The organism is Bacillus sp. NEAU-242-2 (assembly GCF_027853835.1).
In the GTDB taxonomy this organism is placed as follows: domain Bacteria; phylum Bacillota; class Bacilli; order Bacillales; family Bacillaceae; genus Bacillus; species Bacillus velezensis.
Genome location: NZ_JAPNNY010000005.1, coordinates 1 through 115,343, shown reverse-complemented (window position 1 = coordinate 115,343; position 115,343 = coordinate 1). Strand labels below are relative to the sequence as shown.

Here is a 115,343-nt window from a genome sequence, read left to right as displayed (position 1 = left end):
CGTCCTTTCTTCGAACTACGTAACACAAGTCGCAGCGGCAAACCGCTCCCTCATTGCGACGGGATTCCCCATTCAAGGATCAGATTAAGGTGATGAAAAGAAATCACCTTTTTTATTTAGGTTGTCAAAACACAGCCCGTATTAATATGCTGTCTTAATAAGTAAGACGGTCAACAACGGGAAGGAGAGGGAAAAAGATTGAATGAATAATCCGATTATAAACGGAAGCTTTGAAACCGGCACATTAGCGGGGTGGAGTTCGGCAAATACCCAGATTAACAGTTTGTTTGCACATTCAGGGAGATATTCTGCGCAATTTATTGGAGCTCAGCCATATGCTTACCTCAGTCAAATCGTTCCCATTTCAGCCAAGTCAGTGACTCTATTCGTATCACTCGCAACGCTCGGAAATGAGCCAAGTCCCCAAGTCACTCTCCAGATCATCTATGTCAGCGCAGCAGGTGAACAAATCAGTTCCATTCAAGAAAATATCACACCCGGAAATTTGCCGAACGTGCTCTTTCACACATGGTCTGAAATCTATAAAACAAGCAGTGTGCCTTCTGGCGCAGCCTCTGCCGTCATTGTATTAAGTAAAGTTTCTTCCGGCACGGTTTTAATAGATGACGTTTCATTGGCGCAAACCGGGGGTGAACCTGGCGTAACAGGAATTACAGGTCCCACAGGAGTGACGGGTCCCACAGGAGTAACCGGAGCAAGAGGAGCGACCGGAGTAACTGGTGCAACGGGAGTAAGAGGAGCGACGGGTGTAACCGGCCCAAACGGAGTAACTGGTCCGACAGGAGTAACTGGAGCTACCGGCTCGACTGGTGTAACAGGAGCAACCGGAATCACGGGCTCAACCGGAGTAACAGGCTCAACCGGTGCAACCGGAGTAACCGGAATAACGGGAACAACCGGAGTGACTGGTGCAACAGGAGCGACCGGAGCAATTGGTTCAACCGGACCGACAGGCTCAACGGGAGCAACCGGCCCAACCGGAGCAACCGGCTCAACAGGTCCAACTGGAGTAACAGGTGCAACAGGATCGACAGGCCCAACCGGCGCAACAGGGCCAACAGGTTTAACAGGAGCAACCGGCCCAACCGGAGAAACTGGTGTGACTGGCCCGATTGGGGTCACGGGATCGACAGGAGCAACCGGGGCGACGGGGATAACCGGCTCAACCGGAGTAACAGGTCCAACGGGAGAGATCGGCCCCACCGGAGTAACGGGTCCAACTGGAGTGACTGGCTCAACTGGTGTAACCGGCCGAACCGGAATAACAGGCTCAACAGGAACGACCGGCCCAACCGGAATAACAGGTCCAACCGGGCCAACAGGGTCGACAGGTTCAACTGGAGTGACTGGTGCAGCAGGATCAACTGGACCCACGGGAGAGATCGGTCCAACTGGATCGTCAGGCTCAACTGGGATTACCGGCGCAACGGGATCGACAGGAGAAACAGGCGCGACTGGCTCAACAGGAGTAACTGGAGCAACGGGTGTAACCGGTTCAACCGGCGCAACCGGAGCGACAGGTACAACAGGCCGAACTGGTTCAACGGGAGAAACCGGAGCAACTGGAGTGACTGGTGCAACGGGGATAACAGGAGCGACTGGAGCAACCGGAATAACAGGGGCAACGGGTCCAACAGGATCAACTGGTTCAACGGGAGAAACCGGTGCAACTGGAGTTACTGGCTCAACCGGAGTAACTGGTCCAACTGGTGTAACGGGATCAACAGGTGTAACAGGAGCAACCGGTCCAACGGGAGAGACCGGTCCAATCGGATCGACAGGACCAACCGGCGCAACAGGGCCAACAGGTTTAACAGGATCAACAGGAGCAACCGGAACCACGGGCTCAACTGGAGTAACAGGGGCGACTGGAGCAACCGGCTCAACCGGAGTAACGGGTCTAACTGGTGTAACGGGCTCAACTGGTGTAACAGGAGCAACGGGATCGACAGGCTCAACCGGCACAACCGGCACAACCGGCACAACCGGTGTAACGGGAGTGACTGGGGCAACGGGGATAACAGGAGCGACTGGAGCAACCGGTCCAACTGGAGTTACTGGGGCAACTGGAGAAACTGGCTCGACTGGAGAAACAGGACCGACAGGACCAACCGGAGAAACTGGCTCGACCGGGGATACCGGAGCTACTGGAGTAACCGGCCCAGCAGGAGCAACGGGATCAACCGGCGCAACAGGCTCAACCGGCGCAACAGGGGCAACGGGGGTAACTGGAGAAATCGGCCCAACGGGAGAGGCCGGTCCAACCGGATCGACAGGCCCAACCGGAACCACGGGTTCAACCGGAATGACTGGAGTAGCAGGAACAACCGGTTCGACTGGTGTAACCGGTGCAACGGGAGAAACTGGCCCAACCGGCGTAACTGGTGCAACAGGAGTGACTGGGTCAACAGGAGTGACTGGGTCAACAGGAGAAACCGGAGCGACCGGTGTAACAGGGTCAACAGGAATAACCGGAGCGACCGGTCCAACCGGAGCAACAGGTGTAACAGGAGAAACCGGAACCACGGGATCAACCGGAGTAACTGGGACAATGGGAGAAACCGGTGCAACTGGAGTGACTGGAGCAACGGGGATAACAGGAGCAACAGGCGCAACTGGTGTAACCGGGCTAACTGGAATAACAGGCGCGACGGGCCCAACCGGTGTGACTGGACCAACAGGGGTTACTGGCTCAACAGGAGAAACCGGTTCAACTGGAGTGACTGGCGCAACCGGTACAACCGGAATGACAGGCCCAACAGGAGTAACAGGCCCAACCGGTCCAACGGGTGTGACTGGAGCAACGGGAGTAACTGGGGCGACCGGAGAAACCGGCCCAACCGGAATCACGGGTCCAACCGGAGTAACCGGGGCGATAGGAGAAACCGGAGAAACGGGATCGACAGGCACAACCGGCCCAACCGGTGTAACGGGAGTGACTGGTGCAACAGGGCCAACAGGAGCAACCGGAGAAACCGGAGCGACCGGTGTAACTGGGTCAACAGGAATAACCGGACCGACTGGCTCAACGGGAGAAACCGGTTCAACCGGAGCAACGGGTGCATCCGGGGCGACCGGCGCAACGGGAATAACTGGAGAAACCGGAGCAACAGGAGCGACTGGGGTAACTGGTGTAACCGGATCAACAGGCTCAACCGGAATAACAGGGGCAACGGGTCCAACAGGGGCAACTGGTTTAACGGGAGTGACTGGGTCAACAGGAGAAACCGGCCCAACTGGGGTCACGGGCTCAACTGGTGTAACAGGTCCAACAGGATCGACTGGCGCAACCGGAGCGATCGGTGTAACTGGGTCAACAGGAATAACCGGAGCGACTGGTGCAACAGGAGCAACCGGTCCAACAGGAGTTACTGGAGCGACCGGAGAAACTGGGGCAACGGGAGAAACCGGTCCAACCGGAGTAACAGGAGCAACAGGATCGACTGGACCAACAGGGCTAACAGGTTTAACAGGATCAACAGGAGCAACTGGAACCACGGGTTCAACCGGAATAACTGGAGTAACAGGAACAACCGGTTCGACTGGTGTAACCGGCGCAACTGGGGCAGCAGGAGAAACCGGTGCAACGGGAGTAACGGGAGTAACTGGAGCAACCGGTCCAACTGGAGAAACCGGCCCAACCGGTGCAACGGGGGTAACTGGAGAAATTGGCCCAACGGGAGAGACCGGTCCAACCGGAGTAACAGGAGCAACAGGATCGACTGGCATAACGGGTTCAACCGGCCCAACAGGTGTAACAGGTTCGACCGGAGCAACCGGCCCAACTGGAGTAACAGGTTCAACGGGAGAAACGGGTCCAACCGGAATCATGGGTCCAACAGGAGTAACCGGTGCAACGGGATCGACAGGCTCAACCGGAGCGACTGGTGCAACAGGAGCAACCGGTCCAACTGGAGTTACTGGAGCGACCGGAGAAACTGGGGCAACGGGAGAAACCGGCCCAACAGGAGTAACAGGAGCAACCGGTTCGACTGGTGTAACTGGTGCAACAGGAGAAACTGGGGCAACGGGAGAAACCGGTCCAACCGGAGTAACAGGATCGACAGGACCAACAGGGCTAACAGGTTTAACAGGATCAACAGGAGCAACCGGAACCACGGGTTCAACCGGTTTGACTGGGGTAACAGGCTCAACTGGAGCGACCGGAGTAACTGGAATAACGGGCCCAACAGGATCGACAGGCCCAACCGGAGCAACAGGTTCAATCGGAGAAACCGGAGCAACCGGCCCAACGGGAGAGACCGGTCCAACCGGAGAAACGGGTGCAACAGGATCGACAGGACCAACAGGGCCAACAGGTTTAACAGGATCAACAGGAGCAACCGGAACCACGGGTTCAACCGGAATGACTGGAGTAACAGGAACAACCGGTTCGACTGGTGTAACCGGTGCAACGGGAGAAACTGGCCCAACGGGAGAGACCGGTCCAACCGGAGAAACGGGTGCAACAGGATCGACAGGACCAACAGGACCAACAGGACCAACAGGGCCAACAGGTGTAACAGGATCAACAGGAGCAACCGGAACCACGGGTTCAACCGGAGCGACCGGAGTAACTGGAATAACGGGCCCAACAGGATCGACAGGCCCAACCGGAGCAACAGGTTCAATCGGAGAAACCGGTCCAACCGGGGTAACAGGTTCAACGGGAGTAACTGGAGCAACAGGAGTAACCGGAACCACGGGTTCAACCGGAATAACTGGAGTAACAGGAGAAACCGGCGCGACCGGTGTAACAGGGTCAACAGGAATAACCGGAGCAACGGGATCGACAGGTTCAACCGGCCCAACAGGTGCAACGGGAGTAACTGGAGCGACCGGAGTAACTGGCCCAACAGGAGAAACTGGTGCAACGGGAGAAACCGGCGCAACCGGTGTAACAGGGTCAACAGGAATAACCGGAGCAACGGGATCGACAGGCTCAACCGGCCCAACAGGTGCAACGGGAGTAACTGGAGCGACCGGAGTAACTGGTGCAACGGGAGTAACTGGCCCAACCGGAGTAACGGGTCCAACTGGTGTAACGGGATCAACAGGTGTAACAGGAGAAACCGGAGCAACTGGAGTGACTGGAGCAACGGGGATAACAGGAGCAACTGGTGCAACCGGGCTAACTGGAATAACAGGCGCGACGGGCCCAACCGGTGTGACTGGACCAACAGGGGTTACTGGCTCAACAGGAGAAACCGGAGCAACTGGATCGACAGGCTCAACCGGTACAACCGGCCCGACTGGTGTAACCGGCGCAACCGGAGTAACAGGCCCAACCGGCGCAACAGGGCCAACAGGAGCAACCGGTGCAACGGGGGTAACCGGAGAAATCGGCCCAACGGGAGAGACCGGTCCAACCGGAGTAACAGGAGCAACAGGATCGACTGGCATAACGGGTTCAACCGGCCCAACTGGTGTAACAGGTTCGACCGGAGAAACCGGCCCAACTGGTGTAACAGGCTCAACCGGCGCAACCGGTGTAACGGGAGAAACCGGCCCAACAGGATCAACCGGATCAACAGGCTCAACCGGAATAACAGGAGCAACAGGTGCAACCGGAGCAACAGGTGCAACCGGAGTAACCGGAGTAACCGGAGTAACTGGAGTAACAGGTGCAACCGGCTCAACTGGAGTAACAGGAGCGACAGGTACAACAGGCCTAACGGGTCCAACAGGAGCAACAGGAGCAACAGGCCCAACCGGCTTGACAGGCATAACCGGCCCGACTGGTGTAACCGGGGCAACCGGAGTAACGGGCCCAACAGGCCCAACAGGCCCAACAGGCCCAACCGGCGCCACAGGCAGTACACCAACCTTGCTCTTCACAAGAACCAACGGGCCGCTCACTGTTTATCCGCCGTTAAATACAGAAGTTCCCGTTGCTACGCTGGCAATCCCAGTTAATGCTTTGCAGAATGTAAAGCTGGATTATGCACTCAGTGCCGCGTTAACAACTGCAGCGAATTCAAACTTTGTTTTTGAAGTGAGATTATATAGGGGAGCAGTGCAAATTCATACAAGAACTCTGTCGCGAACTAATACTACCGCAGCTACGGATAGTTTTTCGATTGCTGATACAACAGTGGATACAGCGCCGACCGCAGGAACAAATACGTACCAGTTGAGAGTTGTTTTCACAACTGCAAATAATATAACAGCAGCGTCAGCTCTCAATATCGATTTTAACAGCATTCGTTTCCCGACAACCTAATGACAATAGCAGACTGATATTTTAAAAATGAAAGACCTGACTTATGCACAGTTAGGTCTTTTTTCTCTAAAAGCTGTGCATGGTGCAGCCTTAAGAACATTTGAAAATTCGCCCAATAGAAATGGGATTTTGCCACACCTTTTTCTTTTGCGGAAATATTATGCAAGAAGAGGTGGTGTAATGAGAAAAGGAGATACTTGGTATAACAGATACGACTCTTGGGATTACGACTGCCGGAATTGTAATGAGTGCTGCTGTCATTTTCAACATAAAAGAAGAAATCAAAGGCGCAGTTATCAAAAACGGGCCCATTGCTGTGAAGAATTCTGTTGCAAAACCTCTTGCTGTCATGAAAGATGGTGTCCATGCTGTCATCCAAATCATTTTCATGTAAGAGGATTCACCGGAGCAACGGGGTGCACCGGAGCAACGGGGTGCACCGGAGCAACGGGGCTGACCGGAGCAACAGGGCTGACTGGAGCAACGGGGTTCACTGGAGCAACAGGGCTGACCGGAGCAACGGGGTTCACTGGAGCAACAGGGCTGACCGGAGCAACGGGGTTCACTGGAGCAACAGGGCTGACCGGAGCAACGGGGTTTACCGGAGCAACGGGCTCGACTGGTGTAACCGGTGCCACGGGAGCAACCGGCGTCACTGGAGATCCCGGCACGACTGGAGCAACTGGCGCCACGGGAGCCACGGGAGTAACGGGAGCAACCGGGGTAACCGGAGTTACTGGAGTAACGGGCTTGACCGGAGCAACCGGGATCACCGGAGTAACAGGCGCTACCGGAGTAACAGGCGCTACCGGAGTAACAGGCGCTACCGGAGTAACAGGCGCTACCGGAGTAACAGGAGCGACAGGAATAACGGGAGCCACCGGGGTAACAGGCGCTACCGGAGTAACAGGCGCTACCGGAGTAACAGGAGCGACAGGAATAACGGGAGCCACCGGGGTAACAGGCGCTACCGGAGTAACAGGCGCTACCGGAGTAACAGGCGCCACCGGAGTAACAGGCGCCACCGGAGTAACAGGCGCCACCGGAGTAACAGGCGCCACCGGAGTAACAGGCGCCACCGGAGTAACAGGCGCTACCGGAGTAACAGGAGTAACGGGATCAACTGGAGTAACCGGGGTAACGGGAGTAACAGGAGCAACCGGGGTAACCGGAGCCATCGGAGCTACTGGAGTAACGGGCTTAACCGGAGCAACCGGAGCTACTGGATCTACCGGAATAACGGGAGCCACCGGAGTAACAGGAGCAACAGGAGATACTGGATCTACCGGAATAACAGGAGCCACCGGGGTAACAGGAGCCACCGGAGTAACAGGTGCTACCGGAGTAACAGGCGCCACCGGAGTAACAGGGGCTACCGGAGTAACAGGGGCTATCGGAGTAACAGGTGCTACCGGAGTAACAGGGGCTATCGGAGTAACAGGTGCTACCGGAGTAACAGGCGCCACCGGAGATACTGGATCTACCGGAATAACAGGAGCGACCGGAGTAACAGGAGCAACCGGGGTAACGGGAGTAACCGGAGCAACAGGCGCCACCGGAGTAACAGGTGCTACCGGAGTAACAGGCGCCACCGGGATAACGGGAGCCACTGGGATCACCGGAGCTACTGGAGTAACGGGCTTGACCGGAGCAACCGGGATAACGGGAGTAACAGGAGCTACAGGAGCTACAGGATTAACGGGAGCAACCGGGGTAACAGGTGCTACCGGAGTAACGGGAGCAACCGGGATCACCGGAGCTACTGGAGTAACAGGCGCCACCGGGGTAACGGGAGTAACAGGAGCGACAGGAATAACGGGAGCCACCGGAGAAACAGGCGCCACCGGGATCACCGGAGTAACGGGAGCAACTGGAGTAACCGGGGTAACGGGAGTAACAGGAGCAACCGGGGATACTGGAGCAACCGGAATAACAGGCGCCACCGGAGTAACAGGGGCTACCGGAGTAACCGGGGATACTGGGATAACGGGAGCCACCGGAGTAACGGGAGCAACCGGGATCACCGGAGTAACGGGAGCAACCGGGATCACCGGAGTAACGGGAGCCACCGGGATCACCGGAGTAACGGGAGCAACTGGAGTAACCGGAGTAACAGGCGCCATCGGAGAAACGGGAGCAACCGGAGCTACTGGATCTACCGGAATAACGGGAGCAATCGGAGTAACAGGAGCTACAGGAATAACGGGAGCAACCGGGGTAACCGGAGCCACTGGAGTAACGGGCTTGACCGGAGCAACCGGAGCTACTGGAGCTACTGGATCTACCGGAATAACGGGAGCCACCGGGATAACGGGAGCAACCGGGGTAACCGGAGCCACCGGAGTAACCGGAGTAACCGGGATCACCGGAGTAACGGGAACAACTGGAGTAACCGGAGTAACAGGCGCCACCGGAGTAACAGGGGCTACCGGAGTAACCGGGGATACTGGGATAACGGGAGCCACCGGAGTAACGGGAGCAACTGGAGTAACCGGAGTAACCGGGATCACCGGAGTAACGGGAACAACTGGAGTAACCGGAGTAACAGGCGCCACCGGAGTAACAGGGGCTACCGGAGTAACCGGGGATACTGGGATAACGGGAGCCACTGGGATCACCGGAGCAGGCGCGATCATTCCTTATGCTTCAGGTCTTCCCACTGCCGTGACGACCATTGCCGGCGGATTAATCGGAACGGTGAGCCTTGTCGGGTTCGGCAATTCTGTGACGGGCGTCAATGTCGGAGGGGGAGGCGCAATTGATCTTACCGGGGCTGGAGGAACTCTGCTGAACTTTGCTTTTTCTGCTCCGAGAAGCGGAACCATTACATCAATTGCCGCCTATTTCAGTACAACCGCAGCATTGTCGCTTGTCGGCTCGACTGTTACGATAACCGCACAACTATACAGTTCTACTGTGCCGAACAATACGTTCACGCCGATCCCCGGAGCATCCGTCACTTTAGCTCCTCCCCTCACCGGCGTATTGTCAATCGGCAGCATCAGCAACGGAATCACGACAGGGCTGAACATTGCGGTAACTCCTCAAACCCGGCTGTTAATGGTATTCTCCGCCACTGCGACAGGCCTTTCGCTTATTAATACAGTGGCGGGATATGCAAGCGCGGGAGTTACAATTTCCTGATAGATTGCAGACTGACTTCGGTCAGTCTTTTTTATGTGTTATATCAATTGTGTAAAAGTAAATATATACCTATCATCACCTTTTTGGTAAGCCGCAAGAGAAAAAGATCACGAAAATTCTCAAAAATGAGAAATAAAGATTTGAAAAATGGTATGATTTTAGGAGGAAAGGACGGCTGGTGCTGTGTTGGAAGCGAAGCGGTTTTATGTCTCTCTGCAAATGAAAATCGCCGGATTAATTACGGCTTTATTAATACTTGTTATCGGAACGCTCACGGTTATATTTGCCTTTCAGCAATTAAAGGAAGGGCAGAAGCAGGCTGAACAGCTGGCGGTGCAAACGGCAAAAACCATTTCATACATGCCTCCCGTAAAAGAGGCGTTCCGGCTTGCGGATCAAGAGGCTTTTACAAAGTTAGACGTCATTGAACAAATGAAAGAACAGGCAGGCGCGCACGCCGTCTACATCACTGATCAAAAAGGGCATGTTGCATTTCATTCGGCCCGAAGCAGTATTCCGAAAGAAAATCAAAATCTGCAAAACAAAACCGTCATGTTCGGCGGGTCTCCGGTTTCCGACGGAATGAAGGCCGTCCGGGGAAGCGCCCCGGTTATTTTGGAGGAAAAAAATCATAACGAAGTCGTCGGAACGGTGACAGTCGAGTTTCTACAAGATGAGATAGAAAAAGATATGAAAGCGCATCTGCGGCATTTAGGCTATTTTGCATGTTTGGTGTTTCTTATCGGCATCGGGGGAGCGGCGGCGCTCGCAAAAAGCATCCGTAAAGATACACTCGGCCTTGAACCGCATGAAATTGCAGCGCTGTACAGGGAACGCAATGCGATGCTCCTTGCGATTAAAGAAGGGATTATCGCCGTAAACAAAGAAGGCGCGGTAACCATGATGAATTTATCTGCGGCTGATATGCTGAATCTTCCGGAACCGATGATCGGAAGGCATATAAAAGAAATCATGCCGGGCGCAAAGCTCATGCCGGTGTTGGCAGGGGGAGAAATACCGCCGAACGTGGAGGTGCGTGCCGGAGATAAAGTATTTATCTTAAATGTGAAAGAAATGAAACAGACCGGACAAGTATACGGAGCGGTGATCAGCTTCCGCGAAAAAACGGAGCTCAAGAAACTGATCAACAAGCTGACTGAAATGAAAAAATACTCGGAGGATCTCCGGGCGCAAACGCATGAATTCTCGAATAAGCTTTACGCGATACTCGGTCTGTTAGAGCTGGGAGAATATAATGAAGCCATTGAACTGATAAAAGAAGAGTACGCCATCCAGAATGAACAGCATGAAATCCTCTTTCAAAACATTCATTCACAGCGGGTTCAGGCCATACTATTAGGAAAAATGGGAAAGGCGTCTGAGAAGAAAGTGAAGCTTTCAATAGATGAAAACAGCTTTTTAGAATCGCTGCCGGAGCATGTGGGTTCATCCCAGCTCATTACGATCATCGGAAATCTTATTGATAACGCTTTCGAAGCCGTCGCCGAAAAAGAGAAAAAAGAGGTATCCTTTTTCATGACCGATATCGGCAGGGATATCGTCATCGAAGTGGCGGACTCAGGAGACGGCGTGCCTCAGGAAAAAACAGAAACGATATTTGAAAAGGGCTACTCTTCAAAGGGGACAAGGAGAGGATACGGCTTAGCCAATCTGAAAGAAGCCGTCAGTGAATTGCAGGGATCGATAGAGATTTCGCAGCAAAAGAGCGGCGGTGCTGTATTTACGGTGTTTATACCGAAAGAAAGGCCAAAGGGGGAATCGGTGTGATTAACATCGCGATTGCAGAGGACGACTTTCGAATAGCGCAAATCCATGAAAAATTTATCGAACATCTTGATGGATTCAATGTCATCGGCAAAGCAATCAATGCCAAAGACACTATATCGCTGCTTGAGAAACGGCAGCCTGATCTGCTGCTTTTGGATATTTATATGCCGGATGAGCTGGGGACAGATCTGCTCCCGCTTATCCGCGGCCGTTTTCCTTCCGTTGATATCATCATTATTACGGCTTCTGCCGAAACAAGGCTGCTGCAGGAAGCGCTCAGATCAGGCGTTTCCCACTATGTCATAAAACCGGTGTCGGCACATAAATTTACAGAAGTGCTTTTGCAGTACCGTGAAAAAAGAGAATGGCTGCACTCACAGCCGGAGCTCAGCCAGTCTGTGATCGACATGTTTTTCGGAAGCGGTCAGAAAGAACAAAAACAGCACAATGATCTGCCGACAGGCATTAATTCGATTACGCTTCAAAAAATCAAAAACGCGCTCAGAACGGCCCAAAAAGGGATGACGGCTGAAGAACTGGGAGAAAAAATGGGCGCCTCCAGAACAACGGCGCGGCGCTACGCCGAGTTCCTCGTTTCTCGGGAAGAAGCGCTCGCTGAATTAGAGTACGGCATTATCGGCAGGCCGGAACGGAAATATTATTTAGCACATGAATAAGGGATGGGAGAAATGAAGCGGTTGGGAGTGCTTCTTGTCATGCTGGCGGCGCTGGTTTCTTTTGACGGACGGCAGATGGAGGGCTTCCGCTCAGCTGAAGGGCCGGTTGAAATTGTCGTCCCGGCAGCGCCTCAAGGGGGCTGGGACGTAACGGCAAAAGCTTTGCAATCGGTAATAGAGCGGAAGCAAATATTAGGCCGGCCCGTAAAGATCATCTATAAACCCGGCGGAGGCGGAGACAGCGGCTGGAAATATGTAAACGAACGAAAAACGGATGTCATCAGTATGAATTCAAGCCTGCTGTTAAGCAATGAAATTTTGGGACAAAGCCGGCTGAAGGCAGCTGATTTTACGCCTTTGGCCATTATCGCAAAAGAGTGGCAGACCGTCGCTCTTCCCAAGGATTCAAAGATAAAAAGCGGAAAGCGGCTGCTCGGCGATATTAAAGCAAATCCGGGCGGCATAAAAATCGGATTTGCGCCCGGCCTCGGAAATGATGACCAGCTCTCCTTTGCGAGAGCGGCGGAAATGGCCGGAATTTCTCCGTTTGATATCCGCTTTTTTCAATACGGAAGCAGCAATGAAGTCATTGAAGCTCTTATCAGTCACGAGATAGACGCCGCCTCAATGACCATTTCAGAAGCGAGAGACGCCTATCGGAAAGGGAAAATCACATTGGCGGCCGTTACGTCTGACAAAAGGCTCTCCGGCTTCAGCGATGTGCCGACATGGAAAGAGCAGGGGGTGCCGTTTGTCTTTGCGCACTGGAGAGGCATCATGGGGCCGAAAGACATGACCGAAGGCGAGATCGCCTATTGGGATCAGGCTTTGAAACAGATTACTTCATCCGCGGAGTGGAAGCAAATGTTGAAAAAACGGGATTGGGAGAGCTTTTATAAAAACAGCAGCGGCGCAAAACGCTTTTTAGAAGAGCAGACCGAGTTCTATAAAGAGATGATGAGCAGCGAAAAATAAGCCTTCCGCATATTTGCGGAAGGCTTTTGATTTATAAATGAACAAAATGAACGAAAAGGTTATAAAAAATTAAAAATCTTTAAAATCCAAAATATTTACTTCAATATCCAATTCTCATAAGATAGCAAAAAGGCGGATAAAGGGGATCGGGCCTTTAAAATGTAAGCGTATTCATAATAAGGGGGACATACTGTGTTAGCAATCTTAGGCTTTCTTATGATGCTTGTTTTTATGGTGCTGATTATGACAAAACGGCTTTCAGTGTTAACGGCGCTCGTATTAACGCCGATCGTGTTTGCGCTGATTGCCGGGTTTTCTTTTAACCGGGTCGGCGAGATGATGATCTCCGGCATTGAACAGGTGGCGCCGATCGCAGTGATGATTATGTTTGCGATTCTTTATTTCGGCATTATGATTGATACCGGTTTATTTGATCCGATGGTGTCGCGTATTTTAAAGCTGGTTAAAGGCGACCCGCTCAAAATTGTGGTCGGAACAGCCGTTTTGACCATGCTTGTCGCACTGGACGGAGACGGCTCGACGACGTATATGATTACGACAAGTGCAATGCTGCCTTTGTATATCATGCTCGGAATCCGTCCGATTATTTTAGCGGGAATCGCCGGGGTCGGCATGGGTATCATGAACACGATACCATGGGGCGGCGCGACGCCGCGTGCGGCGAGTGCGCTCGGCGTTGACCCGGCAGAGCTGACGGGGCCGATGCTGCCCGTCATCGCGAGCGGAATGGTGTGTATGATTGTGGTCGCTTATGTACTCGGAAGGATGGAAAGGAAACGGCTCGGGGTGATCGAATTAAAACAGCCGTCCCATACAAATGAAACGGCTGCGGCTGCGGAAGATGAATGGAAGCGGCCGAAACTGTGGTGGTTCAATTTACTGTTAACGCTTTCTTTAGTGGGATTTTTAGTGTCAGGAAAAGTGAATTTAACCGTGCTGTTCATCATTGCGTTTTGTATCGCGCTGATTGTCAACTATCCGAAACTTAACGATCAAAGGGAGCGCATTTCAGCCCATTCGAGCAATGTGCTTGCGATCGGTTCGATGATTTTTGCCGCAGGCGTGTTTACCGGAATTTTAACGGGGACGAAGATGGTTGATGAAATGGCCATTTCCCTCGTATCGCTTATTCCGGAACAGATGGGAGGTTTTATTCCGGCGATTGTTGCCTTAACGAGCGGTATCTTTACGTTTCTGATGCCTAATGACGCCTATTTTTACGGCGTGCTGCCCATTTTATCTGAGACCGCCGTGGCGTACGGTGTAGATAAGGTGGAAATCGCCCGCGCTTCGATTATCGGCCAGCCGATTCATATGTTAAGCCCGCTCGTGCCGTCGACGCATTTATTAGTCGGGCTTGCCGGGGTCACCATTGATGAACACCAGAAATTTGCGATGAAATGGGCGGTTCTTGCCGTTATCGTCATGACGGCCTTTGCGCTCATCATCGGCGCAATCACGATTTTTTAACATAAAACACCCGGTTCGTCGCACACTAAAGGCATCAGAGGAGGTGCCATGATGAGTGATCCGTTTATGCCGCTTTTTTCAGTGAGAAGCGGCGCCGGTTTTAAAGCGGCGGACGGCGTTTACGGACTGACCGTGCAGATTGCGAATGTTTACTTTATCGAAAATCCCTCAGCTCCGCGGGAAATCATTCTGGTTGACGCGGGAATGCCTCAATCGGCGGAGATGATAACAGAAGAAATGAAACGCCGATTCAAAGAGGGGTATGAGCTGAAGGCGGTCATTTTGACACACGGTCATTTTGATCATGTCGGTGCGATTGAAGAACTGCTTGAGCTTTGGGATATGCCGGTTTACATTCATGAAAAGGAGCTCCCGTACGTCACGGGGAAAGCGGATTATCCGCCTGCCAGGCCCGATGCGAAAAAAGGGCTTGTCGCAAAGCTGTCACCGCTGTTTCCGCGCCATACGATCCGCATTCCGTCCGTTCAGGCACTGCCTTCAGACGGTACCGTTCCGTTTCTTGAGGAATGGAGATGGGTGCATACGCCCGGCCACACACCCGGCCATATTTCATTATTCCGGGATAAAGACCGCGTGCTGCTTGCCGGTGATGCCGTGATCACTGTTGAACAGGAATCGCTTGCGGACGTTGTCATACAAAAGCAAGAGCTTCACGGTCCGCCCGCCTATTTTACAGCGGATACGCAGACGGCGGCCGCATCCGTTCAGAAATTGGCGGAACTGGAGCCGGAAGCGCTTTTGACGGGTCACGGAATTCCGATGACGGGAAAAAACTACCGTGAGGATTTGCTTACACTGGCTGAAAAACTGCATTCCGTTTTGTAAAACACCTGCGAAAATCACAGGTGTTTTTTCTTCGCAGTTTCCAGTATGATACAAAAAAACCATTGTGTTCACACCTAAAAACGATACAATGGGAAACAGATGTAAATTGAAGGAGAGAGTTTTTTGAAACATACGGAAATACTTTGGGATGAGGCGAAGGATTTTATTGATGTCTGCTATCACGAACTCGGAATGGAATCGCAAATCAACGCGCGACTGCACGCGATAAAAGATGAGATAGAGCGGACGGGAAGTTACGTCCATACGGCGGAAGAGCTTGAACACGGGGCGAAAATGGCGTGGCGCAACAGCAACCGCTGTATCGGGCGTCTGTTCTGGCAATCGCTGAACGTCATTGACCGGCGCAATGTGAACACGAAAGAAGAGGTGCGTGACGCATTATTTGAACATATTGAAATCGCCACGAACGGCGGAAAAATTAAACCGACGATTACGATTTTCCCTCCTGAGAAGAACGGGGAGAAACAAGTGGAAATCTGGAATCACCAGCTCATCCGCTATGCGGGATATGAGACTGAAAAAGGAAGAGTCGGTGATCCGGCATCATATGAGCTGACGGCTGTCTGCGAAAAACTCGGCTGGCGCGGAAAGCGGACCGATTTTGATATTCTGCCGCTGCTTTTCCGGATGAAAGGGGACGGGCAGCCGGTCTGGTATGACCTGCCTCAGACGCTCGTGAAAGAAGTGCCGATCACTCATCCGGATATTGAAGAGTTTGCCGATTTAAATCTCAGATGGTACGGGGTTCCGATTATCGCCGATATGAGGCTTGAAATCGGCGGACTGTCGTACAACGCGGCGCCTTTTAACGGATGGTATATGGGAACCGAAATCGGCGCAAGGAATCTTGCTGACGAAAAGCGGTATGATATGCTCAAAAAAGCCGCTTCGGTCATGGGGATTTCCGCCAGCCTGAATACTGACCTGTGGAAAGATCAGGTGCTGGTGGAACTGAATAAGGCAGTGCTCTATTCATACAAAAAACACGGTGTCAGCATTGTCGATCACCATACGGCCGCGAATCAATTTAAGCGCTTTGAAGAACAGGAACAAGACGCGGGCAGAAAGCTGACGGGCGACTGGACCTGGCTGATTCCGCCGATCTCGCCGGCTTCCACCCACATTTTTCATAAATCATATGACGATACGATTGTGAAGCCGAATTATTTTTATCAGGACAAGCCTTATCAGTAACTGATGGAAAAGGTGCGGTACCCTTTCAGACGGTGTGATTCTTCGATGGTTACGTTTGTGACATTTGAGAAGGGGCTGCCTTTTCTGACCGCTTCGGCAAATTGTTTTAACGACTCTTCAGGGCCTTCGGCAAGGATTTCCACCCGGCCGTCATCACGGTTTTTTACCCAGCCGGCTACCTTATGTCTGTCGGCTTCCATCTGGACGAAGTAGCGAAAACCTACGCCCTGAACCCGGCCGTCTGCAATCATATGATACTGAAGCATGGAAAAACCACCTTTTTCTTACTATGATAAAGGAAAGATAGGATATTTCGCAAAGGATGTGAACGAGGTGACGCAAGACTATTCTGTCTTATCTATCAATCTCGGAAAGCCCGCAATTCATGAATTTGCCGGCAGACAAATCAATTCCGGCATCATCAAGCGGCCCGCAGATTCTCCCGTCATGCTGTATAAAACCCATTTTGACGGGGACGGGCAGGCTGATCTGAAGCATCACGGAGGTCCCGATAAAGCGGTGTGCGTGTATCCCGCCGAGCATTATTCATATTGGGAAACAACGCTCGCGAGAAAACTTCCCGCCGCCGCGTTCGGAGAGAATGTAACGGTCAAAGGACTGGCCGAACAAGACGTGTGGATCGGAGACGTCTTTCAGCTGGGGGAAGCCGTCGTTCAAGTAAGCCAGCCGCGCCAGCCCTGCGTCAAACTCGCGCTCAAATATGGCATCAAAGATATGGTGCTCCGTGTACAGCAGACGGGATTTACCGGCTTTTATTTCAGGGTGCTTGAAGAAGGATATGTCGATCCGCGTCCCGTCCTCAAGCGTCTGTCGAGAGGCAAAGAAAGCATTTCCGTCTGGTATGCGAACGAAGTGAAATACCGTGATTCAGGCAATCTGTCAGCGATTGAAGAAATACTGCGGGAAGAAGCGCTGTCAGAAAGCTGGAGGGAGTCCTTCCTTAAAAAAAGGGACAGGCTCACTAATGTATAGAAAAAAAGCCGTGCTGCACTGACAGCACGGCTGATTTACGTTATGCTTGTTTCTTTGTTTCCAGCAGATTGGCAAGGAAGTACTTTTTGAAGCTTTGAAGCTTTCTTCCTTCATAGTGGGTAATTCCTTTTTTCTTTAACTCTTCTACATACCAGCCTTTACTGCCATAATGCATGTCAGAAAACTCCTTTCTCCGTTCTCCCGCTGGGGAGAGTTTCTTCAGTTTTTGCCAAACTTTTGGCATTGTAACATCTATAAAAAGACGCTGAAAAGGGATAACGCAAAAACTGAGCCTTTCGATTCAGAGATGTAAAGCTTTCTTACATATATATGTAAAGGGCGGTCTTTTCATGCTTAATGGCCGGTTAATTTTAACAGCACTGTTCCGAGTGTCATGATTCCGAAAACGACGCCGAAATAAATCAGCATCCCCTTCTTTTTCTTCACCCCGTAAACGGTAAGAATGATGCTTTCAATAAAGAAAATAAACCCGAAGATAATAAACCACATGTTGAAAAATGGCTCCTTTCACAGACATATGTCCAGTGTAGCACAACTCTTATAACGGAGCATAAAAAAGCCGGGCACTGTATCAGTGTCCGGCAAGTTTGACGAGAAGCTGGGCCAAATGCTGTTTTTCATTGTCATCCGCAATGTCCCACAGTTCTTGTAAAAGTTTTTCTTCCGCATTGCGGGGCTCCTCGTGTTTGGCGAGATAGTCCCCGAGGATGGCGGCGCTTTTAATGATTTTGCTGTCATCCAGACCCAGTTTTTTTCCGGCGGAAATTTTCTGATGAAGGTACGCCTTAAATTCCTCGAAATCCTCTAAAATCTGCTGTTTCGTTACGCCGTGCATGGCGTGTATTTCGTTTTCGATTTTGATTTTTTCTTTATCTTTTTTCATGCGTCTCCCTCCTTCGGGTTAGTTGTTGTATACCTGTTCGGGAGGGAGATGAAACATTACAATGCAGTTAAAATAATCGGTTTGTCTTTTGTGATCACGATGGTGTGTTCCACTTGGGCGACAAGGCTTTTATCCGGCGTTTTATACGTCCAGCCGTCTCCCGCTTCAACAATCGTTTCCGCTTTCGTGGAAATAAACGGCTCAAGCGCGATCACGGTTCCGTTTTTAAACAGCGCGTTATCAAACGGATCGTAGTAATTCATGATGTGGTTCGGCGCTTCATGGAGGTTTCTGCCGATTCCGTGGCCCGTCAGCGTTTTAATGACGGTAAATCCGTTGGAGCGGGCCTCATGGTAGACGGCTCTGCCGATCTGGTTTTGACGTTTGCCGGCTTTTGCCTGATCCAATCCTTTCTGAAATGCGGATGCTGCGCAGTTACAAAGCTTTTGCAGACGTTCATCGCCTTCTCCGAGCACAAATGAAATGCCCGTATCGGAATAAAAACCGCCGAACTCCGCCGAAATATCGATATTGACAAGATCTCCGGCTTTTAAGATTTTAGAGGCGCTCGGAATGCCGTGAGCGACTTCGTCATTTACGCTGATGCATGTCACGCCCGGGAAATCGTATTCCTTCTCCGGAGCAGAAGCGGCTCCGTGCTCGTCAAGCACCGCCTTTCCGATCAGGTCAAGATCTTTCGTGCTCATGCCGGGCTCGGCTTTTTTCTTCATTTCTTCACGCGCCAGCGCGACGATTCTGCCGATTTTTTTAAGGCCTTCTAATTCTTGATCGTTCGTTACAATCATTGTCATTCCCGCTTTCTATTTTTAATCATCTGATTCAAGCTTACCACAACTGGTTTATAAATAGAAAACCAACAAGCCTTATGTGAATAAATGAAGGAAAATTGGTATAGATCACTAGATAACTTATGTGGTATATTTAAGAAAAAAGAAGGGGGATGGGTAAAATGCTTCAATTTTTGCAAAAACTCGGAAAGTCTTTTATGCTTCCGATTGCCGTTCTGCCCGCCGTTGGTATTATTTTGGCCATCGGCAGAGAGGACTTATTAAATATTCCGTTCATTTACGCGGCGGGGACCTCGGTATTTGATCATCTGCCGCTGATTTTCGCGATCGGAATCGCGATCGGGATTTCGAAAGACAGCAACGGGGCCGCCGCTCTGTCGGGAGCCATTTCTTATATCATGCTGGACGCGGCTGTAAAATCAATCAATTCGACAAATAATATGGCCGTTTTCGGAGGGATTATCGCGGGGTTAATTGCGGGATACACGTATAATCGCTTTAAGGATACGAAGTTGCCCGAATATCTCGGGTTTTTTAGCGGGCGCAGGCTCGTTCCGATTGTAACGGCGCTGATTACCATTATTTTGGCGGGGATCTTCGGATTTGTGTGGCCGCCGATTCAGTCGGTGATTACGTCCTTCGGGGAATGGATGATCGGGCTTGGCGGGATCGGCGCCGGGATTTACGGGATTTTTAACCGGCTTTTGATTCCATTCGGTCTTCATCATGTGCTGAATAATATTTTTTGGTTCCAGTTTGGCGATTTTCACGGAAAAACGGGAGATCTGGCCCGCTTCTTTGCGAAGGATCCGACGGCGGGGACTTATATGACGGGATTCTTCCCGATTATGATGTTCGGGCTTCCGGCCGCATGTCTGGCAATGATTGCCGCGGCTAAGCCAAGTAAGCGCAAAGCGACGGCCGGAATGATGATCGGTCTCGCGCTGACGGCATTTATTACCGGAATTACAGAGCCGATTGAATTTGCATTTATGTTTTTATCACCGCTTTTGTACGGGGTTCATGCTATATTAACCGGGTTCTCTTTATTTATCGTGAATGTTCTCGGAATCAGGTCAGGTTTTTCATTCTCGGCGGGGGCGATCGATTATCTCCTCAGCTACGGCATTGCCGAAAAACCGCTTTTGCTGCTCGTTGTCGGGCTTTGTTATGCGGTGATCTATTTTGTCGTCTTTTATATGCTCATCAAAACGTTAAACTTGAAAACGCCGGGACGGGAAGATGATGAGGAAGAGGAAGAAGTGCTTAGTGAAGATACGGCCGGTTCCGTCGAAGAACATGCCATGCTCAAGGGGCTCGGCGGCAGGCAAAACCTCGAAACGATTGATCACTGTGCGACCCGCCTCAGGCTGACCGTGCAGGATACGTCTCTCATTAATGAGGCGGCGCTTAAAAAAGCGGGAGCAAAAGGGGTTATCAAAACGGGGAATAAAACGGCGCAGGTCATTATCGGGCCGAACGTCGAATTTGTCGCGGAAGAGCTGAGAGAGGCCGTCCGCCTTGACGATCAGAAGCAGACTTGAAAAATCCGGATCACCTATGTGATCCGGATTTTTTTGAACATATATCAAGTTTCACATAATGTACAAAAAACAATGTTTCCTTCTATGTTAAGATTCATGTAGAACAAGTATGGAGATGATGTAAGGTGACATGGATTGCAGTTGTTTCAATTGTTGTCATAAGCCTGATTAAGATTGTGCTGACATGCCTTCCTACCGGAGCGGTGGAATGGATCCTCCGCAAGTTTGAAACCCATTCAAAGCTCAGTGACGAGTCCGCTGCCGTTTCCCTCGGCGGAAAACGTCTGGAAGGCGAAGACAAACGACGGGTGATTGATGATTTTAACGAAGCCGTGTTTATCGAACGGCATTATATATACCCAGGGGATGAAGAGCGTTATCTTCATCCGCAAAACGGAGCCGATCCGCTTGTCATTAAGACGAGAAAAGGAAAAAAAGATGTGACGGTGTTTGTATACAGCTACGAAGATCATGTAGATGTCGTCAAGCAGCAGAAAAAGAAAGTCGTCGCTTATTCAGTTCTTTCCGACAGCCTGCAAAAGCGCACTATGGCCGCCGCCGGGAGCTGAACATAAAAAAGCCAGATCATATCAATGATCTGGCTTTTGTTTATTCTTTTTGATCGTCTGCTGAGGAATCTTCACGCTTCGTATAATCGAATTGTGACGGATCCACTTTCTTGAAGCCTTTCGGCTGATAGAAACGAAGCAGATCGCCGTTGATGATCTTATCAGACATTTCAAGCTCAGTCTTGACGAGAGAGTCTTCTTTTTTGTCGACTTCTGAATCATCTAAAAGTCTTCCGGTTTTCGTATCGTAATACTTGCCGGACACTTTCGTATAGTTCGGCGAGATGAAGTCTCCGTTACGGAACGGAATGACTTCTCTGTGCTCTTTCGATAAGATATCAGAACCTGACATGAGATAATCTTTCGTATCGACGCCGAGCAGATGAAGAACGGTCGGCGCGACATCGACTTCACCGGCAAATTTATGATTGCGGCCGCCTTTCACGCCGGGAGCGTGGATAAAGAGCGGCACCCGCTGAAGCTGGGCATTGTCGTATTCAGTGATCTCATCTTTGCCGAGCACTTTCGCCATCGCTTTATTATGGTTTTCGGAGATGCCGTAGTGGTCTCCGTACATCACGATAATCGACTTATCGTACAGGCCGTCTTTTTTCAGGTCATTAAAGAACTGTTCGATTGATTCATCCAGATAGTTCGCGGACTGGAAGTAATTATTGACGACTGAATCGCCAAAGTCTCCCGCCGGGAAGTCCGTGTCTTCTTTATCCATTCCGAACGGGAAGTGGTTGGACAGCGTAATGAACTTCGTATAGAACGGCTGCGGCAGACTCTTTAAGAGCGGCATGGATTCTTTGAAATACGGTTTGTCTTTCATGCCATAGTTTTTCGTGTTTTCTTCGCTCATGTCATAATAAGCGGAATCGAAAAACTTATCGATGCCTTCCGATTTGTACATTTCGTTACGGTTCCAGAAAGTCTGCGTATTTCCGTGGAAAGCGGCAGACGTGTACTTTTTGCCTTTTAAGATCGCAGGAACGGACTGCAGCGTGTTTTGCGCTTTATTGACGAAAACCGAACCTTGCGAAAGCGGGTACAGAGAGTTCTCCATCATAAATTCCGCATCAGATGTTTTACCTTGTCCCGTTTGGTGGAAAAAGTTATCAAAGTAGAATGTTTGATTATCGTGCGCCAGTTTGTTTAAAAACGGCGTCACTTCCTTGCCGTTAATTTTGTAATCAATGATAAAGGATTGCAGAGACTCTAATGAGACGTAGATGACGTTTTTTCCTTCGGCTTTTCCGAAGTAGACGTTATTCGGCACGTCATAGTTGGCCTTCATATAGTTTTCCACATCCGTTACATCGCTTGAATCGGCAAGCGCGCGCTGGCTGTTTGATTTCACATTCTGCACGGCATCGTAAATCGTAAAGTTGTACGTGCCGAGGTATTTCACCAGATAGTTTCGGTCAAATGAGCGTGTCAAAAGCTCAGGACGGTCTGATTCCGCGACGGCGAGGTTGATCAGGAACACAAGCACGGCGGAAGCCAAAACGATTCTGAATGATTTCTTCGCCGGTTTTTCAGCCGGTTTTTTCATCTTAAGGGCCAAAATAATCAAAATGACGGTATCCAGGAAGTAGAAGGCGTCTGTCCATCTCATTAACGAGAACGCGCTGTCTCCGAGCTGGCCGCCGTTTGTCTTTGCCTGCATCATGACCGGGATGGTAATGAAATCATTAAAGAATCTATAATAGACGATGTTTGCAAAAAGCAAAAAAGACAATATAAAATGAATCACAATAATGGCTGTCTGCTGTAATTTTTTCTTGAAAAGAAGCCCAAATCCAAGAAAGAACAAGCTGGAGCTCAGCGGATTCACAAAAAGCAATATTTTCTGGATCGTGTTGTCTATGCCGAGGTTAAAGTTTAAAATATAAGCGACATATGTTTTCACCCACAATAACACGACCGCTATCAAGAAGAAGGCAAGTCCTCTTTCTTTTATAAATGTTTTCATTGTTACACTCCTTTTTTCCGATCACGGTTTACACGGAACGATAGAAAAAACGAACGTAATCAATATACCATGAAACCAGCAAATAGAAAAGGTGGAAAAGGCTCATCGGAAAAAGGGCGAAAAACGCTGTCGCAACAGCGGTTCATCTGTTGAATGACAGCTTTAAAAAACATAAATGGCACAAACTGGGATGTGAATTTCCGTATGATCACACCCGGTTCTATTGAAAAAAGAGGTGAACAGTGATGGATATTGCCCATATCGTGGCTGAAGATAAAATCAAGCGCGCCATTAAGGATGGAGAGTTCGCCGGCATCAAAGGAATGGGAAAGCCCCTGCCGAAAGACGATGCCGCACATCTTCCGGAGTCGCTCAGAATGGGCTACCGCATATTAAAAAACGCCGGGATCGCCGAGGATGAGGGCGCGCTGAAGAAAGAGCTGATGACGCTCGATTATTTGATCGCCAAGTGCCGCAATGAACAGGAGCGGGATCACCTGCGGAACAAACGGACGGAAAAACAAGTCAGACTCGACAAACTGACGGAGGAGAAAGCCATGTTCTCAAAACCCGCATCTTCTCATTATAAGGAGAAAGTGTACAGACGGCTGGGCCGCCCGTAAGCCGGCTCTTTAGATTTTTTTCTGAAAAGGAATGTGCTCCATAAGGCGCGGGTAGGAAATGTGGAGCAGGCCGTTTACGCACTGCGCCTGTAACAGGTGGGGCTCAGCCGGTTCAGGAAGCTCAATCGTCTCATCGATTTCCCCGTAATACCGGTTTTGGCAGACGCCCATGTTCTTCGGAAAAAGGGGTGTGATGTTTCCTCTTATATGCAGCCGTGTTCTTGACAGCAGCCTCAATGTCAATTCTTCTTCGTAAACGCCGGGCATTTCCACAATGACAAATGTGTGCTGTTCATCCTGATAAATATCATAAGTCAGGGTGTTTTTTTGTAAGGAGAAAAAATCTTCGGGAGATTTCCGTTTCAGGACATTGGTCCAAAAGTCGCTGGGCTTGTGCTCGTTCGTAATCTCAAGCCACTTTCTCATTTTTTCGATATCCACCTCGGCAGAACCTCCCTATATTTGATTTGCGATCGGCATTGAAGGGTTGGCGATCTGATCCTGATCGCTCACGTCAGGGTCAAGATGGCCCGAATTCAAACATCCGGCGGCCGGCGAAAAATCCCCTAAAGAAAAGTTCGCGCCGACAAATTTGCTGTTGGCGGTGTGGCTGTTTTGTACGGTCTGACCGATATCGACGTTTCCGTTTTGCGTTGCTCCGTTTACTTTTATATTGACGACGTTAATTTGGTAAGGCATTCATAAAAACCCCTTTAATCTATAATGGGCGGCACCGGCGTAATATTTGCGGTATCTGCGGTTCCGATGGCTGTCTGGTCGTTGACATCAGGATCATTTAACAAGTTCTCCATCATCGATTCTATAGGTGACGTATCGCCGAATGAAGAGTTCAGTCCTTGTGATTTGTTATTTGTGGTGGGACTGTTGTATGCCGCTTCCCCAATCGTAATAGATCCGTTGCCAGAAATACTGTTAATCTTCAAATAGTACAGGTTGATAACAGTGGATGGCATCTCTTCACACCTCTTTAACTTAGTTGTACAGTACTGTATGCTTTTTGTGCTCCTGTTGTGAATTTCGCCCGGACATGTTCCCGACCAAACAAGAAGTCAAGGCCCGGTTCCGGCGGGGCTTTTTTTGTTTCAGGGTCTTTCGCAGTATATTTGTGATGAAAGCGCTATAAAAATAGATTGACGACATGTATATACATCATTACAATAGAGTCGTAAACATGTATATACAAGTTTTTTTGAGACAAAATGAAAACGGTTACGGAGGGGTTGGCATGGGTGAGTTTAACCGGGCTGCGCGGCAGATCGCTGAAGCTGTCGGCGGAATTGAAAATATTGAGGCGGCGACTCATTGTGTGACGCGTTTGCGGTTTGCATTAATAGATGAAACCAAGGTAAACCAAAAAATGCTTGATGCAATAGACATTGTCAAAGGATCTTTTGCGGTAAACGGGCAGTTTCAAGTCGTGATCGGGCAGGGGACGGTCAACAAAGTATATGCGGAATTAGTGAAGGAAACGGGGATGGGTGAAGCGTCCAAGGATGACGTGAAGAAGGCGGCAGCGCAAAAAATGAATCCTTTGCAGCGTGCTGTGAAAACGCTTGCGGACATCTTTATTCCGATCTTGCCGGCGATCGTTACGGCCGGGCTTTTAATGGGTCTGAACAATATCTTAACGGCGGAAGGCATTTTCTACAGCACGAAATCGATTGTCCAAGTGTATCCGCAATGGGCGGATCTTGCCAATATGATTAATCTGATCGCAGGGACGGCCTTCGCTTTTCTGCCGGCTTTAATCGGCTGGTCGGCAGTGAAGCGGTTCGGAGGAAGCCCGCTTTTGGGCATCGTGCTCGGGCTGATGCTGGTGCATCCTGATCTGTTAAACGCATGGGGCTACGGGGCCGCCGAGCAGAGCGGCGATATTCCGGTGTGGAACCTGTTCGGCCTTGAGGTGCAGAAAGTCGGGTATCAAGGTCAGGTGCTTCCGATTCTGCTGGCGTCTTATTTACTTGCCAGGCTTGAGCTCTTTTTGACGAAACGGACGCCGGAGGGCATTCAGCTGTTGGTCGTCGCGCCGGTGACGCTTTTGGTCATCGGTTTTCTATCCTTTGTTATCATCGGTCCGATCACCTTTGCGATCGGTAACGCGCTGACGGCGGGATTGATTGCCGTTTTCGGCCAATTCTCCGCCATCGGAGGCCTGCTGTACGGAGGGCTGTATTCGGCGCTTGTGATCACGGGGATGCATCATACGTTTCTCGCGGTCGATCTTCAATTAATCGGATCAAAGCTCGGCGGCACATTTTTATGGCCGATGCTCGCATTGTCAAATATCGCTCAAGGATCGGCGGCTCTGGCCATGATGCTGATTACAAAAGATAAAAAACAGCGGGGGCTTTCACTGACGGCCGGCATTTCCGCATATTTGGGCATTACAGAGCCGGCGATTTTCGGCGTGAATCTGCGTTACAAATTTCCGTTTGTGATCGCCATGATCAGTTCGGGGATCGCGGGGATGTTCATCTCCGTCAAAGGCGTTCTCGCAAGCTCGGTCGGAGTCGGCGGCGTGCCGGGGATCTTCTCCATTATGAGCCGGTACTGGGGTCCGTTTGCGATCGGAATGCTGATCGTGCTGATTCTCCCGTTTGCGGGAACATACGGGTATGCGCGGCTGAAACGGCAAAAATAGAAAAACTGCGGGGCGCCTTCTAACAGGCTGTCCCTTTTCCCTTTCAATTCAAAACAATACAGGCGGTGAAGAAAAATGAAAACAGACAGCACACCATGGTGGAAAAAGGCAGCGGTATATCAAATTTATCCGAAGAGCTTTAATGATACGACGGGAAACGGGATCGGTGATCTGAACGGTATTATCGAGAAGCTTGATTATTTGCAGAAGCTTTTGATTGATGTCATTTGGCTTACGCCGATTTACGATTCGCCGCAGAATGACAACGGTTATGACATTCGCGATTACTGCACCATTTATGAAGAATACGGAACGATGGAGGATTTTGAACGCCTTCTTGATGAAGCGCACAAAAGAGGAATCAAGGTCGTCATGGATCTTGTCGTAAACCATACATCAGTCGAGCATCAGTGGTTCAAAGAAGCGGTTTCGTCACCCGACAGTCCGTATCGGGATTTTTACATTTGGAAAGACGGAAAGGAAGACGGCCGGGCGCCGAACAACTGGGAATCAAAATTCGGCGGTTCCGCTTGGGAGCTCGACCCGGCGTCAGGCCAGCACTATCTGCATTTATTCGATGTGTCGCAGGCCGATTTGAACTGGGAAAATGAAGAGATGAGAAAACAGGTTTACGACATGATGCATTTTTGGTTCCGAAAAGGGATCGACGGCTTCCGGCTGGATGTGATCAACCTCATTTCTAAAGACCAATCGTTTCCTGATGCCGAGGATGGCCGTGACGGGCGCCCTTATTATACGGACGGGCCGCGCGTGCACGAATTTCTTCATGAGATGAACCGGGAAGTGTTTTCGAAATATGACAGCATGACGGTCGGTGAAATGTCTTCGACAACGGCTGACCACTGCATCCGGTACACAAACCCTGAAAATAAAGAACTCGATATGACCTTTAACTTTCATCATTTAAAAGTGGATTATCCGAATGGTGAAAAATGGGCACTCGCTCCGTTTGATTTTCTGAAGCTGAAACGGATTTTAGCGTTTTGGCAGACGGAGATGCAAAACGGCGGAGGCTGGAACGCATTATTCTGGTGCAACCATGACCAGCCGCGGGCCGTATCCAGATACGGAGACGATGGCGTATACCGGACGAAATCAGCCAAAATGCTGGCGGCGGCCATTCATATGATGCAGGGCACGCCTTACATTTATCAAGGTGAGGAGATCGGCATGGGCAATCCGAAGTTCGATGACATCGGCTCATACCGCGATGTCGAATCACTGAACATTTACAAAAAGATGAAGGAAGAAGGCGTGTCAGAAAAAGACATTATCGCCATTTTAAAAGAGAAATCAAGAGACAATGCAAGAACCCCCGTTCAATGGAACAGCGGACCGCACGGCGGCTTCACGACGGGAACGCCTTGGATTCCGGCGGCGGATGATTATCGGGACATTAACGCGGAAGCGGCTTTGCGGGACCCGGATTCAATTTTCTACCATTATCAGAAGCTCATCAAGCTCAGAAAGGAATATGACATCGTGACTGAAGGAACGTTTGAGCTGCTTGCTGAAGATGATCCGGCGGTTCTGGCGTACGTCAGACACGGCAAGGATGAAAAACTTCTGTGCATCAACAACTTCTACGGGAAAGAAGCGGACTTTACGGTTCCGCTTAAAGACACGGACGGCTGGCGGTTTACGGTGCTGCTGACGAATGATGAACCGAGGGAAGGGCGGCCGGAACGATTGACGCTCCGTCCGTATGAATCGATCGTTTATCATCTGACAAAAGCGTGATACACTAATCTGGGTGGTCATGAATGAAAGTGAATAAATATATCACAATCTATAAAGATATGGTGCGGCAGATTGAAAGCGGCCAGCGGAAGGCTGAAGACGTTCTTCCGTCTGAAAATGATTTGTGCGATCAATACGGCACATCACGAGAAACCGTCCGTAAAGCGCTCAATATGCTGGCGCAAAACGGCTACATCCAGAAAATCAAAGGCAAAGGCTCCGTCATATTAGACAGAGAAAAAATGCGCTTTCCCGTCTCAGGCCTGATCAGCTTCAAAGAGCTTTCGGAAACGCTCGGAAAAGAGACGAGAACGGAGGTTCACCGTCTCGGGCTGATCCTGCCTCCCTCAGAAGCCGCAAAAGAGCTTGGTACAGAAGCGGATGAAAAGGTGTGGGAAGTCGTCAGATCAAGACGGATTGACGGAGAACATATTATTTTGGACAAGGATTATTTTGTGAAAAAACATGTGCCTCAATTGACGAAGGCGATTTGCGAAGATTCGATCTATGAGTATCTCGAAGGAGAGCTCGGCCTGTCCATCAGCTACGCGCAAAAGGAAATTGTCGTGGAGCCGGCGGGGGAGGAAGACCGGAAGTATTTGGATCTCAGCGGGTTCAGCCATATGGCGGTCGTGAAAAACCGCGTCTTTTTGGAGGATACCAGACTCTTCCAATATACGGAAAGCCGGCACAGGCTCGATAAATTCCGTTTCGTCGACTTTGCGAGAAGAGAAAAATAAAAACGGACTGCCGCGGCAGCCCGTTTTTTTGTCAGTATCAAAATGAATACTATCCAACAAAAATGTGCGTACTGGTACTTTCAAAAATAATGGCTACAATAGTACATAACGAGATGAAAAGGAGAGATCATGAATGTCAGATAAAAAACAGCAGATCATCGAAGCGTATCAATTCAGACACGCCACAAAGGAATTTGATCCTGAGAAAAAAATTTCAGAAAGCGATTTTGAATTCATTTTAGAAACGGGAAGATTATCCCCAAGCTCACTCGGTTTGGAGCCTTGGAAATTTGTCGTCGTTCAAAATCCGGAGCTTCGTGAAAAACTCCGCGAGTTCACATGGGGGGCGCAAAAGCAGCTGCCGACCGCAAGCCATTTCGTACTTCTGCTTGCCCGGACGGCAAAGGATATCCGTTTTGACGCCGATTATGTCAAAAATCACTTGCGGGAAGTCAAAAAAATGCCGGAAGATATGTATGAAGGCTATATCAGCAAAACGGAAGAATTCCAGAAAAATGATTTCAATCTGCTTGAATCAGATCGCGCGCTGTTTGACTGGGCATCCAAACAGACTTACATCGCCCTCGGCAATATGATGACAGCCGCTGCGCAGATCGGCATCGATTCCTGTCCTGTTGAAGGCTTCAACTATAAAGAAATCCACCGGATTCTTGAAGAAGAAGGGCTTCTGGAAAACGGAAGTTTCGACATCTCTGTCATGGCCGCATTCGGCTACCGTGTCAGAGAACCGCGCCCGAAAACAAGATCTGCCTCAAAAGACGTTGTAAAGTGGGTATAAGATAAAAAAAGCTGCCGGGCGTGTCCCGGCAGCTTTTACTGTTTATTTGGTTTTGCTAAAAAACAGGCGGTGATCCAGGACGTAACGGGAATGATGATGCCGATCCCGATTCCGGCGCAAAGAATGGTGACGGCTTCCGCACTGAATACTTTTGAGTTCACTATTTTTTCAGCTGAGTATGATAAGTCTTTAAACCAGATAATTAAAGCCAAATAGCTGCCGAAAAAAGCAAAGAATAACGTATTCGTATTCGTTCCTAAAATATCTCTCCCGATGCTTAATCCGAATGTGTACAGTTCTTTTCTGCTCATGGACGGATTATGACTGTAAATTTCCCGCATGGGTGAAGTAATGGAAATCGCGACATCGGTAATCGCCCCAATCGTGCCCATGATGATCATAGCTGCGGTAACCTTTACAAAATCCACCCCGACAAACAGTGTGAATATGCCGATATCCCCCAATTCTTCTTCACCGAATCCCTGAATCGAAGTATGTTTTGTTACGGCCATAATAAAAAACAGCAGCAATGCAATGGTCAGCATTGCAGAAATAAAGGCGGTTACGGTTTTGACGTTTCCTCCATTAATATAAAAAAGAGTAATGCTGCAAATCACGGCGGAAGAGAGCAATGTTAAAACAATCGGATTGATATGCGGGTCTGTCATGAAAATAATGGTGAGAAAGAGAACACCGAAATTTAAGAATAACGCAATAAAAGACCTCGCTCCTTTTTTTCCGCCGATGATGACCATTAATAGAAATAAAATCGCCGCGAGAATTACGATGACATTCATGAGCTTGCCTTCTTTCGTTTAATAAAAAAGACAGAAGCATACAGACTGGCGGGTATGGTTAATACAATTCCGATCCCCCCGGCCAATGCTCTGGCTATTTCCAAGGAAATGTTCATAGAAAGAGTGAATCCTATCGGGGAATCATTTTTCAAATACAAAAGCATCATCGGAATAGAGCCGCTTATATAAGCAAAAAACAGAATGTTGGTCATCGCCCCCATGATGTCTTTTCCGATCTCCATCCCGGAACGTCTGAGAGCTTGTAATGAGATACCCTTGTTTTCTTCATATAATCCGAAGACAGATGACGTCATGGTAATGGCCACATCCATGACCGCTCCCAGTGATCCGATAAATACCCCGGCCATAAACACCGTGTGATAAGGGCGGGTTAAATACTGCATTTCCTCATATCTGAGACCTTTCTCTCCGGTTGCCAGCATTACCAGATACGTAATCAGCAGGGAAACGAACGTGCCTGCGAGTGTCGCGGCTATGGCGGCGTATGTTTTCGCGTGAAAACCGCTGACAAGCAGCAATGAGATGACAGTAAAGATGAGAATACAGATACCGCAGATGAAAATTAACCCTATATTAGGATGCTTCCTGTACAAATCTAATGCAAACGACAGTAAAACGGCATTAAACATCAGGCTGACGATCGAAAAGAAGCCTTGTTTTTTGCCGACGATAAGCAAGGTGAAGATGAAAACCCAAGCGATCAGCAAAATCTGTTTATCCCGTTTTTTATCTATAATGCTTCCCGATATATCTTTGTTTGATGGTTTCCCTTTATCAATAGAAACGAATACTTCATCGCCAATCGAATATTTCTGATCATTCGCTCCGGATAAAGAATACTGATTGGACAAATGAATGAGCTGTCCTTTCTGACTTCCGTTTTCAAGTCTGGCTGTGATCGTCTGAGTGAAAATCTTATCTTTGTTTTTATGCATGTCCTGTACGTCAGACTGATGTTCCAATGTTGTTTTCGTCACTTTGGCAATCGGCCGCTCATAAAAAGAAGCGTTGTGAGTGACAAAAATGAGCGAGCTGATAAAACAAAGCGCTGTTATCACGTAAAACAGCTTTTTCTTGTAAGACATGCGGTTTCGTTTGTTTCCTGTAATCTTCAAAAAAAGTCCTCCAAACAGGCGGCGCCGTGTGAAAGAGAGGCCCTGCCGTGAAGTGTTAAACGATGCGGATGCAGTCTTTCGCGAATAACGTTCATATTTTATCACTCGGCCATACGGCTGTCGACTCAGAGGGGGGACCGGCAGAAAAAGCTCTCCTGATATCAGATCAGGAGAGCTTTTGGGATGAACCGCCCGATAAAAGCGGTATTTTTATGCTTCGTTCACTTTTTTTGCTTTTCTTCTTTGGTACAGATACAGTGCCGTTCCGAGCGCGCTGATGAGTAACCCGGCAAGAAGGATGGAATACATCGTTGTGGCCGTATCAGGAAGCAGGCCGCCCGGCGATACTCCGTCCTGCGCAGGGCCGGATGACGGTTTTTGTCCGCTTGGCTGCTTTCCGGAGCCATGATCGCCGCTTGTCGGCGGCGCGCTCTTCGTGTTTGCGTTTAATATGGTGTATTCACTGAAATGATTTGTATAGCCCGTGACGAGATCGTGTGAAACCGAACCGTTGTCTGTTTTTGTATAGACGTTCTTTTTCCGGTCTACATGATAAATGCCGGGCTGTTTCGCCTTTTTCATATTCTCAATGCGCAGGGTGAGCTTTACCGGCGCATTGAATGTTTTGATGTCTTTGTTTTTCTGCTTCATTGTAAAGTCGTATACATTTGAAAGCGCCCCGCTAACTTTTCCTTTCGGCGTCACACCGAATCGTGTATCAGCTGAAGCAGCGTTTGCCATCGGCATTTTCATGTTGAACTTGTCATGCAGGATCGTAAGGGAAGAATCCGATGTTCTGTCCTTTAACAGGCCGATTTGTTTTTTGGTCACGCTGAGATCAATCGGCTTTTTGGCGCCGTCATTCTTATCGTAATACACGATCGGCGTGTTGGCGTTTTTGGCATAGACGGCAAATGCGCTGTCATCTTCAAGCGTCCACGAATCGTTTTTTTGTCTCGTCGGCAGGTACACTTCCTGCGCGCGGCCGTCAACTTTCGGTTCCACCGCTTTTCCCGCTTTTTCAAGCTGCTCAACGAAGACCTCATAGTCGGCAAAGCCAAGGTCTTCTTTATGGGACGCTTCGTTAAAGACGGAATATCCGTCTCCGCCTTCACCGACAAAGTTACTGGTGGCGACTCTGTATGTCTTCTTATCAGAAATCGGCTTTACACTGCCGTCATCCTGTACGGTCGCAGCTTGAAGAACGCGGTGTCCCGGCTTTTTATTCAGTGTAAACGTGTATGTTAAACCGGCAACTTGAGGGAAGGCGCCGCCTTGAGCTTCAATTCCGCTTAATCCTTGTTCCAGGGCTTGTTTGATCTGTTTTCCGGTTAAATCCGCGACGTAAAGCGTGTTGCCGAACGGCATTACATTCAGCACGTCGCCGAGTGTGATGTCTCCTTTATCAATGCCCGCGCGGATGCCGCCCCCGTTTGTGATCGCGATTTGGGCGCCGGCCGCTTCCTTCGCTTTTTGCAGCATGCCGTCCGCGATGAAGTTTCCGAGATTGGTTTCTTTGGAGCGGACATGCTCGCGCTGGCCGTCAAGTGCGACCTTCGTTGAACCGACTTTTTCATTTTTAACTGAGACGAGCTCTTTTTTAAACGGATCAAGCTCTTTTTTCAGATCCGGGTCTTCTTTCGTCTGCTCATTCACCGGTAGCGCTTGAAGAGAGGATTGTTCCGGCAGGACGACGCCGTTTTTGTCAAATGCGACATCGACACGGCCTAAATATTCGCCGTATTCTTTTGCCTGGGCGACGATGGTCGGCTCTTCGTTTTTGACAATTTCCATTTTATCTACAAGCGTATGCGTATGTCCGCCGACGATTAAGTCGATGCCTTTTACCTTTTTGGCGAGATCGAGATCACGCTGATGCCCGATATGGGTCAGGGCGATAATTTTATTGACATGTTCCTTGTTCTGTATTTCTTTTACCGTATCTTGTGCGGATTGGAAGGCATCATGAAAGACAATGCTTTTTCCCGGGCTTGATGTGACGGACGTATCTTCTGTCGTCAAGCCGAATACGGCGACTTTTTCTCCGTTTACATCAAGCAGAATATATGGATAGATGCCTGCTTTTTTCTTTTTCCCTGCCGTAAATGTGTCTGCTTTTTTCATGAATGGTCTCAGTTTTGACTCTTTGGCCACATCGACATTTGAACTGACGAGCGGAAAGTCAGGCGCTTGAAAATTGTATTTCCCGGATGGGTCAGACGCGCTCCCGTTACCGCTCAGGAAGCTGGCGAGAGCACCCGGACCTTTATCAAACTCATGATTTCCGAAGGTCATTGCGTCGTAGCCCATGCTGTTCATCAATTTTAAATCAGCCAGCCCCTGCCACTTTGTGAAATAGAGATCGCCTGAGAAAACGTCTCCCGCATCCAGCAAAATGCTGCGGTCGGTTTCGCTTCTGATTTCTTTAATTTTCGTCATCCGCCTCGCCGCGTTATCAAGGTGGGCGTGCGTGTCATTTGTATGCATAACGGTGAGTTTCCATGCGTCATCTTTCGGCGGATCTGTGCCCGGTTCATCATCTTTGAATTGGAGCTTGTACTGTCCGTAGCCCGCGTTTTGTGATTCACCGATATAGGCGACGTCATCTGCGCGGTCGGCAAACGGCTTTGCGGCCAAGGAAGATTCAAATGTCAGGTTTGTCCCTTTGACCGGAAGGATGGACCAGTTATGATCAGCCTGCGGATTAATCGTTTTCTGCTGGATGATGTAATCCATTAAGACCTGCCTGTTCTCATCGGCAGAAGAGTATACGATTTTATCATTGCTTAAGTGAGGGAATCCTCCGCCGCCTGAAGCGCGGTAATTATTTGTGACGATCAGAAATTCCTGCTTGGCGCTGACGGGCTTTCCTTGATAAGAAAGGTTGACGATCCGGCTTGCATCGGGATGAATGACTGTTCCGTTTTCGTTGTATTTCGCCGGTTTTGTGACATCGACCTGATAGGTGACACCGTCAATGACATCAAAATTGTATGAGCGGTAGGCGTCATTTAAAAGCGCTTGGCTGCCGCCTTTTGCCTGATCGATCTGATTAAATTGCCCCGCGGACATTTCGAGCCAGTCTTTCACTTCGCTTCCGTTCAGCTTGACGATCTGAACCGTGTTGTCATACAGGTACAAATCGCCGATGTTTTTGATGGCGAGGTCGCCCGCGGAAATGTTTGTATAGTAGTTTGAGCCGTTCCGCCCGCCGGCTTTAAACGGGGCGCCCGCCGAGAGGATAGGCAGATCTTTGTACTCCGTATCCTTCATCTTATTTTCAGCGTACCATTTTTGCGCATCCGTTACGATTTGAATGGACGGATCATCTTTGACTTGGGCGAAGAAACTGTTGATATCGGCTTTTGTCTGGCCGACGGGTTCTCTGATGTATTTCAAAGTGCCTTCGTGCGCTTTTTTGACGGTATTGACGACGGTTTCGTTTTCCGAATTCACATTGCCGGCAATCGGCTCGATGCTGCCTTTTGCATCTTCCACATGCCACGCGCTGTCTGTTTTTTCAAGCCGGAGGTCGATGACGCCCGCATATTTGCCCCAGCTGCTTGACATAACAACGGGGATGCCGTTAATCGTGCCTTTATCGACGTCGAATTGAGCAGCGCCTTTGTATTCGGCATCAGGGAAAAGCCCGTGCTGATGGCCGGATACGATCGCGTCAATTCCGCTGACTTTCGTTGCCAGGTCAAAAACGGCGTTTTCCGCTCCGGAAGACTGCGCTTTTTTTTCGATGCCGCTGTGGGCGAGGGCGATGACGATATCGGCTCCTTCAGCTTTCATTTTCGGAACGGTTTTCTTTGCGGATTCCACAATGTCCTCGACCTGAACGCGGCCTTCGAGATTTTTCTTATCCCACGTCATGATCTGAGGAGGAACAAAGCCGATGTAGCCGACTTTTAGCTGATGCTTGCCGCCGTTTTCATCCGTGACGGTTTTGTCTTTTATGACATAAGGCGTATAACGGTTTTCGCCGCTTACTGTTTTCACATTAGCATTAACGATCGGATAATCAGCGCCTTTGATTGTCCCGTCCAGGAATTCAAGCCCGTAATTAAATTCATGATTGCCGAGTGTTCCTGCGTCATAATGCAGACTGTTCATCACTTCAATGATCGGATGGGTCTTTGCGCCTGAAATGATATCATTTTTCTCATATTTTACGGCGTATTCTCCGAGGGGATTCCCCTGAATCAGGTCTCCGTTATCGACAAGCACTGTATTCGGGTTTTCGCGCCTGTGCTTCTCAATAAGCTGAGCCGTTCGGGCCAGCCCGAATTCCGTTGTCGGTTTGTCGCTGTAGTAATCGTAGTCCATCATGTTAGCGTGAACGTCAGTTGTGGCTAAAATGCTGAGATTCACACTGGAGGATTTGTTTTCTTCTGCTTTAATGGGTGATGTTGGGAGGATCAGACTAAGTATCATAACTAGGGGCAGCAGAATACGGAGTGTCATATTGACGCTGCATCGTCTTTTCTGTATTCTCACCTGTTCTCCACCTTTCAACAAATTTTGTCATGCAGTACCATTGTAAGAATATTTTGTGAAAGTTTATATAGATTTCATGATGATTCTTGTGAAAAGATAAAAAATGAGGATAATGACCTATGTAAAACAGGCGGGCGGTAAACGCGTTACCTATGTTTGATGTTAGTGTGGCTGGGGTACATGGATTTATGTAGACTTCATCAAGCAGGAGGTAGTAACTATGGGTAAAAAAATTGCAGTTGTATTAACGGATTACTTTGAGGATGTCGAGTATACTGAACCTGCGAAAGCTTTTAAAGATGCGGGTCATGAATTAACCGTAATTGAACAGGAAAAAGGAAAAACAGTCAAAGGAAAACAAGGGGAAGCGGAAGTGAAAGTGGACGCGTCCATCGATGATGTGAATCCGAAAGACTTTGACGCATTGCTGATCCCGGGCGGATTCTCACCTGACATGCTGCGTGCGGATGACCGTTTCGTCCAATTTGCCAAAGCGTTTATGGATGATAAAAAACCGGTGTTCGCCATCTGCCACGGCCCTCAGCTTCTCATCAACGCGAAAGCATTGGACGGGCGCAAAGCGACAGGATTTACTTCAATCCGAATCGATATGGAAAACGCGGGCGCGAATGTGGTGGATGAAGAAGTCGTCGTCTGCCAGAACCAGCTGGTCACAAGCCGCACACCGGATGACATTCCGGCATTCAACCGCGAATCATTAAAACTGCTTGCGTAATATAAAAGCGGAGCGCCGTATCAGGCGTTCCGCTTTTTTTGTGAAGATTCCCGGATGACCAGCTCAGGCGCCAGAATAATGCGCTGTTTTTTGTGCTGGGAATTGGTGATTTTATGATGCAGCAATTGAGCCGCTTCTTTTCCCGACTGCCGCGGAAAGGAAGAAACGGTTGTAAGCGGGGGATAAGAAATTTCAGCTTCCGGCACGTTATCAAAGCCGACAATGTCAATATCTTCGCCCGGAACGAGCCCGGCTTTTCTGATCCCTTGCATGACGCCGAACGCGACCAAATCACTGAAGCAGAAAATCGCGGTCGGGTGCTCAGACCGGCGGAGGAGCTCCGTCACGGCCTCACAGCCTGCTTCGCGGGTCGGCGCGCTGTCAATGACATATTCATTTTTCACTTCCAGACCCGCTTCACGGAGCGCTTTTTTAAACCCTTTCATACGCTTCGTCCATGTTGATGAGTGCTTCACGCCGCCCAGAAACGCAATCTCCTGATGGCCTTTCTCAATGAAATGACGCACTGCCTTATAAGTGCCTTCTTCATAATCGGCTCCGACAAAATCACAGTCTGCATCGGCAATCTCCCTGACGGCGAGCACGACCGGAATGTCAAGCTGCTCAAGGCGGGAAAGGGTTTCCTCAGCCGCACCTGAAACCGGACACAAAATCAATCCGCCGACCCTGTGCTCCAGCATGGTCGAAATCAGCTGCTCCTGCTTGGCGACGGAATCAAATGTCGTGCCTAACAGCACCGTTAATCCGACTTCCTCAAGCGTATTCTGAACGCCGATCAGAAACTCTGAGAAAAATGTATTGGAAATGTCAGTGATAATCAATCCTACCGTTGTGGACGTCTGTGATCGTAAATTCGCGGCGACCCGATCATATACGTACCCCAGCTCCCGCATGGATTGCAGCACTTTCTCACGGGTTGCTTCGGAAATTCGGGGGTTGTTGCGGACAATTAATGAAGCGGTGGATGTTGAGACGCCGGCATGTTCGGCGACCTGCTGCAATGTCACCCGGCGTTTTTTTTGCTGTTTCATACGTCGCATTCCTCACTTGGTTTTTATTCGTTACATCCATTATAAGCGTTTTGGCGCATGAGAAGAAAGAGAGAGGAGGGGGAAAAAGATAAAGCGCCGGAAGACGGATTGTCCTTCGGCGCTTCTGTCACATAGGTTATTCAAACATTTGCTCTTTAATATACTGAACCGGCATTTCACGGCCTGTCCAATATTCAAATGCCATGGCGCCCTGCCAAAGCATCATGCCGAGACCGTTAATGGTTTTGCAGCCGGCCGCTTGAGCTTGTTCAAGCAATTTCGACGTAACGGGGTTGTAAACGACGTCTGTCACAATCAAATCCGGACGGAGCATGGATGTATCTTCAATAACGCTCAAGCCTTCAAGCGGTTTCATGCCGACACCTGTTCCGTTTGTGAAAATATCGCTTGAAGCGATTTCAGCACGCAGCGCATCTTGATCTTCGAGCGGGAAGACTTTCGCTTTACAAGAAGATCCCTTCATTTCTTCATTGATGATGCGGACATTTTCTTCCGCTTTTTCGAAAAACGCGTCATTGCGGGCGAAAATAGAGATTTCTCCGAGGCCTTCCAATGCGGATTGAATCGCTATCGGAGTGGCGGCCCCGCCGGAACCGACCAGCGTCATTTTTTTCCCTGTGATATCGATGCCGTGTTCTTTTAAGTTGCGGACGTATCCCATACCGTCAGTGGAGTGTCCGATCAGTCTGCCGTTTTCATTAACGACTGTATTTACCGCGCCGGTGAATTTCGCTGAATCCGCGAGTTCATCGAGATAAGGGAGAATGTTCATCTTGTTCGGCATCGAGACATTGAAGCCTCTGACGTTTAAGGCACGCATTCCCGTTACCACATCTTCCAGCTGTTCATTGCCGACTTCAAACGCGAGGTAAGCGTAGTTCAATCCTAATTTTTTAAACGCCAGGTTGTGCATCGCCGGAGATAAAGAGTGTCCGATCGGTGTCGCGAATAATCCGATAAGCTGAGTTTTTCCGTTAATCCGTCCTAATTCTTTCTTCATGATGTATTCCTCCGTTAGTCCATTCATTTGTTTTTCAACCCGCTTTGAGGGCAAAAAACGCTGATTACATATGTTTATTTAAAATGCTGAGTACGCTGCGCAATTCCTCAACGGGAATCTGCCCGGGCGCTGATGCTTCTTTGCCCGCGCCGAACGTGCACGCTGAGCCGAAGACTTCGCCGGCCAGGCGGCTGATCAGGCCTGTTCCCGCCATTGACATCGTGATGATCGGCCGGTCCGCGTATTGTGTTTTCATCGTGTGAGTGGCATCCAATAAGACGAAAACATCTTCCGTGCTTTGCGGCATCACCGCGATTTTCGGAATGTGCGCGCCGTACGCCTGCATGTTCCGCAGCCGGGAAATGATTTCTTCTTTTTTCGGTGTCTGATGAAAATCATGATTGGACATGACGACATATACGCCGTTGTCTTCAGCGGTTTTCACAATTGATTTGACTTCCGCTTCTCCCGTAAACAGCTCAACGTCTGCAAGGTCAATATGTTTTGTTTCGATGGCGGTTTTAAGCAATTCAATGTAAAAGCGGTCATCAATAACTTTATTTCCGCCTTCTTTATGGGTTCTGAATGTGAAAAGCAGCGGTGTTGCGCCTGCGGCTTTCCGCAGCTTTTCAAGCATGCCTTTTACGGCGTCCAGGCTGTCAACATGCTCGTATACATCCGCCCGCCACTCAATGATATCCGGGCGAAGCCCGTTGACGGCTTCAATTTCTTCGAGCAGTTCTTTCTCTCCGGCCGCCATCAGCGGCACAATGATCTTCGGAAGCCCTTCGCCGATGACCGTATTTCTGATCGTGATAGATTGCATGATAAATCCTCTCCCTTAAAAAATAGTCAGGCTTTCATCACTTGCTTAAAGCGGATTCCGATAAACAATGCGAGAAGGGCGCTGACGGCCGCAATTCCGATATCAAGCAGAAAAACAGGCGTCAGGCCGGCGGCTTTGGATATCGCTCCCGTTACAAGCGGAATGACAATAAAAGATAAGCTTGATGCTATATTAACAAAAGATGTGATCGTACCTTTATTTTTAGGGAATAAAACAGCCATAACCGTCATCGCCAATTGCAGAATGCCCGCAGTTGAAAGTCCGATGACAAAGGAGCTGATGACCGATACGGCCGGCTGATGAATGAAAATCAGAGCAAGCAGCGCAATTGCCGCGATCACAGGGTACAGCACCATTACCGTAATCGGCTGAATCACTCTGTTTAACAGCACAGCCAGCAATAACACGGACACAAGCGCCCCGATACTGTAATAGCTCAACAATTTGACGGCCTGCACCTCAGGCATGCCCAAAACGGATTGCCCGAACTTAGGAAGCCATACTTGAACGAGCATAAACAGCGCCGTTGATGAAAAGCCTAACAGAATGATTGCGAGGCCTTCGCGCCATATCGACGGCTGTGATGTGAACGCGTCATCAGACGGAGAGGCTTCCGTCCGGCCGCCGTCTTCTTTTTGCTTATGATTCGGAAACGGAACTTTCAACAGGAAAAAGCCGTTCAGGAAGAAAATAATGCCCGGTACGAAAAACGTCCAGCCGTAAAACAAATGCCTGTCCGCAATAAACGCGATAAAAAACGGAAGCACCGTCGCGCCGATTGATACAAATGCTTTGATTAACACGGTTGCAGAGCTTGCGTTTTTCGGAAATCCTTCAATAAGCGCCGGATATGTCCCGGAATCCAAAAAGGAATTGGCGATCCCGGCGAAAATGGCGAAGATAAACGCGGCCGTATAGTTTGTCGAAAGCGGAATCCCGATTAGGAAAATCAGATACAGAAAGGCGCCCGACACGATAAACGGCCGTCTCCCGAATGTATCCGAAAGCTTCCCGGCAAACAGAAGCGAAATCAGCTTCCCGATCCCGATGGCGGAGACCAAATAGCTGACACCGGCTGCGGAAGTATGAAGCTGTTTTGATAATGCCTCCATATTGGATGCGATAATAATATTGATCATGCCCAGCAGGAAATAGTTAATATAAAGACCCGCTGCCATTTTGGTGTATATGTTTTTCATGATGACATCCCCTAATGCGGTTAATAAAGAATTAAATTATTTTTTTAATTGATAAAAGCACAGCACCATTCCCCTTTATTGAACCACTGCCTTTCTTTGAAAACTGTTTGAAACAACGGTTGCATAGACAAACTTGAATAACGCTGATATCACAATGAGTATATCGTTCTACTAAATAAAAAAAGATAAGCGGCCTGCTCATTTAGTATATCGTTCTACCAAGTTCACAGTTACTATACTCCTTCTTTTTATATGTGTCAAACCGATGAACTTTTATTTTTTGCTTTTTTAAATCAAGAAAAGACCTGCCGTTTTTCGGCAGGTCTGACATGGGTTTATTTTCTGAGAGAAGCGAGCTCCTCGGCAATGGCCTGCATTTCACTCGGGCTGAATGATGCTTTTTTCATGACCATTTGATGAAGGTATGTAAGATCTTCTATTTTTTCATCACTGAAATCTTCCGCTCTGATGACGCCGACATTGAGCATGTTGAGCTTTTGCGAAATGTCTTCAATCATTTTGTTTAACGTTTCTGTTTGTTGGCTCGGCAAATTCATGCATCCTTTCATGACCGTTTTCGTACCCTTTATTCTAACAGAATTCATTTAGAATAAAAGCTTATTTCCACAGCCGCAGAAAAGTTGCTAAGATGTTGATAAGGTTTTTGATCCTCAAAATGCGGGGAAAGAATAGGGAGGTTATCGATATGATACATGTGCTGTTTGTCTGTCTGGGAAATATTTGCCGGTCGCCTATGGCAGAGGCGGTATTTTCTGATATGGTGAAGAAAAACGGGCTGAACGGGCAGATTAACATTGATTCAGCGGGAATCGGCGCCTGGCATGCGGGAAATCCGCCGCATGAAGGGACAAAGGAGATCCTGGAGAAGAAAGGGATCAGCGCAAGCGGCATCACGGCGAGGCAGGTCCGTGAGTCTGATCTGACCGATTTTGATTACGTCATTGCGATGGATGCAGAAAATATCGGACATTTGCGCAGCATGGCCGGTTATAAAAAAGCGGCGCCGCGTATTGCAAGGCTGCTTGATTATGTACCGGAGTCGGACCTTGCCGACGTGCCCGATCCGTATTATACCGGAAATTTCAGCGAGGTGTACGCTTTGGTCGAGTCCGGGTGCCGTCATTTGCTGGAGATAATAAAGAAAGACCATCATTTATAAGGGGGATTGACCGATGAAGCAGACACGCATCATGGCAAAAGCGATTCTGATCGGCGCTGCCGCCGGCGGAGCACTGTCCTTATTACATAAGCCGACGAGAGAGGCATGTTTCCGGAATATGGACGCGTGCAGGCGGCGTGCGGCATTTTACCGAAAACATCCTGAAGCCCTGAAACAGCAGGCTTCCGCAAAACTGGATCAAGTGAAAATCATCGCCAATACCGTATCGGACGATCTGAGTTTTTTAAACGGGCAGATCACCAAGCTGAAGCAGACGACACCGCAGGTCATTGACCTGTTAAAAGAAACGAAGGAGCATTTTTCGAAAAACGATCATTGAGGTGGGATGTCATGAGTTTTATAAAGGAGCTGTTTGCAAGGTTTTCTCTGCATGAAGGACAAAGTAAATCGGCGGAGCTGGCGTATTTTTTCCTGCTGTCATTGTTTCCGTTAATGATTTTCATGCTGACGCTCACCGCCTATCTTCCCATATCGGCAGAAGACGTGCTCGGGGCGGTCGATCAATACGCGCCCGACAGCGCCATGTCCATGGTGAAATCCATAACGGAGCAAACGCTGAACAAGCGCAGCGGCGGGCTTTTGTCATTCGGGATTATCGCCGTCATCTGGTCGGCTTCGAATGGTATGAACGCGATTGTCAGAGCATTTAACCATGCCTACGAAGTCGAGGAAAACCGCTCATTTATCATCATTCGCCTGACCTCAATTTTTTTAACCATTGCGATGGTGGTTACGATTTTAATCGCATTGCTTCTGCCGGTGTTCGGCAGAGAAATCGGAATGCTGGCCGCGGATTTTATCGGCGCCTCGGACCTGTTTTTGCAGGTGTGGTCGGTTGTCCGCTGGGGTATCAGTCCGCTTATCCTGTTAATCGTGTTTACCGCGCTTTACATTTTCGCGCCGAATAAAAAGCTTTCCCTCCGTTTTGTGCTGCCGGGAGCCGTATTCGCGGCAGCCGGCTGGATTATCGTCAGTATGCTGTTCTCATTTTACGTCGGCACCTTTGCCAACTACAGCGCCACATACGGGAGCATCGGGGGAATTATCGTCCTTATGATCTGGTTTTACCTTACGGGAACCCTGTTGATTTTAGGAGGAGAAATCAACGCGCTTTTACATAAACGTAAAAAGCTTCCTGATGAAAATCCGTACCGCGGGAGCAAGCTATAGAGGAACGGATGACGTTCAAGCTGAAAAACGGAGGGAATCGGCTATGACCAAGCATACGAAAAAAGGCGGAAGCCATAATAAACAAAACTCAAAAAACGGCCCGAAGAATAAAACAAGCGGAAGCGCCAACGGGCAGAACGGATACCACTAGAAAGAAGCCGCCTGGCTCAGATCAGGCGGCTTTTTTATGTGGCCGGAAAAGAATGGGATTCGGAAGCGGGGCTGTGCTTTGTTTTCCCGAAGACGAGCGCAAGCCAAATACAGACCAGAATCACCGTAATAAAGTAAAACAAGTTGGCGCTTTCAAACCGCTGCATATACCAGCCGCCCGCCACCGGGCCGATCATGCTTCCGAGACTGAAGGAAATGCCGCAGAGCAGGTTGCCCGCCGGCAGCAGATGGGACGGCAGCAGGTCGCTCATATAGCTGATGCCGAGGGAAAACATACTGCCGACCGCCATCCCCGCCGTGAAAAAGCAGCAGCCGATGACAGAAGGCGACGGAAACAGTCCGGCCGTCAAAAAGCAAAGGGCACCCGTTAATAAGATGACGAGCAGGACACGTTTTCTCCCGAATCGATCGCTTAATAAACCGAGAGGGAACTGGAATACAATACCTCCGATGGCAAAAGCGGGCAAGATCAGCGCGACGGCATCAACGGATATACCTAAACGAAGGGCGTACACGGGAAAGCTTCCGTTCAGCGCCGTTTCTAAAAAACCGTACCCGAAAGCCGGGAGAAAAGCGACCCAGCCGAAAAGAAGGGCGCGGTAAAACCGTTTTGCGCTGTTGTCCCCGGATGTTTCATCCGGACCTTGCGCCGGGTACTCGTTACGTAAGGCAAACACAAACAGCCAGGCACAAAGACTGATACAGCCGGATACGATAAACGGAAGGGACGGACTTGTTTTCACAAGAGGGACCATGAAAGGGCCGACAGCGAATCCGAGCCCGAAGGACAGTCCGTACAGCGAAATGTTTCTTCCTCTGTTTCGGGGCGTTGACTTGGAAGTCACCCACGTTTGGGTTGAAAAATGCAGCATATGATCCCCGATTCCGATAAGCAGCCGAAGAAAAAACCATAACCATATGGATTGAAGCCAAATAAAACTGAATAAGCTGATGATAACAAGAAATCCGCCCATGACCATCAGAGGTTTGAATCCGAGCTTGCGCAGCGGGGCCTCCATAAACGGCGACGCCAGAAGCACGCCGATATAAAGGCCGGTTGCGTGAAGTCCGTTTATGGCTGCGGATTCTCCGTTCGTTTCAAAAATGACGGAGATCACCGGCAGCAGCATGCCTTGGGAAAATCCGGAGATGGAAACAAGCAGAACCAAAATAAAGAAGTACAGTCGTGACATCGCGTATTTCTCCTTCTTCAGTATCTTTCTTGATCGTACACGGATTTTCCGCGTCCGGCAACCTGAAAATGCCAATTCGGGCTGCCGAGGAAGTGTAATTGAGGGAGTTTTTGAGAAGGATATAAAAAGACTTATTCGAAAAAAGGAGCCAGGCAGATATGAATCGGATTTTTTTCTTTACGGCTGCGGCGGGAGTTCCGCTTTCAGTCATCGGCGGCCTGATGCACTGGCCGTCAGCGGTTTTGTTTATTATTTATTGCTTGACGATTATTGCGCTTGCAAGTTATATGGGGAGAGCGACTGAATCTCTTGCCATTATCGCGGGACCGCGGATCGGCGGTCTGCTGAATGCCACGTTCGGTAATGCGGTAGAGCTGATTATATCGCTTTTTGCCCTAAAAGAAGGGCTGACGGGCATCGTTCTTGCTTCACTGACCGGTTCGGTGCTCGGCAATCTTTTGCTCGTCGCGGGACTGTCGTTTTTTATCGGCGGTTTGAAATATAAGCGGCAGGAATTCAATATTCATGATGCACGGCATAATTCAGGCCTGCTGATTTTTGCCATTATCGTAGCTTTTGTCATTCCCGAAGTATTTTCCATGGATATGGGGGAAAAAAACAAGCTAAATTTGAGTGTCGGCATCAGCATCATCATGATCCTTTTGTACGTGGCAGCTCTTTATTTCAAGCTCGTCACCCACCGCGGTGTTTATCAGCCGAATCAGCCGGAGGCAAAGGAAGAAGAGGAGCAGCCTGAGTGGTCGGGGAAAAGAGCGACAGCCGTCTTATTTATTTCAACTATTATTGTCGCCTACATATCTGAAAACCTTGTCCATACGTTTCATGCGGTGGCTGAACAGTTCGGCTGGAGCGAGCTGTTTATCGGGGTGATTATCGTCGCAATTGTCGGAAATGCCGCAGAGCATGCGTCGGCGATTATTATGGCGTACAAAGACAAGATGGATGTCGCCGTTGAAATCGCGGTAGGTTCGACTTTGCAGATCGCCATGTTTGTAGCCCCGGTTCTTGTGATCTGTTCTATCTTTTTTCCGGTCAATATGCCGCTTGTATTCACATTGCCCGAGCTTGTGGCGATGATATCATCCGTCCTTTTGATGACGATGATTTCAAATGACGGCGATTCGAACTGGTTTGAAGGGGCTACGCTCCTTGCCGCTTATGTCATCATGGCGATCGGTTTTTTCCTGCTTTAACCTGTAAAAAATGCGGATAACAACGATTGCGGAGGAAAAGACTAAAGGAAAATGCTATAGAAAGAGTGATATGATGAGAAAGCTGTTTCATGCCACATTGATTCTGCTGTTATCCTTTAGTTTTTTCGCAATGCCGTCTGCCGGTGCAAAGAAACCGTTTAAGGTTCCCAACTCTGTCGTAAGCATTTCAAAGGAAAATACGTATCCGAATGCTTCACAGGACCAGCCGATGCTTCAGCCGAGCAAACTGGCAAAGGAATTGTTAGATACCTCCGAGATCAACATCGAAAATCCGCATCTGATAAAGATGCTGAATGAATCCTCGGTTTCCGGTTCACCGCTTGCCATCGGATATCGGGCGACAATATTTCTCGGGAAATGGGCGCTCGGCTATCAATCGAACGAAACGGTCGCCAACTGGGAATATAAAAAAATTAACACAAACAGAGCGGATAACCGGGGCGGACAGCAAACCGCGGTTATCTCATATGCCCAAGAACAGCAATACAAAATCAAAGGCGGGCTCACAGCGAAGGTGCCGAACGCAGAAGACGTAAAAAGTATGATGATGCAAAAAGCGATGAAGAAAACAAAACTGCCGCTCGCTTTTGAAACGGTTATCGGCGCAGGCACAAAACGCGATCAAACCTACAAAATTTCTCCGCAGCGGCTCGGCTACCTGCACGCCTACGCTCCGGCCGTTAATGAAAAAGGAAAAGTAACATACGGTGAAGTGTATTTGGTGCTGAAAGGCAGCAAGCGGAAACTTGTCGTCAAAAATGTGACTTCGCAAGGAATCGGGGCTTGGATTCCGGTACAGGATCACGTCACATTCGGTTTTCAAATGACAGCGCAGCCGAGATAACTAAAAAAGCTGATTCCGGTTCGGGAATCAGCTTTTTTGTGTGTGATACATTTCCTCAAGCAATTGCACATTGTTGTTGTACAGCTCCCGGGCAAGAACGCGTCTCACCGCAAGGCTCGCCGAGAAGTATTCTTTATCTTGAACCATGCCTTTGACGGTAAATTCTATGCCTCTCGTCAATTTGTTCAGGCTCATGATTCCATGCACTTGAAACGGCTCCGTCGCATTGAGAAATTCATCTCGCTTCAGTGAATCGCGAAGCTCATCATTGAGCATGTCGCAGGCTTTTTCTAAGACGGCATATACCCGCTCGGGATCTTCTTTATAACTGATCACGACGGACTCGGTAATCCGCATAAAATCAATGTTATAGTTTTGAAGCTGTCTGACCTCACCGTTTGAAATGGTAAGCAGCTTGCCGGTCCACTCACGGATCTGAAGGGAACGGAGCCCGATTTCTTCGACTGTGCCGTTGAACAGATTGTTAATCGTCACGTAATCGCCTTTATGAAGCTGGCGTTCGTATATCAAAAAGACACCGGCCAATATGTCCTTGATTAACGACTGGGCGCCGAAACCGATGACGATACCGGCAACACCCGCCCCGGCTAAAATTCGGCCGAAATCATGAACGAATAAAGAAATGACGTAAAAGATAAAACCGATCGTCGCCGTATACTGGGTGATGGATCGGACGAGGCTTTCAATCGTTTTCCCTTTCCGTTCCTCCAAGAAATCTATGCGTTTAAATAACACCTGGACAAAGCGGTTGATCAGAAAAACACCGGCGTAAAGCACGAGAGCGACGATGATGATCTCAACCACTTTGCTTTTCAAAATGTCCGTAATTGTCGTTTCCATCTTCTGTTAACCTCTGGCTTTTCGTAATGAAAAATCCGTGTCCTGATAATAACTGTTTTTGACAAGGACGTTCGGTCCGAGGCACCGGACGTTTGTGCAGCGGCAGTTCAGCTCTTTGCTCAGCTTCGTCTGTCTCCACTTGTCATATGCATTGGGAAGGCTGTCTGTTTTAATATTGCCGAGCGGCGGTGTATCGCCGAAATCCGTGACAATGATATTTCCGTCAAAAATGTTCACATTCAGGCGGGAGCGGCCGTCAGGGTCGTTTCGCACCGTAACGTATTTCGCTTCCCGCAGGCGGCGGAGGAGCTTCTGGTCTTCTTCATCAGGGCTGCATGCGTAAAACGGGAGCGTGCCGAACAGCATCCATGTCTCTTCATCGCGAATGTCGAGCAGATGATGAATGGCCTGTCTCATGTCCTTCAGGCTGAGTGATTCAAGCGCGCTGGCGAAATCACTCGGATACATCGGATGGACTTCGTGCCGCTGGCATTTCATTTCTTCCGTAATCTGCCGGTGAATATGTTCAATATGCGGCAGCGTGCGTTTGTTCAGCATCGTTTCCGCTGAAACCATTACGCCTGCTTCGACCAGCGTGCGGCTGTTTTCAATCATTTTGTCAAAATAGCGCGCCCGCTGTTCAAATGTCGGTTTCTTCTCCATCATCGCAAATCCGATGTCGGCAAAGTCCTCGACCGTTCCCCAGTTGTGGGAAATGTGAAGAACGTCCAAATAAGGAATAATCCGTTCGTAGCGCCCGATATCAAGCGTCAGGTTTGAATTGATCTGTGTGCGCACGCCGCGTTCATGCGCATATTTCAAAAGCGGGACGACGTATTCCTTTACCGATTTCAGCGAAAGCATCGGTTCGCCGCCCGTAATGCTGATAGAGCGCAACAGAGGAATTTCATCAAGCCGCTTTAATAAAAGGTCAATCGGCAGCGCATTCGGGTCTTTCGGCTGGAGCGTGTACCCGACGGCGCAGTGCTCGCATCTCATATTGCACAAAGTCGTCGTTGTGAATTCAACGTTCGTCAATTTCATATCTCCATACTGGTCGACATCCATGTACGCTTCCCAAGGATCGTACTCCGGTGTGATCGGACGCAGTGTTGTGTTTTGTGTCATGACTATCTAACTCCTTTATAAATGGGGCATACTAACGTCTGCCAACTGTTAATTTTAGACCTGATCTGCCAAGATCGCAAGTAGCGGAACCATTGAAAAACGCCAAAAAATACGCTACCATTATAAAAAATGAATGGAGTGGAAGTATGGGGAATGCAGTAAACAGCAAAGATCAGCAGCTCGATTACCTGAAGAACAGACTCGATATGTTTATGAATGTCATTGATTCATTAGACCCTGAATCAACGGACGTTGAAGATATAGACCGGCTCATTGGCATGCTTGATGATCTGGAAGCAAAATACGAACGCTTTAAAAAGGATTGGGAATAACCCCCGGCGGATGCCGGGGTTTTTCTTTTTCCATAATGCGGCTGTATAAAAGGGCAGGGCCTACTGCAAAATAAGGAAAAATGCAGAAGGAGTGCTGGTCATGAAATGGTTTTGTTCAATTTGCTGCATGGCCGTTTTACTTGCAGGAGGCATCAACAGCGCAGAAGCCGTGCCGAATGAACGGATAAACTGGGGATTTAAACGCAGCGTCAATCATCAGCCGCCGGATGCCGGCAGACAGCTGGACAATCTGGTCAAAAAATATGATGCCTTTTATTTGGGCAATACGAAAGAAAAGACCATCTATTTAACGTTTGATAACGGATATGAAAATGGGTACACCCCCAAAGTGCTTGATGTGTTAAAAAAACATCACATCACGGGCACTTTTTTTGTCACGGGTCATTTTGTGAAAGAGCAGCCTGATTTGATTAAACGGATGTCAAAGGAAGGCCATATCATCGGCAATCATTCTTTTCATCATCCTGATCTGACGACAAAAACGGGCGATCAGATTCAAGACGAACTCGATTCCGTCACGGAAGCTGTGTACAACATTACCGGAAAGCGGGACAACCTGTATCTCCGTCCGCCGCGCGGCGTATTCAGCGAATATGTCCTCAAAGAAACGAAGCGTCTCGGCTACCAAACCGTTTTCTGGTCCGTCGCATTTGTCGACTGGAAGGTTAACGAGCAAAAAGGGAAAAAATACGCCTATGATCACATGATAAAACAGGCGCATCCCGGCGCGATCTACCTTCTCCACACTGTTTCAAAGGACAATTCAGAAGCTTTGGACGATGCCATTACCGATTTGAAAAAAGAAGGCTACACGTTTAAAAGCATTGATGACCTGATGTTTGAGAAAGAAATGAAGCTGCCGCGCCTGTAAAAAACACCTCTCCTGGTAATGGAGAGGTGTTTTGTTATTTGATACATTTAATCAAAGCGGCCCAATCCAGATCCCCGAAGCCTTGTGCGACCCCGCTTTCAAAATGGCTCTTCGCCAGTTCGGCAAGAGGGAGTTTTGCGGAAACCTGTTCTGCGGCGGCGAGCGCCAGATTGGTATCCTTCAGCCCTAAAGACATTTTGAAGCCGGCCGGCTCAAATTTCTCCTCAGCCATGATCGTGCCGTAATTTTGATAGACGGGAGAGCCAAAGAGCGCACCGGCGATTTCTAAAAATTGTTTTTGTTCTAAACCGAACTTTTCCATCATTAAGAATGATTCAGATAACGCCTCCAGCATAGAAACGAGCAAGAAATTGACGCTGATTTTCGCGGCATTGGCCGTTTTTGTTTCTTCACCCGTATCAAATACTTGCTGACTCAGGATTTTAAGCAGCGGTTCGGCCTTTTTCTTCGCTTCAGCCGGTCCGGCTGTGATGATGCGAAGCTCGGCCTTCTCGGCGGCATCGGGGCGGCCGAGGACGGGAGCGGCAATAAAGGACTGCCCTCTGCCCGAATGTGCGGCGGAAAGCTGTTCTGACAGCGCCGTACTGATCGTGCTCATTGAAATATGAATGCCGTTTTCAGATAACCCGGCAATAATGCCGCAAGCTCCGAACGTCACGCCTGTTACAGCTTCATCGTCTGACAGCATTGAAAGCACAATGTCCGCATGTTCAGCTGCCTGGCGGGGCGTTTCGGCATATTCGGCCCCTTTATCCAGCAGGTCAGCCGCTTTTTCTTTCGTCCGGTTATATACAGTCAGGCTGTATCCGGCTTTCATGATATTTTCGGCGATGGGGCGGCCCATATTGCCGAGTCCGACGATGGCGATCTTCATTTGACAGTCCCTCCAATGAAAAGTTTTCCACCATTATACATGCAAAATGGTTAATCTGCTGTGTACAGGATTTCCACCTTCAGTTCAGGTTCTGAAGACCATCCGGAGTCTGAGGCGGCTTTCCCCTTATAAAATCCGGTAAACCGCGTCTTGATGATTGTTTTCGAACGGGGCTTTACAGTGAACGTTTTTGATTTGAATGTGACGTCCTTTATGTTTTCTGATAAATCCGGCGTGACAGAAATGGTTTGTTCCCCTTTTCCGTAATGATTGATATAAAGCGTGCAGCTCATGCCCGCTCTTTTTCGCTCAATCAGATGACTGCATTCGCTGCGGTGCTTCAAATATTCGACAGACTCTTTTTCGGGCGCGAACTGTTTTAAGGAAAAAGCGGCATATTCGGTGGCAGGACTGATACCGGAAGCGGCCCCCATACTGAGAAAGATCAGAAACAGCCCCGCCGCGGGAAGCGTCCGCCTGAACGCGGCGGCACACCAGATTAACGCCGCAAAGTAAAGGACGACCCCGGGAATGACGGAGATATGGGCTCCGTCTTCCGACCAAGAGGAAAAGCCGAGTAACTCAAAGATGTAATCAGACACCGTACAGCCGTTATACAGCGGGGCAATGGACATGACACTGAATAGCAGGAGGACAGAAGAAATGATTTTGTGAGAAAAGATGGTAACGGCGCACACCTCTTTACGTTTTTTTCCAGACTATCATGTTTTCTCAAAAAAAAGAACAGCCGGCAGCCGTTCTTACTTGAAAATATTAAACCAGCCTTTGCGGGCGAACCAAAACAGCATGGCGGCCACAAGAACGGCCATGACGCCCAAAACGATAAAATACCCGTATTTCCAATGAAGCTCAGGCATGTTATCGAAATTCATGCCGTAAACCCCCGCGATGAACGTCAGCGGGATAAAAATGGTCGAGACGATGGTTAATGTCATCATAATGGCGTTCATCCGGTTTGAATTCAGCGTCACATAGCTGTCCCGTAAATCTGACGTCATATCACGGTTTGACTCGATCAGCTCGGCCAGTTTTAACAGGTGGTCATAAATATCGCTGAAATATGCCTTCGTTTCACGGCTTTCTTTTACATGGTCAAGGCTCAAAATCCGGTACATTAAATCGCGCATCGGAATGATCGTCCGTCTCAGGTTCAAAAGATCCGTCCGCAATTCAAACACTTCATTCATTAATGTGCCGTAAGATTTATGGGTTCTGCTGTCTTCAATTTCATTCAGCCGGTCTTCAATTTTGTACAGCACGGGGAAATATTCATCGACAAGCTGATCCATAATCATATAAGTGATGTGCCCCGGCCCTTTTTTGGCTAATCCCGGGGAAGCGAAAAACCGTTCTCTCACCCTTGAGACGCCGGGCGATTCGTGCAAATGGAAGCTGACGATGAAACGGTCGGACTGAAAAATGTCCACCTCTTCCATTTCCAGTGTGTCCGGGTTCAAGGCGTGGAGCACATAAAAACGGTAGCCGTCATAATGGTCGATTTTCGGCCGCTGCATGTGCTGAAAGCAATCCTCGATCGCAAGCGGATGAAAGTGAAAATAATCCCGCAGCAGCTCGGTTTCATGCATCTCAGCGCCGAAAAAATCAATCCAGTACCATGCGATGTCCGGTTGTTCTGTACGTGATAGGGGGATATTATCTAATATCTCATTATGTGTTGTGATTGCGGTTATATGTATCATAAACAACCCTCCGCCTGCCATTATATCATGCGGCGTTATGAAGAAAAGTATACGAATTGCCGCCCGGCCGCTTCATGATATACTTGGACAAAAAGGGGTGGAGCATATGTGGAAGGAAACCGTTTCGGTCACGCCGCCGTATCATTTTGATAAAGTCCTTGAAAGGCTGTCGCTCGATCCGCTGAATGCGGTCGATCTTCATGCAAGATCAATCAAAGTGCCGCTCAGAACACGGGACGGCAAACTGTCCGTCATCACGGTTCAAGCGGAAGGCACCGCCGCAGACCCGGTCTTCCTCGTCAGCGGAGAAACGGACCGCGAGGAGATGATTGAACGGATCAAACACATTTTTCAGTGGGAACAGCCGCTTCAGCCTGTGCTTGATCATTTCTCAAAAACAAATCTGTCGGCGCTTTTTGAGGAGCATGCGGGAACCCCGCTCGTCTTGGAATATGACGTCTACAACTGTCTCATGAAATGCATCATCCACCAGCAGCTCAACCTGTCTTTCGCATTTACCTTAACGGAACGGTTCGTCCATGCCTTCGGTGAACAAAAAGACGGCGTCTGGTGCTATCCCGAACCGAAAACGATCGCGGCGCTTGATTATCAGGACTTGCGGGAGCTCCAGTTCAGCATGAGAAAAGCGGAATATGCGATTGACATTTCACGCATGATTGCAGACGGAGCGCTCAATCTGGCGGAACTTACCCATTTATCGGATGAAGACATTATGAAAAAGCTGATCACCATCAGAGGCATCGGCCCGTGGACCGTCCAAAACGTCCTCATGTTCGGCCTCGGCCGCCCGAATCTGTTTCCTTTGGCGGATATCGGCCTGCAAAATGCCATCAAACGCCGCTTCGCCCTTGAGGATAAACCGTCAAAAGACGTGATGCTTCAGGTAAGCAGCGAATGGGCGCCGTATTTAAGCTATGCGTCCTTGTATTTGTGGAGAAGTATTGAATGAAAAACCGCTTTGAGGATTTTTGGAAACTTCCAGTGAAAAACATTAAGGAACCGCCGGCTGCATGTTATACTGAAAAGATGTGATATTTCAAATCAGCCGTTTTCCCAGGAGAAAGGCTTTATATAGAAACGGAGAGAAAAAAACGTGAATCAACATCAAAAAAAGGCGCCTGCCGAATTGAAAATCGGGCAGACATTTCCGCTGACCATCAAACGTCTCGGCATTAACGGAGAGGGCGTCGGCTATTTTAAGAAAAAAGTTGTCTTCGTTCCCGGCGCTCTGCCCGGGGAAGAAGTCGTTGCCGAAGCGACAAATGTGCAGCCGAAATTTTCAGAAGCACGCGTCAAAAAAATCCGCAAGCCGTCTGAACACCGCGTCACGCCGCCATGCCCGGTCTACGACCAGTGCGGCGGCTGTCAGCTTCAGCATCTGGCATACACCCAGCAGCTTCGCGAAAAACGCGACATTGTCATTCAGTCTCTGGAACGTCATACGAGATTCAATGTCGAAGAAATGAACATTAAAGATACGATCGGAATGGACAACCCTTGGAATTACCGGAACAAAAGCCAGTTCCAAGTCGGACGCTCGCAAAGCGGCAGCATCATTGCCGGCTTATACGGACTTGATTCTCATAAAATCGTCCCGATTAAGGAATGCATTGTCCAGCATCCGGCGACAAACAAAACAACGGGTATCGTCCGCCGTATTTTGGAAAAACACAACGTATCCGTTTATAACGAACGGACCAAAAAAGGCGATGTCCGCACCATCGTGACGAGAGTCGGTTTTGAAACAGGCGAAGTGCAGGTCGTGCTTGTCACTGCGAAAGAGACACTGCCGAATAAAGATGAGATCGTCAAAGCCATTCAGAACCGACTGCCGGAAGTGAAATCGATTATTCAAAACGTCAATGGCGCGCGCACATCCGTCATTTTCGGTGACAAAACAAAAGCGCTGGCCGGAAGCCATGCCATTCAAGAAGTGCTCGGTGACGTGTCATTTGAACTGAGCGCCCGCGCCTTCTTCCAGCTCAACCCTGAGCAGACGGTCAAGCTGTATGACGAAGTGAAACAAGCGGCTCAGCTGACAGGAAAAGAAAAAGTCGTAGACGCGTATTGCGGCGTCGGTACGATCGGCATGTGGGTTTCAAGCGGCGCAAAAGAGATCCGCGGCATGGACGTCATTAAAGAATCAATTGATGATGCGAAGAAAAACGCCAAAAAACACGGCATCAAAAACGCGGCATATGTCACAGGAACAGCCGAACACTGGCTCCCGAAATGGTCGAAAGAAGGCTTCCGTCCTGACGTGGTCATCGTCGACCCGCCGAGAACGGGCTGTGACAGAACATTTTTAGATACCATCAAAAAAGTAAAACCGAAACGCTTCGTCTACGTATCCTGCAATCCTTCCACACTGGCGAAAGACTTGCAGACGCTGTCGAAGGACTATCGCGTCGAATATATTCAGCCTGTGGATATGTTTCCGCAGACGGCTCATGTGGAAGCCGTGGCGAAGCTTGTGTTGAAATCGTCTAACTAAAATAAACAATTCGTAATCAGACCTGGATTCGGTATAAACATTTCCGATTTCCGGGTTTTTTTATGCGGAGCCTTTGCCCTGGCTGTCTTTTCTAAACTTTATGTTTCTTCTTTTCTCGGAGATCTTTATTTAAACTGACGAAAAGAGTTGAAAAACGTGTGGAAAAGCGAGTGAAAAACAGCCAATTTTGACCTCGTTTGTATAATGATGATGTGGTGTATTATGACATTATTGGGATAATGTAAAATAATTTGATATCATTGGTTTTAGATGAAGTTGTAACATTATTCAACTGTAAAGTATTTATCATGCCAAAGTAAGTAGGTCTTTAATAAAAGATAAACAGGAGGTGAAACCGAATGAGAGATATTGGAATTTCAACAACTGAACGAAGGTTCTGAAGTAGAAGCTGTAAAAGGCAAGGGTGCTTACTTACACTAATCACCAGCGGCAGTTGGCACATCGATAAAAGATCAAACACACTAAAAAAGCATGTTTGGTCGTTATACATAATATGAAAGCCTAAACAGGAAAAAAGGACCCCAATTATTTCCCTTATTCCCAAAAAAGGAATAAATCCGAGGCGGAACCACAAGTGATAACAACTCTTACAGTAATACCTGCGATGGTTATATCCTTAATAAGTAATTATCGCGACAATCGTGCTTCATCATATAATGATGTTAGATTGTCACTTGGCTAAAAAGTATTGCAGAAAAGGAAATGGTAATTGAAATGGGTAAAGTATATAAAAAACGACCGTTATATAAAAAAAGTTGGTTTCACACGTTGTTGGCATTTTTAATATCACAGCTTTATTTTAGTTTTGTAGAATTAACGGGATGGGGTCCGAATTATAGAGAAATGAATGGATTCCCAGCAAACATAGCTGAACTGGATTTCTTTCAAACATATCTTTCATTCTATGATAATCCATGGTTTAATATTGTCACTGTTTTCTTGGGGGTTTTCACTGTTATACAAATCATTACAGGTATAACAAAGAATATTCGAATGAAAGCAATAACTTCTGACGCCTTATTTAATGATGAAAGAAAATGAACACTTTCTTATTAATCTTATGAGTGAGGACTGCGGCACTTAGTCAGCAGTCTATTTTATTGGTTTTGGATCAGAATTACCGAAGCGTAACCTTATACAAATATATATAGGTGATTGTATAAAGATATTAACATATGGGCTTTGAAAGCCGATCGACCCTTAGTACATATACTGTATAGAGCCAAGCCACTTGCTGCGTTGGTTATTTCTAAACCATGAGCAAATCCGAAAAGATCCAGATTGAAGTTCTTGAATTCTGTTAAGTTCAAGTTTATTTTCTCTTCCCATCCTCTTTACTTCATGTGATTCACAATCGGCAAGTTAAGGCTTTTTCTTTTTACATTCTCTTCAGTACTCAGATATACCCCCCCCAGCCCCATTTGCTTAATCAACTTATTTCTTGAAATTTGTTTTATGGTAATAGGGAGAACTCATATGATATTCTATTTAGGTTGGACTCCTTTTTATCCAAAAAGAGCAAAAGTAAGGCCGCTAAGAAAGATGAAGGTCAGCGCTAATCTTAATAAACCACAATATAAATAAAAATTAGGTGTAGATAATCATCACACTTTTTCTCTCTCAGACCCTTTTAAAGGTGAAGGAGTTGACTGAGTTGATCAGAAATGAACGGTATGGGGTTAACTATAGCGGTAGTCTATTACGTTAACTCAATTAATGTGTTCTACTCCAGTTTGCTTTTTCACTTTTTAAAAAGTGAAATGTTCAAAATTTACTATCGTTTGATAAGAAGTGCTGACACATGCTATAAGTGTAAAAGAAGCATGGTCAGTTTTTAATTTTGGGATAAAGGTTTGGCTGTATCCCATCATGAAAGGATTTGGATTTGTTATGACAGATAATTTCTGGCGTGAATTACCGCGGCCATTTTTTGTACTGGCACCAATGGAAGATGTGACGGATGTCGTTTTTCGCCATGTTGTGAGTGAAGCAGGCAGACCTGATGTGTTTTTCACAGAGTTTACAAACTCAGAAAGCTATTGTCACCCGGATGGGAAGGATAGTGTGCGCGGCCGTTTGACTTTCACGGAGGATGAACAGCCGATGGTTGCCCACATATGGGGAGATAAGCCTGAAAACTTTCGCCAAATGAGTATTGGGATGGCGGAATTAGGGTTTAAGGGCCTGGATATCAATATGGGCTGTCCTGTCCCTAATGTGGCGGGGAATGGAAAGGGAAGCGGCCTGATTTGCCGTCCTGAAGTTGCGGCAGAATTAATACAGGTGGCGAAAGCAGGAGGTCTGCCGGTAAGTGTGAAGACGAGACTTGGCTACACGGATGTTGACGAATGGCGCGGCTGGCTGACACACATACTGAAACAAGACATTGCGAATCTTTCCATTCATCTGCGTACAAGAGCGGAAATGAGTAAAGTAGATGCGCATTGGGAGTTGATCCCGGAAATTAAGAAACTTCGTGACGAGATTGCGCCAGATACCCTTTTGACGATCAATGGGGATATTCCTGACCGGGAGACCGGCTTGAAACTCGCTGAACAATACGGTGTTGACGGGATTATGATTGGACGAGGCATTTTTACTAATCCGTTCGCCTTTGAAAAGGAGCCGAGAGAGCATAGCAGTAAGGAATTGCTTGATCTTTTGAGATTGCATCTGGATCTCCATGATGAGTATTCAAAAGAAGAAGCTAGAGCATATAAACCGCTCCCTCGCTTTTTCAAGATATATCTCCGCGGGTTCCGGGGAGCAAGTGAATTAAGAAATCAATGCATGAATACAAAGTCAACAGATGAAGTGCGTGCATTGCTCGATGACTTTGAGAGAAAGTATCTTGATGGGATGGAGCAAGAGTGACATAAACAACTCTTCATCCGGCCCGGAGTTCGGTTTGAATTCCGGGTCTTTTTGTGTGCAGCTTTTACCCAGACAGATCCATGGCCGGTTTCGTCATGCAGAAATAAACGAATAATGGTACATTGATAGGACATACATCATAAAGGGGGAGAGAAAAATGAAACGACTGTGCATCATCCCCTGCGGCAAGAAAAAAATTTGGGATGTCCATTCAGATACAGGGCCGGTAAGGGCGGAAGACGCTTATCTCAGCCCGTTTCATCAGGCATGCGAGCGATATGCGAAAGCATTTTTCGATGAGTGGGTGATTTTGTCGGCGAAGCACGGATTCCTTCGTCCGGATGATACTGTTCCCGGAAATTACGATGTCACTTTTGGAACCGGTCACCCGGAGATCATGGCAGCGGACGAGCTGCGCCGTCAATTTCATGAAAAAGGCTTTTCCGACGTCGAAGAGCTTGTCATGCTTGGCGGGAAAAAATACCGAAGTGTTCTAAATGCCGTCATCGGAGAGCATCAGCATATCACCTGGCCTCTGTCATCGTATAAAGGCATTGGCTACATGCTTCAAGCGCTGAATCAGGCTGTTGAAGAAAAGGATGAACTGCAGCACGTGGATATGAAAAAAAGAGTGTAACCACTCAAACGCCGCGATAGACTGTATGCGGAAGAATGAAGCAATAAAAGATTTCCGAGGAAATAAATACGTCGATCATTGTCAAAGACAGGGTGATGCCCGGTCTTTTTTTATGCCATAAAACGAGACAAAGGGAACAGATCGAGACAAAATGAGACACCTGTCTCAAACTGTCTCCATTGTAAAAATAAAAACATTCATTTTACGGGCTTCAAAGGCTGGCATGCTTCTTGCATTTATAAGTGTGAACCCTAAATAGAAGGAGGCGCCCAAAATGGAATTGTTAAAACGAGAAGGCTTGTCATTAACTGAGGAGAAAGCGCTGTGGATGTACCAAAAGATGCTGGAAATCAGGGGCTTTGAAGACAAAGTGCATGAACTGTTCGCGCAAGGAGTGCTTCCCGGATTCGTCCATTTGTATGCCGGTGAAGAAGCGATAGCTGCGGGGGTGTGCGCTCATTTACATGATGGCGACAGCATTACAAGCACACACAGGGGACATGGCCATTGTATCGCCAAAGGCTGTGATCTGGACGGCATGATGGCGGAAATATTCGGAAAAGCGACCGGACTGTGTAAAGGCAAAGGCGGCTCTATGCACATTGCGGATCTTGATAAAGGCATGTTAGGCGCAAATGGAATCGTCGGGGGCGGATTCACGCTCGCATGCGGATCAGCGCTCACGGCTAAATATAAACAAACTAAAAATGTAAGCGTTTGCTTCTTTGGGGACGGAGCCAATAACCAAGGCACCTTCCATGAAGGGCTGAACTTAGCGGCAGTATGGAACCTTCCTGTCGTGTTCATCGCCGAAAACAACGGCTACGGCGAAGCCACGACATTTGAGTACGCGTCAGCCTGTGATTCAATCGCCGATCGGGCGGCTGCCTACAACATGCCTGGGGTCACGGTGGACGGAAAAGATATTTTAGCAGTTTATCAGGCAGCCGGGGAAGCGATAGAAAGAGCAAGAAACGGCGGAGGCCCGTCTTTGATTGAATGTATGACTTACCGAAACTACGGCCATTTCGAAGGCGATGCCCAAACTTATAAAACAAAGGATGAAAAGACTGAGCATCTTGAAGAAAAGGATGCTATCCAAGGCTTTAAAAACTATCTTCTAAAAGAAACAGATGCAAATAAATTGTCAGACATTGAACAGCGAGTCAGCGAATCGATTGAAAAAGCCGTCTCGTTCAGCGAAAAGAGTCCGTATCCGAAAGAGTCAGAGCTGTTGACAGACGTCTACGTGTCATATGAAAAAGGGGGAATGTGAGATGGCGAGAGTCATAAGCATGTCGGACGCGATCAATGAAGCAATGAAGCTTGCGATGAGAAGAGATGAAAATGTGCTTTTAATCGGTGAGGATGTCGCCGGGGGAGCGGCGGTCGATCATTTGCAAGATGATGAGGCATGGGGCGGTGTACTCGGGGTCACAAAGGGGCTCGTACAGGAATTCGGGCGCAGCCGAGTGCTGGATACACCGATTTCTGAGGCGGGCTATATGGGTGCGGCCATGGCTGCGGCATCCACGGGGCTGAGACCGATTGCCGAGCTGATGTTTAATGATTTTATCGGAACGTGCTTTGACCAAGTGATCAACCAAGGGGCGAAATTCCGCTATATGTTCGGCGGTAAAGCGCAAGTGCCGATCACCGTCCGCACCACATACGGAGCCGGGTTCCGGGCAGCCGCTCAGCATTCGCAGGCGCTGTATGGCCTGTTCACCAGCATCCCGGGTCTGAAGACGGTTGTGCCGTCCAATCCGTATGACGCCAAAGGTTTGCTGCTGGCGGCAATAGAAGACAATGATCCGGTATTCTTTTTTGAAGACAAAACGTCCTACAGCATGAAGGGCGAGGTGCCGGAAGATTATTATACAATTCCGCTCGGAAAAGCGGATATCAAACGCGAAGGCAGCGACATCACGCTGTTTGCGGTCGGCAAGCAGGTTAATACCGCGCTTGAGGCGGCTGCACAGCTTTCTGAGAAAGGCATCGACGCCGAGGTGCTTGACCCCCGGAGTCTGTCTCCTTTAGATGAGGAAGCGATTTTCACATCGCTAGAAAAAACAAACCGGCTGATCATCATTGACGAAGCCAATCCGCGCTGCAGCATCGCCACGGATATTGCTGCGATTGTCGCCGATAAGGGCTTTGATTTGCTTGATGCGCCGATTAAGCGGATTACAGCGCCGCATACACCGGTGCCGTTTTCGCCGGTGCTTGAAGATCAATATTTGCCGACACCAGACCGTATTGTCAGCGTCACACTTGAATTGCTTGGCGAGCCGGCAATGAATTAAAGGAGGGATATAGAATGGCTGTAAAAGTAGTAATGCCGAAGCTGGGAATGGCGATGAAGAAAGGTGAAGTATCCGTCTGGAATAAAAAAGTCGGCGACCCGGTAGAAAAGGGAGAAAGCATCGCCAGCATCAACTCGGAAAAAATAGAAATGGAAATAGAAGCGCCTGAAAGCGGCACGCTTCTTCATATTAAAGTCAAAGAGGGAGAAGGGGTCCCGCCGGGAACACCCATCTGTTATATCGGGGAAAACGGCGAAGAAGTGCGGGAGAAGGAGGCGCCGGCTCCTGAAAAAGCAGGGAAACCGCAAGCTGAATCTGAACATATTCCCGCTCCAAAAGCCGGGCAAAAGCGTAAACACCGCGTGAAAATATCTCCCGTTGCCAGAAAAATGGCGGAGAAAGCCGGATTGAAAGTCGATACGCTGAACGGGACGGGTCCCGGAGGCCGAATCGTAAAAGCTGACGTCATCAAGGCGATGAAGACGGAAGCTGAACCGCAGTCTTCGGTACAGACGGCACAGCCGGAGGAAAAACCGGCTTCAGCGATGAGAAAAGTGATTGCAGACCGAATGCACAAAAGCCTGCAAAACAGCGCCCAGCTGACGCTGACGATGAAAGCGGACATTACGGAGCTTGTAAAATGGCAGCAGCAGCTCGCCGACAGCGCGAAAAAGCGGAGCGGTGTTAAACTGACGGTCACACATTTCGTATCCCGGGCCGCGGTGCTTGCGCTGAAACAGCATCCTGAGCTGAACAGCTCTTATCAAGAGGAGCGGATCATCACCTATCCATATGTCCACCTCGGGATGGCGGTTTCTCTTGAAAACGGTCTCGTCGTGCCGGTGATCCGGGATGCGGAAAAGCTTTCATTCCTTGAGCTTGCGGATCACATCAGCACATCGGCACGCCGGGCGCGGGAAGGCAATGCTTCCGGAGATGATCTGCACGGATCGACATTTTCTATTACAAATCTCGGGGGTTACGGAATTGAGCATTTCACCCCGATTCTTAATCCGCCTGAAGCCGGTATTCTCGGAGTGGGCGCAAGCTATGAAACGCCGGCGTTTAAAGGAGATGAGCTTGTCAAAAGCACCATGCTGCCGCTGAGTCTTACCTTTGATCACAGAGTATGTGACGGCGCCCCGGCTGCGGACTTCCTGAAAACGGTCAAAGCGCTGCTTGAAGAGCCTGCCGGTTTGATTTTATAGAGAGAGGTGAAAAAATGAAACTAGCCATTATCGGCGGCGGGCCGGCCGGATATGCAGCTGCCGTGACTGCCGCGCGGAGAGGAGCAGAAGTCGTTCTGATCGACAAAGGGCCGCTCGGAGGCACTTGTCTCAATGAGGGGTGCATCCCGACAAAGTCGCTTTTGGAAAGTGCGAATGTGCTCGATAAAATCAGGCATGCAAATACATTCGGCATCGAACTGCCGCAAAACATTACACTCAATTGGAACTGCATGCAGGGGCGCAAACGGCAAATCGTCAGCCAGCTCGTGCAGGGAATTCAATACTTAATGAAAGCAAATCAGATTAAAGTCATCAGCGGGACAGCCTCATTTCTCACAGAGCAGACATTGCTTGTTGAAGAAGAAGGAGGCGCAAAAGACATTCTGGAAGCGGACCGGATATTGATTGCATCCGGATCTGAACCGGCGGAGCTGCCGTTTGCCCCATTTGACGGCGATTGGGTGATCGACAGCAAAGATGCGCTTTCTTTACAGCAAATCCCTTCGTCTCTGCTCATTGTCGGGGGAGGTGTGATCGGCAGCGAATTTGCCTCTTTATTCAGCCGGTTTAAAACGAAAGTGACGGTGATTGAATCGGCTGACCGGCTGCTCCCGGCAGAAGACGGGGAAATCGCCGCCGCTTTCGAAGACTCTTTAAGAGACAGCGGGGCTGATATTCAGACAAAAGCCGCCCTTCAGCGGATTGACAAAGAAAGGAAAACCGCCGTGTGGACAAAAGACGGAAAAGAAATTGAGGCTCAGGCTGATCACATTTTGGTTGCAATCGGCAGAAAGCCGCGTTTGCAAGGGCTGAATTTGGATCAAGCCGGCATCCGGTATTCTCCGCGCGGGATTGAAGTCAATGACCATATGCAGACCAATGTGCCTCATATATATGCGTGCGGCGATGCGGCCGGAGGAATGCAGCTCGCGCATGCCGCCATTCATGAAGGAATCACAGCCGCCGCGCATGCCTCGGGAAAGGACAGCAAAGTCAATATGCGGGCGGTGCCCCGCTGTATTTATACATCGCCCGAAATGGCAGCTGTCGGGCTGACGGAAACACAGGCGAGAGAGACATACGGAGATGTGAAAATCGGAGAATGCTCATTTTCTGCTAACGGAAAAGCGTTAATTAAGCATCAGCACGGCGGCAAAATGAAAATCATTGCCGAACCGGAATTCGGAGAAATCGTCGGAGTGTCAATGATCGGGCCGGACGTGACGGAATTGATCGGTCAGGCGGTCATGATGATGAACGGTGAAATGACGGCGGATATGTCGGAGCACTTTATCGCGGCGCATCCGACTCTGTCAGAAACGCTTCAGGAAGCCCTGCTGAATGTCACCGGACTTGCGGTGCATTCCGTATAACCGGAATACCCTTTCTCAGATGAGAAGGGGTATTTTTCGTTGAAAGCGCTTTACTTTTCCCCTACAATATATGAAAAGATGGTCTGAACAGGGGGGAGCGAATACAATGAATGTCATTCGGAATGATTTTAAAACCTGGAAGCGTTTTGTGAAAGAAGGCGTGCTCGATGAATCCCGTATTCAGAAGCGGGTGGCCGCCTCATGGCACCGCTGCAAAAAAGCCGACGTCAATCCTTATCTAGAAAAGGGACCGAATGTAATGCCGGCAGATCATTTAGAAAGGCAGGCCGAAAAGCATGCGTTATTTTTAGCGGCCTCAACGCCGCACGCAGAAAGAATGAAAACGGCGATGCGGGAAATGGAAATGATGGTTCTTCTGATTGATTCTGACGGCGTTGTCCATTCAGTTGACGGCCACCCGCGCACCATTCATGAAGCGAACCGCATCAATTTCTTAAAAGGCGCCCGCTGGACGGAAACGGCCGTCGGCACGAATGCGATCGGGACAGCTCTTTATACAAATGAGCCGGTCATGATACACGGCTCTGAACATTATTCGCTCGCTTCTCATCAATGGAGCTGTTCCGCCGCGCCCATCCGTTATGAAGACGGGCGGCTGGCGGGTGTCATTGATATTTCCTGCCCCGCCGCCCGCGCTCAGCCTTTTATGCTCGGAATTGCCTCCTCCATCGCTTATACGGCGGAACGGGAGCTTGCCCTAAAGATCAAAATGACAGAACTTGACATGATCAGCAAATTCGCCGGGCTTACCCGGTCTCACGATCCGATCGTGCTTTGCAATGAAATGAGCCGGGTTATCGCCGCAAGCCGTCCCGTTCAGCATTTTACCGGACATATGCTGCGCGAGCTTGAGGAACAGGGCTATCATATCAAGCAGACGAAGCGGGAGGAGAACGGCTTCTCATGCATTTACTTATCTAAACGAGAAGAAAAGCCGTCGTTTATATTTCATGGTGCGGCAGGCAAAAGCCCGTCATCCCGACATATGCTCCAGCAGCTGGAGCTTGTCGCCCGAACGGACGCAACCGTTTGTCTTACGGGAGAAACCGGGACGGGAAAGGAGATTGCCGCCCGGGCGATTCACAACAACAGCTCCAGGAAAAACGGCCCGTTTATCGCTGTCAACTGCGGGGCGGTCCCCGAAAAGCTGATTGAAAGCGAACTGTTCGGCTACTCGGAAGGCGCCTTCACCGGAGCCAAACGGAAAGGACATAACGGCGCTTTGCAAAAAGCCGATAAAGGCACGCTTTTCCTCGATGAAATCGGAGAAATATCACACTCCATGCAGGTCGCTCTGTTACGGGTGCTGCAGGAGCGGAAAGTCACCCCGGTCGGCGGGACAAAAGAGATTCCCGTTGACATCAGAATTATCACTGCCACCCACACTGATCTGAGACAGCTTGTCGAATGCAAAAAGCTGAGAGAAGATTTATTTTACCGGCTTCACGTCTGTCCGATCCACCTCCCTCCATTAAGAGAACGCACCGAAGACATTCCCGGCCTCTTCCTTGAATTTCAGCGAAATCGCGGCTGGCGGGGGGAGCTTCCTGATGATTTTTTAGACCTATTAAAGAGCCGGAAATGGCCGGGGAACATCAGGGAATTGTTTAATGTATTTGAACGTCTTTCCGTCATGTTCCCGGACGGACGGCTGTCAGGGCGCCCCATCGCAGCCCTGCTTGAAGCGTCAGGTCTTAAAGAGGCGGCCGAGTCTTATGAACAGGAAGAAGCGTCCCCTGTCTCCATCCGGGAGCACATTCAGAAAAACATCATCGTAAACGCGCTTGAATCAGCGAAGGGGAATGTTACACAGGCCGCCAAAATGGCCGGAATCCCGCGGAGCACGTTTTACAAACGCCTCAAAAAATTCAAACTCACCGCCGGACAATTGTAAGAAACAAGCATACTTCTCTTGGCTGCCGGACACGTTATGTGTGAGGCCTAAAGGAGGTTTGAGACGTGAATACACAGCGTGCGAAAGACATTTCGGAATCCGCCGCCATGGCGTATGTGACGTATGAAGGAGTTCCGATTTATATTCAGCATGTCAACGAAGACAAGGAAACAGCCAGGATTTTTCCGATCGGAAATCCACAATTTGAGCAGGAAGTGCTGCTTTCTGATTTACAAGAGCATTTTTGAGAAGGGGTCTGCTGATGACAGCAGGCCTTTTTTGTACCTGTGGGAACTTTCCCGATTTTTGAGAAAAATAACTAAAAATGATCAAATGATCTAACTCCTCCAAACCCGGTACAGATCGGACCTTCTCATGATATAAATAAAATGTAAACGTTATCAGAGGAGGGCTTCACATGACAGACAAATCATTCTCAATCGTTATTGCAGGCGGCGGCAGCACATTTACCCCCGGAATTGTATTAATGCTTTTGAATCACCTGGAAGAGTTTCCGATCAGAAAGCTGAAACTTTATGACAATGATAAAGAAAGGCAGGAGCGGATTGCGGGTGCGTGTGAGGTATTCATAAAAGAAAAAGCGCCGGACATTGAATTTTTGGCGACTGATGACCCAGAGACGGCTTTTACGGATGTTGACTTCGTCATGGCGCATATCCGCGTCGGAAAATATGCGATGCGCGCACTCGATGAACAAATCCCGCTGAAGTACGGCGTGGTCGGCCAGGAAACATGCGGGCCGGGCGGAATCGCATACGGCATGCGCTCTATCGGCGGTGTTCTGGAGATTCTTGATTATATGGAAACGTACTCGCCTGACGCATGGATGCTGAATTACTCCAATCCGGCGGCGATTGTGGCCGAAGCTACACGGCGCCTCAGACCGAATTCAAAAATATTGAACATCTGCGACATGCCGGTCGGAATTGAGGATCGCATGGCGAACATCCTCGGATTATCTTCACGAAAAGAAATGAACGTCCGTTACTACGGCTTGAACCACTTTGGCTGGTGGACGTCCATCACCGATCGAGAGGGCAATGATTTAATGCCGAAGCTGAAAGAGCATGTCCGTGAATACGGCTACGTTCCGAAGACGGAGGCCGAACAGACTGAAGCAAGCTGGAATGACACATTCAAAAAAGCGCGCGACGTACAGGCGGCTGATCCGGATACGCTTCCGAACACATATCTGCAATATTACTTATTCCCGGATGATATGGTGAAAAAATCAAATCCGAACCATACGAGAGCCAACGAAGTCATGGAAGGGCGGGAAGCTTTCATTTTCAGCCAATGCGATATGATTACGCGCGAACAATCATCGGAGAACAGTGAAATTAAAATTGATGATCATGCTTCCTATATCGTCGACCTTGCCCGGGCCATCGCTTACAACACAGGGGAGAGAATGCTGTTAATCGTTGAAAATAACGGCGCGATCGCAAACTTTGATCCGTCAGCCATGGTTGAGATTCCTTGTCTCGTAGGTTCAAACGGACCGGAACCGCTCTCAGTCGGGAACATACCGCAATTTCAAAAAGGCCTGATGGAACAGCAGGTGTCTGTCGAAAAACTGACGGCTGAAGCGTGGGAAGAGCGGTCGTTTCAAAAGCTGTGGCAGGCGCTGATCCTGTCAAAAACAGTGCCGAATGCCCGTGTGGCAAGACTGATTCTTGAAGATCTGATGGAGGCTAATAAAGACTACTGGCCTGAGCTTGATGTAAGCCCGTCTCCTATTTCCTGATGACAATCTTCCCCGTTTTCTTTATCTGTTATTCTATATAATAGAAAGAAAACGGGGGGATTTTTGGGATGAGTCTTGAAGAACTGGTTAATCAGCATTACGCGAAATTAAATGACAACGATTTTTATATTTTAAAATATATATTGAATCATAAGCATACGTGCTACCATCTCGGTATCAATGACATGGCGAAAGCCTGCAATGTCTCTCGGTCTTCCATCCTGCGGCTCGCCCAAAAACTGGGCTTCAGCGGCTATAGTGAATTCCGTGTTTTTCTGAAATGGGAGGATCAGCCTGAAGAGGGCGAGAATATGACGTTTGAAAAGCTGCTGGATGATATTGAAGCCAATGTAAAATACGTGAAGTCAAAAGATATGACGGAGATGTGCCGGCTGATAGATGAAGCAAAACGGATTTTCGTTTACGGATCGGGGACGGCTCAGAGGGTGTGCGCCCGTGAGCTGCAGCGGATGTTTGTATCCCGGCGGAAGTATCTGATTTTAATTCAGGACATCACAGAGTTTGATATCATGTGTGATGATTTTAAGGTTGATGACGTATTCATCATTATTTCTTTATCAGGCGAAACACCCGAATTAATTCCGCAGGTAAGGACCCTGTCCGCAAAGGGAGTTCCGTTTATTTCAATCACCAATCTGAAAAACAACGTCCTGGCGCAAACGACGCCGTATAATCTTTATGCGACCAGCAAGCCGGTGACGTTAAGCGATAAAACGGAAATTGTCGCATTTGCCCCGTTTTTTCTGGTGGGCGAATCGTTATTCCGTGCATATGTTGATTATAAAGAGCTTGAAAATTTTGATGAATAGCGGGAGGTCACGTGAAATGATGCAAAAAGTCCAGCGCTTCGGCAGCGCGATGTTTGTGCCTGTTTTGTTATTTGCATTTTCCGGAATTATTGTCGGTCTGAGCACGCTGTTTAAAAATAAAACGCTGATGGGGCCGCTGGCTGATCCTGACGGGCTTTGGTATCAATGCTGGTATGTCATTGAACAAGGCGGCTGGACCGTCTTTAATCAAATGCCGCTCCTGTTTGCGATCGGCATCCCTGTCGCCTTAGCGAAAAAAGCGCAGGCGCGGGCTTGTTTGGAAGCGCTTACAGTTTATCTGACATTCAATTACTTTATCAATGCGATTCTGACGGTTTGGGGCGGGGCTTTTCATGTCGATATGACTCAGGAAGCCGGCGGAACGAGCGGGCTGACGATGATCGCCGGGATCAAAACGCTTGATACGAATATTATCGGCGCCATCTTTATTTCATCTATTGTCGTGTATTTGCACAATCGTTTCTTTGATAAAAAACTGCCGGATTTTCTGGGGATTTTTCAAGGATCTTCCTACATCGTTATCATTTCTTTCTTCATTATGATACCGATTTCACTTGCGGTGGCATACGTATGGCCGATGGTTCAGTCCGGAATCGGCTCGCTGCAAAGTTTTCTCGTTTCTTCCGGGGCGATCGGCGTGTGGATTTACACATTCCTGGAGCGGATTTTAATACCGACCGGCCTGCATCATTTTATTTACTCGCCGTTTGTTTACGGTCCGGCTGTGGCTGAAGGCGGTATCGTTACCTATTGGGCTCAGCATCTCGGGGAATACTCTCAAAGCGTCAAACCGCTGAAAGAATTGTTCCCGCAGGGGGGCTTCGCGCTTCACGGCAACTCGAAAATCTTCGGCATACCGGGGATCGCGCTCGCTTTTTACGCCACGGCTTCAAAGGAAAAGAAAAAAATCGTCGCCGGCCTTTTGATCCCGGTCACCTTGACGTCCATTGTAGCGGGAATTACAGAGCCGATTGAATTTACATTCCTTTTTATCTCGCCGTTTTTATTTGCGGTTCATGCTTTGCTTGCCGCTTCCATGGCAACCGTCATGTATATGGCCGGCGTCGTCGGAAATATGGGAGGCGGTTTGATCGAAGCTGCGACCTTGAACTGGATCCCGCTGGCGTCAAGCCACGGCTTGACGTATGTATACCAGATCATCATCGGGTTGTGTTTTACCGCTGTTTACTTTTTCGTCTTCCGTTTCCTCATTCTCAAATTCAACATCGCCACACCGGGCAGAGAAAAAGAGGAAGGGCAGGAAACAAAGCTCTATTCGAAAAAGGAGTACAGAGAACGGAAGCAGGCTTCAAAAGAAACAGCGGCGGCAGACGAAACACAGCGGGATACGGCCGCTTTGTATATTGAAGCGCTGGGCGGAAAGGACAATATTACGGAGGTCACCAATTGCGCCACCCGTCTCCGCGTCACTGTCGCTGATGAATCAAAGGTCAAAAGTGACGCCGATTTCAGAGAGCTGGGAGCCCACGGCGTCGTCAGAAAAGGCAGGGCGCTTCAGGTCATTGTCGGATTAGGCGTTCCGCAAATGCGGGAGCGTGTCGAGAAAATATTGAACGGTTAAAATACTGCAGCAGCAGACTATGTGCAGAGCGCTTGTTAATCCGGCGCTCTTTTTATGTTTTGAAAAAAATGTATGAATTTGTCATACCTTTGCCACCTGTACATGCAGGAGTGAAAACGAGGGGGTGCAAAAAACGAAATGACTTCTGCGGTATTTTAAATAGCAATTAACAAATAGGAGGCAAGGCAATGACAAACTATACGACTTTCTTAGGACTTTACAAACCCGATAAAACGGAGGGGATTGAGGTTGAAAGCATTGCTCAAAACTTTGAAGCGATTGACAGCAAAATCGGTGCTGCGCTTAGCAATGGCACGTCAACTTATGAAAATTTAAACGAAAGACTTAAAATGTATGAAAACAGATTTGAACATGTGACAGAGCGGAACGTTATGGATTTTGGAGCTAAAGGTGACGGCGTAACGGATGATACGCAGGCATTTCATGATGCCATGGCCGACGGAGGTTATGTCGTAACAGTACCCCCGGGTATATTCAGAACATCCGGATTGTTTGTTCCGTCAAATACAATGCTTGTCGGAGCAGGCAAGAAAAGAACGGTCATTAAATTATTAGACGAAACACCGGTCGGCCATTCTGTTCTGACCAACAGCGATTATACGAACGGGAATGAAAATATTTACGTCGGCCATCTTACGTTGGACTGGAACAAGGATACGCGTCCTGCCGGCTGGAAGATTCCGAAGGGCCCTACTTCAAGCTGTTTGCTTTTTGCGAATGTTGACTATTCTTTTGTCGAGCATGTGTTTGCGAAGAACGCCGGCCTGCACGGCTTTGATTCCACGAGCCCGAACTATAACAGACATGGAGAAATGGACGACCCCACTTATTATCAGCCCAACGGCTGTAACTTTGTAACTTTCTCTCATTGTGAAGCAACAGGGTCCGGCGATGATAACTTTACTTGTCATTTTGGATTCCATACTACTTTTAGCCATTGTATTTCTTATCACCCGATGGGAAATGGGAATGGCACGTCCAATTCAAATTGCTTTGAGATCGATGACGGTTCTCAAGATGTATTTTTAGATAGCTGTGTTGCAATTGGCGGTGCCCGCGGTTTTGAAATTAAGGCGCATGACTATGCACCGGCGGCTAAACGGGTTCAACTGGCTAATTGCCGTGCTTACGAAAATGCAATCGGTTTTTGTATTAGACATATTGGCCACCATTTATCGGGTGAGCCGACATCAAAAACTGCCCATGATGTTCAATTAGTAAATTGTCAGGCAACAAATCCTAAACAGAATTCTATATATAAAGGCGTCGGGGCGAGTGCTTTGGTTGTTTCGGGCTATGATTCAGTTAATATAGTGAATTTCCAAGCTATTTGTGAAGATCGTTCATACGATTACAGCAATGACACGATCATTATGATTTATTACAAAGGGCGGTATGTCAATCTGAAGAATATTACGATCCGCGGGTTCCGCTCCGCTGCTCATGATCTGTATGTTCTTGGCGGAGAAAATGCGGTAGGAAAGTGCATGATTGACGGTGTTTTTCTAGTTGACGGCGGCACGACGGGACTTGCTTTTGGCGGAGGCGTTGATAATTGTACAGTGAGCAATGTATACGGGCATAGATTGGGAGCCGGCAGCGGAACGGTCGGACTCTATTCTTCGGGTCCGGATCTGAATATATCAAATATTGATTTTCAAGGATATGAAACAACATTTCATGTAGGCGGTAAAAAAACACCGTATGAGTTGTTTAAACATAAAGGATCTTCTGTTATGGCATCTAAAGATTCCCACGTTACAGGAACTAATGGCTTTGTCGTCGGTTCTGTCCGGGGGCAGGCTGCAGGAGGTTCTCAATCTGGAGTAATCGGTTCATATAATACGATTAACCCAAATGCGAACTCAACTGTATGGGGCTGGGGTTCCGGCAGCACTCCGTTATCAGCCAACAGAAAGATTGAGCTTCACGCAAAAGAAGGAACAATTAAGGCTGCGGGAGGCGTAACAGGTTCCTCGACATTCTCTGACTACGCCGAGTATTTTGAAAGCCTGAGAGGGGAAAAGATTCCGACGGGAACACTTGTCACACTTGAAGGTGATAAGATCAGACCGGCTGAAAAAGGTGACCTCATGCTGGGGGTCATTTCCGAGACCGCCGGAGTGATTCTTGGCGAGTCGAGTTTTCACTGGTCGGGACGATACGTAAAGAATGAATTTGGCGGCTATGTTTATGAAGAACAGAAAGATGCGAACGGCCATATGGTCATGGCGCCAAAGGAAAATCCGGACTTTCGGCCTGAAGAAGATTACGCTTCAAGAGAAGAGAGAGACGAGTGGAACATTGTCGGACTCATCGGCCAGGTATATGTCAGATGCGATGAGTCTGTGAAAGCGGGAGATTTTATTCACGCTCATAACGGGATTGCAACAAAATCTGATGCTCCAAATCAGCGCTGGCAGGTCATGAAAGTGATCAATGAGTTTGATGCTGATAAAGGATTCGGGGTCGCTCTCGTTTTCATTCGTTAAATGAAATGAAAAAGCATAAATGACCTTCCTGAATAGCGGACGCCTTTTTAAAGGCTCCGCTAATTCATTTTAAAATCAAAGCTCCGGTTCAGGAGCTGGTAAAAAAGAAAAGATAAGACAGCCTCCATATATCTGCACGCCTCATATCCTCAATTTTTATCCTCAATGATTTTCGTTTTTTTTACACAAAGTACATAATAAAAGTGCGCCGTTCAAGGGTTAATCCTTTATTCATTTAAGACAAACAAATAAAATAAATATACATACATATTGAACAAAGGATTTGGAGGCTTACACATGTCAAAGGCTTTATCATATGTAAAACCGTATTCCCTTTTGGCGGGAATCGCTCTGTTTTTCATGCTCATCGAGCTTGCGGTAGAGCTGATACAGCCCCTGCTGATCGGGAAAATCATTGACGAAGGAATTTTAAAGCAGGATCTCGGTACGGTTTGGCTGTGGGGCGGTGTGATGATCGGAATGACCGCTGTTTCATTCGCATCGGGAATTTTAAATTCATTCTACTCCGCCCACATCAGCCAGAGCTATGCGTATGATACGCGAAAAGGGCTTTTTCAAAAAATCCAGTCCTTCTCTTATTCGACGTTTGCGCAATTCTCATCTACGTCGTTTATCACCAGGCTGACAAACGATGTGACGCAGGTCCAGAATATGCTTTTCATGAGTCTCCGGTTTATGCTTCGTGCGCCGTTAATGATCGCGGGCGGCATTATTCTCTCGCTGACCGTCAATGTGAAACTCGGGTTTTTTCTGCTGATCACGGTGCCGATTTTGCTTTTGTTTTTGCTGTGGGTGCTGAAAAGAGGCGGCGCGCTGTTTCGGTCCGTGCAAAAGCGGCTTGATCAGGTCAACACGATCATGCAGGAAAACCTGACGGCGATCAAACTGATTAAAGCGCTCCTCCGTGCAAACCACGAAGTGAAACGTTTTTTGAAATCGAATACGAAGCTGATGGAAAAAACGGTCTCCGCTTTTCGTCTCGTGGAAGCGGCGATGCCGATTTTAATGCTGCTGATGAACAGCTGCATTTTGTTTATCTTATGGTTCGGCGCCAAAAGCATTGCTCAGGGCGGAGCGCAGGTCGGCGATGTCGTTTCCGTCATTAACTATGCGACGCGGATTACAGGTGCGCTGTCCGTCCTGCCATTTCTCATTATGGTATTTTCCCGGGCGAAGGCTTCCGGGGAAAGAATCGGCGAGGTGCTGGAAACAGAAGGCGGCGAGGGAACGGGGCACGACCCGGCACGGGCGCTAGCAGGCGGGATTGAGTTTCGCGAAGTGTCCTTCCGCTATCCGGACATGGAAAAAGACGCGCTGCATCACGTGTCCTTTTCAGCCAGCCCGAGAGAAACGGTTGCCATTATGGGCGCGACAGGTTCAGGGAAATCAACGCTTTTTCAGCTGATTCCGCGCCTGTACACGGCTGATTCGGGCAGTATTTTCATAGACGGCAAACCGATCGGTGAATTCTCCGCTTGCGGGCTGCGCAGGGAAATCGGCTATGTGCCGCAGGAAGTGCTTCTGTTTTCGGGCACAATCCGTGAAAATATCGCCTGGGGACGGGAGGATGCTTCACTAGATGAAGTAATGGAAGCGGCCAAAGACGCGCAAATCCATGACACGATTATGAAGCTGTCAAACGGGTACGACACGGTGCTGGGACAGCGGGGCGTCAATTTGTCAGGCGGGCAGAAGCAGCGGATTTCCATCGCGCGCGCTTTTATCAGAAAGCCGTCCCTCCTGCTGTTAGATGACAGTACGAGCGCGCTCGATCTTCAAACGGAAGCGAAGCTTTTACAAGCGATCAGATCCTATGAATGCACGACACTGCTTATTACGCAGAAAATAACGACCGCGATGAAGGCTGACACCATCTTATTGCTTGAAGACGGCGAACTGCTTGCAAAAGGCACGCACAAAGAGCTGATGGCACAGTCTCATCTGTACCGGCAGATTTATGAATCACAATTCGGAAAGGAGGGAGCTGACAGTGGAGAAAGACATTCGTAAACCTTTCCGATATCCGAAAATACCGCTCAAACCAAATGAAGGCGGCAGAAAACGCGCGAAAGCAAAAGATACAAAAGGCACGCTGCGCAGAATCTGGTCGTATGTAGCCGAGAAAAAAGGGCTTTTAACCCTTGTGATCATCATGGTAGTCATAAGCGCCATATTCGGCCTGCTCGGACCGTTCGTCATCGGGAAAGCAATTGATCATTTTATCGTCGGACGGACGACGGACGGATTGGCGGGGGTGCTGTTCTTGCTGTTTGGGATTTACCTCGTGCAATCATTGTCCTTATGGTTTCAAAACTATTGGATGATCAATATTTCGCAAAGCACCGTGTTTAAAATGCGGAGCGAACTGTTCACCCATCTGCATGAGCTGCCGATACCGTTTTTTGATAAACAGCGCCTCGGCGACTTGATGAGCCGGGTTACCAATGATATCGAAAATGTCAGCTCCACTTTAAATACATCCGTCATTCAAGTGCTGTCGAGCGTCATTACATTCGTCGGCACAATCGCCGTCATGCTGTACATGAGTCCGCTTTTAACATTGATCACGCTTTTGATTATTCCGATCATGCTTTTGAGCATTAAATGGATCACCAATCGGACGGGACTCCTGTTTAAGCAGCAGCAGAAAAACCTCGGCGAGCTGAACGGTTTTATTGAAGAGTCGATATCAGGAGCGAAGGTCATTAAAGCCTATTCGAGGGAAGACCGCGTCATGGAGCAATTTTTAGAAAAAAACGCGGCGTTACAATCATCAGGGTTTTGGGCGCAGACAATTTCGGGATTCATTCCGAAAGTCATGAACTCTTTAAACAATTTAAGCTTTACGATTATAGCGGCGGTCGGCGGGCTGTTTGCGCTGAAGGGGTGGATTTCGATCGGTTCCATCGTCGTATTCGCAGAATACTCGCGGCAGTTCACGCGCCCTTTAAATGATTTAGCCAATCAGTTCAATACGATGTTATCGGCCATCGCCGGGGCTGAACGGGTGTTTGACGTGCTGGATGAAAAAGAGGAGCGGGAAGATGAAGAGCATGCGACGCACCAGCCGATCAAAACGGGAGAGATTGAATTCCGAGATGTCTCCTTCGGCTATCAGGAAGACAGCCTGATCTTAAAACATCTGTCCTTCAGCGTTCCGAAAGGACAGTCAATCGCCTTCGTCGGACCGACCGGAGCGGGTAAAACGACCGTTACGAGCCTGATCGCCCGCTTTTACGAGCCGAATAACGGGAAAATCCTCATCGACGGAACGGACATCAAAAAACTGACGAGATCCAGTCTGAGAAAAAACATGGGGTTTGTCCTGCAGGATTCCTTTCTCTTTCAGGGCACCATCAGGGAAAATATCCGTTACGGCCGTCTGGATGCATCTGACCAAGAGGTGGAGGCAGCCGCAAAAGCCGCCAATGCCCATGGATTCATCGAACGGCTCCCGAAAGGCTACGATACCGTCCTTACCCAAAACGGCGCGGGCATCAGCCAAGGACAAAAACAGCTTATTTCCATCGCGAGAGCTGTGCTGGCGGACCCTGTGCTGCTCATTTTGGATGAAGCGACGAGCAACATTGATACGGTGACGGAAGTGAAAATACAAGAAGCGCTCGGCCGTTTAATGGCGGGCAGAACAAGCGTCATCATCGCTCACAGGCTGAACACGATTCAAAAAGCCGATCAGATTCTTGTGCTGAAAGACGGCGAAATGGCTGAAAAAGGAACCCATGCCGAACTGCTCAGCCAGAACGGGTTTTACCGGGAATTATATGAAAGCCAGTTCCGGGAATCATAGATAGGGAAAAAGACCTCCGACAGAGTGCGGAGGTCTTTTTTTGCGAAGACAAATAGTACTTTTAAGTTATTTTCGTTAAATGTAACAAAATTACTTGACGTAAATAAGTTATGTATATATACTAGCTTACATAAAGTAAGTGATAATAATTTTCAAGGAGGATTTTATGAATAAATCATTCGAAACAGGAACACTGCTTTTAAGGGTTGTAACAGGTATTATCTTTTTTGTTCACGGTTTATCCAAGTTTCAAGGGTTGGAAGGAACTACGCAATTTTTCCAGAGCATCGGGCTTCCGGCCTTTATGGTCTATGTCATCGCAACGATTGAGCTTGTCGGCGGGGTTCTGATCTTTTTCGGTTTGGCGACGCGCATAATCGGCGTTCTGTTTGCCCTCACATTAGTCGGCGCCATCTTCACGGCGAAGCTTTCCTCACCATTTATGGGCGGATCGGAATTTGATTTCATCTTACTGGTTGCGTCAATTCACTTAGCGCTTTCAGGAAGCCGACTGCTTTCATTGGATCAGCTCCTTTTCAAATCAAAAAAGGGAGAAACTTTTTCAGCATAAGAAAGAAGGCGTTCAAATGACCGGCATTCATCAAGATACGGCAATCGGTTATGTCAAATTGACCATTAAAAATATGGAACGGTCGCTCGGCTTTTACCAAAATGTGATCGGCCTTCAAGTCATCTCGCAAACCGATCGTTCCGCAGAACTGTCAGCAGACGGAAAACGCGTCCTGCTGGTGCTTGAAGAAAATCCAAGCGCCGTCGTTCTCCCGGAGCGGTCTGTCACCGGCCTTTACCATTTCGCAATACTTCTGCCTGACCGGAAAGAACTCGGCATCGCATTGGCCAGGCTGATTGAAAACGGCATCGCGCTCGGGCAGGGGGATCACGCAGTCAGTGAGGCTCTTTACCTGTCTGATCCGGACGGCAACGGCATTGAAATATACGCCGATCGTCCCCGCAGCACGTGGCGCCGGGATGCAGAGGGCAATTACGTCATGCAAACGGCGCCCGTCGATGTGGACGGGCTTTTGGAAGAAGCCGGAGCTGAACGGAAAAGCCGTCTCCCGGAAGGAACCGTAATCGGTCACATCCATCTTCATGTGACGGATTTACAGGAAGCCAAAGCGTTTTACACCGATATCCTCGGTTTTGACATTGTCGGCAATTACGCGGGCATGTCCGCTCTGTTTGTTTCAGCGGGAGGGTATCACCATCACATCGGTCTGAATATATGGGCCGGAAAACATGCGCCGCCGAAACCGGGAAATGCAAGCGGGCTGGATTATTACACCATCGCACTGCCGCATCAAAAAGAGCTGTCACGTGTGACAAAAGCGCTGACCGATGCCGGCTTTGAGATCGAAGAAAAAGAAGAGGGCGTATTCGTCAAAGACCCTGTATCAGGGGCGGATATCGCATTTACACTGTAAGAAACAACCCTTGCCGTCTAACCGGCAAGGGTTTTTATTTTTCCGAAGTTTTCTTGGGAAGGCTCGGGAAAGAAGAACGTCGATTTGCAATATACACACGGCTTTTGTGTGACTGAAGAGAGCGAACATCTCAGTGGGGCGCAAAAATGATGCGTGGAGCCCGCCATCGCCGGCCCGGGCTCAGGGCATCCGCTGGATTGAAAATGGTGTCCGTTCGGCGGATCAGGGAGCAGTATGGGCAGACTTTGAATAGAAAAAGGGAAAAGCCGCATCCGGTCACAAGATGCGGCTTTTCATATACAATTTACAATTGTGTGAAAAATGCCCAAAATAAATTGTGCTTCCTGATTCTTCCTGATATGATAAGCCGAAAAAGGAGAACCTCAACAAATGAATTCAAATGCAGCACAGACGGAACAGTCTATGAAGCATAACGGAAACCGGATGACGGTCAAGGACTTTATCATTCTTGCCAAACCGGGGATTATCATCTCAAATTCACTCGCCGCATTGGGCGGATTTTGGATCGCATGGCTTCAGTCGGAAAGGACGGGCGGAGGGCCCGGTATATTTGCCGCCATGGCGGTTGCCATGATCGGAACGGCGTTAGTCATGGCGTCAAGCACTGTTTTTAATAACTTCTTTGACCGCGGCATGGACGCAAAGATGGCGCGAACCCGCACCCGCGCCAGCGTCACGGGAAAAATACCGCCGACGGTCATGATCCTGTACGGCACATGTCTCGGCGCATGCGGATTCATCACGCTTGCTTCGCTTAATGTACTGACCGCCGTTCTTGGCCTGCTTGCATTTTTGCTGTATGCCGTCGTTTATACGCTTTGGTTTAAAAGACAATCCGTCTGGAGCACATTTGTCGGCAGCTTTCCGGGGGCGGCTCCGCCTTTAATCGGTTATTGCGCGCTGACCGGGTACATTGATATGCCCGCAATTTTGTTATACGCGATTATGTTTTTGTGGCAGCCGCCGCATTTCTGGGCGATCGGAATCAGGCGAAAGGAAGAGTATCGTGCCGCCGGCATTCCGCTTTTGCCGATCATAAAAGGCAATCGCGTCACAAAAATAAAAATGCTGCGCTATATCGCCGTTCTGACTGCGGTTTCGCTGCTCGTTCCTCTTTATATAGACGTCAGCCCGTTTTATACCGCAACCGCTCTCCTGCTCGGGGCCATCTGGCTGTACCGGAGCGTCAAAGGCTTTCAGGCGGCGGATGACACGCAATGGTCGAAGGGGATGTTTTTTTATTCGATTGTTTATTTCAGTCTGCTTTTTCTTATTTTAATGGCTGATTCGTTTGTCAATGCGGTTCTCAGAACGTAAACAGGCGGCCTGCAGATACAGAGCCGCCCCGTTTTGTTTATGCTTTTTTGATGAGCGCCAAAATATCTTCAAGCCAGGAAATATAATTCCGTTCCCGCTCAAGCGCTTTTGTCAGCACGAGATAATGGCCGAAATCAGGAGAAGAAAATGAATCCGCCTCCGCGGACGATGTCATCAGTTCTTGATAACTGTTTTCCAGGTCGGACAATTTCTCCTGCCGCTTTACGAGCTGATCGGTGAAGAGCTCATCCGCTTCCTCCTGCGTCAAAGCAGAGATGAAATAGGCCTTCAGCATAAATTCATCCTTCACCGTTTCCGGAATCGGGTCTTTTTTCGTCAGCCAGGCAGCAAGCTCCAGCTCTCCCTTGTCAGTCAGCGTGTACATTTTTTTCTCAAGCTTCGTTCCTTGAATCGCAGTGCGAAACGTAATAAATCCCTCAGCCGTCAGTTTTTTTAATTCCGGATAAATCTGGCTGTGCTTTGCGCTCCAAAACTGGCCGAGCTCTTCCTTAAAATAGCTCGATATATCATATCCGCTCAATTCGCCTTTTCGCAAAAGCCCTAAAATCGCGTACTTTAAAATTCTCATGTTGTCCTCCAAGCCCATTCATTTGACAGCTAGTATACCATACGGCCGCTTAAAAACGCAGAAGCGCCGGATGCTTGTCATTGAATCCGCGGCGGCAAAATCAGCGAAAATTTGCAGCAAGGGGTTAGCGAAACGGCAGCAGAACCGGAAAAAGCCTTTCTCGTGTCTTTGCCTCATTCATATGACATCATGATATAATCATTGTAAAAATTAATAAATACTGGGAGGGACATATGAAGACGGTGATTGTGTATGCAAACCCGGATGAGAACAGTTTCAATGCGGCTCTCGTAAAATACGTCGCCATGGCTTTAAAGGACAGCGGCCAAAGCTATACGGTCATTGATTTATACGCCGATCAATTTGATCCCGTGCTGAAGTACGGCGGCGAAAAAAAGCGCTCTGACATGAACCGGGACACTGAAACGAAGAAATACCGGAAACTGATGAAAGAAGCGGATCATCTCATTTTCATCTACCCGCTGTGGTGGGGAGGCGTTCCGGCGATTATGAAAGGCTTTTTTGACAGAGTGCTTGTCGCCGGAGAAGCCTACACATATGAAAACGGCCGCGTAAAAGGACTGCTCCGGGCAGAGACGGCACAGGTCTTTTATACGGCGGACTCCCCGGGCTGGTACTTAAAGTGGTTCCGGAAAAACTCGGACTGGATTACGCTGAAAAAAGGCATTCTGCAATTTTGCGGCATTCAAAAAGCCGAGCGGAACCTTTTTTCTGTCGTCAGAACGAGCACACCCGAACTGCGGGAAAAATGGCTGCGCCAAGCATACGCCAAAGTCCGGCGCGCTTGTGAAAAAGGAGCGGCCGCATGCAGATAAAAGAAATTTTCGTAATTCGCTGCCTGTCCTGTTTAAGTGTCGTTCTGCTTCACGCAGTTTCAATGGTGCTGATGATTCAGGAAGAGTCCTTAGCCAGTGCCGCCCATACGGTTGATGCGTTTCGGACCCTGTTGATGTTCAGCACGCCGGCGTTTATCTTTATTTCGGAATTTCTGCTTGCCAGGTCATACCCGAAAGGCGTTCCAGCGGGTTTTTTAAAGAAAAGGGGCAAAGTCATTTTCGTGCCGTTTCTGTTTATTGCCGCGGTGGATGCCATTTTAATGAAAAGCGTGGCGGAAGAAGGAGCCGGATTCGTTTCAGTGATCGGTAAATTTTTAGAAAATGTGTTTTTAGGAAACTTCATCGGCTACTTCATTCTTGTGATCTTTCAATTTTACATTCTCCATATGCTGCTGCACCGCTGGCTGAACAACACATCCCCAGTATGGGTGCTGTCTGTTTCGTTTATCATCAACGCCGTCTATCTGGCTTACTTTTCGATCTTTCATCCGCCGGCATCATCGGGGCTTGATTCTATTTTTCCGTTCTTTTGGGTTCCGTTTCCGGGCTGGGTGTTTTATTTCTGTCTGGCATTTTATTGCGGAAAGGAATATCCGCGTTTTTTATCGCTCATCAATCAGTACCGTTATGCGGTTTACTTCAGTGCGGCCGTATCGGCAATATTGATTGTGGCCGTTTCATATATCAGCGGCGGCTCCATTTCCTCTAAGCGTCCGGATATTATGATTTACGCGGTCAGTATGATCTTTCTGTGTTTTCATCTGTTTTCAAAGCTCAAAAAAGTGCCCGCGATTGTGATGATGATCAGCAACTATTCGTTTTCAATCTATCTGCTGCACTCCTACTTTTTAATCAGCGGATATCTTCTGGAAGGCTATTTGCGGTCAATGCCTTTAGCGGCTGCCATTCTTCTTTTATTTTTGATCTGCACGCTCGGTCCCATTTTCGTATCGTGGGGGTGCAACCATTTCAGATACGGATACCTGTTTGTCGGGAAAGTGTATCAGCCGAAGCAGACCAAAAGAAATACGGCGGCGCATCAAGGCCGCACAGTCTGAAAAAAAGGCGGCGTTTCGGCCGCCTTTTTGATACGGGTCCGCTTTATCCTGCACGAGGACGGATAGTTGTACATCCTGCAAACAAAGCCCCCGCCTGCGGCTGTTTTGACGGATGCATTTATGACAAAATAACGCCATTGATTTTCTCCCTTGTGAAGACCGATATATTGTATACTTATAGGAAATACTTTCAAAAAAAGTGAAAAAGAGAAAAACTGTGAGCTTGGATGAACGACTAAAAAGGAGCGGGGACATTATGAATGACTGTGTCAAAACATTCGGAGAACTTCCGGCCGAACTTTATTCCTTTGCGGGAGGAAAAGGAAGCATTCTCTCTAAAATGTATCAAAGCGGGTATCCTGTGCCTGAAGGGTTTGTGATTTTGCCGTCAGCCTTTCAGGACGGACAGCTCCGCCATCAGGCGAGAGAGGCTGTTGATCAATATGTGAATTCCATCCGCAGCCGCCATGCAGCTGCGTTGTTTGCCGTACGCTCATCCGCGCTGAGCGAGGATTCCGCTCAGGCTTCCTTCGCCGGAGAATTCGATACGGTGTTGAATGTCAAAACAGATCAAGACATGTCCAGGGCGATTGATGAAGTTCGCCGGTCGGTACAGTCAGAAAGAGTAAAAGCGTACAGCGCCGTTCAGGGAATGGAAGATGAGCATGAAATCGCAATCGTCATCCAGCTGATGATACCGTCTGAGATATCCGGAGTGCTGTTTACCGCAGATCCGATTACGGGGAGCAGGCGGGAGATGACAGGCAATTACGTCTACGGTCTCGGGGAGCAGCTCGTTTCTGGGGAAGCCGATGCCTATTCTTTTAAACTGGCACGGCCCAAGAAAAAATATGACGGCCCCGGGGAATTTCGCAAATATGCGTCAAAGCTCTATAAACTGGCGAAAAAGCTGGAAAAAGATCTTGGAGGGCCGCAGGATATTGAATGGGCCGCCGCGGGCGGGACATTGTATATTCTTCAATCCCGCCCGATTACGACCTTACAAGCCGGAAATCTGGAAACCTATGAATGGAACGATTCTTTCAGCGGTGATTTTTTATGGACAAACACCAATATAGGAGAAGCGATTCCCGATGTGATGACGCCGCTGACATGGTCGCTCCTCCGGAATCTGGATGAAGAGTCGGGCATCATTCCGGGCTATTATGTCTGGTCCGGCAATATTTGCGGCAGAGCCTATAACAATATGAGCCAGCCTCTTTCCGTTCTCGCCGCTTTCGGTCTGAATCCGAAAGGCGGAAAAATTGGAAAAATGATGAGCGATACATTGGGAGAAATCCCGGCGGAAATGAAGATTCCTTTATATCCGTTCTCAAAGTATGAACTTTTGAAGATCATCCCGAAAAAACTGAAACCGTATCTGTCGAAAATGAAGCAAGCGAAAAAAAACATGTCCTCCTACTTGGACGAATCGCCGGAGTGGTGCCGGAATATTGAGGAAAAGCTGAAACGCGCCGAAACGGAGCGGGCATTATTAGCGATATGGAACAATGAGATCTATCCGTATTTATGCAACGCGTGGTTTGCGTTAATATCCGGCGGGCGTGATTCTGCGCAATCCTCTTCGTCGTTAACCTCTCAATTAACAAAACTCGCAGGCATAGAAGATGCGAATCTCCTGCTTTCCAATCTGAGGGGAAAAGGCGGACTGGCCAGCCTGGAGCCGATTATCGGCATTGATCAAGTCATGAAAGGCCGTATGAGCGAGGAAGAATATCTCAGGAACCAAGGCCACCGTGGTCCGCATGAATACGAACTTTCCATACCGCATCCGGGAGAAAACCGGGATTGGCTGACGAAGCAGATCAAAGAACACAAGGAGTCGGGTATTGATGCCGAACAACTGCTTTTGAAACAGCAGCGGGCGCATGAACAGGCCTTCCGAAGATTTGAAAAAAAGTTTCCTCATAAGGTCAAATGGCTCAAAGCCAAAATGGAAAAAGCGTCAGAATACGCGAATATGAGAGAAACAACCAGATCCGAATTTGTCAGGGTGTACCGGACAGCCAGAGCATTCGCGCTCAGAGCGGCGGAAATGACCGGCATGAAGGACGATATTTTCTTTCTGTATCTGCATGAAATAACCGATCTGCTCGCGGGGAAAGAGCCGGCGGTTGCGTCGATTCAAGCGAGAAAGCAAAACTATGAAACCTATAAAAAACTGCCGCCGTTCCCATCCGTTATTAACGGAAGATTCAATCCGTTTAAATGGGCTGAGGATCCTGACAGAAGAGCGGATTATTACGATGCTTTTATGCCTGCGGAAACGGATGATGCGCATACTTTAAAAGGTTTCGCGGGAGCGGCCGGGAGAGTGGAGGGCATTGTCCGTGTCCTTGATGTCCCGGAAGACGGGGATTCTTTTGCGGCGGGGGAAATTTTAGTGACGTCGACAACTAATGTAGGCTGGACCCCGCTTTTTCCAAGAGCGGCTGCTATCATAACGGACGTCGGCGCCCCTTTGTCCCACGCGGCGATCGTCGCCCGGGAACTGGGGATTCCTGCCGTTGTCGGGTGCGGAAATGCAACGTCAAAACTGAAAACGGGGGACAGGGTGGCCGTTGACGGCGGGCAAGGAATCGTTCAGCTGGAACCGCGGCAGACTCCGGTCACTTCTGAAGAGGAAAATGGTAAACTGATAGAATAAAATCAAGAGAAAGGAGCCGCGCATGAATAAAGCAGTTATTAACGGGGAGCAAATCAGAAGTATGAGCGACCTGCACCAGACATTGAAAAAGGAACTTGCCCTTCCTGAATACTACGGTGAAAACCTTGACGCTTTATGGGATTGTCTGACCGGCTGGGTGGAATATCCCCTCGTTTTAGAATGGAGACAGTTTGAACAAAGCAAGCAGTTTACAGAAAATGGCGCCGAGAGTGTGCTTCAGGTCTTTCGTGAAGCGAAAGCGGAAGGCTGCGACATCACCATCATACTTTCATAATACGATCAGCGGGAGAGAGACAAAAATGGAAAAACAAACCCTCAGCTATCCGATTGGAGAATATCAGCCGGCTGAATCGATTTCGTCCGGACAGAAACAAGAATGGATCAATGCGCTGGAACACGCTCCGGCCAAACTGAAACAAGCTGTCAGAGCGATGTCGGACAGTCAGCTTGATACGCCGTACCGCGAAGGGGGATGGACTGTCCGCCAAGTGGTTCACCATCTGGCGGACAGCCACATGAACGGCTATACCCGGTTTAAATTGAGCTTAACGGAGAATGAACCGGAAATCCGTCCTTATGATGAAAAAGGCTGGGCCGCTCTTCATGATTCCAAAACCGCCGCTTGCGGGGATGCGCTTGAGCTGTTAACGATCCTGCACAGAAGATGGGCCGCTCTTTTGCACTCCATGACGGAAGCCCAATTCAAACGGACATACTTCCATCCTGTATCTAAAGAGACGGTTACGCTGGAACAGGCGCTCGGGCTATATGTCTGGCACTCTGAACATCACATCGCCCATATTACTGAGCTTTCCCGGCGGATGGGCTGGCATCTGTCTTAGAGGATGCCGGCTTCCGGAAAAACGCCAAAACAGCCGCAGACACGATCGTGCATAATGAAATGACGGCGGCTGCCGTATAAAGATGGTGGTAGCCGCTGGAAATGCCCGCTTCAATCGCATCAGAAACCGCTTTTTTGACGGCGGGAACGGGGATTCGGCTTACCTGCTCCTGCAACGAAGAAAGTTCGCCGCCAATATCGGGCGTTTGCGCCTGATCAGCGGGAATGCCGCTTTTCATTAAGCGGTTTTTAATGTCATCTCCGATCCGGTCAAAGCCCGCTGTAATGAAGCCGGCATATAAAGCCGGAGAGAGCGTCAGCCCGACCTGCCTTACGAGTGACAGCGTGCCGAGCGCTGTTCCTTTGTTATGGCCCGCTGTTTCTGATACAAGCACATTCAGCGGAGCCCCGAGCAGAAATCCGAAACCGATCCCCGCAATGACACTCGCCGTGACAAATTCCCATTTATCCGTCACCCATAACGGAAACAGGCTGAATCCGGCAAAGGCGATGGCGCCTGATACAGCCGCGGAGAAGACCGGCCCTTTTTTATCCGTGACCGCCCCGCCGAGCCACGCTCCGATGCCTGACGCCAACGCAAGCGGCGTCATCCAATAACCCGCTTTCTCCGCCGATACGTGCAAATATTGCTCCGCATAAGAAGGAATAAAAATGACCGCAGCGAGCAGCCCTCCCGATAAAAATCCGATGACGAGCGTCCATTGAAACACTTTATTTTGCAGCAGCGAGTAGGCGAGAATCGGATCGCCCCCCAGGTTTTCAACCCGCTTTTCGACCTTAAGCAGCACCAGAAAGAGAAGTGCCGCTCCCAAAAGATACCCGTACACCTTTACGTCCATTATGCTTTCTGACAGCTTCGCCCCATTGAGATTCGTGATACCGATCATACAAGATAAGATCGCAAGAGACAGCAGCATTGTGCCGGCGAGATCAAGCCGTTTCGCCTCAGGCTCTTTCGTTTCAGCGATAAACAAACCGCCGCACACAACCAAAGCGGCGGCAATCGGCAGGTTAATCAAGAACAGCCAATGCCACGACCCGGTTACATCAAGCAAAAAGCTCCCGATATTCGGTCCGAGGACGGCCGCCATACCGTTCATCGCCCCTAAAAGCCCGAGAGCTTTCCCCTGTTTCTCCTTCGGAAGCACGGCCAGCACATGCGAACTCCCGATTATAAAAATTCCGCCGCCGCCAAGCGCCTGAATGAGCCGTGCCGCCAAAAACATCGGGAAGCTCTGACTGAGTGCGACAAGCAAAGAGCCGAGTCCGAACAGCCCGACCTCCATCATAAACAGCTTTTTCCGCCCGTATCGGTCCGACAGCTTGCCGACAATCGGCACACTGACACTGAGTCCCAATGTGTAAAGGGTCACTCCCCACGATCCCCATGAAGGAGAAACATCAAAAGAGCTGTTAATCGCCGTCAGAGCAGCGGAAATAATTCCGTTGTCCAGCGCCGCCATGAACACACCGATCGTAAAAAGAGTGATGGCCCGGCTCTGGTTTTTTTCTGTTTGCAATAGCTCCCCCATACTGATCAATCCTTCCGTTTTTAGTTCACTTCGAGTATATTATTCACTTTAAGTGAATTAAATGTCAAACAAAAAAAGGCCGCCGATACCGGCAGGCCTTTTTCATCTCTATGCCTGTTTGGAAGAATCAAGCGCTCTTGCCAAAATGGCAAGTCCTTGATTGACCGTTTGTTTTTCTTCAGCGGTCAGCGTTTCCAATGAACGCTTCAATTTTACATGTCCTTTTTGATAAAGGCTGCGGAAAATATCTTTTGCGTTTTCCGTTAATTGAACGACGACTGAACGGCGGTCTTCTTCTGACGGAGCGCGTGTAATGAAACATGATTTTTCTAAACGGTCAAGGAGCCCCGTCGTATTTGAAAGAGAAGCGCCCATTTTCTCCGCTATGTCACTCACCTTAAGCGTCCCGTGGTTGTTCAGAAGCATCAGCACCTTCATTTGCGGCATGCTCATATCAAGCTTCATCCACTCCGACACATCGCCGAGTCCCGCCGAGGTCATCACTTTCATGTACAGCACCCAAATATCCCGTTCCTCAGGAGAAAAAATATCGCCGCCTAATACCGTTGTATCATGCAGATTATAATCCATCGTCTCACTTCCTCATTCATACTCCTGCATACCATATTACTGATTTTAATCAGAGAAAGAAAGTTGCAGACGAGTTTTGTTTGAATGTGAGGTGGTAGTGTATAATATGTTGGAGATTATTGGGGGAATTATAATAAATAAGCTATTTTATGATGATTGGAGAGAACATTGCTGACTAAAAAGAATGCCTTATCGATATTAAAAGTATTATTTCCTATTGCAGTTTTGCTTTTAGTCATTTATCAGTCCAAAAAGGAATTGACAGACCTTTCTTTTAAACGAACGCTGTATATTATTAACGGGATTGAGCGTTACGATTTATTTATTCTCGTTCTGCTCGGCCTTCTTGCCGTCAGCGCGATGTCCTTTTATGACTTTGTGCTGAAACGGACGCTTCGCCTCAACATTCCGAATTGGAAAGTATTCAGGGTCTCCTTTATCGCCAATTCCTTTAACAATGTCCTTGGATTCGGCGGTCTGGCGGGCGTCGGGCTGCGGACGATGCTTTACAAAGAGCATACGAATGACGTAAAACGCCTTGTCGCAGGCATCGCCTGGCTTACGTCCTCAGCGTTGCTCGGGCTGTCCGTCTTCAGTATCCTGACCATTGCCCGCATTCTGCCGGTCGGAGAGATTACAGGTGAGAAACCGTGGCTGTGGGCTGTAATCGCCGGAGTGGCGCTTATTGTGCCGGCAGCCTTAATCGCCGCTTGGATCAACAATAAAAAAGCTCGCGCAGAAGACGGTGAAGCAAAACCGAGGCATCCGGTTTTTTCTTACATCGGGGCATCGTTTGCCGAATGGTTTGCGGCGGCCGTCGTCATGTATTATTCCCTGTATGTCATGGGGATTCACGCGGATGTCCGCCATGTATTCGGTGTATTTGCCATTGCCGCTATCGGGGGAATCATCAGCCTTGTGCCGGGAGGATTCGGTTCGTTTGACCTTCTGTTTCTGCTCGGCATGCAGAATATGGGCTTTCCGCAGGAGGCGGTTGTGACATCCATCGTCATCTACCGGATTGTGTATTCATTTATTCCGTTTGTGTTCGGGCTGTTCTTTGCGGCCGGCGATTTAACGGAAAATACGCTTAAACGGCTGGAATCAAATCCGAAGATGGCGCCCGCCGTGGAAACGACGAACGTGCTTCTCGTATTCCAGCGCGCCATCTTAATCAGAGTGCTTTACGGTTCGCTGTCGCTTTTGGTTTTTATGGCGGGAGTCGTTGTGCTTGCGTCCGTCGCCCTGCCGATTGACAGGGAGACGGTCATCCCGCATATTCCGCGCCCGGCGCTCCTTGCGTTTAACGCGTTATCGTTAAGCGCGGCTTTGATTCTTTTAATCTTGCCGATTGAATTATACAAACGGACGAAACGTTCTTATTCAATGGCGGTTGCCGCGCTGGTCGGCGGTTTTGTGTTCAGTTTCTTAAAAGGATTGAACATCAGCGCGATCTTTATTCTGCCTGTCGTCATTGTATTGCTGGTGCTGTTAAAGCGGCAGTTTATCAGAGAGCAGGCATCGTATACGCTCGGCCAGATGATTTTTGCCGCCGCTCTGTTTATTATCGCCTTGTTTAACTACAATCTCATTGCCGGCTTTATTTGGGATAAAATGAATCGGCTGCTGCGCCACGATTATTTCGTTCATAACAATTCTCACATTACATATGCCACGATGACGGCCATTATTGTTGTGCCGCTGTTTTTCCTTTTGTTTACGGTCTTTTATCATAAAAGATCGAAGCCGATCGGAGAAAAGGCCGATCCTGAACGGCTGAAGTCCTTTTTGGCGGAAGAAGGCGGAAACGCCCTCAGCCATCTCGGCTTTCTCGGGGATAAGCGGTTTTATTTCTCAAGCGACGGCAAAGCGCTTTTATTGTTCGGCCAGATTTCCAGAAGGCTTGTCGTGCTCGGTGATCCGTCAGGACAGAGAGACTCTTTTCCGCTTGTGATTGAGGAATTTCTGAATGAAGCGCATAAGCAGGGGCTGAGTGTCATGTTTTATCAGATCGAACGTGAAGATCTGGCGCTGTACCATGACTTCGGCTATAACTTCTTCAAGCTCGGAGAAGAGGCGTTCGTGGATATGGAAGCATTTACGCTGTCAGGTAAGAAAAAAGCGGGGCTGCGGGCGATTAACAACAAATTTGACCGCGAAGGCTACACATTTCATGTCGGGGAACCGCCGTTTTCCTCCGAGTTTATCGCCAAGCTGAAAGACATTTCGGACGAATGGCTCGGACCGAAAAAAGAGAAAGGTTTTTCTCTCGGTTTCTTCGACCGGGATTATCTGGAACAGGCGCCGATTGCTTACGTGAAAGACGCGGAAGGGGAGATCATCGCTTTTGCCAACCTGATGCCGATGTATCAGGAAGGCGAGATATCAGTCGACTTGATGCGTTATCGGAAAAGTGCGCCGAACGGGATTATGGACGCGCTTTTCATCCGTCTGTTTCTCTGGGCGCAGGAAAAAGGCTATACCACCTTTAATATGGGCATGGCGCCTTTGTCAAACGTAGGAACGGCTTTTACATCTTTCTGGTCGGAAAGAATCGCGGCCGTCATTTTCAACAACGTCCGGTATATGTACAGCTTCAGCGGGCTGCGGGCCTTTAAAGAAAAATACAAACCGGAGTGGCGCGGGAAATACTTGGCGTACCGCAAAAACAGATCGCTGTCCGTCACGATGATTCTCGTCACCCGCCTGATCGGAAAAACCAAAAAAAGACGCCGTTAAAAGGCGTCTTTTTTTGAAGAATTAACTAAAAATTCTAATTTTACTCTGTTATACTGAACAACATGATCATAAGGTGAAAGGAAGGCTGATGAATGAAACAGGCAACCGTGTTTAAATATGAAGCGTTTACCGATATTCCTGATTTGGGAAATCCCGCAGGAATCGTCTTTAACGGAGATGATTATTCAGATGAAGAGATGCAGATGATCGCCGAATTGGCAGGGTACAATGAAACCTCATTTCTCTGCAAAAGCGGAGAAGCCGATCTGCGCATCCGCTATTTTACACCCGGCCACGAAATGAATTTATGCGGACATGCTACCGTCGCCTCTCTTTACGCATTAATTGAAAAGGGAAGGCTTCAGGCTGATCAGACATATCAAATTGAGACAAAAGCCGGCATTCTTCCCGCAAAAGCCGCTGAACGAAACGGCCGGGTATACATCACGCTCAAACAGGCACCCCCGCAATTTCTGCCGTTTACGGGCGACAAAGAAAAGCTTGCGGCCTCGCTCGGGATTACGGCTGAGGATTTTCACAGCGAGCTGCCGATTGTTTACGGATCAACGGGGATCTGGACACTGATTGTTCCGCTGAGATCACTTCAAGCATCACGGAATATGGTGCCGGAAAACGCACAATTCCCCGCTGTTTTGCGCGATCTTCCGAAAGCGAGCGTTCATCCGTTTTCTCTGGAAACCGTTCATCCGGAAAGTGATCTGCACGGACGCCATTTTTCTTCCCCTTTCTCCGGAACGACCGAAGATCCCGTCACGGGAACCGCTTCAGGCGTTATGGCGGCCTATATGAGGCAATACGGAGGCTCTGAAGCCGAATGCCTCACGATTGAACAAGGCCACGAAATCGGGAAAGACGGAAAAGTGGAAATCAGGATTACAGAAGATAACGAAAAGATGAAAATCGAGATGACGGGAACGGCCGTGTATGCCGAATCAATCAATTTTCAGCTTCCGTAACGGTTTACAAGAGACGGTCGTATCCGTTATATTATAAATGATAATCATTTTCAATTGAATAGGAAGGTGAATCGGCATGCCGAAAACCGAACAACTACAGCAAAACGAAAGTCTTGCACATACAATCAGAAACAGAAGATCCATCCGGTCGTTTAAGCCGGAAACCGTACCTTCTGAAGTCATATTAGATATGCTTGAAACGGCCGTTTACGCGCCGAACCACAGACTGACGGAGCCATGGCGTTTTATTTACGCAGCAAACGAAGCGGGAAAAGCGAAGCTTGCGGACAGCTACGTCTCATTTTTCAAAAAAATAAAAGATGATTTCAACGAGGAAAAAGAGCGGAACATGAGAAAAAACCTCAGCGCCGTTCCGGGATTTTTGCTTGTCGTCTTAAAAGAAGATGAAAATGAATTTACGAGAAACGATGATTTCGCGGCGCTGAGCGGCATGATTCAAAACCTTCAGCTGCTCGCACATGAAAACGGCATCGGCATGGTCTGGAAAAGCGGCCGCATCATGTATGACAAACAGGTGCACCAAGACTTCGGCCTTGCAGACAATGAGCGCTTCGCCGCCATCATTCAAACGGGCTATCCGGATGAACAGCCTAAGGCGAAAGAACGGACGCCGGCAAAAAGCCTGTTTACCGAGTTGTAAAAAAATCCCCGTCTCTATACAGAGGCGGGGATTTCGTATTAGCGGGTTTTGCTTTTAGCTCTGTTGTCAGCGGCTTTCATCCGCGCCTGCGCTTCGCGGTCAGCGGAATCAGCAAGCTCGCTTGAATATTCCTCGTACGTGCCGTCTGTTTCGCGTTTCAAAGCATCCGGAACTTGAGGAAGTTTTTGTTTGTTTTTATCACGGTTTTTGTGAGTATGATTTCTGCCCATATCAATCGCCCCCTGAAAAAAGTGATATCAAACAAACATAGTATCTGCCCGGTCCCGATTTTTATTCAGTTTATTTCCGTTTGGCTGCTCTTTCCGCTTTTTTGAATTCACCGGAATAAAGGACTTCCTGCATTTTTTTCAGATTGGCTCCCTGCTGATGTTTTTCGCGCTTCTTTTCCATAAAAGAAGACCCTCCTTCAAAACAGAATACCAATAGGATTGGCTTTTATTTCCGTTTTTATGCAGATAAGAGATCCTTTAAAGCCAACTCAAGTTCTTCATACGTAAATTGAAAACCGGATGTCAGCGCCTGCTTAGGCAGGGCGCGCTGGCCTTTTACGATCAGCAGGCTCATTTCTCCCAAGGTCTTCTCCAGTAAAAATTCCGGTACGGGAATCCAATGGGGGCGGTGCAGAACGCTTGCGATTGTCTTTCCGAATTGCTTCATTTCTACGGGATTCGGCGATGTCACATTCATGGGACCGGACAAGTCATCATGCTCCGCCGCAAAAGCAATAAGTTCCGCGGCGTCATCGACATGAACCCATGACAGCCACTGCCGTCCAGAGCCGACGGTGCCGCCCGCTAACAGCTTATAAGGGAGAACCATGAGCGGCAGGGCGCCTTTTTCACCGAGCATCACGCCGAATCTGGCATATACCGTCCGGATGCCGAGCGCTTCAATTTTCTGGCCTTCACGCTCCCACATATGAGCCGTATGACTGAGAAAGTCTTCATTTGACGTATCGGACTGCTCAGTGAACGTTTTCTCTGTGCTTGTGCCGTAAATGCCGACTGCGCTTGCCTGAATCAAAGCCCGGGGTTTTTTCGGCTGCTGCTTCATAATCCGTCTGACTTCTCTCGTCGCTTCTATTCTGCTTGAAATGATTTGTTCTTTCGTTGTGTCCGTCCAGCGGTCAAAGATGGATTTGCCGGCGAGGTTCACCCATACATCAATAGGGGGAAGCTCGCGCTCAGGCGCCGCGTTTTCGGCCAGCCATTGAACATATGTCACATTTTTTTGTTCGGTTTCTCTCTGTTTTCTTGATAAAATATAGACATGATGTCCCCGGCGGGTAAACACACCTGTCAGATGCCGGCCCAGAAAACCAGTGCCGCCTGTCATCGCGATATTCATATCCATCTCTCCTTACACGTTGATACATATACTGTACCTCATTTGCTAAAAAGAAAACGCCTGAACATCGGGGCGGGAAAGGAGACCGGGATGCCGTTTATTACAAAAATATCGACCCAAAAGAAAAATACCGAGCGCTTCAACATCTTTCTTGATGAGAAATATGCATTCAGCGTCGACGCCGACGTACTTGTGCGTTTTGACCTGAAAAAAGGGAAAGAACTGGACGAGCTTGACATTCTTGAGATCCAGCACGGCGATGACGTGAAAAAAGCCTTTAACCGCGCCGTAGAATTTTTATCATATCGGATGCGGTCTGAAAAAGAAGTCCGGGATCACCTGAAGAAAAAAGAAACACCGGACATGGTTATTTCTGAAGTCATCCATAAACTGTACGATTACCGCTACTTAAATGACAAAGAATTTGCCGAAGCCTATGCGAGCACCCACAAAAAAACAAACGGCAAAGGTCCTGACGTCCTATTCCGCGAGCTGAAAGCGAAAGGAATAGACGACGATACCATCAAGGAGACGCTCAGCGCGTTTACATTTGATGAGCAGATACAAGAAGCGTTGAAACATATCGGCAAAATCCTCAAAAAAGACAAAAAGCTGTCCACAAAAGAGATCAGACAGCGGGCGCAGATGCAGCTTCAGCGAAAAGGTTTCCCTTTCGACGTCATCAATGCCGCTCTGGAGCAGACGGAGTATGAAAATGATGATGAAGCCGAGATGGAAGCTCTGAAGGCTCATGCGGAAAAAGCGATCAGGAAATACCGCTATGACGGCAGCTATGAAAGCGGAATGAAGGTCAAACAGTACTTATTCAGAAAAGGATTCTCGATTGACGATATTGATCAATTCTTGCAGGAAGAGGAGTAAACTGAAATGGACAAACGATACAGTCAAATGACGCCTCATGAACTACAGACAGAAATTGCGGGACTGACGGAAAAAGCGCGAAAAGCGGAACAGATGGGCATTGTAAATGAACTGGCCGTGCTTGAACGGAAAATGACGATGGCCAAAGCTTACATGCTGAACCCGGAAGACTTTCGGCCCGGCGGGGTGTATCAGATAGAAGGTTCTGATGACACTTTCCGCATTGATTACATCAACGGCGTATTCGCCTGGGGACACAGATCTTCCCCGTCTGACGGGGAAGAAGCACTGCCGATTTCCGTTTTAAAAGAAAAATAATAACAAAAGAGGCCGGTTCCGGCCTCTTTTTCTTTTCGGGCACATTCGTTTCAGCCTTTCAGTAAAAAATGATTGAATTCATTTTTGATATCTTTTAAGATGGAATTCGTTGTTTTTTAATAAAAAGGAGGCGATTTGCGTTGAATATCAAAATGAAACAGCCATCTGTGAAATTAATGATTTTTGTTTTAATGATTTGCACATTTTCCATCGGGTATACGGAATATGCTGTCATGGGTATTCTGACGTCGATTGCCGATGACTTTCATATACATGTATCTTCAGCGGGCATGCTTGTTACGGCGTACGCGGCAAGCGTCTGTCTGACGGGCCCGATCGTAACCATTATCGCGGTTAAGCTGCCGAGAAAGCCGGTGCTGCTAGGGTTGATGGGCATCTTCGTCCTTGCCAACCTGATGAGCGTCTTTGCGCCGAACTTCGCCGTGCTGGCGATTTCCAGAATTTTATCCGCATCCATTCACGGAGCCTTTTTTGCGATCGCCATGGTGTTTGCGAGTGAAATGGTGCCGCCTGAAAAACGTTCCGCCGCCGCGGCTTCCATGAACGGCGGATTAACCGTGGCGCTGATGCTCGGCGTTCCGTTCGGCTCTTATTTAGGGGATGCCCTTAATTGGCGTGCCGTCTTTTTCATTATTTCCGTTTTAGGCCTGATCGGGCTGATCGGACTGATGCTGGTCGTACCGAACCGGAAACCGAAAGTGATTCCGATGCTGATGAATGAATGGAGTGTCTTTAAGCATAAACAAGTGATTTTTTCCTTTGCGATCACCATTCTCGGCTACTCAGGCGTATTTATCGCTTACACGTTTATTGAGCCGATTTTAAGAGATTCAGCGGGGTTCGGCACAGTCGGCATCACAGGCGCGTTATTTGCCTACGGTCTCGGCGGAGTGGCGGGGAATTTCTTCGCGGGGAAAGTGCCGCTCAAACTGCTGACGCGCACGATGATCGGTGTGATGATCGGCCTGATCGGCGTCTTGGCGATTTTCCCTTATATCGCTGTCTTTCCCGCCGCCGCCGTTTCAGCGACATTTTTGTTCGGCGCATGTGCGTTCGGCACGCCGCCGCTTTTGCAGACCAAGGTTATTTCTTCCTCTGAAAACGGCACGACAATAGCCGCTGCGGTGAGCGTTTCCGCCTTTAACCTGGCAAACGCGCTCGGCGCCTGGATCGGCGGATTGATTCTCGGGGGAACGGGATCTTACTCATGGCTGTTTGCCGGCGGTGCGCTGATGACGGCTCTCGGCCTTGTGCTTTCCACGTTCGCTCATCTGTCTGAGAAGAAAGATGTTTATGAATACCAAGTGCATAAAGGATAACAAAAAGCTTGCAGGGGATATTCCGCCTGCAAGCTTTTTTCAGTGTTTCAATGTAAAACTGATCACCGTATGTTTATCACTCTCAGCTAAGGAAATATTCCGGGTTTCCGGTACTCCGTCTTTTTCAAAAACGACGGCATAGGTTCCTTTCGCGCCGCTTTTCCATGCAATATCGCCGTGGTGATCAGTCTTGCCTATTATCTCTCCGCGGTCTATATTCGGCTGATGATCTGACTCCGCCGCTTTCATCACGGTAACCGTCACACCGGCCGCCGGTGAACCGCCTGCATGCTCAACATGGAGCGTAACGGGCATTGCCTTTTTGGCGGCGGAATCATCCGCTTTGCCGCATCCGCATAAAACGGCCGCCGCGAGAAAGATAACAAAAGCTTTATTGATTTGACCAATATTGAATGTTGTCGAATACACTGTTTGTCACCCTTGTTCCCAGATTGTAAGACGACCCGCCGTTTGTATGAATGGCAATGGCGGTCTGGCCGGTGTCGCTGTAATTGCGGTAAACGGGCGATCCGCTCTGGCAGCCGAACGTATCTGTCGTGTAAGTGAGTTTATATGTCTCGGCAGAACGTATCGGCTTGCTGTCCGACCACATGGAACCGGACACTTTGTCGCACGGATATCCTGTCACGGTTGAGGAAAGCCCGGCCGGACTGGAACTGTTGGTCGTCCGGTAGCCGTACCAGCCGACAGTATTCCCGGGCGATCCGTTTACTTTGATTGCGCCGTAATCATAGTTTGTGTCACCGTTTTCTGTCCACCCTTTGACACTGTAGAATGTCTTGCCTGAATAAGAGCCGTACGGGTACGATGACCCGTTGCGGCCGGGAGCTGCCGTAATTTTCGATGCCCAGCCGTTTTTCTGATCATACACGCAATGTCCCGCCGTAACGATCGTGTCGGCATTGACAAAAAAACCGGTGCATCCGTAGGTGCTTGTGCTGCCGCTGTATGTAACGGTCAGCTGTGCTGTCGCGCGATATGGAAATGATGTTGTGGGAGAAATTCTGATTCGTTCGTCTGTCCCAATAATACTGGAAGGCTTTAATGACTTGATGTCAGCTTTGCTGTTTTGTGCAAGCTGTCTTTTGGTGAGGCCCGTTCCTTCATAAGCGGGGGATGTCTGTGTTGTTTGTACAGGCTGATTCTGATTTGCGTCAAACTCCTCACCGCTGTTTGATACAGATGTCTGCGGGCTGCCCGCTGCTTCAGCTGAAACAGCAAATAATGAAACTGACAGTAAGAATGCGGTAAGGCTCAGCAATCGTTTTGAAACTGTCTTCATTTTATAAAACCCCTCCTTTTTTGTCTACCGGCTTTCGTTTTAACATTTAACATATTATGGAATTTATTTAGCGTTATGACCGCAAGAGGATGTTTTTTTTCGCAAAAAAAAAGACCGGGTCATTCCCGGTCTCTTACGGTGTGTGTTATCGTCTGCCTGAAGCTCTCATGCGCTCTTGCGGGTGCGAATTAATTGAACCGTCCGCCCGTTTAGAAGCGTAGTCATCCTTTGCCCGCGGTTCGCCTTCAAACTTATTATTGTTCTGATTAGGAAATCCTTTTGCCTTGTTCCGGACCATTTGTTTTCCCCCTCGGCCAATATCAAAAGGTTGCGCCTTCTGGACTGAAGACGTAAAGTTAGTATATGCCTGTGACGAGCTGCGTAAAAGCAGCAGGTTTTCCCAAGGAAAGGAGACAGAGACATGAATACATATATCGACAAACTGACGAATTTGCTGCTTGAGAAAAATGACATGCTCAGCTATTTGCAAGCGCGAACTTGGGTTGAGCTTTTATGGGGAGATTTCGAAGCGACTTACGCAAAAGCCGGTCGCCCGTATCAAGGAGAGCAAATGACGGAACGCGTCGTCAAGGAATGGATCGAATCATACGGCAGCAAGCTCCATATGTTCCAGAGCGTTCGGGAAGACGTTTCTCATTATTTGGATCAAAGCAGGGGTCTCCTGCATTAATATAGCAGTGCGCCCGCCGGATACCGTCCGGCGGTTTTTTCTTTTTATAAAAGAAATGGGAAAATCATGTTTGACGACCGGCGGAATGTGGAAATGTGTAATAACTTATAAAATAGCGGGGAGGAACCACAATGAACATGAAAAAGGGGTTAACCGCATTTATTCCGGCCGCAGGACTTTGCTTATTTTTAGCCGCAGGCACCGTTTTTTTTGATCCGGCAGCGAATGCCGCAGCAGTTCACCAGACAAAAATAGACACCGCAGCAGATACATATATCGTGAAAGCAGGAGAACTTAATGTCCGCAAAGAACCCAATAAACAAGGGCGGATTATCGGCACGCTTCGTTCAGAGGATTCCGTAAAGGTTAAACGGCTTCAAGGAGCAGATTGGGCTGAAATTGACTACAAAGGTCACAAAGCCTATATTTCCACGCATTTTCTGATGAAGCAGCCGGTGAAGGCGGTGACCGCGAAACAAACCGATTTTTATACGCCGACTTTGGAAACCGGCAAAAAAGGGTCCGTTAAAGCGGGTGAAACCGTCAATGTGCTCGGCTGGGGGTTCAGCCATGACGGAGGGTTTGACCGTAAATGGGCGTACATCACATACGGCGGGAAAGCAGGTTATGTGAAAACGGCCGACTTAACTCAAAAATAAAGATTCAGGCAGGCGAATGAGCCTGCTTTTTTTCTGAAACTTTTCGCCTTTCCTTTCGTAAAAGATGAAAAGGAGAGTGATGGATATGATAATGGTGATCGGCGGCCTTCTGATGGCTGCGGCCGGCATTTCAGTCACATTTTTTCCGCCGAAGTCGATCAACAGCCTGTACGGATATCGGACGAAGCGCTCTATGGCGGATGAGTCGCAGTGGAAAGAAGGCAATCGATTCAGTGCGCTCCTCATGATTCTGTTCGGCCTTATTTCGGCGGCAGCTGGATTTTCGGGCAGCCTGCTTATCAGGATGACTCAGCCGTTCGCCCTGATTGTTCAGGCCGTATTGTTGATTGCGATCAGCGTACTGATCATCGTCTTAACAGAAAGAAGATTGAAACAAACGGGGAGGAGAATCGATGAATGACATTACGTTTCACATGATCGAAACAAACGGAGTGACGCTGCACACGGCTTCAGCCGGTCCGAAAGACGGTCCTCTGGCGGTGCTGCTGCACGGGTTTCCGGAATTCTGGTACGGCTGGAAGAGTCAGATCAAACCGCTGGCGGATGCCGGATACCATGTTGTCGTGCCTGATCAGCGCGGCTATAATCTCAGTGACAAACCGGAGGGCATTGAAAACTATACCATTGATACGCTCAGAGACGACATTATCGGGCTGATCACTCATTTTACAGATGACAAAGCCGTCGTCATCGGACATGATTGGGGAGGAGCCGTGGCCTGGCATTTGGCATCCACGCGGCCGCAATACGTTGAAAAATTGATCACGGTCAATATCCCGCACCCGGCGGTTATGCGGAAGGTCACACCGTTCTACCCGCCGCAGTGGAAGAAAAGCTCTTATATCGCTTTCTTTCAGCTTCCGGAAAAGCCTGAACGGAGATTGTCTGAAGACGATTACCGCGTATTGGATCACGCGATCGGCTTATCCGAACGCCCGGCGCTTTTTTCACGGGAAGATGTCGACAGCTACAAAGAAGCATGGGGCAGAAAAGGAGCGCTCACGGCGATGCTGAACTGGTACCGGGCGATCAGAGCCGGCGGTTTAGGCCCTGCCGTTCCGCTTAAAATGCCCGTTCCGTACCGGTTAATATGGGGCGTCAACGACCGCGCGCTGAGCAAAAAGCTCGCCAAGGAAACAAAACGGATGATTCCAAACGGCGACTTAATCTTCATAGATGATGCCTCACATTGGGTCATTCACGAAAAACCGCGCATCGTCAGCCATTTGATTCATGAATACCTTCAGCAATAAAGTCTGTCCCGCGTACAGACTTTTTCTTTTTTTTCTCATATCTGCCGAAAAACATGACAAAATATAAACCATATGCAGAAAAAAATTTCTTTCCCTGTAACAAAAAAAGGGTTTAAACGTCATTAAAAAAAGGAAAAGCCTTACTGAAGTTTTGCGGACAATTCCTTTAAGGCCGTCCTAAAAAAAGAATAATACAAAGAAGGTGCCTTCATGAAACAAAGGTTAATCTCAATTATTATTCCGTCTTACAATGAAGGGAACAACGTCAAGCTCATCCATGAATCTTTAAAAAAAGAATTTCAGACGATTCATTATGACTATGAAATTTTCTACATCAATGACGGAAGCGCGGATGACACCCTTCAGCAGATTAAAGAACTGGCCGCCAGAAACCATCGCGTCAAATACATATCTTTTTCCCGCAACTTCGGGAAAGAAGCGGCCATTCTGGCAGGATTTGAACACGTGCAGGGCGAAGCGGTAATCGTGATGGACGCCGATCTGCAGCATCCGACCCATCTGCTGAAAGACTTCATTCAAGGCTATGAAGAAGGGTATGACCAAGTCATCGCGCAGCGCAACCGAAAAGGGGACAGCCCCGTGCGTTCCGTGCTTTCTTCCCTGTATTATAAATTTATCAACAAAGCCGTCGAAGTGGACTTGCGTGACGGGGTCGGAGATTTCCGCCTGCTGAGCCGGCAGGCCGTTGATGCTCTTTTGAAGCTGAGTGAAGGGAACCGTTTCTCGAAAGGGCTGTTCTGCTGGATCGGGTTTGACCAGAAAATCGTATTTTATGAAAATGTCGAAAGGAAGAACGGCACGTCCAAATGGTCATTCAGCAATCTGTTCAACTACGGAATGGACGGTGTCGTCTCCTTCAACAACAAGCCCCTCAGGGTATGCTTTTTCACCGGTATTCTGATATTGCTTCTGTCGATGGTTTATATTGTAACGACCTTTGTTCATATTCTGACACACGGCGTGTCCGTACCCGGATACTTCACCATTATTTCCGCCGTGCTGTTTTTAGGGGGCATCCAGCTTTTGAGTCTCGGCATCATCGGAGAATACATCGGCCGGATTTACTATGAAACAAAAAAACGCCCGCACTATTTAATTAAAGAAGCGAATATAACGTACGGAGAACAAAATGAAACGAATTATACAAAAAAGCGCAAGTGGAACCATTAAACAGCCGCCGCTGTGCGCAGGGTCTGGGGACGTTGTATGAAAAAAAATAAATGGATCTTGCCGGCAGCCTGTGTGCTGGCTGCGGCAGCCGCTCATATTTTTTTCTTAAAAGAGTGGTCGGCAGGCCGCTATATGACGGGGTCTGGAGACGGGATCGCCCAAATGGTGGTCTTCAAAAAGCTGCTGTTTGATCAATATATGAACGGCAGGCTGTTTTACAGCTATTCGTTCGGACTGGGCGGGGGAGTGTACAGTCAGCTCGGCTATTATTTCTCTACTTCTTTTCTATTCCTGTTTATCTCCGCCGCTGTCCGCTTTTTGCAGCTTATTCAGCTGACGGGTGAGGCTGATGCGCTGTTTTGGGCGCAGGCCTCCGTTTTTATCAGCATCGCCAAGCAGAGTTTCATCATATTCACGGCGGCTTGTGTGTTCCGCTATTTCGTCAAACGGACGGTGCCTGCTTTTGCCGGCGCCGTGTTGTACGGGGTCTCGATTATCTACTTCCGGCATGAGGTGTATTGGGACTTTTTCACTGACAGTATGGTGTGGCTGCCGCTGCTCGTGCTCGGCGCGGAAAAAATCATCAGGGGAAAAAAGCCGGCGTGGTTTATCTTCGCCTGTGCGCTGACATTGATCAACAACTTTTATTTTGCATATATTAATCTGATTTTCATCGGCATTTACATCTTATTCAGATGGATCATTCATCTTGAAGACAATGAAGCCAAAAAGCTCACTCAATGCAGAATGTTTATTCTGTCAGGTCTGCTCGGCTTCGGCATAAGCGCAGTCTCCTTTATCCCTGTCGTATACGGATATCTTCATAATCTGCGGCCGCCGTATTCAGAGCAAATTGCATGGCTTGATTTTTCCGACAACATTTTATTTTCAAGCCGGATAATCATTCTGCCGGCGGTTTTTTTGCTTTTTCTATTTACATTTTCTTTATATAAAAACCGGCTGTTCCGGCTGTTTGCGGGAATCAGTCTGCTGTACATTCTGTTTCACTTCAGTCCGTTTGCGGCAAGCGCCTTTAACGGTTTTTCAGCTCCGCAAAACAGGTTTGAATACGTCCTGTGCTTCACGATTGCCGGAACGGTTGCAGCAGGGCTTTCTAAGCTTTCAGACATCAGCATGAAGAGTATGCTGATATCCGCCGTACTCGCCGTTCTGCTCTATTGGAGCCAAGTGAGACGGTTCAGCCTGGATATTTCTGATCAGGCCAACCTGCCTATCCTGCTCCTTCTGGGGCTGACCATTGCCGCTTTCCTTGCAGCAAAGACAAGACTGAAAGGCGCGGTGCCCGCCGTCTATGCCGTCATTCTCTTGACGGCGGTGCTGACGGCTAATACATATGAAAAATATGCGTTATCAGAAGGCGGGAAGATTTATACGGTATCGCATACCTTTATGACGGGTCCTGACTATAAGGGCAAAGAACAAACAGAGCTTATTCAGCGTCTGAAAGAAAAAGACCCTGATCCGTTTGCCCGTTTGGATTGGATGAACGGTGTTTTCAATAACACCCCGATCATATACGGGTTCAACGGATTCAGCGTATACTCAAGCATACTGAACAGCAATCTGCTGTCCTTTTACTGGAACGACCTCCGGATTGACATGGGCAGAGAAAGCGTCAGCCGTTATGCGACATTAGGAAACAGGGCTAATTTATACAGCCTGCTTTACGGAAAATATTATATGACGGAAAAAACAAACGAGGCCGGCGTGCCGTACGGGTTCAAAAAAATCATGGAATCATCCCATTATGCGGTTTATCAAAATCAATATATGCTTCCGTTCGTACGGACAGCTGATCGCGTATATAACGAGGACGATCTGAAAAAAGCGCCCGCCCTTGCCAGAGAACGGGCAATGCTTGACGGGATCATCACGGAATCAAGCACAGCCAACACGAAAAAAGCGCCTGAGGCGAAAAATATGATCCGTCAGGCAAAGGTAACGGCCGACCATGCGGATTATCAAGACGGCATCCTGACGGTAAACGAAGACGGCGGCGGCCTGATCATTACGCCGCAAGCCGCTAAGATGGACGGCGGCGATTATTACGTCAGCTTTTATTTGAAGAATAAAGCGAAGGACCAGGGCTTTACATTAAAAGTGAACGATTACATGACAACGAGAAAATCGAATCGATCCATTTACAAAACAGGTGTCAACGATCTTACTGTCAGAGTGCCGAAAACAAAAAACATCCAAATCCGTCTGCCGAAAGGATCGTATCAGCTTGACAGACTGGCGCTTTACGAAGAACGGTACGATACGCTGAAAAACGCATACCGAAAAGCGGAAAAAGAACCGCGGGCCGATCTCAGATGGCGCGGAAATACGCTTCATATCTCGTATGAAAACAAAACCCGCGCGCCGTATAGCATGCTTCCGATTCCATATGAAAAAGGCTGGGAGCTGAAGATAAACGGCAGAAAAGAACAGATTGAAAAAGCGGATTATTCCTTTATCGGATTTAAAGCGCAAAAAGGAAAAAACGATATTCAATTAACGTATTACCCGCCGTTTTTTAAACCCGCGGCCGCTCTATCGGTGATCAGCCTCGTGTTTGCCGCTATATATGTGAGAAGACAAAAAAAGCCCGGCTCTTAAACAGAGCCGAGCTTTAATTTTTTCTGCAGTTTTTCCTCGCTGAAAATCCAGCCCGTGTAGGAAGAGAGAAGCTCTAAATCATGATTGAGGTGGACGATGGCGACAAAAGGATAGTGGCCTTTGCTCCGGTAGCGCAAATCAATAAAGCGCACCTCATAATGATCTTTAAAAGTATCGACCTCCCACCTGTAAACGGGGGAAAATGAAAGAAAGGCTGCAATATTTTCGTCCTGTTTCGCGGCCTTCATCACATCGGTTTCCGGAACGGGCACTCGGTTGAATGTATCCAATATCACGACATGGCCGTCAAGGCTTCTGCCGACATAAAAGGCATGCGCCGTCGTCACGGCGATACGCCACTGCCTGAATTTCATCGTCGGCGAAATAATGATGGTTTCAATCTCCTCTTCAATCATTTCGCGCAGCCTTCGCTTTATCCGCAGCTGCATCAAAAACCGGACGGCGTAATATCCTGCGAGGATGATATAAAGCATCAGAAATGTCACGCCCGGATGACCTCCGATATACCACACGGCAATCGCGGCCAAATGGCTGACGAAAATAAACGGATCAAAGGTATTGATTAAACCGAGAGCGATCCATTTTCTCGAAAACGGGCGGATGGCCTGTGTGCCGTACGCGTTAAAAATGTCAACAAACACATGCAAAACGACAGCCAGAAGCGTCCACAGCCACAGGTGCAAAAAGTTCGCTTCCGGATAAAACATAAACAAAATGCCCGGAATCAGAACGGACCAAAATAATACGGCGGGAATGGAGTGCGTGAATCCTCTATGATTTCGAATATAAACGGCATTATTTTTCAGCTTCAATATGGTATCAATATCAGGTGCCTGAGAGCCGGCAAGCGCGGCGATCATAACTGCCTGAGACATGGGGGTGTGCATGCCGACGGCAGGATCAAGAGTTGCGATTCCGCCAAGCGCGATACCCATGACAACGTGAGTGCCAGTATCCATTGTTGACCTCCTAGCAGGCGTTAAAAATCAGCCGCCCGCATATTTCGCATTATAAGATATTCCCCATTTTCTGTTTGCCCAATCATGGCGTTTATCCGCCGTTCTCATATGTTTCCGCTTTTTCTTTATCACTATTTAATGTAACATATTATCGTAACGTGCCCTTAGTTTACACCAAAATACAGTGTCAAGAAAAGCGGAACCCGAAACATCTGAGGAGAAGATATGAACGCACTTGAAGAAAAAATGAAACAAAAAGATATAGACAAATTTCGCGAGGACTTAATTACATGGTTCGAAAGAGAACAGAGAATTCTGCCGTGGAGAGAAAATCAGGACCCGTATCGGGTGTGGGTGTCAGAGGTGATGCTGCAGCAGACGCGCGTAGATACCGTCATTCCTTATTTCCGGCGGTTTGTTGAGCAATTTCCGACCGTTTCGGCGCTCGCTGAAGCCGATGAGGAAAAAGTGCTCAAAGCCTGGGAAGGGCTAGGTTATTACTCCCGTGTAAGAAATCTGCAAAGTGCCGTAAAAGAAGTGCATGAGCGGTACGGGGGAGTCGTCCCTGCCGGGGAAAAGGAATTTGGCGGACTGAAAGGCGTCGGCCCTTATACAAAAGGCGCCGTGCTCAGCATCGCATACAACAAACCGATTCCCGCCGTAGACGGCAATGTGATGCGTGTCATGTCGAGAATTCTTTCCATATGGGACGATATCGCAAAACCTAAAACCAGAACCATTTTCGAACAGGCGGTATCCGCTTTCATTTCTCATGAAAAACCATCTGAATTCAATCAGGGTTTAATGGAGCTCGGCGCGATCATCTGCACCCCGAAATCGCCGTCATGCCTGCTTTGCCCCGTACAAAAGCACTGTTCGGCATTTGCGGAAGGGACAGAGCGGGAGCTGCCCGTTAAAAGCAAAAAGAAAAAGCCCGGAATAAAAACAATGGCAGCCGTTGTGCTGACAGACGACCAAGGCGATGTCTATATTCATAAACGGCCGCCAAAAGGCTTGCTCGCCAACTTGTGGGAGTTTCCGAATACCGAAACCCAGAAAGGAATCAAAACCGAAAGAGAGCAGCTTGAAGCCTATTTAGAAAAAGAGATGGGAATAACCGCTGAAATCGGGGAGCTGGAAGGCATCGTAGAACATGTTTTCACCCATCTCGTCTGGAATATTTCGGTCTTTTTCGGTAAAGTAAAACAAGTGTCGGATACAACGGAATTCATACGGGTCACAAAAGAGGAGCTCAAGGAATACGCATTTCCCGTTTCCCATCAAAAGATATGGAAAATGGCGGAAGAAAGCGGCCGCTAAAGAGCGTCAGTCATAGCTGACGCGAGTGCCGTGGCCGTAATCCGCTTCATTCCGTTTCAGTCCGCCGCGGGCTTCGATTTCCTGAATCAGTTCCCGGTATTTGGACTGGCCTTCTTCGTTTAAATACGGCATAATTTGCTGGAAGGCATGATGGAAATAGGCGAGCTCTGAATCTCTCCAATCTTGTTTGGGCATCATGGCCAATTCGCCCATATCACGTCCGACATACATATAAAAGACCCCTTTCAACACATATTGCTTTTATTGTTTGTTGAATGAAAAGAACTATACACAGCAAGGAGCTGAGGAAAAATGGAACAAAATAAATGCGCACTGATCACGGGAAGCAGCCGAGGCGTCGGGAAAGCAGCCGCCATCAGACTCGCGGAAAAAGGATACAATATCGTCATCAATTACGCCCGCAGTAAAAAAGCGGCATTAGAAACCGCCGAAGAAATTGAAAAACTCGGCGTTAAAACGCTCGTCATTAAAGCTAATGTCGGCCAGCCGGCAAAAATCAAAGACATGTTTCACCAGATTGACGAAACATTCGGCAGACTGGACGTGTTCGTCAATAATGCGGCTTCAGGCGTGCTGAGACCGGTTATGGAACTCGAAGAAACACACTGGGACTGGACGATGAATATCAACGCGAAAGCATTGCTTTTCTGCGCCCAGGAAGCGGCAAAGATGATGGAGAAAAACGGAGGCGGCCACATCGTCAGCATCAGCTCGCTCGGCAGCATCCGCTATCTTGAAAACTATACGACGGTCGGTGTCTCAAAAGCCGCTTTAGAATCGTTAACCCGTTATCTGGCGGTTGAGCTTTCTCCGAAAAACATCATCGTAAACGCGGTGTCAGGCGGAGCGATTGATACGGACGCGCTGAAGCATTTCCCTAACAGAGATGAACTGCTGGAAGATGCCCGCCAAAATACGCCGGCCGGCAGAATGGTCGAGATCAAAGATATGATCGACACGGTGGAGTTTTTAGTTTCTTCAAAAGCGGACATGATCCGCGGCCAGACCATCATTATTGACGGCGGACGCTCTCTGCTCGTATAAGTTTTAAAAAAGATGAATAGCCTTATCGTCTCCTGCGCATTCTAAAGTGCGTGGAGGTGATAACAATGGCAAACTCAAAATACAGCAAAACAGACGTTCAGCAGGTGAAAAAACAAAACCAGCAATCAGCTTCCGGTCAGGGTCAATACGGCACTGAATTCGGCAGTGAAACTGATGCGCAGCAGGTTAGAAAGCAAAACCAATCTGCTGAACAAAACAAACAGCAAAACAGCTAATCACTGAAACGAAAAAGCACTTCATCTTCGGATGGAAGTGCTTTTTTCTGTTGCCAAAACGACAAAACTTGTGATTCCTCTACAGAATGAGTCAAAGGGTTTTCCGGCGTAAAATCGAAATGGTAAGGAGTATCAACCTAAAAGCCTAAGGAGGAACCCGATGTCAGAGTTTGAAAAGCTTGTAAGTGAACAGATGAAAATCATGGATCAGCTTCTCGAGCTGCAGTCAGAACTTGACCGCTGCCGGCAGGTGGAAGCGGAACTCATCAGTCTGGAAAGAGATGCAAAGCTGGACAATGTACAGGACGAAATTGCGACAAAGCGAAAAGACCTGGCCGGCATACAGGAGTTATTCCAAAGGCAGACAGAGCAAGTCATCCAGTCTTATCGCAGCACGGAAAAGCCGTCTTCCTATGTGCAGAAATGAATGTGCCATTCCGGAAGCGGAGTGGTTCTTTTATTTTCATTTTTTAATTCGTAACGTTATAATAGTGAAAAGACTTGTCGGAAAGCAATTGCGGCTGCATTGACTGCAGGGCTTTACAGAAAGTAGGGGAGAAATATGGGATATCCCAAGGAAGGAGAAACCATTCAAATTCACAGCTATAAGCATAACGGGCTGCTTCATCGAATTTGGAATGAAACGACGATTTTAAAAAGTACGGAATTGTGTATCATCGGAGCTAACGACCGGACAATGGTGACGGAATCCGACGGACGGACGTGGGTGACGAGAGAACCGGCGATCTGCTACTTTCATGCCCGTCAGTGGTTTAACGTCATCGGAATGCTGAGAGATGACGGGGTACACTATTATTGCAACATCAGCTCGCCGTTCGCTTATGACGGAGAGGCCATCAAATATATTGATTACGATTTGGATGTCAAGGTGTTTCCGGATATGACATATAACATTCTTGACGAGGATGAATACGATGACCACCGCAAATCAATGAATTACCCTAAAGAGATCGACAGCATTCTGAAGGAGTATCTGAATACGCTGCTGCACTGGATTCATCAGCGGAAAGGACCGTTTGCTCCGGAATTTGTTGATATGTGGTATGAACGGTATCTGCGCTATACAAAATAAAGAATACAATAAAAAACCTGTTGGGGTGTCAACAGGTTTTTCACATGGGCTCACACGCCTTAAAGAGAGAGGGGGATAAAGTGTGGGCGTAATCAGACGCTATATGCAATTTGTAAAACCTTATAAAAAACAAATTTTTATCACAGTGTTAATCGGCATTATAAAATTCTCCATCCCGCTGGCTCTCCCGCTTCTGTTAAAATACGTGGTCGATGACATTATTCAAGGGAGCGGAACGGCAAGCGCTAAAACATCATCGCTATTCACGATAATGGGCATCATGTTCGTGCTGTTTTTAATTCTGCGTCCCCCGGTAGAGTACTATCGGCAATACTTCGCGCAATGGACGGGCAGCCGGGTGCTCTACGATATCAGGGGGGTATTGTTCGATCATATTCAAAAATTGAGCCTGAGGTTTTATGCCAACACGAGAACGGGCGAAGTCATTTCCCGGGTGATAAATGATGTCGAACAGACAAAAGACTTTGTCATAACGGGACTGATGAATATCTGGCTTGATATGATGACGGTGCTGATCGTCATCTGTATTATGTTTACACTCGATGTGAAGCTGACATTGATATCTGTCATTTTGTTTCCGTTATACGGAATTTCAGTGAAATACTTTTACGGCCGTCTCCGAAAACTGACACGTGAGCGTTCTCAGGCACTCGCCCAAGTTCAGGGACATTTGCACGAAAGAGTTCAGGGGATGCCCGTTATCAGAAGTTTCGCCATTGAAGATTATGAACAAGCCAATTTTGATGAAAAAAACGGACATTTTCTGGACAAAGCGATCCGTCATACGAATTGGAACGCGAAAACGTTCGCGGTCGTGAACACCATTACGGATTTGGCGCCGCTGCTCGTTATCGCATTTGCGGGTTATTTTGTCATAAACGGCCCGCTGACGGTAGGGACGATGGTTGCGTTCGTCGGCTATATTGACAGAATGTACAATCCGGTCAGAAGATTGATCAACTCATCGACGACGCTGACCCAGTCGATCGCTTCAATGGACCGCATATTTGAATTTATCGACGAGCCGTATGAACTGACTGATAAACCGAATGCACTAAAAGCTGACGGCATTAAGGGCGAAGTTGAATTCCGAAATGTCTCGTTCCGTTATGAGGAAGGAAAAGAAACGATTTTGCAGGACGTTTCCTTAAAGGTGACAAAAGGGGAAACCGTCGCGCTCGTCGGGATGAGCGGCGGCGGAAAATCGACGCTTGTCAGCCTCATACCGCGTTTTTATGATGTATCCGGCGGCAGCCTGCTGATTGACGGCACAGATATTCGCGATTATGAAGCGAGAAGCCTCCGCAATCAAGTCGGAATGGTGCTTCAGGATACGTTTCTGTTCAGTGAGACGATTCGTGAAAATATCGCCATCGGTAAACCGGGAGCGTCTCTGGATGAGGTGGTTGCGGCTGCGAAAGCGGCAAATGCCCATGAATTTATTATGAACTTCCCCGAAGGCTACGAAACCAAAGTCGGCGAACGGGGCGTCAAATTGTCAGGCGGGCAGAAGCAGCGGATTTCGATCGCCCGTGTATTCTTAAAAAATCCGCCGCTGCTGATTTTGGATGAAGCGACATCGGCTCTTGATCTTGAAAGTGAACACTACATTCAGGAAGCGATGGAAAAGCTTGCGAAAAACCGGACGACTTTTATCGTCGCCCACAGGCTGTCCACGATTACGCACTCGGATAAAATTGTCGTCATGGAAAACGGCGCCGTCGTCGAAACCGGCACGCACGAGGAATTAATGGCCCGAGGCGGCCAGTACAGACACTTATTTACGATTCAGAATTTGAACTGATACAAAAACGTATGCCGTCCGAATGGGTGGCATACGTTTTTTTGAATGCAAAAAAACCCGGTTTTACGGAAGCACCGGGTTACTCTTCGTCTGTTTCTAATTCGCTGTCTTTCGGGTGGTATGTCTGAAAACTCGTAATTAATGTATCGAGATGCTCCAGCTGCTCGCGGTATTCCGCAACCGCAGCCATAATGCTGAGCATATTGTAATCAAGCAGTTCATCCTCGCAGTTCTGCTGATTTTTCAAGAAAGACTTCGTCAAAAGCTGTTTATATCTTATGCTTTCTTCAGCATCGTCATCATGCGGTTTGATCTTGCCGACCGTCCGCATCAGAATCCTTTCGTGCCAATGAAGCAGATAATCAATTTCTTCTGTCAGCGTCTCCTGAAATTCCTCCGGCATATGATAAATTTCGTTTTCATAGCGGTGCAGCTTTTTCAGCGTATCAAGCGCCCGATTTGCCGTAATAATCGCCTGTCTGAATAAAACAAGCTTGCGCGACTTTACATACGTCGTTTTCTTAAAGTAGCTTCTCTCCTCTTTATAAAGAAGGTACGTATGATCAAGCTTCATCATTTTTTCCTTCAGCTTCTCAATATCCTCTTTCAATATCGAGTGTTCCGTGGACTGACGCATCGTCAGCCTGATCCATTTCATGATCTCATCGGTATATTCAACCGTATGATGAGTCAGCTTCGTTTCGTATTTCGGCGGAAGAAACACAAGGTTCACAATAAAAGAAGACAGCACGCCTAAAATAACGGTGCTTGTTCGTATCAGAGCGAACGTCAGGAAGCTGTTTCCCGGTGTTTCTAAAATCGCGATAACCGTCACGAGCGCAATCGAAATGGTGTGTTCAATTTTCAGTTTTAACATGATCGTGATGACAATCACTGCGGTCAATCCGATCATAATCGGACTCGGTCCGAAAATCAGTCCGAATACCGTAGCGATGACAGCGCCGATGATATTTGCCTGAACCTGATCAATAATGATAAGAAAAGACCTGTAAATAGAGGGCTGTATGGCAAATATAGCTGCAATCCCGGCAAAGATCGGCGACGGAAGTCCGATCCATGATGCTAAGTAGAGCGCGAGCGTAATCGCAATCCCTGTTTTAAAAATGCGGGCACCAAGTTTCATTGGTTTGTGCGTGCATTCCTTTCTCTAATAAATTATGTGCCGAACGAACGGCTGACACTTACATTTCCCTGTCGGCTGATTTGCTAAACAATAAAGTAATATACAGGGATCATACCAATTATTCAAGGTCTTTTTTTGAAAAAACCATTATCTCACAAATCGGACAAAAAGAAAAAGCGGAAGCCCCGGGCTCCCGCTTGTTTCAGCAGTTATTTTTTCATATGTCTGAACGCATCTTCAACGGCTTGTAAAGTGGCGTCGATATCCTCTTCAGTATGTGCGGTTGTGATAAACCAAGCTTCATACTTCGATGGAGCGAGATTGATGCCGCGTTCAAGCATCAGCTTGAAGAACTTGGCGAATGCTTCTCCGTCCGTATTTTCCGCCTGCTCGTAATTGACGATCTTTTCATCAGTGAAGTAAACCGTGAGCGCGCCTTTTAAACGGTTGACGGTGATGGTAATGCCATGTGTCTCCGCATGGGCGAGAATGCCTTGCTCAAGTCTGGCGCCGAGCTCATCAAGCCGCTCGTAAACGCCTTCTTCCTTCAGCACTTCCAGGCAGGCGATGCCTGATAGGATAGATGCCGGGTTTCCGGCCATCGTGCCGGCTTGATATGCCGGGCCGAGCGGAGCAACCTGCTCCATGATCTCTTTTTTGCCTCCGTAAGCGCCGATCGGCAAGCCGCCCCCGATAATTTTACCGAGCGCCGTTAAATCAGGCTTCACTTGAAGAAGATCCTGCGCGCCTCCGTACATAAAACGGAACGCCGTGATCACTTCATCATAAATGACGAGCGCGCCCGCTTTATGGGTCAACTCATTTACCTGTTCTAAAAATCCTTCTTCAGGTTCAACGATGCCGAAGTTGCCGACGATCGGCTCGACGAGAACCGCTGCAATTTCTGAACCCCATTTATCCAGCGCGGCTTTGTAGCTTTCAATGTCATTGAAAGGAACGGTAATCACCTCATTGGCGATGCTTTTCGGCACGCCGGCGGAATCAGGGGTGCCGAGCGTAGACGGGCCGGAACCCGCAGCGACAAGTACGAGATCAGAATGGCCGTGATAGCAGCCGGCGAATTTAATGATTTTTGTCCGGCCTGTATAAGCGCGTGCAACCCGGATCGTTGTCATCACCGCTTCAGTGCCTGAGTTTACGAATCGTACTTTATCAAGTGAAGGAATGGCCTCCTTCAGCATTTTGGCGAAAGTGACCTCATGTTTGGTCGGCGTCCCGTACAGCACGCCGTTTTCGGCCGCTGTTTTAATCGCTTCAGTAATATGCGGATGGGCATGTCCGGTAATAATCGGGCCGTAAGCCGCTAAATAATCGATATACTGATTCCCGTCTACATCCCAGAAATAAGCGCCATTCGCTTTTTCCATCGCAACGGGTGAACCGCCGCCTACCGCTTTATAGGATCTGGACGGGCTGTTCACGCCTCCGACGATATGCTCTAACGCTTCCTTATGAAGTTCAACTGATTTTGTATACAAAAAATGACCCTCCTAATATCTCCTTACATCATGTTCTATTGTAGCATGCTTCATTGCGAGCACAACGGTTCATGCTTCCAGAAAAGAGCGGGGGGATAACGGTTGTAATCTTAACGTGAATTGGATACGCTTAATAAAAAACCCGGAGGTATAAGAAATGACGATTGAAATCGGACAAACAGCACCGGATATGAAATTAGTGAATGACAGCGGGGAAGAAGTAGCACTGACGGATTTTAAAGGGAAGTACGTCGTTCTCTATTTTTATCCGAAAGACATGACACCCGGATGCACGACGGAAGCATGTGATTTCCGTGATCAGCACGAAAGTTTCGCGGGACTTGATGCGGTTATCATCGGAGTAAGCCCTGACAGCCGTGATAAACATGAAAAATTTAAGCAAAAACACGATCTTCCTTTCCAGCTCCTCGTTGATGATGAGCACAAACTGGCGGAAGCTTTTGATGTGTGGAAGCTGAAGAAGAATTTTGGGAAAGAATATATGGGTATCGAGCGATCCACTTTTTTGTTAGACAAAGAAGGCCGTCTTGTGAAGGAGTGGAGAAAGGTAAAAGTGAAAGATCACGTTGCGGAGGCGCTTCGCGAATTGGAACAAATTGCGTCTAATTAATGGACAAATGCTGAACTCACGGGGTTTTCTTCAGATTACATTTGACAGGAGACCGGAAAAAGATGTACACTAATTATAAACATTATAAAGTAAGAATCTTTTTTAGAAGAGAGGTGCATGACGGATGGCTGCACATGAATTAAAAGAAGCCTTAGACACGTTGAAGGATACGGGAGTCCGGATTACTCCTCAACGTCATGCCATTCTGGAATATCTCGTGGATTCTATGGCACATCCGACAGCGGACGATATATATAAAGCCTTGGAAGGGAAATTCCCTAATATGAGTGTTGCGACAGTGTATAACAATTTGCGTGTATTCCGGGAAGCGGGGCTTGTAAAGGAACTGACGTACGGAGATGCGTCCAGCAGATTTGACTTTGTCACCTCTGACCATTATCACGCCATTTGTGAAAGCTGCGGAAAAATCGTGGACTTCCATTATCCCGGGCTTGACGAAGTGGAACAGCTTGCTGCTCACGTCACAGGGTTTAAGGTAAGCCACCACCGTTTGGAGATTTACGGCGTCTGCCAAGAATGTTCCAAAAAAGAAAACCACTAAACGAAGCTGACCGCTTTGATACGGTCAGCTTCGTTTATTTTACACTGTTTTTTCTGTTATAAGACTCATCGAACGCTTGGCCTTCCAATCCTTTATCCAATGTAAGCGGCTCTCTGCAATGCATGCACATATCCACTCTGCCCAGAATCTTCGTTTCTTTCTCGCAAGCGGGGCACATCACCCGGACCGCTTTTGTGGACAGCATGCCGATCCAAAAATAAACGGCGGTGCTGAGTCCGATCGACAGCAGGCCGAGAATCATAAACAAGCTGGCAAGCAAAACAGACTGCTTAAAGAACAGCCCGATGTACATAATGATAAACCCAACGAAAACCAAACTTAACGCAAACGTTCTGATCTTATTAATTTTGCTTGAGTATTTCGCCATGTCCATCCCCCTCTCGTTTAACTATAGCACAAAACAGATGGCATATTCTTCATGTTTTCGTAAGAAAAGGGAAGAATAAATATGGCACCTGAAAGGAAATTTGTTATAATAGTGCAATGTGTTTAGAAAAAAGGACTTTCATGTTTTATCATAGAAATGTAGAAACAATAGCTAGTGAAACAATCGCATTGGAGGAATCGTAATGGACAATCTTCTCCGTCCAATTTACCAAGAAAGAGCAAGTCATCCCGATACGCTGGCCGTCCTTATGATTGAGAGAAGGAGTAAAGCATCATCCATCACGGATAACTTTGATGCGGTCATGCTTGTCATTGTCAAACAGGCTGATGAACCTCTTTTTATAAAGCATTATGAATTCGAACACAAAACCGCTTCTTTACATATTGTAACGGATGCTCTGCTTCAGGAATGGATTCTGCTTGGGACAAATAGAAGAGTCATAGATTGGATCATCAACGGTAAAGTGCTGTTTGACCGCAATGAATATATATCTGAACTCAATGACCGGCTCAGCACTTTTCCTTTCGCGGAGCGGAAATTAAAGATCGGAATGGAATACGGCAAGCTGATCAGAAGATTTGTAGAAGGAAAAGCGTTTTTTGAAGCTGATCATTTTCTGGATGCATATTATGCGGTAGTGCATGCTCTTCACCACTTGGCCCGCATAGAAGTGATTGACCGGGGGTTTTATCCCGAAACGACAGTCTGGAACCAGGTCCGTCACATTGAGCCGCAGGTATATAAGCTATATTCCGAACTTGTCGAGAGTCACGAAAGCTTGGAGAAAAGGCTTGAATTATTATTCTTAGCAAATGATTTTCTCATCCATTCAAAAGCTGAAATCGGTTCTGCGCACCTTTTTCAAGTGATGAAAGAAAAAGAAATGTGGCAGTTTGGAGAATTGCTTCAGCACCCCGAACTGGTGCACTTCACCCAAGATCTCGGTGTCATGCTTGATTACCTGACGGAAAAAGGCTTTGTTGAAGTATCTCAAATAGAGACCAAAGGGCAGGAAGTATATCATCGAGGATATTCTTTCAAAAAAAGTGTTGACGCTGAATCATAGGCATGGTATATTATTAAACGTCGCTGATGCGCTTCAACAAAAAGCTCACAGCGGCGGAGAAATAAAAACAAAAAACATTTGACAGCAAAGCGCTGAAATGTTATACTGAAAAAGTCGCCTCGAGATGAGGTTGAGATGATCTTTGAAAACTAAACAAGACAAAACGTACCTGTTAATTCAAAGTTTTAAATAAATCGCACAGCGATGTGCGTAGTCAGTCAAACTAAGGTCTGCATGATGCAGATCACACAGACGTTACTGCAGGATGCAGTGAACTTAGTCTGTGATCCATTTATCGGAGAGTTTGATCCTGGCTCAGGACGAACGCTGGCGGCGTGCCTAATACATGCAAGTCGAGCGGACAGATGGGAGCTTGCTCCCTGATGTTAGCGGCGGACGGGTGAGTAACACGTGGGTA

The 115,343-nt window shown here is 48.3% G+C and carries 107 protein-coding genes, 1 rRNA gene and 2 pseudogenes (1 of these 110 running past the window's edge); 73 read left to right on the top strand and 37 right to left on the bottom strand.

Going from position 1 to position 115,343, the window contains the following annotated elements; all coding sequences use genetic code 11:
* The 9 genes from OWN49_RS15540 to nosA all read left to right on the top strand — a co-directional run.
* On the top strand, positions 1-88 hold the 3' portion of the coding sequence (locus OWN49_RS15540; RefSeq protein WP_063174323.1) for a hypothetical protein. 611 nt of this gene lie to the left of the window's left edge; 88 of the gene's 699 nt are visible here — the last part of the coding sequence; its start codon lies beyond the left edge, outside the window; it ends in the stop codon at positions 86-88.
* Positions 89-202: 114 nt separating this feature from the next.
* The gene (locus OWN49_RS15535) at positions 203-6,244 is read left to right on the top strand and encodes an NTTRR-F1 domain (RefSeq protein WP_245133896.1); all 6,042 of its coding nucleotides are present in this window, start codon (positions 203-205) and stop codon (positions 6,242-6,244) included.
* A gap of 180 nt (positions 6,245-6,424) precedes the next feature.
* Positions 6,425-9,388: a collagen-like repeat preface domain-containing protein gene (locus OWN49_RS15530; RefSeq protein WP_212102601.1), complete on the top strand. Its 2,964-nt coding sequence runs from the start codon at positions 6,425-6,427 to the stop codon at positions 9,386-9,388.
* Between the two features lie 183 nt (positions 9,389-9,571).
* Positions 9,572-11,176, top strand: a complete 1,605-nt coding sequence (locus OWN49_RS15525; RefSeq protein ID WP_025650266.1) for a sensor histidine kinase — start codon at positions 9,572-9,574, stop codon at positions 11,174-11,176.
* Complete coding sequence (locus OWN49_RS15520) at positions 11,173-11,853, top strand: response regulator (protein ID WP_046559422.1); 681 nt, start codon at positions 11,173-11,175, stop codon at positions 11,851-11,853. The genes OWN49_RS15525 and OWN49_RS15520 overlap by 4 nt, the downstream gene beginning before the upstream one ends.
* A 12-nt stretch (positions 11,854-11,865) precedes the next feature.
* A complete protein-coding gene (locus OWN49_RS15515; protein WP_032868872.1) occupies positions 11,866-12,828 on the top strand; it encodes a tripartite tricarboxylate transporter substrate binding protein in 963 nt (320 codons plus the stop codon).
* 192 nt (positions 12,829-13,020) lie between these two features.
* Positions 13,021-14,319 (top strand): citrate:proton symporter, encoded by a 1,299-nt coding sequence (locus tag OWN49_RS15510; protein WP_003155615.1) that lies wholly within the window; start codon positions 13,021-13,023, stop codon positions 14,317-14,319.
* A gap of 51 nt (positions 14,320-14,370) precedes the next feature.
* The gene (locus OWN49_RS15505; protein ID WP_077721930.1) at positions 14,371-15,165 is read left to right on the top strand and encodes an MBL fold metallo-hydrolase; all 795 of its coding nucleotides are present in this window, start codon (positions 14,371-14,373) and stop codon (positions 15,163-15,165) included.
* A 123-nt stretch (positions 15,166-15,288) separates the two neighbouring features.
* Positions 15,289-16,380: a nitric oxide synthase gene (gene nosA / locus OWN49_RS15500; RefSeq protein WP_102421965.1), complete on the top strand. Its 1,092-nt coding sequence runs from the start codon at positions 15,289-15,291 to the stop codon at positions 16,378-16,380.
* Here the strand turns inward: nosA and OWN49_RS15495 are convergent.
* Positions 16,374-16,646 (bottom strand): acylphosphatase, encoded by a 273-nt coding sequence (locus OWN49_RS15495; RefSeq protein ID WP_015417021.1) that lies wholly within the window; start codon positions 16,644-16,646, stop codon positions 16,374-16,376. The genes nosA and OWN49_RS15495 overlap by 7 nt on opposite strands.
* A 67-nt stretch (positions 16,647-16,713) precedes the next feature.
* Here OWN49_RS15495 and OWN49_RS15490 point away from each other — a divergent pair, with 67 nt between their 5' ends.
* Positions 16,714-17,373, top strand: a complete 660-nt coding sequence (locus tag OWN49_RS15490) for an MOSC domain-containing protein (protein WP_015239385.1) — start codon at positions 16,714-16,716, stop codon at positions 17,371-17,373.
* A 40-nt stretch (positions 17,374-17,413) separates the two neighbouring features.
* On the opposite strand, the gene OWN49_RS15485 is transcribed toward OWN49_RS15490, so the two are convergent.
* The 4 genes from OWN49_RS15485 to map all read right to left on the bottom strand — a co-directional run bounded on the left by OWN49_RS15485 (position 17,414) and on the right by map (position 19,083).
* Entirely contained in the window at positions 17,414-17,548 is a 135-nt protein-coding gene (locus tag OWN49_RS15485; protein ID WP_003155609.1) for a YflJ family protein, read from the bottom strand.
* 179 nt (positions 17,549-17,727) lie between these two features.
* Positions 17,728-17,883 carry a hypothetical protein gene (locus OWN49_RS15480; RefSeq protein ID WP_003155608.1) on the bottom strand — a complete coding sequence of 52 codons (156 nt, stop codon included), beginning with the start codon at positions 17,881-17,883 and terminating at the stop codon, positions 17,728-17,730.
* Between the two features lie 82 nt (positions 17,884-17,965).
* Positions 17,966-18,277 carry a DUF3243 domain-containing protein gene (locus OWN49_RS15475; protein ID WP_003155607.1) on the bottom strand — a complete coding sequence of 104 codons (312 nt, stop codon included), beginning with the start codon at positions 18,275-18,277 and terminating at the stop codon, positions 17,966-17,968.
* A gap of 56 nt (positions 18,278-18,333) precedes the next feature.
* The gene (gene map, locus OWN49_RS15470; protein ID WP_003155605.1) at positions 18,334-19,083 is read right to left on the bottom strand and encodes a type I methionyl aminopeptidase; all 750 of its coding nucleotides are present in this window, start codon (positions 19,081-19,083) and stop codon (positions 18,334-18,336) included.
* Positions 19,084-19,247: 164 nt separating this feature from the next.
* On the opposite strand from map, the gene nagE reads away from it, so the two are divergent.
* Together nagE and OWN49_RS15460 are read left to right on the top strand one after the other, a co-directional pair.
* Positions 19,248-20,630 (top strand): N-acetylglucosamine-specific PTS transporter subunit IIBC, encoded by a 1,383-nt coding sequence (nagE, locus tag OWN49_RS15465; RefSeq protein WP_176283191.1) that lies wholly within the window; start codon positions 19,248-19,250, stop codon positions 20,628-20,630.
* Positions 20,631-20,755: 125 nt separating this feature from the next.
* Positions 20,756-21,199, top strand: a complete 444-nt coding sequence (locus tag OWN49_RS15460; RefSeq protein ID WP_003155601.1) for a YfmQ family protein — start codon at positions 20,756-20,758, stop codon at positions 21,197-21,199.
* Positions 21,200-21,239: 40 nt separating this feature from the next.
* Here OWN49_RS15460 and OWN49_RS15455 read toward each other — a convergent pair whose 3' ends face one another.
* Entirely contained in the window at positions 21,240-23,177 is a 1,938-nt protein-coding gene (locus OWN49_RS15455; RefSeq protein WP_176283192.1) for an LTA synthase family protein, read from the bottom strand.
* A gap of 245 nt (positions 23,178-23,422) precedes the next feature.
* Between OWN49_RS15455 and OWN49_RS15450 the strand changes: the two genes are divergently transcribed.
* Positions 23,423-23,800 (top strand): J-domain-containing protein, encoded by a 378-nt coding sequence (locus tag OWN49_RS15450; protein ID WP_007610033.1) that lies wholly within the window; start codon positions 23,423-23,425, stop codon positions 23,798-23,800.
* A 9-nt stretch (positions 23,801-23,809) separates the two neighbouring features.
* Here OWN49_RS15450 and OWN49_RS15445 read toward each other — a convergent pair whose 3' ends face one another.
* From OWN49_RS15445 to OWN49_RS15435, 3 genes are read right to left on the bottom strand one after another with little or no spacing between them, the layout of a single operon-like run.
* The gene (locus OWN49_RS15445) at positions 23,810-24,241 is read right to left on the bottom strand and encodes an Hsp20/alpha crystallin family protein (RefSeq protein WP_003155596.1); all 432 of its coding nucleotides are present in this window, start codon (positions 24,239-24,241) and stop codon (positions 23,810-23,812) included.
* 15 nt (positions 24,242-24,256) lie between these two features.
* Entirely contained in the window at positions 24,257-24,499 is a 243-nt protein-coding gene (locus OWN49_RS15440) for a spore germination protein (RefSeq protein ID WP_003155595.1), read from the bottom strand.
* Positions 24,500-24,513: 14 nt separating this feature from the next.
* Positions 24,514-24,774, bottom strand: coding sequence for a spore germination protein (locus OWN49_RS15435; RefSeq protein WP_007408496.1), 261 nt, complete (start codon positions 24,772-24,774; stop codon positions 24,514-24,516).
* Between the two features lie 272 nt (positions 24,775-25,046).
* On the opposite strand from OWN49_RS15435, the gene treP reads away from it, so the two are divergent.
* The 4 genes from treP (at position 25,047) to OWN49_RS15415 (ending at position 29,762) form a co-directional block, all read left to right on the top strand.
* Entirely contained in the window at positions 25,047-26,462 is a 1,416-nt protein-coding gene (gene treP, locus OWN49_RS15430) for a PTS system trehalose-specific EIIBC component (protein ID WP_020955500.1), read from the top strand.
* 75 nt (positions 26,463-26,537) lie between these two features.
* Positions 26,538-28,223, top strand: a complete 1,686-nt coding sequence (gene treC, locus OWN49_RS15425) for an alpha,alpha-phosphotrehalase (RefSeq protein WP_072588259.1) — start codon at positions 26,538-26,540, stop codon at positions 28,221-28,223.
* Between the two features lie 23 nt (positions 28,224-28,246).
* Complete coding sequence (gene treR / locus OWN49_RS15420; protein ID WP_165409755.1) at positions 28,247-28,963, top strand: trehalose operon repressor; 717 nt, start codon at positions 28,247-28,249, stop codon at positions 28,961-28,963.
* Positions 28,964-29,096: 133 nt separating this feature from the next.
* On the top strand, positions 29,097-29,762 hold the full coding sequence (locus OWN49_RS15415) for an NAD(P)H-dependent oxidoreductase (RefSeq protein ID WP_031378881.1): 666 nt from the start codon (positions 29,097-29,099) through the stop codon (positions 29,760-29,762).
* A gap of 35 nt (positions 29,763-29,797) precedes the next feature.
* Here OWN49_RS15415 and OWN49_RS15410 read toward each other — a convergent pair whose 3' ends face one another.
* The 3 genes from OWN49_RS15410 to OWN49_RS15400 form a co-directional block, all read right to left on the bottom strand.
* A complete protein-coding gene (locus OWN49_RS15410) occupies positions 29,798-30,559 on the bottom strand; it encodes a YibE/F family protein (protein ID WP_076851432.1) in 762 nt (253 codons plus the stop codon).
* On the bottom strand, positions 30,556-31,695 hold the full coding sequence (locus OWN49_RS15405; RefSeq protein ID WP_176283193.1) for a YibE/F family protein: 1,140 nt from the start codon (positions 31,693-31,695) through the stop codon (positions 30,556-30,558). Before OWN49_RS15405 ends, OWN49_RS15410 begins: the two co-directional genes overlap by 4 nt.
* Positions 31,696-31,905: 210 nt before the next feature.
* Positions 31,906-36,198 (bottom strand): multifunctional 2',3'-cyclic-nucleotide 2'-phosphodiesterase/3'-nucleotidase/5'-nucleotidase, encoded by a 4,293-nt coding sequence (locus OWN49_RS15400; protein WP_176283194.1) that lies wholly within the window; start codon positions 36,196-36,198, stop codon positions 31,906-31,908.
* 220 nt (positions 36,199-36,418) lie between these two features.
* On the opposite strand from OWN49_RS15400, the gene OWN49_RS15395 reads away from it, so the two are divergent.
* Complete coding sequence (locus OWN49_RS15395; protein ID WP_003155578.1) at positions 36,419-36,934, top strand: type 1 glutamine amidotransferase domain-containing protein; 516 nt, start codon at positions 36,419-36,421, stop codon at positions 36,932-36,934.
* A 20-nt stretch (positions 36,935-36,954) separates the two neighbouring features.
* On the opposite strand, the gene OWN49_RS15390 is transcribed toward OWN49_RS15395, so the two are convergent.
* The 5 genes from OWN49_RS15390 to OWN49_RS15370 form a co-directional block, all read right to left on the bottom strand.
* A complete protein-coding gene (locus OWN49_RS15390) occupies positions 36,955-37,986 on the bottom strand; it encodes a LacI family DNA-binding transcriptional regulator (protein WP_176283195.1) in 1,032 nt (343 codons plus the stop codon).
* Positions 37,987-38,122: 136 nt separating this feature from the next.
* Positions 38,123-39,007, bottom strand: a complete 885-nt coding sequence (locus tag OWN49_RS15385; RefSeq protein WP_024085012.1) for a shikimate dehydrogenase — start codon at positions 39,005-39,007, stop codon at positions 38,123-38,125.
* Between the two features lie 64 nt (positions 39,008-39,071).
* Positions 39,072-39,833 (bottom strand): type I 3-dehydroquinate dehydratase, encoded by a 762-nt coding sequence (gene aroD / locus OWN49_RS15380; RefSeq protein WP_003155574.1) that lies wholly within the window; start codon positions 39,831-39,833, stop codon positions 39,072-39,074.
* 26 nt (positions 39,834-39,859) lie between these two features.
* Positions 39,860-41,053 (bottom strand): MFS transporter, encoded by a 1,194-nt coding sequence (locus OWN49_RS15375; protein ID WP_003155573.1) that lies wholly within the window; start codon positions 41,051-41,053, stop codon positions 39,860-39,862.
* Positions 41,054-41,388: 335 nt separating this feature from the next.
* Entirely contained in the window at positions 41,389-41,604 is a 216-nt protein-coding gene (locus OWN49_RS15370; RefSeq protein ID WP_003155571.1) for a DUF1128 domain-containing protein, read from the bottom strand.
* A gap of 155 nt (positions 41,605-41,759) precedes the next feature.
* Here OWN49_RS15370 and OWN49_RS15365 point away from each other — a divergent pair, with 155 nt between their 5' ends.
* Genes OWN49_RS15365 through OWN49_RS15355 form a run of 3 tightly spaced genes read left to right on the top strand, consistent with a single transcriptional unit; the run spans position 41,760 to position 43,424 of the window.
* Positions 41,760-42,233: a low molecular weight protein-tyrosine-phosphatase gene (locus OWN49_RS15365; protein WP_077721937.1), complete on the top strand. Its 474-nt coding sequence runs from the start codon at positions 41,760-41,762 to the stop codon at positions 42,231-42,233.
* 13 nt (positions 42,234-42,246) lie between these two features.
* Positions 42,247-42,573, top strand: a complete 327-nt coding sequence (locus OWN49_RS15360; RefSeq protein WP_063095962.1) for a hypothetical protein — start codon at positions 42,247-42,249, stop codon at positions 42,571-42,573.
* An 11-nt stretch (positions 42,574-42,584) separates the two neighbouring features.
* Positions 42,585-43,424 carry a YihY family inner membrane protein gene (locus OWN49_RS15355; protein ID WP_003155567.1) on the top strand — a complete coding sequence of 280 codons (840 nt, stop codon included), beginning with the start codon at positions 42,585-42,587 and terminating at the stop codon, positions 43,422-43,424.
* 185 nt (positions 43,425-43,609) lie between these two features.
* Here the strand turns inward: OWN49_RS15355 and OWN49_RS15350 are convergent, their stop codons facing one another.
* Positions 43,610-44,788, bottom strand: coding sequence for an MFS transporter (locus tag OWN49_RS15350; RefSeq protein ID WP_077721938.1), 1,179 nt, complete (start codon positions 44,786-44,788; stop codon positions 43,610-43,612).
* A 158-nt stretch (positions 44,789-44,946) separates the two neighbouring features.
* On the opposite strand from OWN49_RS15350, the gene cax reads away from it, so the two are divergent.
* Together cax and OWN49_RS15340 are read left to right on the top strand one after the other, a co-directional pair.
* On the top strand, positions 44,947-46,002 hold the full coding sequence (cax, locus tag OWN49_RS15345; protein WP_077721939.1) for a calcium/proton exchanger: 1,056 nt from the start codon (positions 44,947-44,949) through the stop codon (positions 46,000-46,002).
* Between the two features lie 70 nt (positions 46,003-46,072).
* The gene (locus OWN49_RS15340) at positions 46,073-46,867 is read left to right on the top strand and encodes a YfkD famly protein (RefSeq protein WP_088005349.1); all 795 of its coding nucleotides are present in this window, start codon (positions 46,073-46,075) and stop codon (positions 46,865-46,867) included.
* 27 nt (positions 46,868-46,894) lie between these two features.
* Here the strand turns inward: OWN49_RS15340 and OWN49_RS15335 are convergent, their stop codons facing one another.
* Positions 46,895-47,728, bottom strand: a complete 834-nt coding sequence (locus OWN49_RS15335; RefSeq protein ID WP_015388541.1) for a mechanosensitive ion channel family protein — start codon at positions 47,726-47,728, stop codon at positions 46,895-46,897.
* Between the two features lie 6 nt (positions 47,729-47,734).
* Positions 47,735-48,856 (bottom strand): radical SAM/CxCxxxxC motif protein YfkAB, encoded by a 1,122-nt coding sequence (gene yfkAB / locus OWN49_RS15330; protein ID WP_176283196.1) that lies wholly within the window; start codon positions 48,854-48,856, stop codon positions 47,735-47,737.
* 146 nt (positions 48,857-49,002) lie between these two features.
* On the opposite strand from yfkAB, the gene OWN49_RS15325 reads away from it, so the two are divergent.
* Together OWN49_RS15325 and pdaA are read left to right on the top strand one after the other, a co-directional pair.
* On the top strand, positions 49,003-49,188 hold the full coding sequence (locus OWN49_RS15325) for an SE1561 family protein (RefSeq protein ID WP_003155558.1): 186 nt from the start codon (positions 49,003-49,005) through the stop codon (positions 49,186-49,188).
* Positions 49,189-49,288: 100 nt separating this feature from the next.
* The gene (gene pdaA / locus OWN49_RS15320) at positions 49,289-50,080 is read left to right on the top strand and encodes a delta-lactam-biosynthetic de-N-acetylase (RefSeq protein WP_176283197.1); all 792 of its coding nucleotides are present in this window, start codon (positions 49,289-49,291) and stop codon (positions 50,078-50,080) included.
* A gap of 34 nt (positions 50,081-50,114) precedes the next feature.
* On the opposite strand, the gene OWN49_RS15315 is transcribed toward pdaA, so the two are convergent.
* From OWN49_RS15315 to corA, 3 genes are all read right to left on the bottom strand, one after another.
* On the bottom strand, positions 50,115-50,975 hold the full coding sequence (locus tag OWN49_RS15315; RefSeq protein WP_176283198.1) for an NAD(P)-dependent oxidoreductase: 861 nt from the start codon (positions 50,973-50,975) through the stop codon (positions 50,115-50,117).
* Between the two features lie 50 nt (positions 50,976-51,025).
* On the bottom strand, positions 51,026-51,673 hold the full coding sequence (locus OWN49_RS15310) for a hypothetical protein (protein WP_077721941.1): 648 nt from the start codon (positions 51,671-51,673) through the stop codon (positions 51,026-51,028).
* Positions 51,674-51,736: 63 nt separating this feature from the next.
* Positions 51,737-52,696, bottom strand: coding sequence for a magnesium/cobalt transporter CorA (gene corA, locus OWN49_RS15305; protein ID WP_003155549.1), 960 nt, complete (start codon positions 52,694-52,696; stop codon positions 51,737-51,739).
* A gap of 106 nt (positions 52,697-52,802) precedes the next feature.
* Between corA and OWN49_RS15300 the strand changes: the two genes are divergently transcribed.
* The 21 genes and pseudogenes from OWN49_RS15300 to cyoE all read left to right on the top strand — a co-directional run bounded on the left by OWN49_RS15300 (position 52,803) and on the right by cyoE (position 78,892).
* Positions 52,803-53,666, top strand: coding sequence for a DNA-3-methyladenine glycosylase family protein (locus OWN49_RS15300; protein WP_043866920.1), 864 nt, complete (start codon positions 52,803-52,805; stop codon positions 53,664-53,666).
* Between the two features lie 144 nt (positions 53,667-53,810).
* The gene (gene rlmD, locus OWN49_RS15295) at positions 53,811-55,211 is read left to right on the top strand and encodes a 23S rRNA (uracil(1939)-C(5))-methyltransferase RlmD (RefSeq protein WP_070081509.1); all 1,401 of its coding nucleotides are present in this window, start codon (positions 53,811-53,813) and stop codon (positions 55,209-55,211) included.
* A 735-nt stretch (positions 55,212-55,946) separates the two neighbouring features.
* The gene (locus OWN49_RS15290; protein WP_071391437.1) at positions 55,947-56,273 is read left to right on the top strand and encodes a YfzA family protein; all 327 of its coding nucleotides are present in this window, start codon (positions 55,947-55,949) and stop codon (positions 56,271-56,273) included.
* A gap of 849 nt (positions 56,274-57,122) precedes the next feature.
* Positions 57,123-58,106: a tRNA dihydrouridine synthase gene (locus OWN49_RS15285; protein WP_176283205.1), complete on the top strand. Its 984-nt coding sequence runs from the start codon at positions 57,123-57,125 to the stop codon at positions 58,104-58,106.
* A 157-nt stretch (positions 58,107-58,263) separates the two neighbouring features.
* Positions 58,264-58,743: a DUF6884 domain-containing protein gene (locus OWN49_RS15280; RefSeq protein WP_070081510.1), complete on the top strand. Its 480-nt coding sequence runs from the start codon at positions 58,264-58,266 to the stop codon at positions 58,741-58,743.
* 274 nt (positions 58,744-59,017) lie between these two features.
* Complete coding sequence (gene acoA, locus OWN49_RS15275; RefSeq protein WP_101562823.1) at positions 59,018-60,019, top strand: acetoin:2,6-dichlorophenolindophenol oxidoreductase subunit alpha; 1,002 nt, start codon at positions 59,018-59,020, stop codon at positions 60,017-60,019.
* Position 60,020: 1 nt separating this feature from the next.
* On the top strand, positions 60,021-61,049 hold the full coding sequence (acoB, locus tag OWN49_RS15270) for an acetoin:2,6-dichlorophenolindophenol oxidoreductase subunit beta (protein ID WP_069013139.1): 1,029 nt from the start codon (positions 60,021-60,023) through the stop codon (positions 61,047-61,049).
* A 14-nt stretch (positions 61,050-61,063) separates the two neighbouring features.
* Complete coding sequence (locus OWN49_RS15265) at positions 61,064-62,257, top strand: dihydrolipoamide acetyltransferase family protein (protein WP_173613110.1); 1,194 nt, start codon at positions 61,064-61,066, stop codon at positions 62,255-62,257.
* A gap of 14 nt (positions 62,258-62,271) precedes the next feature.
* A complete protein-coding gene (gene lpdA, locus OWN49_RS15260; protein WP_176283199.1) occupies positions 62,272-63,651 on the top strand; it encodes a dihydrolipoyl dehydrogenase in 1,380 nt (459 codons plus the stop codon).
* A gap of 106 nt (positions 63,652-63,757) precedes the next feature.
* Positions 63,758-65,566 (top strand): sigma-54-dependent Fis family transcriptional regulator, encoded by a 1,809-nt coding sequence (locus tag OWN49_RS15255; RefSeq protein WP_063637095.1) that lies wholly within the window; start codon positions 63,758-63,760, stop codon positions 65,564-65,566.
* 65 nt (positions 65,567-65,631) lie between these two features.
* Entirely contained in the window at positions 65,632-65,814 is a 183-nt protein-coding gene (locus OWN49_RS15250) for an H-type small acid-soluble spore protein (RefSeq protein WP_003155535.1), read from the top strand.
* Positions 65,815-65,984: 170 nt separating this feature from the next.
* Positions 65,985-67,334 (top strand): maltose-6'-phosphate glucosidase, encoded by a 1,350-nt coding sequence (glvA, locus tag OWN49_RS15245; protein ID WP_003155532.1) that lies wholly within the window; start codon positions 65,985-65,987, stop codon positions 67,332-67,334.
* Between the two features lie 68 nt (positions 67,335-67,402).
* Complete coding sequence (locus OWN49_RS15240; protein WP_077721947.1) at positions 67,403-68,164, top strand: MurR/RpiR family transcriptional regulator; 762 nt, start codon at positions 67,403-67,405, stop codon at positions 68,162-68,164.
* Between the two features lie 16 nt (positions 68,165-68,180).
* Positions 68,181-69,767: an alpha-glucoside-specific PTS transporter subunit IIBC gene (locus OWN49_RS15235; protein ID WP_077721948.1), complete on the top strand. Its 1,587-nt coding sequence runs from the start codon at positions 68,181-68,183 to the stop codon at positions 69,765-69,767.
* Between the two features lie 188 nt (positions 69,768-69,955).
* On the top strand, positions 69,956-72,280 hold the full coding sequence (locus OWN49_RS15230) for a peptidase G2 autoproteolytic cleavage domain-containing protein (RefSeq protein ID WP_176283200.1): 2,325 nt from the start codon (positions 69,956-69,958) through the stop codon (positions 72,278-72,280).
* 297 nt (positions 72,281-72,577) lie between these two features.
* Positions 72,578-74,311 carry an ABC transporter ATP-binding protein gene (locus OWN49_RS15225; RefSeq protein WP_176283201.1) on the top strand — a complete coding sequence of 578 codons (1,734 nt, stop codon included), beginning with the start codon at positions 72,578-72,580 and terminating at the stop codon, positions 74,309-74,311.
* Complete coding sequence (locus OWN49_RS15220; protein WP_077721951.1) at positions 74,292-76,109, top strand: ABC transporter ATP-binding protein; 1,818 nt, start codon at positions 74,292-74,294, stop codon at positions 76,107-76,109. Before OWN49_RS15225 ends, OWN49_RS15220 begins: the two co-directional genes overlap by 20 nt.
* A 166-nt stretch (positions 76,110-76,275) precedes the next feature.
* A complete protein-coding gene (locus OWN49_RS15215) occupies positions 76,276-76,680 on the top strand; it encodes a DoxX family protein (RefSeq protein WP_014304646.1) in 405 nt (134 codons plus the stop codon).
* A 16-nt stretch (positions 76,681-76,696) separates the two neighbouring features.
* Positions 76,697-77,554: a VOC family protein gene (locus OWN49_RS15210; RefSeq protein WP_070081514.1), complete on the top strand. Its 858-nt coding sequence runs from the start codon at positions 76,697-76,699 to the stop codon at positions 77,552-77,554.
* Between the two features lie 78 nt (positions 77,555-77,632).
* Positions 77,633-77,701, top strand: a pseudogene (locus tag OWN49_RS19550) (hypothetical protein); the annotation flags it as partial.
* A 243-nt stretch (positions 77,702-77,944) separates the two neighbouring features.
* Positions 77,945-78,892 carry a heme o synthase gene (gene cyoE, locus OWN49_RS15205; protein ID WP_077721952.1) on the top strand — a complete coding sequence of 316 codons (948 nt, stop codon included), beginning with the start codon at positions 77,945-77,947 and terminating at the stop codon, positions 78,890-78,892.
* A 37-nt stretch (positions 78,893-78,929) separates the two neighbouring features.
* Here the strand turns inward: cyoE and OWN49_RS15200 are convergent, their stop codons facing one another.
* Positions 78,930-79,481 (bottom strand): PadR family transcriptional regulator, encoded by a 552-nt coding sequence (locus tag OWN49_RS15200; RefSeq protein ID WP_014304649.1) that lies wholly within the window; start codon positions 79,479-79,481, stop codon positions 78,930-78,932.
* A 233-nt stretch (positions 79,482-79,714) separates the two neighbouring features.
* Here OWN49_RS15200 and OWN49_RS15195 point away from each other — a divergent pair, with 233 nt between their 5' ends.
* From OWN49_RS15195 to bstA, 5 genes are all read left to right on the top strand, one after another.
* Positions 79,715-80,317 carry an NAD(P)H-dependent oxidoreductase gene (locus tag OWN49_RS15195; protein WP_070081516.1) on the top strand — a complete coding sequence of 201 codons (603 nt, stop codon included), beginning with the start codon at positions 79,715-79,717 and terminating at the stop codon, positions 80,315-80,317.
* The gene (locus OWN49_RS15190) at positions 80,308-81,396 is read left to right on the top strand and encodes an acyltransferase family protein (RefSeq protein WP_003155518.1); all 1,089 of its coding nucleotides are present in this window, start codon (positions 80,308-80,310) and stop codon (positions 81,394-81,396) included. The genes OWN49_RS15195 and OWN49_RS15190 overlap by 10 nt, the downstream gene beginning before the upstream one ends.
* A gap of 256 nt (positions 81,397-81,652) precedes the next feature.
* The gene (locus OWN49_RS15185) at positions 81,653-84,064 is read left to right on the top strand and encodes a PEP/pyruvate-binding domain-containing protein (protein WP_071391449.1); all 2,412 of its coding nucleotides are present in this window, start codon (positions 81,653-81,655) and stop codon (positions 84,062-84,064) included.
* A 22-nt stretch (positions 84,065-84,086) separates the two neighbouring features.
* A complete protein-coding gene (locus tag OWN49_RS15180) occupies positions 84,087-84,359 on the top strand; it encodes a ribonuclease inhibitor Barstar (RefSeq protein WP_025650237.1) in 273 nt (90 codons plus the stop codon).
* A gap of 25 nt (positions 84,360-84,384) precedes the next feature.
* Positions 84,385-84,927, top strand: coding sequence for a bacillithiol transferase BstA (gene bstA / locus OWN49_RS15175; protein WP_176283202.1), 543 nt, complete (start codon positions 84,385-84,387; stop codon positions 84,925-84,927).
* On the opposite strand, the gene OWN49_RS15170 is transcribed toward bstA, so the two are convergent.
* A complete protein-coding gene (locus tag OWN49_RS15170) occupies positions 84,887-86,479 on the bottom strand; it encodes an MFS transporter (RefSeq protein ID WP_176283203.1) in 1,593 nt (530 codons plus the stop codon). The genes bstA and OWN49_RS15170 overlap by 41 nt on opposite strands.
* A 108-nt stretch (positions 86,480-86,587) precedes the next feature.
* On the bottom strand, positions 86,588-87,070 hold the full coding sequence (locus OWN49_RS15165; protein WP_003155512.1) for a MarR family transcriptional regulator: 483 nt from the start codon (positions 87,068-87,070) through the stop codon (positions 86,588-86,590).
* Positions 87,071-87,238: 168 nt separating this feature from the next.
* Here OWN49_RS15165 and mprF point away from each other — a divergent pair, with 168 nt between their 5' ends.
* From mprF to OWN49_RS15150, 3 genes are all read left to right on the top strand, one after another.
* Positions 87,239-89,809 carry a bifunctional lysylphosphatidylglycerol flippase/synthetase MprF gene (mprF, locus tag OWN49_RS15160; RefSeq protein ID WP_015388528.1) on the top strand — a complete coding sequence of 857 codons (2,571 nt, stop codon included), beginning with the start codon at positions 87,239-87,241 and terminating at the stop codon, positions 89,807-89,809.
* Positions 89,810-89,901: 92 nt separating this feature from the next.
* Positions 89,902-90,786, top strand: a complete 885-nt coding sequence (locus OWN49_RS15155; protein ID WP_077721957.1) for a PhzF family phenazine biosynthesis isomerase — start codon at positions 89,902-89,904, stop codon at positions 90,784-90,786.
* Between the two features lie 76 nt (positions 90,787-90,862).
* The gene (locus OWN49_RS15150; protein ID WP_077721958.1) at positions 90,863-91,447 is read left to right on the top strand and encodes a nitroreductase family protein; all 585 of its coding nucleotides are present in this window, start codon (positions 90,863-90,865) and stop codon (positions 91,445-91,447) included.
* Between the two features lie 38 nt (positions 91,448-91,485).
* On the opposite strand, the gene OWN49_RS15145 is transcribed toward OWN49_RS15150, so the two are convergent.
* From OWN49_RS15145 to OWN49_RS15135, 3 genes are all read right to left on the bottom strand, one after another.
* Positions 91,486-91,677: a YfhD family protein gene (locus tag OWN49_RS15145; RefSeq protein ID WP_003155508.1), complete on the bottom strand. Its 192-nt coding sequence runs from the start codon at positions 91,675-91,677 to the stop codon at positions 91,486-91,488.
* A 70-nt stretch (positions 91,678-91,747) separates the two neighbouring features.
* On the bottom strand, positions 91,748-91,858 hold the full coding sequence (locus OWN49_RS15140) for a YfhE family protein (RefSeq protein ID WP_003155504.1): 111 nt from the start codon (positions 91,856-91,858) through the stop codon (positions 91,748-91,750).
* A gap of 57 nt (positions 91,859-91,915) precedes the next feature.
* The gene (locus OWN49_RS15135; protein WP_077721959.1) at positions 91,916-92,815 is read right to left on the bottom strand and encodes a TIGR01777 family oxidoreductase; all 900 of its coding nucleotides are present in this window, start codon (positions 92,813-92,815) and stop codon (positions 91,916-91,918) included.
* Between the two features lie 90 nt (positions 92,816-92,905).
* Here OWN49_RS15135 and recX point away from each other — a divergent pair, with 90 nt between their 5' ends.
* The 3 genes from recX (at position 92,906) to OWN49_RS15120 (ending at position 95,355) form a co-directional block, all read left to right on the top strand.
* Positions 92,906-93,697, top strand: a complete 792-nt coding sequence (gene recX / locus OWN49_RS15130; RefSeq protein WP_003155502.1) for a recombination regulator RecX — start codon at positions 92,906-92,908, stop codon at positions 93,695-93,697.
* Positions 93,698-93,703: 6 nt separating this feature from the next.
* On the top strand, positions 93,704-94,015 hold the full coding sequence (locus OWN49_RS15125; RefSeq protein WP_025650230.1) for a YfhH family protein: 312 nt from the start codon (positions 93,704-93,706) through the stop codon (positions 94,013-94,015).
* 146 nt (positions 94,016-94,161) lie between these two features.
* The gene (locus tag OWN49_RS15120) at positions 94,162-95,355 is read left to right on the top strand and encodes an MFS transporter (protein WP_025650229.1); all 1,194 of its coding nucleotides are present in this window, start codon (positions 94,162-94,164) and stop codon (positions 95,353-95,355) included.
* A gap of 39 nt (positions 95,356-95,394) precedes the next feature.
* Here OWN49_RS15120 and OWN49_RS15115 read toward each other — a convergent pair whose 3' ends face one another.
* The 3 genes from OWN49_RS15115 to OWN49_RS15105 all read right to left on the bottom strand — a co-directional run bounded on the left by OWN49_RS15115 (position 95,395) and on the right by OWN49_RS15105 (position 96,956).
* Positions 95,395-95,784: a DUF2606 family protein gene (locus OWN49_RS15115; protein WP_077721960.1), complete on the bottom strand. Its 390-nt coding sequence runs from the start codon at positions 95,782-95,784 to the stop codon at positions 95,395-95,397.
* Positions 95,747-96,658, bottom strand: coding sequence for a trypsin-like serine peptidase (locus OWN49_RS15110; RefSeq protein ID WP_003155497.1), 912 nt, complete (start codon positions 96,656-96,658; stop codon positions 95,747-95,749). Before OWN49_RS15110 ends, OWN49_RS15115 begins: the two co-directional genes overlap by 38 nt.
* 145 nt (positions 96,659-96,803) lie before the next feature.
* A complete protein-coding gene (locus OWN49_RS15105) occupies positions 96,804-96,956 on the bottom strand; it encodes a small, acid-soluble spore protein K (protein WP_003155495.1) in 153 nt (50 codons plus the stop codon).
* A 123-nt stretch (positions 96,957-97,079) separates the two neighbouring features.
* Between OWN49_RS15105 and OWN49_RS15100 the strand changes: the two genes are divergently transcribed.
* From OWN49_RS15100 to OWN49_RS15075, 6 genes are all read left to right on the top strand, one after another.
* Positions 97,080-97,349 carry a YfhJ family protein gene (locus tag OWN49_RS15100; RefSeq protein ID WP_003155492.1) on the top strand — a complete coding sequence of 90 codons (270 nt, stop codon included), beginning with the start codon at positions 97,080-97,082 and terminating at the stop codon, positions 97,347-97,349.
* Positions 97,350-97,480: 131 nt separating this feature from the next.
* Positions 97,481-98,008: an SH3 domain-containing protein gene (locus tag OWN49_RS15095; RefSeq protein WP_070081523.1), complete on the top strand. Its 528-nt coding sequence runs from the start codon at positions 97,481-97,483 to the stop codon at positions 98,006-98,008.
* 85 nt (positions 98,009-98,093) lie between these two features.
* Positions 98,094-98,429 (top strand): SdpI family protein, encoded by a 336-nt coding sequence (locus tag OWN49_RS15090; RefSeq protein ID WP_077721961.1) that lies wholly within the window; start codon positions 98,094-98,096, stop codon positions 98,427-98,429.
* Positions 98,422-99,282, top strand: a complete 861-nt coding sequence (locus OWN49_RS15085; protein WP_007408559.1) for an alpha/beta fold hydrolase — start codon at positions 98,422-98,424, stop codon at positions 99,280-99,282. Before OWN49_RS15090 ends, OWN49_RS15085 begins: the two co-directional genes overlap by 8 nt.
* A gap of 210 nt (positions 99,283-99,492) precedes the next feature.
* Positions 99,493-100,473: a glycosyltransferase family 2 protein gene (locus tag OWN49_RS15080; RefSeq protein ID WP_003155484.1), complete on the top strand. Its 981-nt coding sequence runs from the start codon at positions 99,493-99,495 to the stop codon at positions 100,471-100,473.
* Between the two features lie 36 nt (positions 100,474-100,509).
* Positions 100,510-103,095 carry a YfhO family protein gene (locus OWN49_RS15075; RefSeq protein ID WP_176283204.1) on the top strand — a complete coding sequence of 862 codons (2,586 nt, stop codon included), beginning with the start codon at positions 100,510-100,512 and terminating at the stop codon, positions 103,093-103,095.
* Here the strand turns inward: OWN49_RS15075 and OWN49_RS15070 are convergent.
* The gene (locus OWN49_RS15070; RefSeq protein ID WP_077721963.1) at positions 103,092-104,075 is read right to left on the bottom strand and encodes a metal-dependent hydrolase; all 984 of its coding nucleotides are present in this window, start codon (positions 104,073-104,075) and stop codon (positions 103,092-103,094) included. The two genes, OWN49_RS15075 and OWN49_RS15070, sit on opposite strands and share 4 nt — an antisense overlap.
* 225 nt (positions 104,076-104,300) lie before the next feature.
* Here OWN49_RS15070 and mutY point away from each other — a divergent pair, with 225 nt between their 5' ends.
* Positions 104,301-105,395 carry an A/G-specific adenine glycosylase gene (gene mutY / locus OWN49_RS15065; protein WP_102421931.1) on the top strand — a complete coding sequence of 365 codons (1,095 nt, stop codon included), beginning with the start codon at positions 104,301-104,303 and terminating at the stop codon, positions 105,393-105,395.
* A gap of 6 nt (positions 105,396-105,401) precedes the next feature.
* On the opposite strand, the gene OWN49_RS15060 is transcribed toward mutY, so the two are convergent.
* Complete coding sequence (locus tag OWN49_RS15060; protein ID WP_003155479.1) at positions 105,402-105,626, bottom strand: hypothetical protein; 225 nt, start codon at positions 105,624-105,626, stop codon at positions 105,402-105,404.
* A gap of 81 nt (positions 105,627-105,707) precedes the next feature.
* Between OWN49_RS15060 and fabL the strand changes: the two genes are divergently transcribed.
* From fabL to OWN49_RS15035, 5 genes and pseudogenes are all read left to right on the top strand, one after another.
* Positions 105,708-106,460, top strand: a complete 753-nt coding sequence (gene fabL, locus OWN49_RS15055; RefSeq protein ID WP_070081527.1) for an enoyl-[acyl-carrier-protein] reductase FabL — start codon at positions 105,708-105,710, stop codon at positions 106,458-106,460.
* An 83-nt stretch (positions 106,461-106,543) separates the two neighbouring features.
* Positions 106,544-106,696: pseudogene (locus OWN49_RS15050) on the top strand (gamma-type small acid-soluble spore protein); the annotation flags it as partial.
* A gap of 160 nt (positions 106,697-106,856) precedes the next feature.
* The gene (locus tag OWN49_RS15045) at positions 106,857-107,123 is read left to right on the top strand and encodes a YgaB family protein (protein ID WP_003155476.1); all 267 of its coding nucleotides are present in this window, start codon (positions 106,857-106,859) and stop codon (positions 107,121-107,123) included.
* A 135-nt stretch (positions 107,124-107,258) separates the two neighbouring features.
* The gene (ntdP, locus tag OWN49_RS15040) at positions 107,259-107,789 is read left to right on the top strand and encodes a nucleoside tri-diphosphate phosphatase (RefSeq protein ID WP_003155475.1); all 531 of its coding nucleotides are present in this window, start codon (positions 107,259-107,261) and stop codon (positions 107,787-107,789) included.
* Positions 107,790-107,871: 82 nt separating this feature from the next.
* Positions 107,872-109,614, top strand: a complete 1,743-nt coding sequence (locus tag OWN49_RS15035; protein WP_077721964.1) for an ABC transporter ATP-binding protein — start codon at positions 107,872-107,874, stop codon at positions 109,612-109,614.
* Between the two features lie 79 nt (positions 109,615-109,693).
* On the opposite strand, the gene OWN49_RS15030 is transcribed toward OWN49_RS15035, so the two are convergent.
* Together OWN49_RS15030 and OWN49_RS15025 are read right to left on the bottom strand one after the other, a co-directional pair.
* On the bottom strand, positions 109,694-110,758 hold the full coding sequence (locus tag OWN49_RS15030) for an aromatic acid exporter family protein (protein ID WP_003155468.1): 1,065 nt from the start codon (positions 110,756-110,758) through the stop codon (positions 109,694-109,696).
* Between the two features lie 209 nt (positions 110,759-110,967).
* Complete coding sequence (locus OWN49_RS15025) at positions 110,968-112,257, bottom strand: glutamate-1-semialdehyde 2,1-aminomutase (protein WP_007408567.1); 1,290 nt, start codon at positions 112,255-112,257, stop codon at positions 110,968-110,970.
* A gap of 157 nt (positions 112,258-112,414) precedes the next feature.
* Between OWN49_RS15025 and bcp the strand changes: the two genes are divergently transcribed.
* Both bcp and perR read left to right on the top strand, forming a co-directional pair.
* Positions 112,415-112,888: a thioredoxin-dependent thiol peroxidase gene (bcp, locus tag OWN49_RS15020; RefSeq protein WP_003155466.1), complete on the top strand. Its 474-nt coding sequence runs from the start codon at positions 112,415-112,417 to the stop codon at positions 112,886-112,888.
* A gap of 124 nt (positions 112,889-113,012) precedes the next feature.
* Complete coding sequence (gene perR, locus OWN49_RS15015) at positions 113,013-113,450, top strand: peroxide-responsive transcriptional repressor PerR (RefSeq protein WP_003155465.1); 438 nt, start codon at positions 113,013-113,015, stop codon at positions 113,448-113,450.
* A 34-nt stretch (positions 113,451-113,484) separates the two neighbouring features.
* Here the strand turns inward: perR and OWN49_RS15010 are convergent, their stop codons facing one another.
* Positions 113,485-113,838 (bottom strand): YgzB family protein, encoded by a 354-nt coding sequence (locus OWN49_RS15010; protein ID WP_003155464.1) that lies wholly within the window; start codon positions 113,836-113,838, stop codon positions 113,485-113,487.
* Between the two features lie 202 nt (positions 113,839-114,040).
* Between OWN49_RS15010 and OWN49_RS15005 the strand changes: the two genes are divergently transcribed.
* Together OWN49_RS15005 and OWN49_RS15000 are read left to right on the top strand one after the other, a co-directional pair.
* A complete protein-coding gene (locus OWN49_RS15005; RefSeq protein WP_003155463.1) occupies positions 114,041-114,925 on the top strand; it encodes a nucleotidyltransferase-like protein in 885 nt (294 codons plus the stop codon).
* A gap of 292 nt (positions 114,926-115,217) precedes the next feature.
* Positions 115,218-115,343: ribosomal RNA gene (locus OWN49_RS15000) — 16S ribosomal RNA — on the top strand; the annotation flags it as partial.

What these genes read in the sequence shown, in the direction of transcription:
- OWN49_RS15535 (WP_245133896.1), top strand. Translation starts at nt 203, where the DNA reads ATGAATAATCCGATTATAAACGGAAGCTTTGAAACCGGCACATTAGCG.
- OWN49_RS15530 (WP_212102601.1), top strand. Translation starts at nt 6,425, where the DNA reads ATGAGAAAAGGAGATACTTGGTATAACAGATACGACTCTTGGGATTAC.
- OWN49_RS15515 (WP_032868872.1), top strand. Translation starts at nt 11,866, where the DNA reads ATGAAGCGGTTGGGAGTGCTTCTTGTCATGCTGGCGGCGCTGGTTTCT.
- OWN49_RS15505 (WP_077721930.1), top strand. Translation starts at nt 14,371, where the DNA reads ATGAGTGATCCGTTTATGCCGCTTTTTTCAGTGAGAAGCGGCGCCGGT.
- OWN49_RS15495 (WP_015417021.1), bottom strand. Translation starts at nt 16,646, where the DNA reads ATGCTTCAGTATCATATGATTGCAGACGGCCGGGTTCAGGGCGTAGGT.
- OWN49_RS15485 (WP_003155609.1), bottom strand. Translation starts at nt 17,548, where the DNA reads ATGCATTATGGCAGTAAAGGCTGGTATGTAGAAGAGTTAAAGAAAAAA.
- OWN49_RS15480 (WP_003155608.1), bottom strand. Translation starts at nt 17,883, where the DNA reads ATGTGGTTTATTATCTTCGGGTTTATTTTCTTTATTGAAAGCATCATT.
- OWN49_RS15475 (WP_003155607.1), bottom strand. Translation starts at nt 18,277, where the DNA reads ATGAAAAAAGATAAAGAAAAAATCAAAATCGAAAACGAAATACACGCC.
- map (WP_003155605.1), bottom strand. Translation starts at nt 19,083, where the DNA reads ATGATTGTAACGAACGATCAAGAATTAGAAGGCCTTAAAAAAATCGGC.
- nagE (WP_176283191.1), top strand. Translation starts at nt 19,248, where the DNA reads ATGCTTCAATTTTTGCAAAAACTCGGAAAGTCTTTTATGCTTCCGATT.
- OWN49_RS15455 (WP_176283192.1), bottom strand. Translation starts at nt 23,177, where the DNA reads ATGAAAACATTTATAAAAGAAAGAGGACTTGCCTTCTTCTTGATAGCG.
- OWN49_RS15450 (WP_007610033.1), top strand. Translation starts at nt 23,423, where the DNA reads ATGGATATTGCCCATATCGTGGCTGAAGATAAAATCAAGCGCGCCATT.
- OWN49_RS15440 (WP_003155595.1), bottom strand. Translation starts at nt 24,499, where the DNA reads ATGCCTTACCAAATTAACGTCGTCAATATAAAAGTAAACGGAGCAACG.
- OWN49_RS15435 (WP_007408496.1), bottom strand. Translation starts at nt 24,774, where the DNA reads ATGCCATCCACTGTTATCAACCTGTACTATTTGAAGATTAACAGTATT.
- treP (WP_020955500.1), top strand. Translation starts at nt 25,047, where the DNA reads ATGGGTGAGTTTAACCGGGCTGCGCGGCAGATCGCTGAAGCTGTCGGC.
- treC (WP_072588259.1), top strand. Translation starts at nt 26,538, where the DNA reads ATGAAAACAGACAGCACACCATGGTGGAAAAAGGCAGCGGTATATCAA.
- treR (WP_165409755.1), top strand. Translation starts at nt 28,247, where the DNA reads ATGAAAGTGAATAAATATATCACAATCTATAAAGATATGGTGCGGCAG.
- OWN49_RS15415 (WP_031378881.1), top strand. Translation starts at nt 29,097, where the DNA reads ATGTCAGATAAAAAACAGCAGATCATCGAAGCGTATCAATTCAGACAC.
- OWN49_RS15410 (WP_076851432.1), bottom strand. Translation starts at nt 30,559, where the DNA reads ATGAATGTCATCGTAATTCTCGCGGCGATTTTATTTCTATTAATGGTC.
- OWN49_RS15395 (WP_003155578.1), top strand. Translation starts at nt 36,419, where the DNA reads ATGGGTAAAAAAATTGCAGTTGTATTAACGGATTACTTTGAGGATGTC.
- OWN49_RS15390 (WP_176283195.1), bottom strand. Translation starts at nt 37,986, where the DNA reads ATGAAACAGCAAAAAAAACGCCGGGTGACATTGCAGCAGGTCGCCGAA.
- OWN49_RS15385 (WP_024085012.1), bottom strand. Translation starts at nt 39,007, where the DNA reads ATGAAGAAAGAATTAGGACGGATTAACGGAAAAACTCAGCTTATCGGA.
- aroD (WP_003155574.1), bottom strand. Translation starts at nt 39,833, where the DNA reads ATGCAATCTATCACGATCAGAAATACGGTCATCGGCGAAGGGCTTCCG.
- OWN49_RS15375 (WP_003155573.1), bottom strand. Translation starts at nt 41,053, where the DNA reads ATGAAAAACATATACACCAAAATGGCAGCGGGTCTTTATATTAACTAT.
- OWN49_RS15365 (WP_077721937.1), top strand. Translation starts at nt 41,760, where the DNA reads ATGATACATGTGCTGTTTGTCTGTCTGGGAAATATTTGCCGGTCGCCT.
- OWN49_RS15360 (WP_063095962.1), top strand. Translation starts at nt 42,247, where the DNA reads ATGAAGCAGACACGCATCATGGCAAAAGCGATTCTGATCGGCGCTGCC.
- OWN49_RS15355 (WP_003155567.1), top strand. Translation starts at nt 42,585, where the DNA reads ATGAGTTTTATAAAGGAGCTGTTTGCAAGGTTTTCTCTGCATGAAGGA.
- OWN49_RS15350 (WP_077721938.1), bottom strand. Translation starts at nt 44,788, where the DNA reads ATGTCACGACTGTACTTCTTTATTTTGGTTCTGCTTGTTTCCATCTCC.
- cax (WP_077721939.1), top strand. Translation starts at nt 44,947, where the DNA reads ATGAATCGGATTTTTTTCTTTACGGCTGCGGCGGGAGTTCCGCTTTCA.
- OWN49_RS15340 (WP_088005349.1), top strand. Translation starts at nt 46,073, where the DNA reads ATGATGAGAAAGCTGTTTCATGCCACATTGATTCTGCTGTTATCCTTT.
- OWN49_RS15335 (WP_015388541.1), bottom strand. Translation starts at nt 47,728, where the DNA reads ATGGAAACGACAATTACGGACATTTTGAAAAGCAAAGTGGTTGAGATC.
- yfkAB (WP_176283196.1), bottom strand. Translation starts at nt 48,856, where the DNA reads ATGACACAAAACACAACACTGCGTCCGATCACACCGGAGTACGATCCT.
- OWN49_RS15325 (WP_003155558.1), top strand. Translation starts at nt 49,003, where the DNA reads ATGGGGAATGCAGTAAACAGCAAAGATCAGCAGCTCGATTACCTGAAG.
- pdaA (WP_176283197.1), top strand. Translation starts at nt 49,289, where the DNA reads ATGAAATGGTTTTGTTCAATTTGCTGCATGGCCGTTTTACTTGCAGGA.
- OWN49_RS15315 (WP_176283198.1), bottom strand. Translation starts at nt 50,975, where the DNA reads ATGAAGATCGCCATCGTCGGACTCGGCAATATGGGCCGCCCCATCGCC.
- corA (WP_003155549.1), bottom strand. Translation starts at nt 52,696, where the DNA reads ATGATACATATAACCGCAATCACAACACATAATGAGATATTAGATAAT.
- OWN49_RS15300 (WP_043866920.1), top strand. Translation starts at nt 52,803, where the DNA reads ATGTGGAAGGAAACCGTTTCGGTCACGCCGCCGTATCATTTTGATAAA.
- OWN49_RS15290 (WP_071391437.1), top strand. Translation starts at nt 55,947, where the DNA reads ATGGGTAAAGTATATAAAAAACGACCGTTATATAAAAAAAGTTGGTTT.
- OWN49_RS15285 (WP_176283205.1), top strand. Translation starts at nt 57,123, where the DNA reads ATGACAGATAATTTCTGGCGTGAATTACCGCGGCCATTTTTTGTACTG.
- OWN49_RS15280 (WP_070081510.1), top strand. Translation starts at nt 58,264, where the DNA reads ATGAAACGACTGTGCATCATCCCCTGCGGCAAGAAAAAAATTTGGGAT.
- acoA (WP_101562823.1), top strand. Translation starts at nt 59,018, where the DNA reads ATGGAATTGTTAAAACGAGAAGGCTTGTCATTAACTGAGGAGAAAGCG.
- acoB (WP_069013139.1), top strand. Translation starts at nt 60,021, where the DNA reads ATGGCGAGAGTCATAAGCATGTCGGACGCGATCAATGAAGCAATGAAG.
- OWN49_RS15265 (WP_173613110.1), top strand. Translation starts at nt 61,064, where the DNA reads ATGGCTGTAAAAGTAGTAATGCCGAAGCTGGGAATGGCGATGAAGAAA.
- lpdA (WP_176283199.1), top strand. Translation starts at nt 62,272, where the DNA reads ATGAAACTAGCCATTATCGGCGGCGGGCCGGCCGGATATGCAGCTGCC.
- OWN49_RS15255 (WP_063637095.1), top strand. Translation starts at nt 63,758, where the DNA reads ATGAATGTCATTCGGAATGATTTTAAAACCTGGAAGCGTTTTGTGAAA.
- glvA (WP_003155532.1), top strand. Translation starts at nt 65,985, where the DNA reads ATGACAGACAAATCATTCTCAATCGTTATTGCAGGCGGCGGCAGCACA.
- OWN49_RS15240 (WP_077721947.1), top strand. Translation starts at nt 67,403, where the DNA reads ATGAGTCTTGAAGAACTGGTTAATCAGCATTACGCGAAATTAAATGAC.
- OWN49_RS15235 (WP_077721948.1), top strand. Translation starts at nt 68,181, where the DNA reads ATGATGCAAAAAGTCCAGCGCTTCGGCAGCGCGATGTTTGTGCCTGTT.
- OWN49_RS15230 (WP_176283200.1), top strand. Translation starts at nt 69,956, where the DNA reads ATGACAAACTATACGACTTTCTTAGGACTTTACAAACCCGATAAAACG.
- OWN49_RS15225 (WP_176283201.1), top strand. Translation starts at nt 72,578, where the DNA reads ATGTCAAAGGCTTTATCATATGTAAAACCGTATTCCCTTTTGGCGGGA.
- OWN49_RS15215 (WP_014304646.1), top strand. Translation starts at nt 76,276, where the DNA reads ATGAATAAATCATTCGAAACAGGAACACTGCTTTTAAGGGTTGTAACA.
- OWN49_RS15210 (WP_070081514.1), top strand. Translation starts at nt 76,697, where the DNA reads ATGACCGGCATTCATCAAGATACGGCAATCGGTTATGTCAAATTGACC.
- cyoE (WP_077721952.1), top strand. Translation starts at nt 77,945, where the DNA reads ATGAATTCAAATGCAGCACAGACGGAACAGTCTATGAAGCATAACGGA.
- OWN49_RS15200 (WP_014304649.1), bottom strand. Translation starts at nt 79,481, where the DNA reads ATGAGAATTTTAAAGTACGCGATTTTAGGGCTTTTGCGAAAAGGCGAA.
- OWN49_RS15195 (WP_070081516.1), top strand. Translation starts at nt 79,715, where the DNA reads ATGAAGACGGTGATTGTGTATGCAAACCCGGATGAGAACAGTTTCAAT.
- OWN49_RS15190 (WP_003155518.1), top strand. Translation starts at nt 80,308, where the DNA reads ATGCAGATAAAAGAAATTTTCGTAATTCGCTGCCTGTCCTGTTTAAGT.
- OWN49_RS15185 (WP_071391449.1), top strand. Translation starts at nt 81,653, where the DNA reads ATGAATGACTGTGTCAAAACATTCGGAGAACTTCCGGCCGAACTTTAT.
- OWN49_RS15180 (WP_025650237.1), top strand. Translation starts at nt 84,087, where the DNA reads ATGAATAAAGCAGTTATTAACGGGGAGCAAATCAGAAGTATGAGCGAC.
- bstA (WP_176283202.1), top strand. Translation starts at nt 84,385, where the DNA reads ATGGAAAAACAAACCCTCAGCTATCCGATTGGAGAATATCAGCCGGCT.
- OWN49_RS15170 (WP_176283203.1), bottom strand. Translation starts at nt 86,479, where the DNA reads ATGGGGGAGCTATTGCAAACAGAAAAAAACCAGAGCCGGGCCATCACT.
- OWN49_RS15165 (WP_003155512.1), bottom strand. Translation starts at nt 87,070, where the DNA reads ATGGATTATAATCTGCATGATACAACGGTATTAGGCGGCGATATTTTT.
- OWN49_RS15155 (WP_077721957.1), top strand. Translation starts at nt 89,902, where the DNA reads ATGAAACAGGCAACCGTGTTTAAATATGAAGCGTTTACCGATATTCCT.
- OWN49_RS15150 (WP_077721958.1), top strand. Translation starts at nt 90,863, where the DNA reads ATGCCGAAAACCGAACAACTACAGCAAAACGAAAGTCTTGCACATACA.
- OWN49_RS15145 (WP_003155508.1), bottom strand. Translation starts at nt 91,677, where the DNA reads ATGGGCAGAAATCATACTCACAAAAACCGTGATAAAAACAAACAAAAA.
- OWN49_RS15140 (WP_003155504.1), bottom strand. Translation starts at nt 91,858, where the DNA reads ATGGAAAAGAAGCGCGAAAAACATCAGCAGGGAGCCAATCTGAAAAAA.
- OWN49_RS15135 (WP_077721959.1), bottom strand. Translation starts at nt 92,815, where the DNA reads ATGAATATCGCGATGACAGGCGGCACTGGTTTTCTGGGCCGGCATCTG.
- recX (WP_003155502.1), top strand. Translation starts at nt 92,906, where the DNA reads ATGCCGTTTATTACAAAAATATCGACCCAAAAGAAAAATACCGAGCGC.
- OWN49_RS15125 (WP_025650230.1), top strand. Translation starts at nt 93,704, where the DNA reads ATGGACAAACGATACAGTCAAATGACGCCTCATGAACTACAGACAGAA.
- OWN49_RS15110 (WP_003155497.1), bottom strand. Translation starts at nt 96,658, where the DNA reads ATGAAGACAGTTTCAAAACGATTGCTGAGCCTTACCGCATTCTTACTG.
- OWN49_RS15105 (WP_003155495.1), bottom strand. Translation starts at nt 96,956, where the DNA reads ATGGTCCGGAACAAGGCAAAAGGATTTCCTAATCAGAACAATAATAAG.
- OWN49_RS15100 (WP_003155492.1), top strand. Translation starts at nt 97,080, where the DNA reads ATGAATACATATATCGACAAACTGACGAATTTGCTGCTTGAGAAAAAT.
- OWN49_RS15095 (WP_070081523.1), top strand. Translation starts at nt 97,481, where the DNA reads ATGAACATGAAAAAGGGGTTAACCGCATTTATTCCGGCCGCAGGACTT.
- OWN49_RS15090 (WP_077721961.1), top strand. Translation starts at nt 98,094, where the DNA reads ATGATAATGGTGATCGGCGGCCTTCTGATGGCTGCGGCCGGCATTTCA.
- OWN49_RS15085 (WP_007408559.1), top strand. Translation starts at nt 98,422, where the DNA reads ATGAATGACATTACGTTTCACATGATCGAAACAAACGGAGTGACGCTG.
- OWN49_RS15080 (WP_003155484.1), top strand. Translation starts at nt 99,493, where the DNA reads ATGAAACAAAGGTTAATCTCAATTATTATTCCGTCTTACAATGAAGGG.
- OWN49_RS15075 (WP_176283204.1), top strand. Translation starts at nt 100,510, where the DNA reads ATGAAAAAAAATAAATGGATCTTGCCGGCAGCCTGTGTGCTGGCTGCG.
- OWN49_RS15070 (WP_077721963.1), bottom strand. Translation starts at nt 104,075, where the DNA reads ATGGATACTGGCACTCACGTTGTCATGGGTATCGCGCTTGGCGGAATC.
- mutY (WP_102421931.1), top strand. Translation starts at nt 104,301, where the DNA reads ATGAACGCACTTGAAGAAAAAATGAAACAAAAAGATATAGACAAATTT.
- OWN49_RS15060 (WP_003155479.1), bottom strand. Translation starts at nt 105,626, where the DNA reads ATGTATGTCGGACGTGATATGGGCGAATTGGCCATGATGCCCAAACAA.
- fabL (WP_070081527.1), top strand. Translation starts at nt 105,708, where the DNA reads ATGGAACAAAATAAATGCGCACTGATCACGGGAAGCAGCCGAGGCGTC.
- OWN49_RS15045 (WP_003155476.1), top strand. Translation starts at nt 106,857, where the DNA reads ATGTCAGAGTTTGAAAAGCTTGTAAGTGAACAGATGAAAATCATGGAT.
- ntdP (WP_003155475.1), top strand. Translation starts at nt 107,259, where the DNA reads ATGGGATATCCCAAGGAAGGAGAAACCATTCAAATTCACAGCTATAAG.
- OWN49_RS15030 (WP_003155468.1), bottom strand. Translation starts at nt 110,758, where the DNA reads ATGAAACTTGGTGCCCGCATTTTTAAAACAGGGATTGCGATTACGCTC.
- bcp (WP_003155466.1), top strand. Translation starts at nt 112,415, where the DNA reads ATGACGATTGAAATCGGACAAACAGCACCGGATATGAAATTAGTGAAT.
- perR (WP_003155465.1), top strand. Translation starts at nt 113,013, where the DNA reads ATGGCTGCACATGAATTAAAAGAAGCCTTAGACACGTTGAAGGATACG.
- OWN49_RS15010 (WP_003155464.1), bottom strand. Translation starts at nt 113,838, where the DNA reads ATGGCGAAATACTCAAGCAAAATTAATAAGATCAGAACGTTTGCGTTA.
- OWN49_RS15005 (WP_003155463.1), top strand. Translation starts at nt 114,041, where the DNA reads ATGGACAATCTTCTCCGTCCAATTTACCAAGAAAGAGCAAGTCATCCC.